Source organism: Parahaliea mediterranea (assembly GCF_003402235.1).
GTDB classification, from domain to species: domain Bacteria; phylum Pseudomonadota; class Gammaproteobacteria; order Pseudomonadales; family Halieaceae; genus Parahaliea; species Parahaliea mediterranea.
In genome coordinates, this window is record NZ_QEWO01000007.1 from 113,257 (window position 1) to 227,329 (window position 114,073).

At 63.2% G+C, this 114,073-nt stretch carries 106 protein-coding genes and 1 riboswitch (2 of these 107 running past the window's edge); of the genes, 62 read left to right on the plus strand and 44 right to left on the minus strand.

Going from position 1 to position 114,073, the window contains the following annotated elements:
* Positions 1-124: the 5' end (the start) of a winged helix-turn-helix transcriptional regulator gene (locus DDZ17_RS19255; RefSeq protein ID WP_116368614.1), read on the minus strand. The gene continues 356 nt to the left of window position 1, outside the view; the window shows 124 of its 480 coding nt (coding positions 1-124); its start codon is at positions 122-124; its stop codon lies beyond the left edge, outside the window.
* A 196-nt stretch (positions 125-320) separates the two neighbouring features.
* On the opposite strand from DDZ17_RS19255, the gene ald reads away from it, so the two are divergent.
* Entirely contained in the window at positions 321-1,460 is a 1,140-nt protein-coding gene (ald, locus tag DDZ17_RS19260; RefSeq protein WP_116368615.1) for an alanine dehydrogenase, read from the plus strand.
* Positions 1,461-1,467: 7 nt separating this feature from the next.
* Here the strand turns inward: ald and DDZ17_RS19265 are convergent, their stop codons facing one another.
* Positions 1,468-1,785 (minus strand): CopG family ribbon-helix-helix protein, encoded by a 318-nt coding sequence (locus tag DDZ17_RS19265; protein WP_116368616.1) that lies wholly within the window; start codon positions 1,783-1,785, stop codon positions 1,468-1,470.
* 83 nt (positions 1,786-1,868) lie between these two features.
* Positions 1,869-4,049 carry a malate synthase G gene (locus DDZ17_RS19270; RefSeq protein ID WP_116368750.1) on the minus strand — a complete coding sequence of 727 codons (2,181 nt, stop codon included), beginning with the start codon at positions 4,047-4,049 and terminating at the stop codon, positions 1,869-1,871.
* Between the two features lie 340 nt (positions 4,050-4,389).
* Here DDZ17_RS19270 and DDZ17_RS19275 point away from each other — a divergent pair, with 340 nt between their 5' ends.
* Together DDZ17_RS19275 and DDZ17_RS19280 are read left to right on the plus strand one after the other, a co-directional pair.
* Positions 4,390-5,409 (plus strand): hypothetical protein, encoded by a 1,020-nt coding sequence (locus DDZ17_RS19275; protein ID WP_116368617.1) that lies wholly within the window; start codon positions 4,390-4,392, stop codon positions 5,407-5,409.
* 190 nt (positions 5,410-5,599) lie between these two features.
* Positions 5,600-7,186 carry an ABC-F family ATP-binding cassette domain-containing protein gene (locus DDZ17_RS19280; protein WP_116368618.1) on the plus strand — a complete coding sequence of 529 codons (1,587 nt, stop codon included), beginning with the start codon at positions 5,600-5,602 and terminating at the stop codon, positions 7,184-7,186.
* A gap of 24 nt (positions 7,187-7,210) precedes the next feature.
* Here the strand turns inward: DDZ17_RS19280 and DDZ17_RS19285 are convergent, their stop codons facing one another.
* Positions 7,211-8,167 (minus strand): LysR family transcriptional regulator, encoded by a 957-nt coding sequence (locus DDZ17_RS19285; protein WP_116368619.1) that lies wholly within the window; start codon positions 8,165-8,167, stop codon positions 7,211-7,213.
* A 151-nt stretch (positions 8,168-8,318) separates the two neighbouring features.
* Here DDZ17_RS19285 and DDZ17_RS19290 point away from each other — a divergent pair, with 151 nt between their 5' ends.
* Both DDZ17_RS19290 and rraA read left to right on the plus strand, forming a co-directional pair.
* The gene (locus tag DDZ17_RS19290; protein WP_116368620.1) at positions 8,319-10,088 is read left to right on the plus strand and encodes an acyl-CoA dehydrogenase; all 1,770 of its coding nucleotides are present in this window, start codon (positions 8,319-8,321) and stop codon (positions 10,086-10,088) included.
* 17 nt (positions 10,089-10,105) lie between these two features.
* Positions 10,106-10,585: a ribonuclease E activity regulator RraA gene (gene rraA / locus DDZ17_RS19295; RefSeq protein ID WP_193940634.1), complete on the plus strand. Its 480-nt coding sequence runs from the start codon at positions 10,106-10,108 to the stop codon at positions 10,583-10,585.
* Positions 10,586-10,603: 18 nt separating this feature from the next.
* On the opposite strand, the gene nadC is transcribed toward rraA, so the two are convergent.
* Positions 10,604-11,437, minus strand: coding sequence for a carboxylating nicotinate-nucleotide diphosphorylase (gene nadC, locus DDZ17_RS19300; protein WP_116368622.1), 834 nt, complete (start codon positions 11,435-11,437; stop codon positions 10,604-10,606).
* A gap of 334 nt (positions 11,438-11,771) precedes the next feature.
* Here nadC and ampD point away from each other — a divergent pair, with 334 nt between their 5' ends.
* The 3 genes from ampD to DDZ17_RS19315 are packed head-to-tail and all read left to right on the plus strand — an operon-like array spanning position 11,772 to position 15,368.
* On the plus strand, positions 11,772-12,326 hold the full coding sequence (gene ampD / locus DDZ17_RS19305; protein WP_116368623.1) for a 1,6-anhydro-N-acetylmuramyl-L-alanine amidase AmpD: 555 nt from the start codon (positions 11,772-11,774) through the stop codon (positions 12,324-12,326).
* Positions 12,327-12,357: 31 nt separating this feature from the next.
* Positions 12,358-13,902: a sigma 54-interacting transcriptional regulator gene (locus DDZ17_RS19310; RefSeq protein WP_116368624.1), complete on the plus strand. Its 1,545-nt coding sequence runs from the start codon at positions 12,358-12,360 to the stop codon at positions 13,900-13,902.
* Entirely contained in the window at positions 13,899-15,368 is a 1,470-nt protein-coding gene (locus tag DDZ17_RS19315; protein WP_157976735.1) for a serine/threonine-protein kinase, read from the plus strand. Before DDZ17_RS19310 ends, DDZ17_RS19315 begins: the two co-directional genes overlap by 4 nt.
* Positions 15,369-15,400: 32 nt before the next feature.
* Here DDZ17_RS19315 and DDZ17_RS19320 read toward each other — a convergent pair whose 3' ends face one another.
* Complete coding sequence (locus DDZ17_RS19320) at positions 15,401-16,054, minus strand: lysoplasmalogenase (RefSeq protein WP_116368626.1); 654 nt, start codon at positions 16,052-16,054, stop codon at positions 15,401-15,403.
* Positions 16,051-16,953 carry a 2-dehydropantoate 2-reductase gene (locus DDZ17_RS19325; protein ID WP_157976736.1) on the minus strand — a complete coding sequence of 301 codons (903 nt, stop codon included), beginning with the start codon at positions 16,951-16,953 and terminating at the stop codon, positions 16,051-16,053. The genes DDZ17_RS19320 and DDZ17_RS19325 overlap by 4 nt, the downstream gene beginning before the upstream one ends.
* Positions 16,954-17,042: 89 nt before the next feature.
* On the opposite strand from DDZ17_RS19325, the gene DDZ17_RS19330 reads away from it, so the two are divergent.
* The gene (locus DDZ17_RS19330) at positions 17,043-17,525 is read left to right on the plus strand and encodes a YajQ family cyclic di-GMP-binding protein (RefSeq protein WP_116368628.1); all 483 of its coding nucleotides are present in this window, start codon (positions 17,043-17,045) and stop codon (positions 17,523-17,525) included.
* A gap of 32 nt (positions 17,526-17,557) precedes the next feature.
* On the opposite strand, the gene DDZ17_RS19335 is transcribed toward DDZ17_RS19330, so the two are convergent.
* From DDZ17_RS19335 to DDZ17_RS19350, 4 genes are read right to left on the minus strand one after another with little or no spacing between them, the layout of a single operon-like run.
* The gene (locus DDZ17_RS19335) at positions 17,558-18,472 is read right to left on the minus strand and encodes a phosphotransferase (RefSeq protein WP_157976737.1); all 915 of its coding nucleotides are present in this window, start codon (positions 18,470-18,472) and stop codon (positions 17,558-17,560) included.
* Positions 18,439-19,065, minus strand: a complete 627-nt coding sequence (gene pnuC, locus DDZ17_RS19340) for a nicotinamide riboside transporter PnuC (protein ID WP_116368629.1) — start codon at positions 19,063-19,065, stop codon at positions 18,439-18,441. The genes DDZ17_RS19335 and pnuC overlap by 34 nt, the downstream gene beginning before the upstream one ends.
* Positions 19,062-19,316, minus strand: coding sequence for a YkoF family thiamine/hydroxymethylpyrimidine-binding protein (locus DDZ17_RS19345; protein WP_116368630.1), 255 nt, complete (start codon positions 19,314-19,316; stop codon positions 19,062-19,064). The genes pnuC and DDZ17_RS19345 overlap by 4 nt, the downstream gene beginning before the upstream one ends.
* A gap of 23 nt (positions 19,317-19,339) precedes the next feature.
* On the minus strand, positions 19,340-21,445 hold the full coding sequence (locus DDZ17_RS19350; protein WP_116368631.1) for a TonB-dependent receptor: 2,106 nt from the start codon (positions 21,443-21,445) through the stop codon (positions 19,340-19,342).
* A gap of 91 nt (positions 21,446-21,536) precedes the next feature.
* Positions 21,537-21,648: riboswitch (TPP riboswitch) on the minus strand.
* 72 nt (positions 21,649-21,720) lie between these two features.
* Here DDZ17_RS19350 and DDZ17_RS19355 point away from each other — a divergent pair.
* The 24 genes from DDZ17_RS19355 (at position 21,721) to DDZ17_RS19465 (ending at position 44,765) form a co-directional block, all read left to right on the plus strand.
* On the plus strand, positions 21,721-22,863 hold the full coding sequence (locus tag DDZ17_RS19355) for a GGDEF domain-containing protein (RefSeq protein ID WP_116368632.1): 1,143 nt from the start codon (positions 21,721-21,723) through the stop codon (positions 22,861-22,863).
* A 34-nt stretch (positions 22,864-22,897) separates the two neighbouring features.
* Positions 22,898-23,527, plus strand: a complete 630-nt coding sequence (gene can, locus DDZ17_RS19360) for a carbonate dehydratase (protein WP_116368633.1) — start codon at positions 22,898-22,900, stop codon at positions 23,525-23,527.
* A 133-nt stretch (positions 23,528-23,660) separates the two neighbouring features.
* The gene (locus tag DDZ17_RS19365) at positions 23,661-24,587 is read left to right on the plus strand and encodes an NAD-dependent epimerase/dehydratase family protein (protein ID WP_116368634.1); all 927 of its coding nucleotides are present in this window, start codon (positions 23,661-23,663) and stop codon (positions 24,585-24,587) included.
* Positions 24,584-25,303, plus strand: coding sequence for a tRNA (guanosine(18)-2'-O)-methyltransferase TrmH (gene trmH, locus DDZ17_RS19370; RefSeq protein ID WP_116368635.1), 720 nt, complete (start codon positions 24,584-24,586; stop codon positions 25,301-25,303). Before DDZ17_RS19365 ends, trmH begins: the two co-directional genes overlap by 4 nt.
* Positions 25,300-25,476 (plus strand): hypothetical protein, encoded by a 177-nt coding sequence (locus DDZ17_RS22520; RefSeq protein WP_157976738.1) that lies wholly within the window; start codon positions 25,300-25,302, stop codon positions 25,474-25,476. Before trmH ends, DDZ17_RS22520 begins: the two co-directional genes overlap by 4 nt.
* Positions 25,477-25,597: 121 nt before the next feature.
* Entirely contained in the window at positions 25,598-26,710 is a 1,113-nt protein-coding gene (locus tag DDZ17_RS19375) for a DUF1214 domain-containing protein (RefSeq protein ID WP_116368636.1), read from the plus strand.
* Between the two features lie 47 nt (positions 26,711-26,757).
* A complete protein-coding gene (locus DDZ17_RS19380) occupies positions 26,758-27,930 on the plus strand; it encodes a sulfotransferase family protein (protein ID WP_116368637.1) in 1,173 nt (390 codons plus the stop codon).
* Between the two features lie 106 nt (positions 27,931-28,036).
* Positions 28,037-28,654, plus strand: coding sequence for an adenylyl-sulfate kinase (cysC, locus tag DDZ17_RS19385; protein ID WP_116368638.1), 618 nt, complete (start codon positions 28,037-28,039; stop codon positions 28,652-28,654).
* 27 nt (positions 28,655-28,681) lie between these two features.
* Entirely contained in the window at positions 28,682-29,863 is a 1,182-nt protein-coding gene (gene sat / locus DDZ17_RS19390) for a sulfate adenylyltransferase (protein ID WP_116368639.1), read from the plus strand.
* 332 nt (positions 29,864-30,195) lie between these two features.
* The gene (gene gspC / locus DDZ17_RS19395; protein ID WP_241505966.1) at positions 30,196-31,119 is read left to right on the plus strand and encodes a type II secretion system protein GspC; all 924 of its coding nucleotides are present in this window, start codon (positions 30,196-30,198) and stop codon (positions 31,117-31,119) included.
* Between the two features lie 34 nt (positions 31,120-31,153).
* Entirely contained in the window at positions 31,154-33,208 is a 2,055-nt protein-coding gene (gene gspD / locus DDZ17_RS19400; protein WP_116368640.1) for a type II secretion system secretin GspD, read from the plus strand.
* Positions 33,209-34,768, plus strand: a complete 1,560-nt coding sequence (gspE, locus tag DDZ17_RS19405) for a type II secretion system ATPase GspE (RefSeq protein WP_116368641.1) — start codon at positions 33,209-33,211, stop codon at positions 34,766-34,768.
* A gap of 6 nt (positions 34,769-34,774) precedes the next feature.
* The gene (gspF, locus tag DDZ17_RS19410; RefSeq protein WP_116368642.1) at positions 34,775-35,995 is read left to right on the plus strand and encodes a type II secretion system inner membrane protein GspF; all 1,221 of its coding nucleotides are present in this window, start codon (positions 34,775-34,777) and stop codon (positions 35,993-35,995) included.
* A gap of 2 nt (positions 35,996-35,997) precedes the next feature.
* Entirely contained in the window at positions 35,998-36,444 is a 447-nt protein-coding gene (gspG, locus tag DDZ17_RS19415; protein WP_116368643.1) for a type II secretion system major pseudopilin GspG, read from the plus strand.
* 3 nt (positions 36,445-36,447) lie between these two features.
* Positions 36,448-37,020 carry a GspH/FimT family pseudopilin gene (locus DDZ17_RS19420; RefSeq protein ID WP_116368644.1) on the plus strand — a complete coding sequence of 191 codons (573 nt, stop codon included), beginning with the start codon at positions 36,448-36,450 and terminating at the stop codon, positions 37,018-37,020.
* On the plus strand, positions 37,004-37,438 hold the full coding sequence (gspI, locus tag DDZ17_RS19425; RefSeq protein ID WP_241505967.1) for a type II secretion system minor pseudopilin GspI: 435 nt from the start codon (positions 37,004-37,006) through the stop codon (positions 37,436-37,438). Before DDZ17_RS19420 ends, gspI begins: the two co-directional genes overlap by 17 nt.
* Positions 37,428-38,087, plus strand: a complete 660-nt coding sequence (gene gspJ / locus DDZ17_RS19430) for a type II secretion system minor pseudopilin GspJ (protein WP_116368646.1) — start codon at positions 37,428-37,430, stop codon at positions 38,085-38,087. The genes gspI and gspJ overlap by 11 nt, the downstream gene beginning before the upstream one ends.
* Positions 38,068-39,168 (plus strand): type II secretion system minor pseudopilin GspK, encoded by a 1,101-nt coding sequence (gspK, locus tag DDZ17_RS19435; RefSeq protein ID WP_116368647.1) that lies wholly within the window; start codon positions 38,068-38,070, stop codon positions 39,166-39,168. Before gspJ ends, gspK begins: the two co-directional genes overlap by 20 nt.
* Before the next feature lie 68 nt (positions 39,169-39,236).
* A complete protein-coding gene (gspL, locus tag DDZ17_RS19440) occupies positions 39,237-40,436 on the plus strand; it encodes a type II secretion system protein GspL (protein ID WP_116368648.1) in 1,200 nt (399 codons plus the stop codon).
* On the plus strand, positions 40,433-40,906 hold the full coding sequence (gene gspM, locus DDZ17_RS19445) for a type II secretion system protein GspM (protein ID WP_116368649.1): 474 nt from the start codon (positions 40,433-40,435) through the stop codon (positions 40,904-40,906). Before gspL ends, gspM begins: the two co-directional genes overlap by 4 nt.
* Positions 40,907-40,909: 3 nt before the next feature.
* Positions 40,910-41,659, plus strand: coding sequence for a type II secretion system protein N (locus DDZ17_RS19450; protein ID WP_116368650.1), 750 nt, complete (start codon positions 40,910-40,912; stop codon positions 41,657-41,659).
* A gap of 38 nt (positions 41,660-41,697) precedes the next feature.
* Complete coding sequence (locus DDZ17_RS19455) at positions 41,698-41,877, plus strand: rubredoxin (RefSeq protein WP_116368651.1); 180 nt, start codon at positions 41,698-41,700, stop codon at positions 41,875-41,877.
* A 116-nt stretch (positions 41,878-41,993) separates the two neighbouring features.
* A complete protein-coding gene (locus DDZ17_RS19460) occupies positions 41,994-43,343 on the plus strand; it encodes a sodium-dependent transporter (RefSeq protein WP_116368652.1) in 1,350 nt (449 codons plus the stop codon).
* A gap of 33 nt (positions 43,344-43,376) precedes the next feature.
* Positions 43,377-44,765, plus strand: coding sequence for an alanine/glycine:cation symporter family protein (locus tag DDZ17_RS19465; protein ID WP_116368653.1), 1,389 nt, complete (start codon positions 43,377-43,379; stop codon positions 44,763-44,765).
* 100 nt (positions 44,766-44,865) lie between these two features.
* On the opposite strand, the gene cls is transcribed toward DDZ17_RS19465, so the two are convergent.
* The 8 genes from cls to DDZ17_RS19505 form a co-directional block, all read right to left on the minus strand.
* Positions 44,866-46,263 (minus strand): cardiolipin synthase, encoded by a 1,398-nt coding sequence (gene cls / locus DDZ17_RS19470; protein WP_241505968.1) that lies wholly within the window; start codon positions 46,261-46,263, stop codon positions 44,866-44,868.
* A gap of 210 nt (positions 46,264-46,473) precedes the next feature.
* Positions 46,474-47,370, minus strand: a complete 897-nt coding sequence (locus DDZ17_RS19475) for a tyrosine-protein phosphatase (protein WP_157976739.1) — start codon at positions 47,368-47,370, stop codon at positions 46,474-46,476.
* Between the two features lie 134 nt (positions 47,371-47,504).
* Positions 47,505-48,206 (minus strand): energy transducer TonB, encoded by a 702-nt coding sequence (locus DDZ17_RS19480; protein ID WP_116368656.1) that lies wholly within the window; start codon positions 48,204-48,206, stop codon positions 47,505-47,507.
* 135 nt (positions 48,207-48,341) lie between these two features.
* Positions 48,342-49,568, minus strand: coding sequence for a M56 family metallopeptidase (locus tag DDZ17_RS19485; RefSeq protein ID WP_116368657.1), 1,227 nt, complete (start codon positions 49,566-49,568; stop codon positions 48,342-48,344).
* Positions 49,569-49,574: 6 nt separating this feature from the next.
* On the minus strand, positions 49,575-49,964 hold the full coding sequence (locus DDZ17_RS19490; RefSeq protein WP_116368658.1) for a BlaI/MecI/CopY family transcriptional regulator: 390 nt from the start codon (positions 49,962-49,964) through the stop codon (positions 49,575-49,577).
* Positions 49,965-50,041: 77 nt separating this feature from the next.
* Positions 50,042-50,401, minus strand: a complete 360-nt coding sequence (locus tag DDZ17_RS19495; protein WP_116368659.1) for a nuclear transport factor 2 family protein — start codon at positions 50,399-50,401, stop codon at positions 50,042-50,044.
* Positions 50,402-50,491: 90 nt separating this feature from the next.
* Positions 50,492-51,631 carry an acyl-CoA dehydrogenase family protein gene (locus DDZ17_RS19500; RefSeq protein WP_116368660.1) on the minus strand — a complete coding sequence of 380 codons (1,140 nt, stop codon included), beginning with the start codon at positions 51,629-51,631 and terminating at the stop codon, positions 50,492-50,494.
* Between the two features lie 19 nt (positions 51,632-51,650).
* Positions 51,651-52,838 carry an acyl-CoA dehydrogenase family protein gene (locus DDZ17_RS19505; protein ID WP_116368661.1) on the minus strand — a complete coding sequence of 396 codons (1,188 nt, stop codon included), beginning with the start codon at positions 52,836-52,838 and terminating at the stop codon, positions 51,651-51,653.
* Positions 52,839-53,211: 373 nt separating this feature from the next.
* Here DDZ17_RS19505 and DDZ17_RS19510 point away from each other — a divergent pair, with 373 nt between their 5' ends.
* Positions 53,212-53,961 carry an SDR family NAD(P)-dependent oxidoreductase gene (locus DDZ17_RS19510; protein ID WP_157976740.1) on the plus strand — a complete coding sequence of 250 codons (750 nt, stop codon included), beginning with the start codon at positions 53,212-53,214 and terminating at the stop codon, positions 53,959-53,961.
* A 10-nt stretch (positions 53,962-53,971) separates the two neighbouring features.
* On the opposite strand, the gene DDZ17_RS19515 is transcribed toward DDZ17_RS19510, so the two are convergent.
* Positions 53,972-55,159, minus strand: coding sequence for a S1C family serine protease (locus DDZ17_RS19515; RefSeq protein WP_116368663.1), 1,188 nt, complete (start codon positions 55,157-55,159; stop codon positions 53,972-53,974).
* A 206-nt stretch (positions 55,160-55,365) separates the two neighbouring features.
* On the opposite strand from DDZ17_RS19515, the gene DDZ17_RS19520 reads away from it, so the two are divergent.
* Complete coding sequence (locus DDZ17_RS19520; protein ID WP_157976741.1) at positions 55,366-56,082, plus strand: EthD domain-containing protein; 717 nt, start codon at positions 55,366-55,368, stop codon at positions 56,080-56,082.
* Between the two features lie 16 nt (positions 56,083-56,098).
* On the opposite strand, the gene htpX is transcribed toward DDZ17_RS19520, so the two are convergent.
* The 6 genes from htpX to DDZ17_RS19550 form a co-directional block, all read right to left on the minus strand.
* Positions 56,099-56,977, minus strand: coding sequence for a protease HtpX (gene htpX / locus DDZ17_RS19525; protein ID WP_116368665.1), 879 nt, complete (start codon positions 56,975-56,977; stop codon positions 56,099-56,101).
* Between the two features lie 119 nt (positions 56,978-57,096).
* Positions 57,097-57,504: a hypothetical protein gene (locus DDZ17_RS22670; protein ID WP_193940630.1), complete on the minus strand. Its 408-nt coding sequence runs from the start codon at positions 57,502-57,504 to the stop codon at positions 57,097-57,099.
* 64 nt (positions 57,505-57,568) lie between these two features.
* On the minus strand, positions 57,569-58,291 hold the full coding sequence (locus DDZ17_RS19535; protein WP_116368666.1) for a DnaJ domain-containing protein: 723 nt from the start codon (positions 58,289-58,291) through the stop codon (positions 57,569-57,571).
* Between the two features lie 7 nt (positions 58,292-58,298).
* Positions 58,299-59,009, minus strand: a complete 711-nt coding sequence (locus DDZ17_RS19540; protein ID WP_116368667.1) for a VWA domain-containing protein — start codon at positions 59,007-59,009, stop codon at positions 58,299-58,301.
* Between the two features lie 16 nt (positions 59,010-59,025).
* The gene (locus tag DDZ17_RS19545; RefSeq protein WP_116368668.1) at positions 59,026-59,217 is read right to left on the minus strand and encodes a hypothetical protein; all 192 of its coding nucleotides are present in this window, start codon (positions 59,215-59,217) and stop codon (positions 59,026-59,028) included.
* Between the two features lie 91 nt (positions 59,218-59,308).
* The gene (locus DDZ17_RS19550; RefSeq protein ID WP_116368669.1) at positions 59,309-61,306 is read right to left on the minus strand and encodes an alkaline phosphatase D family protein; all 1,998 of its coding nucleotides are present in this window, start codon (positions 61,304-61,306) and stop codon (positions 59,309-59,311) included.
* 372 nt (positions 61,307-61,678) lie between these two features.
* Between DDZ17_RS19550 and DDZ17_RS19555 the strand changes: the two genes are divergently transcribed.
* Positions 61,679-64,060 (plus strand): TonB-dependent receptor, encoded by a 2,382-nt coding sequence (locus DDZ17_RS19555; RefSeq protein ID WP_170150243.1) that lies wholly within the window; start codon positions 61,679-61,681, stop codon positions 64,058-64,060.
* A 22-nt stretch (positions 64,061-64,082) separates the two neighbouring features.
* Here DDZ17_RS19555 and DDZ17_RS19560 read toward each other — a convergent pair whose 3' ends face one another.
* Both DDZ17_RS19560 and rimO read right to left on the minus strand, forming a co-directional pair.
* On the minus strand, positions 64,083-64,805 hold the full coding sequence (locus tag DDZ17_RS19560; protein ID WP_116368671.1) for a 16S rRNA (uracil(1498)-N(3))-methyltransferase: 723 nt from the start codon (positions 64,803-64,805) through the stop codon (positions 64,083-64,085).
* 7 nt (positions 64,806-64,812) lie between these two features.
* The gene (gene rimO / locus DDZ17_RS19565) at positions 64,813-66,138 is read right to left on the minus strand and encodes a 30S ribosomal protein S12 methylthiotransferase RimO (RefSeq protein WP_116368672.1); all 1,326 of its coding nucleotides are present in this window, start codon (positions 66,136-66,138) and stop codon (positions 64,813-64,815) included.
* A gap of 243 nt (positions 66,139-66,381) precedes the next feature.
* On the opposite strand from rimO, the gene DDZ17_RS19570 reads away from it, so the two are divergent.
* The 4 genes from DDZ17_RS19570 to DDZ17_RS19585 all read left to right on the plus strand — a co-directional run bounded on the left by DDZ17_RS19570 (position 66,382) and on the right by DDZ17_RS19585 (position 73,794).
* A complete protein-coding gene (locus tag DDZ17_RS19570) occupies positions 66,382-68,433 on the plus strand; it encodes a recombinase family protein (protein ID WP_157976742.1) in 2,052 nt (683 codons plus the stop codon).
* A gap of 46 nt (positions 68,434-68,479) precedes the next feature.
* Positions 68,480-70,228 (plus strand): FG-GAP repeat domain-containing protein, encoded by a 1,749-nt coding sequence (locus DDZ17_RS19575; protein WP_116368674.1) that lies wholly within the window; start codon positions 68,480-68,482, stop codon positions 70,226-70,228.
* Positions 70,229-70,347: 119 nt separating this feature from the next.
* Complete coding sequence (locus DDZ17_RS19580) at positions 70,348-72,618, plus strand: nSTAND3 domain-containing NTPase (RefSeq protein ID WP_116368675.1); 2,271 nt, start codon at positions 70,348-70,350, stop codon at positions 72,616-72,618.
* Positions 72,619-73,224: 606 nt separating this feature from the next.
* Positions 73,225-73,794, plus strand: a complete 570-nt coding sequence (locus DDZ17_RS19585) for a tyrosine-type recombinase/integrase (RefSeq protein WP_116368676.1) — start codon at positions 73,225-73,227, stop codon at positions 73,792-73,794.
* Positions 73,795-73,864: 70 nt separating this feature from the next.
* On the opposite strand, the gene DDZ17_RS19590 is transcribed toward DDZ17_RS19585, so the two are convergent.
* The 3 genes from DDZ17_RS19590 to DDZ17_RS19595 all read right to left on the minus strand — a co-directional run bounded on the left by DDZ17_RS19590 (position 73,865) and on the right by DDZ17_RS19595 (position 76,160).
* A complete protein-coding gene (locus tag DDZ17_RS19590; RefSeq protein WP_116368677.1) occupies positions 73,865-74,626 on the minus strand; it encodes an HNH endonuclease in 762 nt (253 codons plus the stop codon).
* 107 nt (positions 74,627-74,733) lie between these two features.
* Complete coding sequence (locus DDZ17_RS22525) at positions 74,734-75,147, minus strand: hypothetical protein (protein WP_157976743.1); 414 nt, start codon at positions 75,145-75,147, stop codon at positions 74,734-74,736.
* A gap of 152 nt (positions 75,148-75,299) precedes the next feature.
* Complete coding sequence (locus DDZ17_RS19595; protein WP_157976744.1) at positions 75,300-76,160, minus strand: hypothetical protein; 861 nt, start codon at positions 76,158-76,160, stop codon at positions 75,300-75,302.
* Between the two features lie 1,056 nt (positions 76,161-77,216).
* Between DDZ17_RS19595 and DDZ17_RS19600 the strand changes: the two genes are divergently transcribed.
* From DDZ17_RS19600 to DDZ17_RS19620, 5 genes are all read left to right on the plus strand, one after another.
* Positions 77,217-77,651 carry a DUF6641 family protein gene (locus DDZ17_RS19600; protein ID WP_116368679.1) on the plus strand — a complete coding sequence of 145 codons (435 nt, stop codon included), beginning with the start codon at positions 77,217-77,219 and terminating at the stop codon, positions 77,649-77,651.
* A gap of 778 nt (positions 77,652-78,429) precedes the next feature.
* Positions 78,430-78,987: a TMEM165/GDT1 family protein gene (locus tag DDZ17_RS19605; RefSeq protein ID WP_116368680.1), complete on the plus strand. Its 558-nt coding sequence runs from the start codon at positions 78,430-78,432 to the stop codon at positions 78,985-78,987.
* A gap of 117 nt (positions 78,988-79,104) precedes the next feature.
* A complete protein-coding gene (locus DDZ17_RS19610; RefSeq protein ID WP_116368681.1) occupies positions 79,105-80,181 on the plus strand; it encodes an AraC family transcriptional regulator in 1,077 nt (358 codons plus the stop codon).
* 228 nt (positions 80,182-80,409) lie between these two features.
* Positions 80,410-82,800, plus strand: coding sequence for an FAD-binding protein (locus DDZ17_RS19615; protein WP_116368682.1), 2,391 nt, complete (start codon positions 80,410-80,412; stop codon positions 82,798-82,800).
* A 202-nt stretch (positions 82,801-83,002) separates the two neighbouring features.
* The gene (locus DDZ17_RS19620; protein ID WP_157976745.1) at positions 83,003-83,272 is read left to right on the plus strand and encodes a hypothetical protein; all 270 of its coding nucleotides are present in this window, start codon (positions 83,003-83,005) and stop codon (positions 83,270-83,272) included.
* A gap of 169 nt (positions 83,273-83,441) precedes the next feature.
* On the opposite strand, the gene DDZ17_RS19625 is transcribed toward DDZ17_RS19620, so the two are convergent.
* Complete coding sequence (locus DDZ17_RS19625; RefSeq protein WP_116368684.1) at positions 83,442-83,945, minus strand: DUF2244 domain-containing protein; 504 nt, start codon at positions 83,943-83,945, stop codon at positions 83,442-83,444.
* 56 nt (positions 83,946-84,001) lie between these two features.
* On the opposite strand from DDZ17_RS19625, the gene DDZ17_RS19630 reads away from it, so the two are divergent.
* Positions 84,002-84,820, plus strand: a complete 819-nt coding sequence (locus DDZ17_RS19630) for a sulfurtransferase (RefSeq protein ID WP_116368685.1) — start codon at positions 84,002-84,004, stop codon at positions 84,818-84,820.
* 12 nt (positions 84,821-84,832) lie between these two features.
* Here the strand turns inward: DDZ17_RS19630 and DDZ17_RS19635 are convergent, their stop codons facing one another.
* The gene (locus tag DDZ17_RS19635; RefSeq protein ID WP_116368686.1) at positions 84,833-85,498 is read right to left on the minus strand and encodes a pseudouridine synthase; all 666 of its coding nucleotides are present in this window, start codon (positions 85,496-85,498) and stop codon (positions 84,833-84,835) included.
* A gap of 160 nt (positions 85,499-85,658) precedes the next feature.
* Here DDZ17_RS19635 and DDZ17_RS19640 point away from each other — a divergent pair, with 160 nt between their 5' ends.
* Positions 85,659-86,345 (plus strand): class I SAM-dependent methyltransferase, encoded by a 687-nt coding sequence (locus DDZ17_RS19640; RefSeq protein ID WP_116368687.1) that lies wholly within the window; start codon positions 85,659-85,661, stop codon positions 86,343-86,345.
* 65 nt (positions 86,346-86,410) lie between these two features.
* Here the strand turns inward: DDZ17_RS19640 and DDZ17_RS19645 are convergent, their stop codons facing one another.
* The 6 genes from DDZ17_RS19645 to DDZ17_RS19670 form a co-directional block, all read right to left on the minus strand.
* Entirely contained in the window at positions 86,411-86,977 is a 567-nt protein-coding gene (locus DDZ17_RS19645; protein WP_116368688.1) for a nuclear transport factor 2 family protein, read from the minus strand.
* A gap of 39 nt (positions 86,978-87,016) precedes the next feature.
* Positions 87,017-87,784, minus strand: a complete 768-nt coding sequence (locus tag DDZ17_RS19650; RefSeq protein ID WP_116368689.1) for a pyridoxine 5'-phosphate synthase — start codon at positions 87,782-87,784, stop codon at positions 87,017-87,019.
* Positions 87,781-88,353, minus strand: coding sequence for a peptidylprolyl isomerase (locus DDZ17_RS19655; RefSeq protein ID WP_116368690.1), 573 nt, complete (start codon positions 88,351-88,353; stop codon positions 87,781-87,783). Before DDZ17_RS19655 ends, DDZ17_RS19650 begins: the two co-directional genes overlap by 4 nt.
* A 32-nt stretch (positions 88,354-88,385) precedes the next feature.
* Positions 88,386-89,060, minus strand: coding sequence for a TIGR04211 family SH3 domain-containing protein (locus DDZ17_RS19660; RefSeq protein WP_241505969.1), 675 nt, complete (start codon positions 89,058-89,060; stop codon positions 88,386-88,388).
* A 73-nt stretch (positions 89,061-89,133) separates the two neighbouring features.
* Positions 89,134-89,433: a YciI family protein gene (locus tag DDZ17_RS19665; RefSeq protein WP_116368691.1), complete on the minus strand. Its 300-nt coding sequence runs from the start codon at positions 89,431-89,433 to the stop codon at positions 89,134-89,136.
* A 10-nt stretch (positions 89,434-89,443) separates the two neighbouring features.
* Entirely contained in the window at positions 89,444-90,034 is a 591-nt protein-coding gene (locus DDZ17_RS19670) for an inner membrane-spanning protein YciB (protein WP_116368692.1), read from the minus strand.
* Between the two features lie 126 nt (positions 90,035-90,160).
* On the opposite strand from DDZ17_RS19670, the gene DDZ17_RS19675 reads away from it, so the two are divergent.
* The 7 genes from DDZ17_RS19675 to DDZ17_RS19705 are packed head-to-tail and all read left to right on the plus strand — an operon-like array spanning position 90,161 to position 98,767.
* Positions 90,161-91,003, plus strand: a complete 843-nt coding sequence (locus tag DDZ17_RS19675; protein WP_116368693.1) for a PHP domain-containing protein — start codon at positions 90,161-90,163, stop codon at positions 91,001-91,003.
* Positions 91,000-91,623 (plus strand): L-threonylcarbamoyladenylate synthase, encoded by a 624-nt coding sequence (locus tag DDZ17_RS19680; protein WP_116368694.1) that lies wholly within the window; start codon positions 91,000-91,002, stop codon positions 91,621-91,623. Before DDZ17_RS19675 ends, DDZ17_RS19680 begins: the two co-directional genes overlap by 4 nt.
* A 57-nt stretch (positions 91,624-91,680) precedes the next feature.
* Positions 91,681-92,556 (plus strand): segregation and condensation protein A, encoded by an 876-nt coding sequence (locus DDZ17_RS19685; protein ID WP_116368695.1) that lies wholly within the window; start codon positions 91,681-91,683, stop codon positions 92,554-92,556.
* Between the two features lie 14 nt (positions 92,557-92,570).
* Positions 92,571-93,464, plus strand: a complete 894-nt coding sequence (gene scpB / locus DDZ17_RS19690) for an SMC-Scp complex subunit ScpB (RefSeq protein ID WP_116368696.1) — start codon at positions 92,571-92,573, stop codon at positions 93,462-93,464.
* Positions 93,457-94,371, plus strand: a complete 915-nt coding sequence (gene rluB / locus DDZ17_RS19695) for a 23S rRNA pseudouridine(2605) synthase RluB (protein WP_241505970.1) — start codon at positions 93,457-93,459, stop codon at positions 94,369-94,371. The genes scpB and rluB overlap by 8 nt, the downstream gene beginning before the upstream one ends.
* 47 nt (positions 94,372-94,418) lie before the next feature.
* Complete coding sequence (locus DDZ17_RS19700; protein ID WP_116368698.1) at positions 94,419-97,433, plus strand: PEP/pyruvate-binding domain-containing protein; 3,015 nt, start codon at positions 94,419-94,421, stop codon at positions 97,431-97,433.
* Complete coding sequence (locus tag DDZ17_RS19705) at positions 97,430-98,767, plus strand: serine hydrolase (protein WP_157976746.1); 1,338 nt, start codon at positions 97,430-97,432, stop codon at positions 98,765-98,767. Before DDZ17_RS19700 ends, DDZ17_RS19705 begins: the two co-directional genes overlap by 4 nt.
* On the opposite strand, the gene DDZ17_RS19710 is transcribed toward DDZ17_RS19705, so the two are convergent.
* The 5 genes from DDZ17_RS19710 to DDZ17_RS19730 all read right to left on the minus strand — a co-directional run bounded on the left by DDZ17_RS19710 (position 98,739) and on the right by DDZ17_RS19730 (position 103,457).
* The gene (locus tag DDZ17_RS19710) at positions 98,739-99,620 is read right to left on the minus strand and encodes a serine hydrolase (protein WP_116368700.1); all 882 of its coding nucleotides are present in this window, start codon (positions 99,618-99,620) and stop codon (positions 98,739-98,741) included. The genes DDZ17_RS19705 and DDZ17_RS19710 overlap by 29 nt on opposite strands.
* Positions 99,607-100,371 (minus strand): YciK family oxidoreductase, encoded by a 765-nt coding sequence (locus DDZ17_RS19715; protein ID WP_241505971.1) that lies wholly within the window; start codon positions 100,369-100,371, stop codon positions 99,607-99,609. The genes DDZ17_RS19710 and DDZ17_RS19715 overlap by 14 nt, the downstream gene beginning before the upstream one ends.
* A gap of 248 nt (positions 100,372-100,619) precedes the next feature.
* Positions 100,620-101,318: an HAD family hydrolase gene (locus DDZ17_RS19720; protein WP_116368702.1), complete on the minus strand. Its 699-nt coding sequence runs from the start codon at positions 101,316-101,318 to the stop codon at positions 100,620-100,622.
* 7 nt (positions 101,319-101,325) lie between these two features.
* Positions 101,326-102,096, minus strand: a complete 771-nt coding sequence (ubiG, locus tag DDZ17_RS19725) for a bifunctional 2-polyprenyl-6-hydroxyphenol methylase/3-demethylubiquinol 3-O-methyltransferase UbiG (protein ID WP_116368703.1) — start codon at positions 102,094-102,096, stop codon at positions 101,326-101,328.
* Positions 102,093-103,457, minus strand: coding sequence for a TRZ/ATZ family hydrolase (locus tag DDZ17_RS19730; RefSeq protein WP_116368704.1), 1,365 nt, complete (start codon positions 103,455-103,457; stop codon positions 102,093-102,095). Before DDZ17_RS19730 ends, ubiG begins: the two co-directional genes overlap by 4 nt.
* Before the next feature lie 348 nt (positions 103,458-103,805).
* On the opposite strand from DDZ17_RS19730, the gene gyrA reads away from it, so the two are divergent.
* The 8 genes from gyrA to ihfB form a co-directional block, all read left to right on the plus strand.
* Positions 103,806-106,457 (plus strand): DNA gyrase subunit A, encoded by a 2,652-nt coding sequence (gene gyrA / locus DDZ17_RS19735; RefSeq protein ID WP_116368705.1) that lies wholly within the window; start codon positions 103,806-103,808, stop codon positions 106,455-106,457.
* A 272-nt stretch (positions 106,458-106,729) separates the two neighbouring features.
* Complete coding sequence (gene serC, locus DDZ17_RS19740) at positions 106,730-107,809, plus strand: 3-phosphoserine/phosphohydroxythreonine transaminase (protein ID WP_116368706.1); 1,080 nt, start codon at positions 106,730-106,732, stop codon at positions 107,807-107,809.
* 82 nt (positions 107,810-107,891) lie between these two features.
* Positions 107,892-109,010: a prephenate dehydratase gene (pheA, locus tag DDZ17_RS19745; RefSeq protein ID WP_116368707.1), complete on the plus strand. Its 1,119-nt coding sequence runs from the start codon at positions 107,892-107,894 to the stop codon at positions 109,008-109,010.
* A 32-nt stretch (positions 109,011-109,042) separates the two neighbouring features.
* Positions 109,043-109,945, plus strand: coding sequence for a prephenate dehydrogenase/arogenate dehydrogenase family protein (locus DDZ17_RS19750; protein WP_116368708.1), 903 nt, complete (start codon positions 109,043-109,045; stop codon positions 109,943-109,945).
* 35 nt (positions 109,946-109,980) lie between these two features.
* A complete protein-coding gene (gene aroA / locus DDZ17_RS19755; RefSeq protein ID WP_116368709.1) occupies positions 109,981-111,282 on the plus strand; it encodes a 3-phosphoshikimate 1-carboxyvinyltransferase in 1,302 nt (433 codons plus the stop codon).
* Positions 111,282-111,962 carry a (d)CMP kinase gene (cmk, locus tag DDZ17_RS19760; protein ID WP_206613600.1) on the plus strand — a complete coding sequence of 227 codons (681 nt, stop codon included), beginning with the start codon at positions 111,282-111,284 and terminating at the stop codon, positions 111,960-111,962. Before aroA ends, cmk begins: the two co-directional genes overlap by 1 nt.
* Positions 111,963-112,129: 167 nt before the next feature.
* A complete protein-coding gene (gene rpsA / locus DDZ17_RS19765; RefSeq protein WP_116368711.1) occupies positions 112,130-113,806 on the plus strand; it encodes a 30S ribosomal protein S1 in 1,677 nt (558 codons plus the stop codon).
* A gap of 143 nt (positions 113,807-113,949) precedes the next feature.
* A protein-coding gene (gene ihfB, locus DDZ17_RS19770) for an integration host factor subunit beta (RefSeq protein ID WP_116368712.1) crosses the window boundary here: on the plus strand, positions 113,950-114,073 show its 5' end (the start). The gene runs 173 nt beyond the window's last position; 124 of the gene's 297 nt are visible here — the first part of the coding sequence; the start codon lies at positions 113,950-113,952; its stop codon lies beyond the right edge, outside the window.

The following is a 114,073-nucleotide window of genomic DNA, read 5'->3' on the forward strand; positions in this document are numbered from 1 at the left end:
TGCAGGGGGTGGGCGACAGGCCCACTTCTTTTGCCAGGTCCACATAGCTCATGCGGGCGTCGTTCTGTAGCAGCCGGAGGATTTTGCGGTCAATGCGGCTGAGGGTGTGGGCGCGGCGTTCCATGGTGTTCCTGATGATTTGGTTATAAAAAGCGGCGCTTCTAATGCCAATTGATGCCTAAATAGCTGAAAGCGCTGTCTTCTTGTCTTTGGCTTAGGAATTTACTGATTTGGCCAAAAAACTCCAGTGAAAATCTCTATAAACGACTTCTAGACTGGTGGATTAGAGAATTTTTATGGCCTAGACCAAGGAGGCTCACATGTTGATTGGCGTACCCAAGGAAATTAAGAACCACGAATACCGGATTGGCCTGACCCCCGGCGGCGTCAAGGAGCTGGTGGGCCACGGCCATCAGGTATTGGTGGAGCAGGACGGTGGCCTGGCCATTGGTTTTGATAACGACCAGTACCGCAGCGCCGGCGCGGAGATCGTGGCCAGCGCGGATGAGATCTTCAAGCGGGCGGAGATGATCATCAAGGTGAAGGAGCCCCAGCCCGACGAGTGCCGCAAGCTGCGCCCGGGGCAGTTGCTGTTTACCTACCTGCACCTGGCGCCGGACGCGGAGCAAACCCGCCTGCTGCTGGAGTCTGGCGCCACGGCCATCGCTTATGAGACCGTGACGTCCGACGGCGCCGGCCTGCCCTTGCTGGCCCCGATGAGCGAAGTAGCCGGGCGCATGGCCATTCAGGCCGGTGCCCACAATCTGGAAAAGGCCCAGGGCGGCAACGGCATGCTGCTGGGTGGGGTGCCGGGTGTTGAGCCGGCCAAGGTGCTGGTGATTGGCGGCGGTGTGGTTGGCATCAACGCGGCGCGCATGGCGATGGGCCTGGGGGCGGATGTCACCATTCTCGACAAGTCGCTGGAACGCCTGAAAGAACTGGACATGCATTTTGGCGGGCGCCTGAAAACCATCTATTCCACGGCGGATGCCATCGAGCGCCACGCGCTGGAAGCCGATCTGGTTGTGGGCGCTGTGCTGATCCCCGGCGCGGCGGCGCCGAAGCTGATCAACCGCGAGCTGGTCAGCCGGATGAAGCCGGGTGCGGTGATGGTGGATGTGGCTATTGACCAGGGTGGCTGCTTTGAAACCAGCCGCGCCACCACCCACCAGGACCCAACCTACGTGGTGGACGGTGTGGTGCATTACTGTGTTGCGAACATGCCGGGCGGCGTGGCGCGCACCTCGACCATGGCGCTCACCAACGCGACCCTGCCCTACGCCCTCAAGCTGGCGAACCTGGGCGTGGGCGACGCGCTGGACCGCGACCCCCACCTGCGCAATGGCCTGAACGTACACGCCGGCATGATCACCTGCGAAGCGGTGGCCGAAGCGCTGGATTACGACTACGTGGAGCCGATGACCGCCCTGGGTCGCACGGCGCTGCAGCAGTCGGCTTGATGTTGTTTTAACGAAGGGCCCCAGCCTGCGCTGGGGCGACGGAGTGGTCTCGTTGGATCGATAGAGGAACTCGTGCCGGGCGACGCGGCTGCTCCCCCAGCCCGCGCTCTACCTCGGCTCCGGTGACGTGCAGTCCGTTTGCCTGACAATCCTCCCAGGCTTTGAGGGCTTCCTGCTTGAAGCACTCGCGCCGCTCCTCGCGTTCCACGTACTGTTCAATGGCTTCCCGCATCAGCCAGTGGGCCGAGCGCCGGCGGTGATCAGCCAGGTGCTGAATCCGGCTTCTCAGTTCGTCATCAAGCTTGATGGAGGTTGGTGTGGCCATACGGCCTCCGGTAGTTAAAGGTAATACCTTTAACTACGCTATTTGACGAGGATGGTATTGTCGAAGCAAAAAATGGGGCAGAGTTACGCCCCGTGCTTGGCCTTCGCCTCGCGCCGCCGGCGGTGCAATACCGGCTCGGTGTAGCCGTTGGGCTGGGCGCAACCTTCAAACACCAGTTCGCAGGCCGCCTGGAAGGCAACGGAGTCAGCAAAGTTCGGCGCCATGTTGCGGTAGCTCGGGTCGCCGGCGTTTTGCGCGTCTACCACTGCGGCCATGCGCTCCAGGGTTTCGCGCACTTGCTGTTCGCTGCACACGCCGTGGCGCAGCCAGTTGGCGATGTGCTGGCTGGAGATGCGCAGGGTGGCGCGGTCTTCCATCAGGCCGACGTTGTTGATGTCCGGCACTTTGGAGCAGCCCACGCCGGCGTCGATCCAGCGCACCACGTAACCGAGAATGCCCTGGGCGTTGTTGTCCAGCTCGCGCTGGATGTCCTCGGCGCCAAGGCCCTCTGCGCCCTTGAGCGGAATGCTGAGGATGTCATCCAGCGAGGCGCGCTCGCGGCTGGCCAGCGCTTCCTGGCGGGCGGCCACGTTCACGGTGTGGTAGTGGGTGGCGTGCAGGGTGGCGGCAGTGGGCGAGGGCACCCAGGCGGTGTTGGCGCCGGCCTGGGGGTGGCTGATTTTGGCCTTCAGCATGTCGGCCATCAGGTCCGGCATGGCCCACATGCCTTTGCCGATTTGGGCGCGGCCGCGCAGGCCGCAGGCCAGGCCGGTATCTACGTTCCAGTCTTCGTAGGCGTTGATCCACGGCTCCTGCTTCATGGCGCCCTTGGGCGTCATGGCGCCGGCTTCCATGCTGGTGTGAATCTCATCGCCAGTGCGATCGAGGAAGCCGGTGTTGATGAACACCAGCCGCTCGCGGGCGCGGCGGATGCACTCCTTCAGGTTGATGGTGGTGCGGCGCTCCTCGTCCATGATGCCGAGCTTGACGGTGTTGCGCGCCAGGCCCAGGGCGTCCTCGATGCGGTCGAACAGCTCACAGGTAAAGCTCACTTCCTCCGGGCCGTGCATTTTCGGCTTGACGATGTACACGCTGCCGCGGCGCGAGTTGCGCGCTTCATCGGCGCTTTTGCGCAGGTCGTGCAGGGCGATCAGGACGGTGAACATACCGTCCATGATGCCCTCGGGAATTTCCCGGCCCTCGCGGTCGAGGATGGCGTCGTTGGTCATCAGGTGGCCCACGTTGCGCACAAACATCAGGCTGCGCCCGGGCAGCACCAGTTCGCTACCGTCGGCGCCGGTGAAGCGGCGATCCGGGTTCAGGCGGCGGGTGTGGGTGCCGCCGTCCTTGCTGAAGGATTCGCTCAGGTCGCCGCGCATCAGGCCCAGCCAGTTGCGGTACACCACGGCCTTGTCGTCGGCGTCCACGGCGGCCACGGAGTCTTCGCAGTCCTGGATGGTGGTCAGCGCGGCTTCCAGGGCAATGTCTTTCACGCCGGCGCGGTCGGTGGCGCCGATGGGGTGGGTGGCGTCAATCTGGATGTCGATGTGCAGGCCGTTGTGGCGCAGCAGCACGTTGGTGGGGGCATTGGGCTCGCCGGCGTAGCCGCGGAACTGGGCCGGGTCGGCCAGGGAGGCGATCTGCCCTTCCTGCAGCACCACCTGCAGGGCGCCGCCTACCACGGTGTAGGCCTTGGCCTGGCTGTGGTCGCCGGTGGACAGGGGGCAGTGGGCGTTCAGGAAGTCGCGGCCCATGGCAATCACTTTGTCGCCGCGCACCGGGTTGTAGCCCGGGCCTTTTTGGGCGCCGCCGTCTTCGCGAATCACGTCGGTGCCGTACAGGGCGTCGTACAGGCTGCCCCAGCGGGCATTGGCGGCGTTCAGGGCGTAGCGCGCGTTCATGACCGGCACCACCAGCTGGGGGCCGGCGAGGGTGGCGATCTCATCGTCCACATTTTCGGTGGCAATGGTGGCGTCGCCCGGCTCCGGCAGCAGGTAGCCGATCTCCTGCAGGAAGGCTTTGTAGGCCCCGCGGTCGTAGTTGGCGCCCGGGTTGTCCCGGTGCCAGGCGTCAATTTTGGCCTGCAGGGCGTCACGCTCGGCCAGCAGTTCGCGGTTGCGGGGGCCCAGGTCGTTCACAATGGCCTCAAGCGCGGCCCAGAAGGCCTGCGGTGCTATGCCGGTGCCCGGTGCGATGTCCCGCTCCAACAGGTCGTGCAGAACGGCGGCAATCTGCAGGCCGCCTTGCTGGATACGCTCACTCATGCTGTACATCCTTTGCTGGCCGCCCGTGGCGGCGGGTCGTTCGAAGTGAAATGACGTGAAATCAAGTCGAGTCAAGTAAAGCCGAATTCTAGGAGGGCACCTATAATTTAGCTAATTTATCGTTTTTATCGCGGTCATTCGCTTGGCGAATGCCTATAGGGCTGGTTGCTAACCCCATCGAGAATGAACGGCATGGGGGGCGGTGAGCCTGGCAAGGGGGATGTAGCATGGAGCATGGAGAACTCGCTCGTGACCCAAGCGCTGCCAGCCTGGCTATACTGGAGCCTGTCCAGGAAAAAAGGTGGGGATGCCAATGGGAAGTGAGGGCGTGGGTCGGCGGATGACCAGGCTGTTTCTGGTGCTTGTCCTGGTGGGATCAAGTGCGGGCTGCAAAGTGAGGATCAGCGTACCGGAGGGCGGTCAGGTGGTCAGCGCCAGCGGTGCCTTCGACTGCCCTCAGGGGCAGGTGTGCACAGTGGATGTCGTGGATGTCTTCTTCGACGAGCGCTTCAGCGGCGCGCCGGCGGCGGGTTTTGTGTTTACCGGCTGGCGCCGCGGACAGGATCGGCTCTGCGGTGGTGGCCCCAGGGATTGCCGGCTGGTCACCGAGGGATTCGCCGGTAACGAGGGGCTGATGGCGGTGCTGGAATCCGATCGCGTTTTTCACCTGGAGCCCGTCTTTGCGCGCCAGGGTGATTTAGGCCCCCTGGAAAACCGCTCTTTCCGGGCCTGTGTGAACACCGCAATGTACCAGAGCGGCTATCGCTCTGATATTACCCGCCAACACTACGACGATGGTGTCGAAGAAGGCACCCGGCGCACGCGGCGCGAAGTCTCCGGGCCGCAGCCGTACCGCGGCCAGCCTGCCATGGTGTTGAAGGAAGCCGTTTCTGACAGCGGCCCCCTGAACGCCACTTTTGAACTGACCACCTACCACCGGGTGGACATGGGCGCCTTCCGGGTGGATACCGTGGGCAGCGAGCAGGTGTCGATCACTCCGGTCAGGCAGGAAGTTGTCGGTGTTTTCACTCCGCCGTTTGTACAGCGTTTCGACCTCCAGGTCGGCGATGAGTACACCACTGAGTATACGATTGAGCTGACTTTTCCAGATAACAGCGCACCGCAGACCTTGCAACACATCCGTTCCCGCTTCATTTACGAGGGTATCCAGTCCATTACCGTACCGGCGGGAACCTTTGATGCCTGTCGGGTGCGTCGCTACGACACCGTCAACGGTGAAACCAGCGAATCCTACAACTGGATTGGTGAGGGCACGGGCATCCTCTTGCTGGAAAGCGACGCGCAGTTCGTGCCGGAGGCGGCGGTCGTCAGCGGCAGCGTCAACGGCGTGGCCCTGTAGCCGGCGCCAGAGCGAGCATGGCAATCGCCGAAGGCAGGGAGTAACATGGCCGGCCGCTATGCCAGGCTCGACATTCAATGTTGCTTGGCCTCTTCTCTGACCACAGGAGTAAAAACGATGGATTACGCAATTCCCGCCAGTTTCTGGCTTGTCGCGCATCGTTTCATGCTTGCGGTTCGGGGAATTGTCCATGCCTGCTTCTGTCATCACCCTGCGTGGGGTTACCGCGCTAACACCTGAGGGGCACTCGCTCTTCAGTCAACTCAATCTCAGCTTATCCGTCGAGCGCACCGGCCTGGTGGGCCGCAACGGTGTGGGCAAGTCCACCCTGTTGCGCCTGATGGCCGGCGACCTGCGCCCGGACAGCGGCAGCATTGACTGCCCCCTGCGCCTGGGCTGGCTGCGCCAGGGCCATGGCGCGGCTACCCGGGGCACGGTGGCCGCGCTGTTCGGCATTGGCGAGGACCTTGCGCGCCTGGCCCGCATTGAGGCCGGGCACGGGTCGCTGGGAGATTTTAGTGCGGCGGACTGGACCCTGCCGGCACGCTTTGAAAGCGCCATTGCCGGCGCTGGCCTTGCGGTAGCCGCCGATACGTCCATTGATACACTCTCCGGCGGGCAGCGTACTCGCCTGGCGCTGGCGGCGCTGCTGTTTAAAGAGCCCCAGTACCTGCTGCTGGACGAGCCCACCAACGACCTAGACCGCGACGGCCGCAGGGCGGTATTGCAGTTGCTGGCGGATTGGAATGGCGGTGCGCTGGTGGTCAGCCATGACCGGGAACTGCTGGGTGAGATGGACAGCATAGTCGAACTCACCAGCCTTGGGGCCACCCGCTACGGGGGCAACTGGCAGCACTACCGTGCCCAGAAGCAGGCGGAGCTTACGGCCATCGGGCGCGAGGTTGCTGATGCCCGCAAGCAACTGGCCGCAGTGCAGCGCAGCACGCAGCAGCGCCTGGAGCGCAAGGCGCGCACCGACGGGGCGGGGCGGCGCAAGCGGGCCAGGGGCGATGCGCCCAAAATTCTGCTGGATGCCCAAAAGCAGCGCAGCGAGGCCAGCGGTGGCAGTAGTGTGCGCCTTGGGGAGGCGCGCCAGGCCGAGGCCGAACAGGCGCTGCAGGCGGCGCGGCAGAAGGTGGAGGTGCAAAAGCCAGTGGTTGTGGAGCTTGCCTCCAGCGCCCTGGCCGCCGGCAAAACCGTGCTCACGCTGGAGGCGGTAAACGCCGGCTATGATCTGCGGCAGCCGGTATTGCAGCAGCTGTCACTCGCCCTTCGAGGCCCCGAGCGGGTGGCGCTTGTTGGCCCGAATGGGGCGGGCAAGTCCACCCTGTTGGCGCTGGTGGCGGGGGAGCTTGAGCCCTTCAGTGGCAGCGTGGCATGCCAGGTGGACTGCGCACGGCTGGACCAGCGCGCAGCGCTGTTGCAGGCGCATGGCACGGTACTGGAGAGTTTTTGCCGCTATCATCCGGGCCTTGCCGAAGGGGCCTGCCGCGAGGCGCTGGCGCGCCTGGGCTTTCGGGCCGCTGCCGCCCTGCAGCCGGTGGCCAGCCTGAGCGGTGGCGAACGCCTGCGCGCGGCCCTGGCCTGTGTGCTGGGTGGGCCGCGCCCGCCGCAGTTGCTGTTGCTGGATGAGCCCACCAACCACCTGGATCTGGAGGCCATTGCCGCGCTGGAGGCGGGGCTAGGGTCCTACGATGGCGCCCTGCTGGTGGCGAGCCACGATCAGGCCTTTCTGCAGGCCATCGGCATCGAGCGCTACATCACCCTCGGCGGCTGAGGCGGCAACGCCGCACCGCAGCGGTCAGGGCAGCGGGGCCTGTCCGTCCATCTCCCGGGCGGTGTCGGCGATCAGCTTGCGCAGCCATTTGTTGGCGGGGTTGTGCTGCAGCAGGGGGCTCCAGGCCATTTTCAGCTCCAGCGGCGGGATGTCCAGCGGCGGCTGGCGCAGCACCACCCGCGGGTTGTTGCGCTTGAGCATGGCGGCGCGGGTGGGCAGGGTAACCACCAAATCGTTCTGCTCCGCCAGGGTCATGGCGGCCTGGTAGTGGCGGGTAAACACGCGAATCTGGCGCTTTTTGCCGAGCTTGGCCAGGGCGCTGTCCACCCAGCCCAGGCGCTGCACGTCGTCTGGGTCCACGCCCACGCCCACGCCCATGCCGGTCTTGCTCACCCAGATGTGGTTGGCCTTCAGGTAGCTGTCCAGGGTGAAGTCATCCAGCAGGGGGTTTTCCGGGCTCAGCAGGCAGGAGAAGGAATCGTTCCACAGGTGAATCTGGTGGAAGGACTGGGGCATGGAGTCGAAGCGGTTGATCACCATGTCCACCTTGCCGCGCTCCACGTCCAGAAAGCTCACGTCCGAGGGGGTCATGATGTCCAGGGTCAGCCCGGGGGCCTGGGTGCGCAGCTTGCCAAGCACCGTGGGCAGCAGGGTGGATTCGGCATAGTCGCTGGCCATGATGCGAAACACGCGGCTGGCCTGGTCCGGCTCAAAGGCCGAGCGCGGCTGCACGGCGCGGTCGATCTCGGTCAGCACCTCGCGCACGATGGGCTCCAGCTCCAGCGCCCGCTCGGTGGGGGTCATGCCGTCGGAGGTGCGCACCAGCAGGGGGTCATCGAACAGCTCCCGCAGGCGCCGCAGGCCGTTGCTCATGGCCGGCTGGGACAGGTTCAGCTGATTGGCGGCCTGGGTCACATTGCGTTCGCGCAGCAGGGCGTCCAGGTAGACCAGCAGGTTGAGGTCGATACGGTTCAGGTTCACGTCGGCTCCCCGGCAAATTATTCACCCAGTGAATGCCTGGGATGCGGTGGATTAATTTACGAAATTATACGCGGCCCGATACAATTGCCAATCCTGCCGCCTGTGGGGCGGCAACTCCTCTTGTTTGCTGATTCAACACACGGGTATCTCCATGGCCAATTACCGCGCGCCCCTTGACGATATGACCTTCCTCATCGATGAACTGCTGGACGCTGGCAGCCGCCTGGGAGACCTGCCAGCCTACGCCGAGCTGGGCGTGGGGCCGGAGCTGACCACCGCCCTGCTGGAAGAGGCCGCCAAGCTGGCGGGCGATGTCATTTCGCCCCTGCGCCGGGTGGGCGACGAGCACCCGGCCACCTGTGCCGATGGCAAGGTGGCCATATCGCCCGGTTATGCCGAGGCGCTCAAGCAACTGGGCGAGGGCGGCTGGTTCGGCATTGCCGCCGACCCCAACTACGGCGGCCAGGGCCTGCCGGAGCTGTACTCCACTGCCGCCTTTGAGATGTGGAACAGCGCCGACATGGCCTTTGCCCTACAGCCCATGCTGAGCGCCGGTGCCGCGCTGGCCATTGCCGCCCACGGCAGCGACGAGCAAAAGCATCGCTGGCTGCCGAAGATGTACAGCGGCGAGTGGTCCGGCACCATGAACCTGACCGAATCCGGCGCCGGCTCCGACCTGGGGGTGATGAAGGCCCGCGCCGTGCCGGAGGGTGACCACTACCGCATCCACGGCCAGAAAATTTTCATTACCTGGGGCGATCACGAGGCCTGCGACAACATTGTTCACCTGGTGCTGGCCAAGCTGCCCGACGCGCCAGAGGGCAGCCGGGGCATTTCCCTGTTCATCGTGCCCAAATACCTTGTGAACGAGGACGACAGCCTGGGCGAGCGCAACGACGTTTATCCGGTGTCGGTGGAGCACAAGCTCGGCATTCACGGCAGCCCCACCTGCGTGATGGCCTTTGGCGACAACGACGGCGCCATCGGTTACCTGCTGGGCGAAGAAAACCGCGGCCTGGCATGCATGTTCACCATGATGAACGAGGCCCGCCTGAAGGTGGGCATGCAGGGCCTGGGTATGTCGGTGGGCGCCTACCAGCAGGCGGTGGAGTACGCCCGCGAGCGGGTGCAGGCCGGCGTGCCGATCATCCAGCACCCGGATGTGCGGCGCATGCTGCTGACCATGAATGCCCTGAACGAAGCCATGCGCGCGCTGGTGTACACCGAGGCGCTGAGCATGGACCTGGCCCATGCCGGGCCAGAGGCGGAGCGCGCCGGCGCCCAGACCCGGGTAGACCTGATGATCCCGGTGATCAAGGGCTGGATGACCGAGGTGGGCCAGGAGCTGACCTCCCTCGGTGTGCAGGTGCACGGCGGTATGGGCTATGTGGAAGAAACCGGCGCCGCCCAGTTCCTGCGCGATGTGCGCATTGCTGCCATTTACGAAGGCACTAACGGCATTCAGGCGGCGGATTTGGTGGGCCGCAAGCTGGGCCGCGACGGCGGCGGCGCCATGCTGGATGTGCTGGATCAGGTGGCGGATACCGCGGCGGCCCTGCAAGCCACCGGCGAGGCGGCCCTGGATGGCATTGCCGCCGCCCTGGTCATTGCAGCGACCGACCTGCGCGACACCACCGAACACATTGTGGCCGCGCTCAAGGACGATGCCGCCGTGGCCCTTGGCGGCTCCTTCGATTACATGATGCAGGCGGGTTACCTGCTGGGCGGCTGGCACCTGGCGCGCTCGGCACTGCTGTGCCACCAGCGTATCGCCGCGGGTGAGACGCGGGATTTCTACCCGCGCAAAATCGCCACGGCGGCCTTTTATGCCGAGGTGCTGCTGCCGCGCTGCGCCGGCCACGCGGGTGCGCTGCGCGGCGCCGGCGGCCAACTGCAAGCCTTTCCTGAAAACTGGTTGTAAGGAGACGCCCCGTGACAATGCTGCCTACCCCCGATCTGTCGGACGCCGCCCCCGAGGCGCGGGCCATCGAGCTGCCCTGGTGCAATTACGGCGCGCGCCGCCAGTTCAGCGGCCGCGCGGTCACCGTCAAGTGCTTTGAAGACAACTCCCTGGTCAAGGCCCTGGTGGGGGAGCCCGGCGAGGGCCGGGTGATGGTGGTGGACGGCGGCGGCTCCCGCCGCCGCGCCCTGCTGGGCGACATGCTGGCCGAGCAGGCCGCGGCCAACGGCTGGGCCGGGCTGGTGATTTACGGGGTGATTCGCGACGTGGACGAGATCGGCCGCACCGACCTCGGCGTGCAGGCCCTGGGCACCGTGCCGGTCAAAACCGACAAGCGCGGCGAAGGGCAGCAGGGTATTGCCCTGCACTTTGGCGGGGTGGAGATTGCGCCGGGCGACTATATCTACGCCGACAACAATGGCGTGCTGGTGAGCCGGGAGGCCATTGCCGGCGGCTAATGCACTGCGGCGGGCGCCTCAGTCCAGCCGCATCGACAGGTCCATCGCCTTGCAGTCTTTGGTGAGGGCGCCGATGGAGATAAAGTCCACGCCGGTTTCTGCCACCGGGCGCAGGGTGGCGTCGGTGATATTGCCGGAGGCTTCCAGTTCGGCCTTGCCCTTGGCCAGGGTGACGGCCTCGCGCATTTTTTCCAGGCTGAAGTTATCCAGCATGATGCGATCAGCGCCGGCCGCAAGGGCCTGGGCCAGCTCATCCATGGATTCCACTTCCACTTCCACCGGCTTGCCCGGTGCAATCTGCCGCGCCGACTGCACCGCTTTATCAATGCCGCCGCAGGCGTTGATGTGGTTTTCCTTGATCAGGAAAGCATCGAACAGGCCAATGCGGTGGTTGTGGCAGCCGCCGCAGCTCACCGCGTACTTCTGCGCCATGCGCAGGCCGGGGATGGTCTTGCGGGTGTCCAGCAGGCGCACGCCGGTGCCGCGCACCTGGTCGGCATAGCGGCGACAGGCGCTGGCGGTGCCGCTCAGCAGCTGCAGGAAGTTCAACGCACTGCGTTCGGCAGTGAGCAGGCCGCGGGCCGGCCCGCTGAAGGTGAACAGGGTGTCGTTGGCGGCCACGGTGGCGCCGTCCTCGTGCTGCCAGGCGAGTTGTATGTCCGGGTCCACCGCCTTGAATACCGCGTCGGCCCAGGGGCGGCCACACAGCACCCCGGCTTCGCGGGTGATAACCCGGCCAGTGGCCCGGGTATCCGCACCGATCAGTTCGGCGGTAATGTCGCCGCTGCCAATGTCCTCGGCGAGGGCGGCCTGAACGTTCTGGTGAATGATGTCGGCGGGCAGCTTCAGCATGGGGGTGTCTCATCGTGCAGGGGCTGCGATTCTACCAGTTGCACCGCGGGGCGTCAGGGGAGCCCATGGCTGGTCGCAGGTAGTGCAGCGGCAGTCGTAAGTCGCCCGGCGGCATTGAGCGCTGCGGCGGGCGCCGCTACTATCTTGCAGTGCGATTTAGCTGCTGCATCTGCTTTCACCGCGTTTTTAGGGGCTTCTGCGGCGTTTTGCGGTTTTTTCGACTCTTTTTTCGGCTCCTTTTTTCGGCTCCTTTTTCGATAAGGCGGAGGTGTAAATGCCACGAGATAGCCAACGCCCCCACAAAAGCCCCCACGGCACGGCAACAGAAGGCACCATGCCTTTTTATCTGGAGCAGGGCTGGCTGCGGCCGGCGCGCATTGTTCCCTCGCCCAATTTCGGGCCGCGCCCGGCGGGGGTGAAGCCCGACCTGCTGGTGATCCACAACATCTCCCTGCCCCCCGGGGAGTTCGGTGGCGAAGGTATCGAGCGCCTGTTTACCAACACCCTGGACTGGGGCATGCACCCGTTTTTTGAAGAGATTCGCGGGCTGCAGGTTTCCTCCCACCTGCTGATACGGCGCAGCGGCGAAGTGCTGCAGTTCGTCAACCTGCTGGAGCGGGCCTGGCACGCCGGCCAGTCCTGCTACCAGGGCCGTGACAACTGCAACGACTTCAGCATCGGCATCGAGTTGGAGGGCACCGACGATACGCCCTATAGCGAAGCCCAGTATCTGGCGCTGGCGGCCGTTACCCGGTGCTTGCTGCAGTCCCTGCCGGGGCTCAGCCCGGATCGTATCGCCGGGCACAGCGATATTGCCCCGGGGCGCAAGACCGACCCGGGGCACGTTTTTGACTGGCCTAAATACCGTGCGATGCTAAACTCGCCGTGAGTCCAATAATGCCAGCTATAAAACCTCGCCCATGTCTGACCCGCCCATCACGGAAGCGACCCACCCTGCCCTGATCACCAGCCTCGCCGCGGATTACCCCGCCTGCGTCCTCAGCCTGACCATTCTTTTTCATCCGGACCCACAACGTATCGGCCACTGGTGCGAGCTGCCCCTGGGCCCGCGCGGCAAATCCCTTGCGCTGGGCCGCCTGCAGCCGGCCTTTTGCAGTGGCACGGGGCAGGAGGCCGCGCTGGAAGAGCGCCATGTGTCCCGCCAGGCCCTGCTGCTGCAGTACGACCAGCACGGGCTGCGCCTGGCGCGCCAGCCGGGGGCCTGCCGCTGTCGCCTGAACGGCCAGTTGCTGGGCGATGAAGCCGTTGCCCTGGATCGCGCGACGCTGGATGCCGGCTGTATATTGCAGCTGGGCCACGCGGTGGTGCTGTGGGTGCACAGCGGGCCGCCGCGCGGCGAGCAGCACAAGGAGGTAGCGCCGGCCCTGCTCGGTTCCAGTGCCGCCCTGTGCGCATTGCGCCAGCAGATCGCCCGGACGGGCGCCGCCGACCTGGACGTGCTGTTGCTGGGCGAAACCGGCACCGGCAAGGAGGAGGTCGCCAATGCACTGCACCGTGTCAGCGGCCGGGCGCAGCAGCCGCTGGTGGCCATCAACATGGCGGCCATTCCCGTAGGTTTGGCGGCCGCGTTGCTATTTGGCAGCGTGCGCGGTGCCTACACTGGGGCCACGGCCAGCCCGGGTTACTTTCGCCAGGCCGAGGGTGGCACCTTGTTTCTCGACGAGATCGGCGATGCGCCGGTGGAGATCCAGCCGCAGTTGCTCAGGGCCTTGCAGCAGCGGCAGGTGCAGGTGGTGGGCGGCGCATTGGAGGCAGTGGATGTGCGGGTGATTGCCGCTACCGACAGTGAATTGGATACCGAAGCCAGCAGCTTCAGCGGTGCGCTGCGCCATCGCCTTGGCAGCTTTGAGCTGCTGCTGCCGCCGTTGCGCGAGCGGCGCGAGGACATTGGTGAATTGTTGTTGGCCTTTGTGCGCCGGGAGGCGGCGGCGCTGGATGCCGAGGCCCTGCTGCCATCGCTGGATGCCGACCCCATGCTGATAGCGCGCTGGGCCGAGGTGGTGCAGCGGTTGGCGCGTTACGACTGGCCCGGCAATGTGCGGGAGCTGGCCAACGCCGCCCGGCAGCTGCTGCTGGGTAGTGGCGGCCAGCTGAGCATACCGCCGGCCCTGGAGGCCCGCCTGCAGGGCGTCAGCGAGGCACCGCAGGAAGCGGCGCAGGCCCGCGCCCGGGTGTTGGCTGAGGTCACCCTTGACGATGTGCGCGCAGCGCACGTGGCCAGCGGCTACGAAGTGGCGGCCACCGCGCGCCGGCTGGGGCTGTCGCGCCAGGCAGTGTACCGGCGCCTGAAGGAGGCCGGCTTTCGCCTTGCCAGCGAGCTTGCCCAGGGCGAGCTGGATGCCGCCCTGGCCGCGGCCGCTGGCGACGAGCGCCGCGCGGCACTTGCGCTGCGGGTATCGGCCCAGGGGCTGCGCGCCCGCCTGCGACAGCGCGGCGATACGTGAGACGTTCCGGCATCGGCGCGGCCCGCATTGGCGCGGCCCGCATCGGCCCCTACCGGGTGCTGCGCCTGATCCGGCGTGGCGGCGAGGGCAGTGTCTACCTTGGCTACGATGCCCGCCTGCAGCGGCAGGTGGCGATCAAGCTCTACCACCTGCCGGCCGGGCGCAGGGCGCGCCGCAAGGTGGTGGAGGAGGCGCGCATCATCGCCGGCATCGACAGCGAACGGGTGGTGAAGATTCACGACGTGATACTGGCCGGGCACTATCTGGCAATGATCATGGCCTACGTGCCAGGAACGGATCTGGAGACGTTGCTTGAGAGTCGTGGCGCCCTCGAACTGAGTGTATTGCTCGGTATCGCCACCGATGTGGTGGCGGCCTTGGCGGCGATTCGCCGGCAGGGCATCGTGCATGGTGACTTAAAAGCCAGCAATGTGTTGGTGTCGGACAAGGGCCGCGCGGTGCTGACGGATTTTGGCATTGCCCGCGCGCCGGGTCGCTGGGCCGGTGAGCAGGGTGCGGCCAGCGCCAGCGCCCTCAGCCCCGAGCACCTAACGGGCGACCCGCTGGATGTGCGCTCTGACCTGTTTGCCCTGGGTTGCCTGCTGTACCGCATGGCCAGTGGCGAACACCCCTTTATTGCAAGCGGCCAGCTTGATGTGGCGCGGCTGCGCTCGGCCGAGGCGCCGCCGCTGCCGGACACGCTGGTGGATGGCACAGCCCTGCCTGCGCCGTTGCGGGAACTGATCCACCACCTGCTGCAGGCCGCCCCGGGTGACCGGCCCGACAACATCCAGCGTGTCCGCCAGATGCTGCGCCACCTGGCCCATGAGCGGCCCCAGTCCCTGCAGCGGCCCGTGCTGACCGAGCTGGCCGGTAGCCTGCAGGACGAGCCGGATACGTTCCTGCCGCCGCCCCTGCCGCCAGATTTCCCCCATCGTGGAGTCTCGCAACTGGCCGACTGGCGCGGCCTGGAACTATTGACACTGCAGGATATGCGCCGCCTGCTTAGCCGGCGCTGGAGCCTGCTGGCTATCGGGGCGGCCTTGCTGGCCTCCGGGCTGCTGCTGGCGCGCCTGCTGCCCCAGCCCCACCGGGTGGCAATGGCCCTGCCACGTATTGACTTGAGCCCCGCGGCGCGCCTGCCGCAGGGCTTCACCCTCAGCTGGTTGCAGGAGCAGGTTTGCACCGCGGCACTGGCCCAGAACGGGCGCCTTCAGTTTTACAACGCGCCGCAAGGCTGCCCCTCGGCGCAGGGAATGGTGGCTGGCAACCGCGCGCCGCCGCCGGCGGATGAAACCCTGGCGATCAGCCTGCATTGCGGCGTTGAGATGTGCCTGCTGGGGCTGGCCCGCAGCGGCGCCGGGGTGGATCGCTACCACCAGGCGGTGCTATTGCCCGGCATGCCCCTGGTGCGTTGGCATGCCGTGATCGCCGATGTAGCAAAGGACAGTTTTGCTCCCACCTAGACTGCGGCCTCAATTTAAACCGCGGCGTCTATCTAAACCGCGGCTGCGGAGGCTGCCAGCAGCAGCTGGGCAGCAAAATAGAGGGGGGTGCCCCACAGGCCGTTACTGCGCCCGGGCCGCACAAACTGCTGCCGCGCCACCGCCAGGTCGGACAGGGCAAAGCCCACCGCCCCGGGCACAATCCACAGCGCTGCCGCGTGCTGCCAGGTGAGCGACGCAGCCAGCAACATGGCGCCAATCACCAGCATATACAGCCCCACCGCCGGGCGCATATCGCCTGGCACATGGGGCATCAGCCAGCGCCAGCTGGCGGCCACCAGCAGCGCCACCGGCAGGGCGCTGAACCACAGCGCGCCGGGCGCGAGGGGCAGCTGGCAGAAGGCGACGATGTACAGCAGGTGGCCGATGAGGAAGGCGCCGAGCCCGGCCAGGAAGCTGGTTTGCCGCTCGATCATCAGCAGCAGGTCCCCCAGCAGGCAACAGAACAGGCCCGCCAGCAGCCACTGGCCATAGGCGCTGTGGGTAGCTCCCAGCACCCAGGCCAGCCACACAAAGGCCAGGGCCGCCAGTGGTTTGCACAGGTAGCGCCCGGGGCGCCACTGGCGGTAGTCCGCCAGCACCAGCGCTGGCACAGCCAGGGCGGCCAGCAGCACGGGAGCGAGCGGTATTGTCGTTGGCAGCGTCATGTTATGGCGGCCTCTTTGGCGGTGATCGCCTGCAACAGGGCCTGGTTGAGGGGGGCGGCAATGCCGTGCTGCCGGGCCTGCTGCACTAAAAAGCCGTTGATGTAGCTTACCTCGGTGCGCCGCCCGCTGCTGAGGTCCTGCAACATGGACGAGCGGTTGCCGGCGGTGGCGTGGATCACGGCGAACACCTGCTCCTGCAGCCCGGCCAGGGCCGCCTGCTGGCCAGCCGCTGCGCCCACCGTGCTGATTTCCGCGCACAGCGCCCGCACCTGCTGCGCCAGTGCCGGCCGCGCTGCCAGTTCGCCATTGAGGCAATGGTGCAGGGCGGTGAGGGGGTTGATGGCGCAGTTAATGGCCAGCTTGCGCCACAGGGCGCTATTGATGTCGCTTTCCCAGCGGCAGTCGGGCAGCGCCTGTTCCAGGGGGGCAAACCAGTCCGGCGCCTTCGGTACACCTGGCATGCCAAGGCGGGTTGCGCCGTGCCCGGCATGTTGCACCTGGGCGCCGCTGCCGCGGTGGGCGCCCTGGGTACTGGTGCCAAATGCCGGCCGCAGGGTTGGCAGGCGGGGGTGTAATTGCTGCGCATAGCCCATGCCGTTGGCCATCAGAATCACCCGGCTGTTGGCGCCAAGCCGATGGCCGATGCCCGCCAGCGCGGGGGCCACATCGTAGGCCTTGGTAAACACCAGCAACTGGTGGATGGGGCCGGTGGCGCCTGGCGGCTCCCAGGGCAGGGTGTGGCGGCTGTGGCTGAGCCCGGTGATCTCGATATCCAGCAGCTTGGCGGTGGGCGCCTGTCGCGGCAGCAGCACCACGTGGATGCCGGCCCGGCTGAGCTGGGCGGCGTAGAGGCGGCCCATGGCGCCACAGCCCAGTATGTGCCAGGGGGACGGGGGCACGGCTCAACCGGCCCGCCGGGGGATTGTAAACTGCGGGGGCCGCATTACCATGTGCACCTCAATGCATGCAGTGGCGAGGACAAGGCACTATGCCATCATTCGACGTGGTATCGGAAGTGGATCTGCACCAGCTCACCAACGCGGTGGACCAGGCCGGGCGTATCGTGAGCAACCGCTTTGATTTCAAGGGTGTGGAGGCGTCGTTCCAGCGCGATGAGCGCACCGTGGTAATCACCGCAGAAGCCGCCTTCCAGATCACCCAGATGGAAGACATGCTGCGCACCGCGCTCATCAAGTGCGATATTTCCGCGGCCGCCATGGACTGCGGCAAGCCGGTGCCCTCGGGCAAGCTGGTGAAGGAAACCGTGACCCTGCGCCACGGCCTGGACAGCGCCCAGTGCAAGCAGCTGGTGAAGATGATCAAGGATGCCAAGCTCAAGGTGCAGGCCCAGGTTCAGGGCGAGCAGGTGCGGGTGACCGGCAAGAAGCGGGACGATCTGCAGCAGGTGATTGCCCTGTTAAAAGCCGCGGACTTCGAGCAGCCCCTGCAGTTCACCAACTTCCGCGACTGAACCGCTGGGGCGATTTTAGCGCCTTGCCCGCGTTACTCCCCGGGCAGCCCCAGGCGCTCCACCCGGGCGGCGGCAGCCTTCAGGCGTTCTAGCTTGGCCCCCATGTCGATGCCATTCTCTGCGCTGCCGTGCGCCCCGGTGCCGGCAAACCACAGCACTTCAATATGCCGGTACAGCAGGGTGTAGGCCGCCAGGTGCTGCCAGTCGGCCGGCTGCGGCGGCTGTTGCAGGTAGGCGGTGAGCAGCGCTTCGCTGTCTGCGCGGGCCAGTTCGTCGCCGGCACAGACGACCGCCAGGTCGAACCAGGCGGAGCCCATGGCGCAGTACTCCCAGTCCAGCGCCTGCAGGCGGCCGCCGCTCACGATGCGATTGGCTACCAGCAGGTCGTTGTGGCACAGGCACAGGCTGGTCTGCTGGCGCTGCCAGGCGAGCACCGCATCCACTGTGCCATTGACTGCAGCCAGCGCCTGCGCGATGTCGGCACTTGCTGCGCGGCTGTGGCGGCGGTAGCGGGCCGTGCGCTCGGCGAGGTCCAGCCGGTGGTGCAGGGGGGGCAGGGCGTGAATGCAGCGCAGCAGGTGGGCAATGTCCTGCGGGCGCTGGGGCTGTTCGGCATCCCGTGGCAGGTAGTCGCACACCAGCGCGCCCAGGTCCGGGTTGAAGTAGCGTGGCCGGGGGGCAATGCCAGCGGCGTGGCCGCTGTGCAGGGCGCGCCACTCCGCCTGGCGGCTGATGCCGTGATGGCTTGGGTCAACCCCGTCCAGGCGCACAACAAAACACCGCCCGTCGGCGCTGGCCACTTGAATGCTGTCATTGCTGAAGCCCGGCTCCAGCGCTGCGGCCACCCGGGGCTCAGCGGGCAGCGGCGGGGTGCAATCCCAGTGGCGCCACTGGGACAGCACCTGGGCCAGCCTCAGCTGGCGGTCGCGCGGTAGTGGTGCAGCCACTGCCAGAAGCCGGCCACCACGATGACCAGATACACCGCGAACAGGGCCGAAAAGAGGTAGAGCTCGCGGTCGATGTAGAGATAGATGGAAGCGGCGTCGATCACCAGCCAGTAGATCCAGTTTTCCAGCACTTTGCGCGCCACCATCCAGGTGGTGAGAACGGCGCCCCAGGTGGTGAAGGAATCCAGGTAGGGCATGGCGGCATCGGTATAGGTGGCCAGCAGGCTGCCGCTGACGGCGGAGATGGCCAGCACCGCGGCAATGGCCACTGCGTGCTGGCGCAGGTTCCAGCGGCTGATGGGCCGCTGCCCCGCCTCGTCCCGGGCACCCCCCCGGCTCTGTTGCCACTGCCACCAGCCGTACACCGCCATCACCAGGTAGTACACCTGCAGGGCCGATTCCATCACCAGCCCCACCTGCCAGAACAGGTAGAGCGAGATGGCGGTGCCGGCAAAGGCGGCGTACCAGCACCACAGGTTCTCACGCACCGCGAGCAGCAGGTAGGCCACTCCCAGCACCACGGCCACCAGTTCCCAGCCGGACATGGCGGCCAGGGCGGTGCCAAGGTGCTGCGACAGGCCGGCTTCATTCATCGGCGCAATTCCAGTTCACCGGGAATGAACTTGCACACCAGCACCTGTTTGCCGAACTGCTCGAAGTTGGCCTTCAGCTCCTGGCGCACAATGGCGAACACGCGGTCAAAATCGCCGCAAATCTGGGTGCTCATGGCGTTGGTGACAATCACCAGGTCGCCGTGCTCGCGCAGGCGGTCGATAAAGCCCTGGATGACGGGAATGTACTCGTCCTGCAGGGGGTAAAGGCTGAGTTCTGCGGTCAGTTTCATGGGGTCTCCCGGTGTGTGCGCATTTAAAAGGTGTAGCGACCATAGACGCCAAAGGTACGCGGTTCGCCGTACTGCAGATAGGGCTCGGTGACGTAGGCTTTGCGCGGGTCATTGCCGAAGCTGCCGAAGCCGCGCACAAAGTAGTCTTCGTCGGTGAGGTTGCGCCCCCACAGGGCTACGCTCCAGTTGTCGGCACTATAGCCGATGCGCATGTGCAGCAGGTCAAAGGCCGGGGCCTTCAGGGTGTGGCGGTCAGAGAAGTAAAAGTCGTCCTTGCCTTCCAGGTCGAGCCGGGCGTAAAAGCCGCCACCGAAGGTGTAGCGGGCGCCGGTGGCGTACTGGTAGCCGGGCGCGTGGGCCTGGTCGCGGCCGGACAGGTCATCCCCGGCGGCGTTCACATAGTCCTTGAACTCGGTTTCCAGCAGGCCGACGTGGGCATAGACGGACAGCCGCTCGCTCACCACCCAGTCCGCCTCGGCCTCAAGGCCGTAGTTTTCGCCCTCGGCGGCGTTGCTGACGTGATCGAGGAAGGTGGTGCTGTTGTCGTCGCGCACGATCACCAGCGAGCCCTTCACCTGCTGGTCGATGCGGTCCATGTAGAAGGCGGCCACGCGCAGGCCCAGGCGGTTGTCCAGCAGGCGGCCCTTATAGCCTGCCTCGTAGTTCAGCAGCGATTCGTCATCGAAGGTCTGTACCCGTTCCAGCTGGCTGATAACCGCCGGGTCGTCGTAGGCGTTCATACTCGCCAGAATGCCGGCGTTGACTCCGTTGGCGCGATAGCCCCGGGACAGGCCCGCATACAGCATGTGCTCGTCACTGACCGTGTATTCCAGCGTCACGCGGCCACCCCAGAGGGTCTTGCCCGGGTCCGAGGCCACGTTGTTGCTGTCGCTGTAGTCGGTGTTGCGGCGCTCTACCCGGGCGCCGGTGATCAGGTTCAGGCGCTCGCTGAGTCGCGTATCCAGCTGGCCGAAGGCGGCGTAGGTGTCGGTGTCGTAGCGGCTGCTGAAGTCGCTGTCCAGGTAGGTGTAGCGGCGCAGCAGGTCTTCCCTGTCGCCCAGGTAGTAGAGCCCCGCCACCCAGTCACTGCGCCCGCCAAACAGACGTGACTGCTCGTTGGACAGCAGGCGCAGTTGGGCGCTGGTGCTGTCGCGGTCGCGCAGGTACTGGTCGTAGGACGAGTACTCCAGGTCGGGGGCAATACCGACGAAGCTCCAGTCCTCGTCGAAGGCGTATTCGGTGTCCGAGGTGGCCAGGCTCAGGCTGGCTTCCAGGTCGAAGGCGGCCAGGCTTTGCCGCCAGTCCAGCGCCAGCGCGGTGGATTCCTGGCGGTCGTGGCCGGGCTGGTCGGACAGGGTGTGCCGGGTGTTATCCAGCGAAAAGGCGTCAAAGCCGTTGTCGGCATCCACGTAGAAGGCGGTGATGTCCAGTGTGGCGGTGTCGCTGGCCAGCCAGCGCAGCTTGCCGCGCACGCTGGTCTCATTGCGGCCGTTGGTGTCGTCCCGGCCCAGGTAGTCGTTTTCGAAGTAGCCGTCGCTGCGATACTCCTGAATGGCAACGCGGTACAGCAGGCTGTCCTTGATCAGCGGGCCGGTGCCAACCATGCCGGTGCTCCAGGTGTCGTAGTTGCCCAGGGTGCCCTCCACCGACAGGGAGGGTTCATTTTCGGGGGCGGCGGTGCGCACGTTGATCAGGCCCGCCAGGGCGTTGGCCCCGTGCAGGGTACCCTGGGGGCCGCGCAGCACCTCCACCTGCTCCACGTCGAACAGGGTGCCAGCGGTGCCCAGGCCACTGAAGTCCACGCCGTCGATAATAAAGCCGATGGAGGGGTTCAGCGGCTCCTGGTACTGGCTGCGCTCGCCGATGCCGCGAATCTGGAAGAAGCGCGCGCGGGAGGTGCCGCCGGCAAAGTTGACGTTGGGTGCCAGGTTCAGCACGTCTTCCAGGTGCTGGGCGGCGCGCTGGCGGATGTCGTCCTGAGTAACCACGCTGGTGCTGTTGGGTTGCTGCAGCAGGTCCACCGGCCGGAACTCGGCGGTGACCAGAATTTCCTCCAGCTGCGCGGCCGCAAGGGGGGCGCTGCCGGCCAGGGCGATAAGGGCGGGAAGCAGTCGTTGGCGAAAGTGCATGTGTGGTTCTCCTCAATGACAACACAAAGAGAACCGGTAGGCCTAGCGGAACGGAAGGAGTGGTGCGGGCAGCCGGGGCTTGCGGTGTGCCGCGCATCCGAAGCACCTGTCCCTACGCCGGTTCTAACCGGATCAGGTTCAAAGGGTTTACCGTTGCCGGTATCTCAGGCCTGTCGCGGGAAAGGCCACCCCCAGGTTTGCAACGGCATTATAGGGCGCATACACTGGGCTGCCAATAACAAGAGCCGGGTCAGGCTCGTACATGGAATCGTTCAATGGCCGAGCTGCCTTTTGATGAACACCACCTCACGGAAGAAATAGAGGGTGCCCCACCCGCCGAGACCCCAGAGGCCATTCGCCAACGCAATCTCAGCGAAACGTTTTCACTGAATAGTTATCTCTATCGCCAGTCCCGGCAGATGGAGTACATGCTGCTGGGCGCCGCCGATCTGCAGTCGGTGCTGGAGGTGCTGCTGGTCAACCTGCCGCGGCACTTTGGCCTTAGTGCCGCGGAGCTGTGGCTGTACGACCCGGAGCAGGTGCTCGGCGGCCTGCTGGCGGACCCCCACCGCTACGGCGCCGCCCTGCAACTGCACCGCGATGTGTTCGCCATGCAGGAGCTTTACGAGCTGGAGCCTCGGGTAGAGCTGATTGATGCCGCCGATACGCGGATGTTCGAGGTGCTGAAGTGGAGCCACGGCATTGAGCAGGGCCTGCTGATTCCGCTGCAGGATGGCGGACGGGTGATCGGCAGCTTCCACTGCGGCATTGGCGAGCCGTCCTTCCTCGTCGGTAGCGCCGAGCTGACCCACATCGCCCACCTTGGCAGTATTATCTCCCTGTGCTTTCGCAACGCGGTGAGCCGCCAGCAGATCTCCCGCCTGACCATGATCGACCCGCTGACCCAGATCAGCAACCTGCGCGGCTTCGAGAAAGACATCGCGCGGGAGCTGTCCCGGGCGCGGCGGGCCAACCAGCCAGTGTCGGTGCTGATGGTGGACATCGACGGCTACAGCGACCTCTACCAGCACTATGGCGAGGTGACTGGCCAGTTCCTGGTGAAGAAGGTGTCCGAGCGGGTTTCCTCTGGCCTTCGCAACACCGACTACCTGGCGCGGCTGGACAGCGCCCAGCTGGCGGTGCTGGTGCCGGGCAGCGGCGAGGTGATGGCGGGGGATATCGCTGAGCGTATCCGCCGTGACATCGAGCACTTTGCGGTGGATGACGGCCACGGCGCCAGCCTGGAAGTGACAGTGAGCGTGGGCTATGCCTGCTGGGAGCCGCAGCGCTTTCCGGCCATTGATATGCGCCAGCTGGCGAGGCAGATCGAAAACACCGCCAACAAGGCCCTGGAGCAGGCCCGCCGGGAAGGGGGCAACCGCTGCCGGGTGAATCGCCTGACCACGCTGATGGTGTAAACTTCCCGGCACATTCGGCCGGGAGGATCACAGCGTGAAAGCCATCAAGCAGCTTTTTGACAACAACCGCAGCTGGGCGCAGAGCATCAAGACCAGCGACCCGGACTTCTTCGAAAAACTCGCCAACCAGCAAAGCCCCGAATACCTGTGGATCGGTTGCTCCGACAGCCGCGTTCCCGCCAACCAGATCATTGGCCTGTTGCCGGGCGAAGTGTTTGTGCACCGCAACGTGGCCAACATGGTGGTGCATACCGACTTCAACTGCCTGAGCGTGCTGCAGTACGCGGTGGATGTGCTGAAGGTGAAGTACGTGCTGGTGGTGGGCCACTATGGCTGCGGCGGGGTGCGGGCGGCTTTTGAGAACGGCGACAACGGTCTGATCGACAACTGGCTGCGCAACGTCAAGGACGTCCAGTTCCGCTACCAGTCTGAACTGGCGGCGCTTGACGACGACGACGCCCGGGTCGACCGCCTGTGCGAGCTCAATGTTGTCAGCCAGGTGGCCAACGTGTGCCATACCACCATCGTGCAGAACGCCTGGGCCCGGGGCCAGAAACTGTCGGTACACGGCTGGTGCTATAGCCTGCGCGACGGCCTGCTGCGCGACCTGGAATGTGCCGTTTTCGGGCCGGACCAGATTTCAGACGCCTATCGCATCGGCTGAGGGTCTGGCCCGTTTGGGTGATGGTGAGCGCCCGCGCAGTCGTTAAGCTGCCGAGGCCGCGGCGCGGACATTACTGGCCCGCCCCGGCCAACCACTGTCATAACCAACGACTGCGATAACAAGAGGAAGCACCATGCCCTTTGATCCTGTAGAGCTCGCCGGCAAGAAAATCCTGATTACCGGCGCCACCGGCCAGGTGGCGCAACCGGTGCTGGCCGCTTGGGCCGGCCAGGCCGACGTGTATGCCCTGGCCCGCTTTTCCAAAGAAGAAGACCGCGCGCAGGTGCAGGCCCTGGGCGCCACCTGCCTGGCGGCGGACCTCGCCGACGCCAAATCCCTGGCGGGCCTGCCGGATGACTTTGACTACGTGCTGAATTTTGCCGTGGTCAAAACCGACGATTTTGACTACGACCTGGCCGCCAACGGCGAGGGAGTGGGGCGGCTGATGCTGCACTGCCGGCGGGCCAAGGCCTTTTTGCACCTGTCGTCCACCGCGGTGTACGAGTACGCCGGTCATGAGCCCCGCGCCGAGAACGCGCCGCTGGGTGACAACCACCGGGTCATGTTTCCCACCTACAGCATCAGCAAGATCGCGGCGGAAACCGTGTGCCGCTTCGTCGCTCACCAGTACGGCATTCCCACCACCATCGCCCGCCTGAGCGTGCCCTATGGCGACAACGGCGGCTGGCCCTGGTACCACCTGATGATGATGGAGCAGGGTATTGCCATCGACGTACATCCGGACGCCCCCAATTATTACAACCTGCTGCACGTGGACGACTACCTGGACAAGCTGCCCCGCCTGCTGGCGGCGGCCACCCCGGAGGTGACCACGGTGAACTTCGGCGGCTCGCAGAAAACGAGCATTGAACAGTGGTGTGCCTACCTCACCGAACTCACCGGGCTGCAGCCGGTGTTCAAGGACAACCCCAAGGCCTTTGGCAGCCTGTGCATTGATACCGCGCGCATGCACGACCTGATTGGCCCCACCGGCGTTGACTGGCGCGATGGCGTGCGGCGCATGGTGCAGAACCTGTCGCCGCAACTGCTCAAGGGATGACCCCCGAGCGCAGTGCACGCTTGCGGGCGGTGCTGGCGCAACGCCAGCCCGACCTCACCCTGGTGACGGACTTTGTCAACAAGCAGCGCAACCTGTCCGCCATTGTGCGCAACTGCGACGCCGCCGGCATCATGCAGTTGCACGCGGTGCTGGGCGAGGAGGACTACCGCGCCTTTCGCGGCACGGCCATGGGCTCCCACCGCTGGGTACAGGTGCGCCGCCACGCCAGCGCCGAAGACGCCATCGGCGGCCTGCAGGCCGAGGGCTTCCAGGTACTGGCGGCCCACCTGGGGGAGGGCGCCCGGGACTATCGCGCGGTGGATTACTGCCGGCCCACCGCCATCCTGCTGGGAGCCGAACGGCGCGGCGTGAGCGTGGCCGCCCAGACCCGGGTTGATGGTTTTATCACCGTGCCCATGATGGGCATGGTGGAATCCTTCAACGTCTCGGTGGCCTCCGGCATCATCCTGGCCGAGGCCCAGCGCCAGCGCAGCGCGGCGGGGCTGTACGATCAGCGGCGCATCGACGACGCCACCTACCACCGCCTGCTGTTTGAGTGGGCCTATCCCGATCTGCGAGACTACTGCGAACAGCGCGGCCTGGCCTATCCGCCCATTGATGAGGCGGGCGAGCTGATCGAGCCGTCGCTCTGGTATGCCGCGGTGCGAGAGGGCACGGCGCCCCTGGCAAGCTTTGGTGTACAGGAGGTGCAATGAGCAATCTGTTGGTGATTCTGCTGCTGGTGTTTGCCGGCGTGGCCCTGATGGTGGTGCTGGGCGAGCGCTTTGCTGCCCCGGCCGACCCGGAGAAAATGGCGAAACTGCGGCGCTGGCTGATCCCCCTGGTGGGTTTGATGCTGGTGCTGTCGCTGGTGGATTACTACTTCTGAAGGGTGCGGCCCTGAGGGGCGTGGCTTTGAGGGGCGCTGCTGGCGATACCACCCGTTAGGGTGATGCTCTTTGCCTCGCCCTTTGCCAGACTTGTCCTCCCAGAATAACGAGGGCAGACCGATGGCCGAGCCAACCCCGGAAGCAAAACTCAACAGCGGTGAACTCTGGAACGAATTCTGTGACGCCCTGAAGGCCGCCGGCCAGCAGGTATTGGCCGAGGGCGTGCCCGGCGACGCCCTGACCCGGGCCGAGGGCTACCGCTACCTGACCCGGCTGCTGCGCCTGTCGCTGGAAAAGCAGATTGAATTCAGCGACGCCCAGCACCCCCAGTTTTACTCCCTGTCCCACGAAACCGCCAAAATCGGCAACGACAACCCCGACAACTTCTACCAGAACTGCGCGGTGGACGGCCGCTTCGATTACCGCATTCGCGGCAACCGGGGCAGCGTGGACTACCTCAGCATCGAGACCAAGGCCGGCTCCTTCGCCGGGCAGGGTGACATGGCCCCCACCGGGCATATCGAGCTGGAAGAGCTGGCGGTGGACGCCGATGGCAACTTCGAGCTTATCGTTTCCGCCCGGGAGCACAGCGGCAACTGGCTGCCGATGACCGAGGCCAGCGACAACCTGCTGGTGCGCCAGACCTTCAAGGACCGCGCCAGCGAGCGCCGGGCGCAGCTGTCTATCGAGTGCTTGAACCCGGCTCGGGACGCGGTGCTGCAGCCGGCCGAGTTTGCCCGACAGTTACAGGCCGTGGTGCCCTTCGTCTCCGGCACCGCCGGGCTGTTCCACCAGTGGATGCAGGTGTTCTCCGAACACATCAACCAGCTGCCGCCCAATGACCAGGGCATGTGCCTGCGCGCCGGCGGCGACCCGTCCATCTACTACCACAACAGCTATTGGCAACTGGCCCCGGACGAGGTGCTGGTGGTGGAATTCACCCCGCCCGCCCAGTGCCGCACCTGGAACCTGCAGCTGTCCAACTACTGGATGGAGTCGCTGGACTACCGCTACCACCGGGTGTGTGTGAATAAGCACAACGCGGTGGCCGAGGCCGATGGCAGCGTACGCATCGTGATTGCCGGGAACAACCCCGGCCAGCACTACCCCAACTGGCTCGACACTGCCGGCCACTGCACTGGCGCCATGCTGCTGCGCTATGTGGAGGCCGAGGACAAACCGCCCATCCACACCCGGGTTGTGAAGCTGAAAGAACTGGCCGGTGGCCTCTAGCGCCCTGGGCCGTAACGTTTGCATAACAACGAGGTAAACCCCGCCCCATGACAGATGCGATTGTATTCGACCCCGAACAGGCCATTGCCGATGCCAAGGCCATCGACGGTCTTGACGACTTTGGTGACAACCTGCACGAAGAGCCCCTGCGCCGCCTGTTCTGGTCGCTGGAGCACGAGGCCGACCTCAACGCCTTCGGCCGCGCCGCCATGTACCAGCGCGCGGTGGATATTCTCGCCACCCGGCTGCGGGTGCAGGCCTGGCTCAAGCGCTACCCGGAAATTCGCGATGAAGTGATCGAGGCGCCGCTGGTCATTGTCGGCCTGCCGCGCACCGGCACCACTATGCTGCACCGCACCATCGCCGCCGACCGGCGCATGTACGCGCCGCTGTGGTTTGAAACCCGCTTCCCCTGCCCGGACCTGGACTGGGACTTTACCGCCGAAGGGGACCGGCGCATCACCGACGCCAAGGCCGAGATCAAGGCCATGGTGGACGCCAACCCGGAGCTGATGTCCATTCACCCCATGGATGCCATGGGGCCGGACGAGGACATCATGCTGCTGGAGCAGTCCTTCTACAGTTTTAACATCCAGTCCTTTGCCTACCTGCCCAGCTACGACGAGTGGATAGAGGCACAGGACCATACCCCCGGCTACGAATACCTGAAGCTGCTGCTGCAGTTCCTGCAGTGGCAGAAAAAGCGCAGCGGCCAGCAGGGCCAGCGCTGGGCCCTGAAGGCGCCCCACCATTTGCATTACATGGACCTGGTATTCAAGGTATTTCCCGACGCAAAGGTAGTACAATCCCACCGCGACCCGGTGGACACGGTGCCGTCGCTGGCCAGCCTGATCTACGGCGTGTGGGTGATCTACTCCGACAGCGCCGACCCGACCAAAGTGGGCGAGCAGTGGGCGCGCAAGTTCGCCAACGGCATGCGCCACACCATGGCGGTGCGCGAAACCCTGCCGCAAGAGGCCTTCCTGGACCTGTGGTTCAAGGACACCGTCAGCCAGCCGCTGGTGGAGATCGAGAAGGTCTATGCCTTCCTCGGCATGGACCTCACCCCGGAGGCGCGGGAGGAAATGGCCAAATGGCAGGACTTCAACCGCCGCGAGCTGCGCCCGCCCCACGAGTACACACTGGATCAGTTTGGTCTCAGCGAGGATGGGCTGAAGGCCCAGTACGCGGCCTACCGGGCGGCCTTTATCGACAGCTGAACAACCCCGTCAGGGCCCGGCAGAGGCCCAGCCGGCGTGTGCCTGGGCCCGCGCCGGCGCCAATAACACGAACCCGACTTGTAAAACACGACAGAGAACTGGAGCTATGGCAGAACAGAAAGCAACCAACGTGCACTGGCACGAAGGCGACATCACCCGCGAACACCGCGCCAAACTGCTGGGCCACAAGGGCGCAACCCTGTGGTTCACCGGGCTGTCCGGCAGCGGCAAATCCACCGTGGCGGTGGAGCTGGAAGGCCGCCTGAGCGAGATGGGCATCCTGGCTTACCGCCTGGACGGCGACAATGTGCGCATGGGCATCAACAAGAACCTGGGCTTTACCGCCGAGGATCGCACCGAGAACATTCGCCGCATTGGCGAGGTGGCCAAGCTGTTTGTGGATGCCGGCGTGATCGCCCTGTCCAGCTTCATCAGCCCCTACGCCGCCGACCGCGACCAGGTGCGCGAACTGCACGAGGCCGCCGGCATGGACTTTATCGAAGTGTTTGTCGACTGCTCGCTGGAGGCCGCCGAGGCCCGCGACCCCAAGGGCCTGTACAAAAAGGCCCGCGCCGGCGAAATCAAGAACTTCACCGGTATCGATGACCCCTACGAGGCACCGGCCAAGCCCGAACTGCACCTGCACTCCGACCAGCAGAGCCTGGACGAAGAAGTGGACGCCATTCTGGCCCTGCTGCGCGAGCGCGGCATCATCGCCGCCTGAGACTGACCTGATTTTGTGGAGACCATCATGATCAAACCCCACGGTTCCGAACAACTGAACCCGCTCTATGTGCAGGACGCCGCCGCGCGCGAGGCGCTGGCGAAAGAGGCCGAGGGCCTGCCGTCACTGCTGCTGAATTCTGCCGCCGCCGCCAACGCGGTGATGCTGGGCGCTGGTTACTTCAACCCGCTGGCCGGCTACATGAACCTGGCCGATGCCCTCAGCGTGGCGGAAAAACTGCACACCGTCGACGGCCTGTTCTGGCCGGTGCCCATCGTTAACCTTACCAGTGAGTCCGGTATCGAAGCGGGCAGCCGCATCGCCCTGCGCGACCCCAACGTCGAGGGCAACCCGGTGCTGGCGGTGATGGATGTGGAGGCCGTTGAAGTGGTATCCGACGAGCAGATCGACTTCATGGCGGAAAAAGTCTTCCGCACCCTGGACCCGGAGCACCCCGGCGTGGCCACCTTCAAGGGCCTGGGGCGCACCCTGCTGTCTGGCCCCATCCAGGTGCTAGGCTTTTCGTACTTCGAGAGCGAATTCCCCGAAACCTTCCGCACCGCCTACCAGATTCGCGCGGAAATCGCCGAGCGCGGCTGGAACAAAGTGGTGGCCTTCCAGACCCGCAACCCCATGCACCGGGCCCACGAAGAACTGTGCCGCATGGCCATGGACGACCTGGGCGCCGACGGCATCCTGATCCACATGCTGCTGGGCAAACTGAAGCCGGGCGACATTCCCGCCGAAGTGCGCGACGCCGCCATCCGCAAGATGGTTGAGGTGTACTTCCCCGAGAATACGGTGATGATCACCGGCTACGGCTTCGACATGCTCTACGCCGGCCCCCGCGAGGCCGTTCTGCACGCCGTGTTCCGCCAGAACACCGGCTGTACCCACCTGATTGTTGGCCGCGACCACGCCGGCGTGGGCGACTACTACGGTGGCTTCGACGCCCAGACCATCTTCGACGAAGAAGTGCCCGCGGGCGCCCTGGAACTGGAAATCTACCGCGCCGACCACACCGCCTACAGCAAAAAACTGGACAAGGTGGTGATGATGCGCGACGCCCCGGACCACAGCAAAGACGATTTTGTACTGCTGTCCGGCACCAAAGTGCGCGAAATGCTCGGCAACGGCATTGCGCCGCCGCCTGAGTTCTCCCGCCCCGAGGTGGCCAAGATCCTCATGGATTACTACCAGAACCTCTGAGCGTCATCGCTGCCGGCCCCGCTGCGGCGGGGCCGGTAAGCGTGTTAGCCAACAGTGGGCAAGCCCCTGCGCGGCTGCGCTTTGTGGGCAGAATGCCCGCTGTTACCCCGCCAATTCCCTGCGTTTTCTTTGCATTTCATAAAACTGTCACAGTTTTATCTTTTAATCCGGCACCCTATAATCGACGGCATCATCGCCCGGCCAAACCATTGCCGGGCACCTGATGGGAGTGCGCTTTGCCAGCTCAATGGCTCGACAATAAAAGTGATGTAGCTGAGCGCGCCGCCGCGAATTTACAGCAGTTAGCACAGACCCTGGCCCGGCCGCAGCACGTGAAACGCCTGCGCCGGCTTCTGTTGCTCATTCTGCTGGTGTGGGCGGCCGCCGCGCTGGCCCAGTTGATCTGGGCCCTGTGGCCGTCGGCGCCCGCCGGCGCATTGCCGGAGCGGGTCATCAACCCGGTCAGCGCCGCGCCCTCGGCGGCGGTGTCGGTGAGCGTCAACCGCGAGGCCCTGGTGGCGCGGCAGCTGTTTGGCTCGCCCGATGCCAGTGTGCCGGTGCTGGCCGAAGCGCAGGCCGCCAACGCGGCGGCCAGTGAGCGGGAGGGCATCGAGAAGGGCGCCCGCGAAACCCGCCTGGAACTGACCCTGCGCGGCGCCGTGGCCTCCACCGACGACGGCCTGGGCCACGCCATCATCGAATACCGCAACCAGCAGGCGGTGTACGCCGTGGACGACGAGCTGCCAGTGGCCGGCAATGTGAAGCTGGCCAAGGTCATGCCCTCCCAGGTGGTGCTGGACAACAACGGCACCTACGAGCTGCTGACCCTGTTCGAGGAAAGTGAATTCGATCGCCAGCTGGCGGACCTGCCGGCGGCGCAGCCCGTGGCCGCCGAGCCGCGGCGGGTGGAGGCCGGCGCCGAGGCCGGTGAGCTGGCCACCGGCTATCGCGCCCAGCTCTACCAGAACCCCGAATCCCTCGCCAGCCTGGTGCGCATCAGCGCCGTGCGCGAGGGCGGGCAACTGCAGGGTTATCGCATCATGCCCGGCCAGGATGCGGCCCAGTTTTCCCAGCTCGGCTTTCGGCCGGGCGACCTGGTGACAGCGGTTAACGGCATTGCGCTGGATAACCCCGCCAACACCATGCAGCTCTACCAGGCCATGCGCACCGCCCAGGAGGCGGTATTCGAGTTACAGCGCGACGGCCAGGCCCTGACCGTCTCGGTGGCGCTGGGTGCCGCTGGGGGGGAACAGTGATAGAGTCAGCCACACTTTAACGAGGATGTAGGTCTTGCTACAGCGATTGCTAAAGCCCCTGGGCGCCGCCCTGTTGATCTTCCTGGCGGGGCTGGCGGTACAACCCGCCGCCGCCCAGGAGTTCACGGTCAACCTGAAAGAGACCGATATCCAGGAACTGATCAAGTTCGTGGCGGAGGCCACCGGCACCACCATCGTGGTGGACCCCTCGGTGAAGGGCAAGGTGAAGGTGGTATCGGCCAAGCCGGTGACCCGGGACGAGCTCTACGACCTGTTCCTCTCCATCCTCGAGGTTCACGGCTACACTGCGGTGCGCTCCGGCGGCGTGGTGCGCGTTATCCAGAGCAAGGATGCTCGCTCGGCGCCGGTCAGCGTGCGCGATATCAAGGCCGGGCAGGGCAACGACGAATACGTGACCCAGGTGATGAAGCTGGAGAACATCTCCGCCGCCAAACTGATCCCGGTGCTGCGCCCGCTGGTGCCCCAACAGGCCCACATGGCGGCCTACGCCCCCAGCAACGCCATTATCATTTCCGATATTGCCTCCAACATCGACCGCATCAGCGACATCATCAAGCGCATGGACCGCTCCGCCGTGCAGGAGACCGACCTGATCAAGCTGAAATACGCGGTGGCCGAAGACGTGGTGCGAATGCTCAATCAGCTCAACGAATCGGAAGCCCAGCAGGGCGGCGGCGAGACTGAGGTGCTGCTGGTGGCGGACAAGCGCACCAACAGCGTCCTCATCAGCGCCGACGAGCTGGAGCGGGCGCGTATCCGCAAGCTGATCACCCACCTGGACACGCCCCTGGAGCAGAGCGGCAACGTGAAGGTGGTGTACCTGGAATACGCCAAGGCCGACGAGATTGCCGAAGTGCTGACCCGGGTGATGCAGAACATCACCCAGCTCGACCCGGACGACAAGCAGCCCCGCCGCAGCAGCGGCAACACCTCCACCATCGAGGCGGACGTGGGCACCAACTCCCTCATCATCACCGCCGACGCCGACGAGATGGCCGCCATCGAATCGGTGATTCACCGCCTTGATATCCGCCGCGCCCAGGTGCTGGTGGAGGCAATCATTGTGGAGATGAGCCTGGATGACAGCCAGGAGCTTGGCCTGCAGTGGCTGTTTGCCAACGACAGCGGCATGTTTGGCAGCAATGTGGATGCCGGAGATGCTCGCGCCCGGCGCATTGCCGCGGCGGTGCTGCCCGACGGCTCCGGCGACGACGATGATTCCGGCACCGACGGCACCACCACCGGCGACTTCAACGTGGGCGCTCTCGCCGGCGCACTGGCGCAGTCGCCGGGCCTGTCACTGGGCTGGGGCACGGTGGGTGAGGACCTGTCGATGACGGTGATCCTCAACGCGCTGAGCGCCAAGGACAACGCCAACATCCTGTCCACACCGAGTCTGCTGACGCTGGATAACCAGGAGGCCTTTATCACCGTAGGCCAGAATGTGCCCTTTGTCACCGGCAACTACACCAACACCGGCTCGGGCGATGGCGTGTCCAACCCCTTCCAGACCATCGAGCGCGAGAATGTCGGCATTACCCTGACCGTGACGCCGCATATCAATGAGGGGGATTCGGTGGTGCTGGACATCGCCCAGGAAGTGTCCAGCCTGACCGGCGCCAGTTCAGTGGTCAATGCCACCGACATCATCACCAACGAGCGCAAGCTGCAGACCAAGGTGCTGGCGGCCGACGGCAACATCGTGGTGCTTGGGGGGCTGATCAAGGACGATGTTCAGGATGGCTCCCAGAAGGTGCCGCTGCTGGGAGATATCCCGCTGCTGGGGCGCCTGTTCCGCAATGATTCCGAGCGGGTTGTAAAAACCAATCTGCTGATTTTCATTCGCCCTACCATCATTCGCGACGACAAGGCGCTGGCGGGGGCGACTGCGGAGAAATACCGTTACATCCGCGCCCAGCAGGCCCTGCGCCGCGAACGCGGCATGCTCTATCTTGATGATGAGAGCATTCCGGTGCTCCCCGAATGGGAAGAGCAAATCAAACAGCTCGAGCAGATCCGCGACGAGCAACAGCAAGCCCCGGCCGCCAGCGGGAGCGAGGGCAACTAGATGGCCGCCGAAGGCCTGAGCCAGGTGCCACTGCCCGCCGACAGCGCGGCGGTGGATACCGCGCTGGAGGATGCCCCGCCGCCGGAAACGCCCGCCGGCAAGGGCCTGCCCTTTGGCTTTGCCAAAGGCCACGGCGTGCTGCTGGACCGGGAAGAAACCCCGCCGGTGCTCTACTGCCAGGGCGAGCCGCCGCTGCAGGTGCTGGTGGAGTTGCGCCGCTTTCTTGGCGAGGCCTATCGTCTGCAGGCGGTCAGCGAGGCGGAATTCCAGCGCCGCCTGACCCTGGCCTACCAGCGCGGCAACAACGAGGCGGTGCAAATGGCGGAGGACCTTTCCGCCGATGTGGATTTATCCCGCCTGGCTGACGAAATCCCCGAGGCCGGGGACTTGATGGACGCCGAGGACGATGCGCCCATCATTCGCCTGATCAACGCCATTCTGTCGCAGGCGGTGCGCGAGCAGGCCTCGGATATTCACATCGAAACCTTTGAAGATCGCCTCAGCGTGCGCTATCGCATCGACGGGGTGCTGGCAGAGGTATTGTCGCCCAAGCGCATGCTGGCGCCCCTGCTGGTGTCGCGCCTGAAGGTGATGGCGCGGCTGGACATTGCCGAAAAGCGCGTGCCCCAGGACGGGCGTATCTCGGTGCGCATTGCCGGGCATGCGGTGGACATCCGCATGTCCACCATCCCGTCGGCCCACGGCGAGCGGGTGGTGCTGCGCCTGCTGGACAAGCAGGCCGGGCAGCTGCAGCTGGAGCAGCTGAACATGAACGCCCAGGTGTTCGACGCCTACCAGCGCGCCCTGCACAGCCCCCACGGCATCATCCTGGTGACCGGGCCCACCGGCTCGGGTAAAACCACCACGCTGTACGCCGGGCTGTCCCACATCAACCAGAGTTCGCGCAACATCCTCACCATTGAGGACCCCATCGAATACATGCTGCCGGGCATTGGCCAGACCCAGGTCAACGCCAAGGTGGACATGACCTTTGCCCGCGGGCTGCGCGCCATCCTGCGCCAGGACCCGGACGTGGTGATGGTGGGGGAAATCCGCGATCTGGAAACCGCCGAAATTGCGGTGCAGGCCTCCCTCACCGGCCACCTGGTGCTGTCCACCCTGCACACCAACACTGCCATCGGCGCTGTCACCCGCCTGCAGGACATGGGCATCGAGCCGTTTCTGCTGTCTTCGAGCCTGATTGGCGTGATGGCCCAGCGCCTGGTGCGCCTGCTCTGCCCGGACTGCAAAGTGCCCCACGACGCCCTGGATTCCGAAAAAGACATGCTGGGCCTGCACCCCGGTGAAGACCTGCAGCTGTTCCAGGCCAAGGGCTGCGAACGCTGTAATTACAGTGGTTATCGCGGCCGGACCGGGATTTACGAACTGATCGAGGTGGACGACACCCTGCGCAGCATGATCCACGAAGGCGTGGGCGAACAGGCCATGCTGGCCGAGGCGCGCAAGCACTACCCGGGCATCCAGCAGGATGGCCGGCGCCGCATCCTGTCCGGTGAAACCAGCCTGGAGGAAGTGCTGCGGGTTACCGCGGTTACCTGATATCCCATGACGGCTTACCGCTACAAGGCGCTGAACCCCGGCGGCAAGCTGGTGAAGGGGGTGGTGGAGGGCGACTCCGAGCGCCAGGTGCGCAGCCAGCTGCGCGGCCAGAAGCTGCGCCCGGTGGAAGTGGCGGTGGCCAACCGCCAGGCCGCCAACGCGCCCAGGTTTCGCTTCAACCTGTTCCAGCCGCGCATCAGCGCCTCTGAACTGGCGCTGCTGACCCGCCAGCTGGCCACCCTGGTGCAATCCAACCTGCCGCTGGACGAATGCCTGCAGGCCGCCGCCGAGCAGAGCCGCAAGGCCCGCACCAAAGCGCTGCTGCTGCAGGTGCGCTCGCGGGTGGCGGAGGGTCACACCCTGGCCTATGCCATGGGCGAGTTTCCGGCGGTGTTCAACGACATGTACCGGGCCATGGTCAACGCCGGCGAGCACGCCGGCTACCTGGGGCCGGTGCTGGAGCAGCTGGCCGATTACAACGAACAGCGCCAGTACACCGCCCAGAAGCTGAAAATGGCGATGATCTATCCCTTTATCCTGATCGGGGTGGCGGTCGCCGTGGTGGTGGCGCTGATGGTGTTTGTGGTGCCGGAGCTGGTGGGCATCTTCGCCCACTCCAAGCGCGAGCTACCGCTGCTCACCCGTATGCTTATCGCCACCTCGGACTTTTTCCGCGACTACGCGCTCTACCTGTTGCTGGGCCTGGTGGCGCTGGTGATCGGCCTGCGGCGCCTGCTGCGCGACCCCGCCCGGCGCAAGCGCTGGCATCGGTTGCAGTTGCGCATTCCGGGTATTTCGCGGCTGGTGATTGCCATGGACACCGCCCGTTTCGCCTCCACCCTGAGCATTCTCATGGCCAGCGGCGTGCCCCTGCTGGATTCGCTGCGCATTGCCGGGCAGGTGTTGACCAACCTGGTACTGCGCGAAGACAGCGCGGTGGTGGCGGAGCGGGTGCAGGAGGGCTCCAGCCTCAATCGCGCTCTGCGCGAGAACGGCCGCTTTCCGCCGATGATGGTGCACATGGTGGCCTCTGGCGAAACCAGTGGCGAGCTGGAAACCATGCTGGAGCGCTCGGCCACCAACCAGGAGCGGGAGCTGGAAATGACCCTGGGCACCATGATGAGCCTGCTGGAACCCCTGCTGGTGGTGTTTATGGGGGTGATGGTGCTGACCATCGTCCTTGCCATCCTGCTGCCAATTTTTGATCTGAATACAATGGTGAGATAGCTATGAACAAGCTCAATCGTGCCCGCCGCGCCGGCGGCTTCTCCCTGGTGGAGATTCTGGTGGTGCTGGTCATCATGGGCCTGCTGATCAGCGTGGTGGCCCCCACCGTGCTCAACCGCGCCGACGAGGCGCGGGTGCAGAAAGTCTACGCCGACTTCAAGGCCATCGAGACCGCCCTGAAAATCTACCGGCTGGACAACTACGTTTACCCCACCACCGAGCAGGGCCTGGCGGCGCTGGTCAAGCCCAGCACCCTGTCGCCGGAACCGCGCAATTTCAAAGAGGGCGGTTACCTGGCTGAAGTGCCCCAGGACCCCTGGGGTCGACCCTACCTGTACCTGAGCCCCGGCGAGAATGGCGAGGTGGACCTCTACACCCTGGGCGCCGACGGCCTGTCGGGCGGCGAGGGCCAGAACGCAGACTTCGGCAACTGGAAGGAAGAGGAATAAGGCATGCACCGCCCCCGCCAGCGGGGTTTCAGCCTGCTGGAACTGCTGGTTGCCCTGTTCGTGATTGTGCTGGTGACCTCCCTCGCCACCCTCAATGTGGGCTCCGGGGGTTGGGATCGGGGGCTGGAGGCCCGCCTGCAAACCCTGCTGGATACCAACGCCTTTGCCCTGGAAGAAGCGCAGATGAGCGGCCGCGACCACGGCCTGCTGCTGCAGCGGCTGGATGTGGACGGCGACATTGTGTACCGCTATGGCTGGCGCGAACTGCGCCCCGAGGGCTGGCGGGTGCCGCAAAGTGGCACCGACCTGTTTGAAGACCGCGACTTCAGCCCGGAGGTGCAGCTGCTGCTGCGCATGGAAGGCCAGGTGGACGGCGAACTGCAACCACAGGCGGATGCCGCCGGCGCCGCGCCTCAAGTGGTGTTTTACGCCAGCGGTGAAGTCAGCCCCGGTGAAATCGACGTGCGCCGGCGCAGCGACGACAGCCTGTTGTGGCGCCTGCAATGGGATTTGCTTGGCCGCGGTGAACTGCTGAGCCGGGGGCAAGAGCCGGAACCGGATGACGATGACAACTGAGCCGCGCAGCGCCGGCTTTACCCTGGTGGAGGTGATGGTGGCCCTGGCCGTGGTGGCCCTGGCCCTGCCGGCACTGATCATGGCGCTGTACCAGCAGGTGGATGGCACCGAGCACCTGCGGGACAAATCCATCGCGCAGATAGTGGCGGCCAACAAACTGGTGGAATTGCGCTTGCTGAGCCAGTCGCGGGGCGGCCTGCTGCAGGGCGAGGAGAGCGGCGCCAGCGAACTGGCCGGCCGCGACTGGAGCTGGCAAATCCGCAGTACCGCCACCGAGATGCAGTCGTTCCGCCACATCGAGATTGAGGTTCGCCCCGGCGAGAACAACACCGCGGGCCCGGCCCTGTACACCCTTGATGCCTATCTGTCGGCGGAAATTGAAAGCGCGGAACAGGCACCGGTGGCTGATGAACCCTAGGGCGCAAAGAGCCGGCGGATTCACCCTGGTGGAGGTGCTGATCGCCTTGGCCATGTCCGCCTTTATTGCCGCGGCGGCCTACATGGGCCTCGGCACGGTGATGACCGGCGTTGAGCGCAGCCGCGAACAGGCCAATCGCACCTGGGAGATCAACCGCGCCCTCACCCTGCTGTCGCGGGATATTCGCCAGTTTGCCAACCGGCCGGTGCGCGATGAGTTTGGCGACCTGGAGCCGGCCCTGCAGGGCGGCCCGGCGGCGCGCTTTATGCTCAGCCTGACCCGCGCTGGCTGGCACAACTCCCGGGGCCGGCCGCGCAGTGCGCTGGAGCGGGTGAACTACGTGCTGGAAGACGACGCCCTGTGGCGCGAATCCTACCCGGTGCTGGACCGCGCCCCGGACACCGAGCCCCAGCGGGTGCGCCTGCTGGATGGCGTGACCAACCTGCGCCTGCTGTTTCTCGGGGATATCGATGCCCTCAATCCGGCCAGCCGGGGCACTGAGGTGGACACTCGGGCCTGGCCCGAGAACTGGGTGGCCAATCTGGGCCAGCCCGACGCGCTGCCCCCGCCACCGATTGCGCTGGAGGTGCGGCTGGAGTTGGAAGACTGGGGCGAAGTGAGGCGATTGTATGTCCTGCCGCCGTATTGATGGCGCCCCGGGGCCTACCCGGCAGGGCGGCGCGGCGCTGGTGATCGCCCTGCTGGTGTTTGCCATCTGCGCGGCCTTGATGGTGGCCATGAAGGCGGACTTCGAGCTGTTCTACCAGCGCGGTGCCAACAGCTTCCTGGCGGAGCAGGGCTACACCTACCTGCGCGGCGCCGAGGACCTGGCCGCCCTGGGGCTGGTGCTGGACTACGACAAGGACAGCGCCACCGACCTGCCCCGGGATGACCTCCGCGAGGAGTGGGCGCTGTCCCGTCCACCCTTATTGCTGGAGGGGGGCGGTGGCCAGATGCGCGGCGTGCGCCCGGATGTGGAGCACGCCGGCCAGTTCTTTTTTATCGAGGATTTACAGGGGCGCTTTAACCTGAACAACCTGATGAACAACGGCGGTGTGCCCCAGGGCCAGCAGGCGGACGAGGTCGAGGCGGGCACAGCCCGGCGCTACACGCCGGAGCAGGCGCAGTTTATTCGCCTGCTGCAGACCTTCGAGGAGCCGGCCCTGTCCCAGCAGGAGGCCGCGGCGATCACCGACGCCGTGCTGGACTGGATGGACAGCGACAGCGTGCCCCGCCCCTTTGGCGCCGAGGACGACTATTACTTCGCGCAGGAGCCGGCCTACCGCGCCGCCAACCGCCGCCTGGCCAGCGTGTCGGAGCTGCGCGCGGTGGCCCACATCACGCCGGCGCTTTACCAGGCCCTGGCGCCCTGGGTCACGGTGTGGCCGCTGGAGGGCGACAGTAAGCTCAACATCCACACCGCCCCGGCGCGGGTGCTGCAGAGCCTGAACGCCGATGACGACCTGAGCCCGCTGGGGCCGGCCGAGGCCCAGGCGATAGTGGATCTGCGCCGCAACGAAGGCTTTGCTGATGTGGATGCCTTTCTCGGCCAGGGCCTGTTTGCCGAGCGCCAGACCGTCGAGCTGAAAACCCTGCTGGGGGAGAAGAGCGCCTGGTTCCTGCTGGGCGCGGTGGCCGAAGTTGCCGACCGCAACCGCCACTTGTACAGTGTGCTGCACCGCAACCAGCGGCGGGTAGAGTCCCGTGCGCGCTCGGCGGGCGAGCTGTAAACAGTGATGGATCAGCCCCCATTACATGCCGAATGGCCTGTGACTTTGCCTGACTGGAGAATGTGTCCTTGCAGAATATTGCCGTAATCCGGCTCGTTGACGAGCAATTGCTGTGCTACCCGCCGGGCGCGGGAGAGCAGGCGCTGCCGCTGGATAGCGAACAGGCCCAGCGGGAGATGGGCGAGCGGGTGGCCCGCAATCGCTGGGGCTTGTGCTTCGCCGCCCCGGCCGCTGATGTGCGCCTGCTGGATGTGACCATCAGCGCGGAGGAAAAAAAGCACCTGGCCCAGTCCCTGCCGTTCATGCTGGAAGAGCAGGTGGCCGAGGACATCGAGGGGCTGCACTTTGCCACCCTGGCGCTGGCGCCCCTGCACTACGGTGTTGCCCTGTGTCGCCACCAGCACATGGCCGACTGGCGCGAGCGCCTGTCTGGCGTGGCCGGCACGGTGAACCATTGGCTGCCGGAACCCCTGTTGCTGCCCTGGCAGCCCGGGGAGTGGTGCCTGCTGCTGGAAGGGGAGCAGGCCATCCTGCGCAGCGGCCGCTGTGCCGGCTTTGGCTGCGAACGCGCCTTGCTGCCCCTGTTGCTGGCGGCGGCTCTGGCCGAGGGTGAGCCGGATACGGTGATTGTGTACGGCGGCGACCAGGCGGCCGATTGCGCCCTGCTACCGGAGGCGCTGCAGGCGCGCGTCAGCTGGCGCCGGGGCAACCTGTGCAGTGCCCTTATGCTGGTGGATGCCCCGCCGGCCCTCAACCTGTGCCAGGGCAGTTACGCCGCGCGCCTGCCCCTGAAGCGCTGGTGGCAGCAGTGGCGCCTGGTGGCGTCGGTGTTTGCCGCCGTGTTCTGCCTGCAAATGCTGGCCACCTGGCTGGATTACCGCGCCCTGGCGGCGGAAAACCTCAACTTGCGCAGCGCCCGGGAGGCCAGCTACCGCCAGGCCAACCCCCAGGGCGCGGTGGTGGACCCGGAAAAACAGCTGCAGCGGCAGCTGGATGCCCTGCGTGGCACCGGCGGGGGCGGCGCCTTTGTGCCCCTGCTGGACCGGGTGGGGCGGGTACTGGATGGCGAACCCGGCGCGAGCCTGGCCAGCCTCAACTACAGCGACCGCGGCGGTGAAATGCGCATGAACATTGTGGCCAGCGACTACGAAAGCGTGGAGCGCATTCGCGCCGGCATCAACGCCAGCGGCCTCAGTGCCACCATGGAAAGCAGCAACGCCCAGGGCGACGGCGTGCGTGCGCGCATTCGGGTGGAGGGTCGGGGATGAACCAGTGGTTCGCACGATTCAACGCCCGCGAGCAGCTGAGCCTGCTGGCACTGGCGGTGGTACTGCTGGTCTACCTGGCCTACATGCTGCTGTACAGGCCCCTCGACGAGCGCCGCGACGACATGCAGGCCCGCAATGCGGCTACCGCGGTGTCGCTGCAGCGGGTGGATGCGATGGTGTCGGAAATACTGGCCCTGCGCGAGGGCGGCGAAGGCAACCGCCAGCGCCGCAACCTGACCACCCTGGTGAACCAGACCACGGCGGCGGTGGGGCTGGCGGTCAGCCGCCTGCAGCCCAACAGCCGCGGCGATATCCAGGTGCGCTTTGAGGGGGTGGAATACGCTGCCCTGGCGGGCTGGCTGTACGAGGTGGAGTTTGGCCAGGCGCTGCTGGTGCGCGAGCTGTCCATGACCCAGTCCGGCGGCGCCGGGCGGGTGGATGCCACCGTCCGTCTGGGACAGGGCGAGTAGGCCATGCAACGTATCGCGCCGCTGGCGGCACTGCTGCTGTTATTGCTGGTTTTCCTGCTGCTGGGCGCCCCCGCGCGCCTGTTGCCGGCGCTGCTGCCGGGTGGGCAGGTACAGCTGGGGGGGCTCAGCGGCACCCTCTGGCAGGGCAGCGCCAGCCGCTGCCTGCTGCAAACGGCCGCCGGCCCCCTGCAACTGGGGCGGGTGCAGTGGCAGCTGCGCCCCCTGTCACTGCTGACCCTCTCGCCGGCCCTGGATGTGGATAGCCAGTGGGGCGGGCAGCACCTCTCCGGGCGGGTTAAATTTCACGGTGTGAACGACATCGGCCTGAGCGACTTATCGGCCCGGGCCGACGCCAGCCTGCTGCGGCAGTTGGCGCCGCTGGCGGTGGAGGGGGGCTTTTCGCTGCAGGCGCAGCACCTGCGCCTGCGCGATGGCCTGCCCGCGGGCGCCCAGGGCCGGCTGGTGTGGGAGCACGGCGCCTGGATGGCGCCCCAGGGCCGCATTGCCCTTGGCAGCTACGCCCTGGACATCCAGCAGCGCGACGCCGAGGCCCCACTGACGGCCGACGTTATCACCCTGGCCGGGCCGGTGCAGGCCGCGGGCCAGGCCAGCCTTACCGGGCAAAATTACAGCGTTGATATCCGCATTCGCGCCGAGCAGGGCGCACTGGACCCGGCCCTGCAGCAGGGGCTGTCGCTGATGGCGCGCCCCGACGGCAACGGCTACCACCTCACCCTGACCGGCGCCCTGTAGCCGGTTGGCTCCCACAATAAAACTCAAGGAGAAACCCCATGTCTGCTGCTCCCTATCGCAAATACGAATGTGTTATCTGCGGCTTTATCTATGACGAAGCCGAGGGCCTGCCGGACGACGGCATTCCCGCCGGCACCCGCTGGGAAGACATCCCCGATGACTGGGAGTGCCCCGACTGCGGCATCGCCAAATCCGAATTCGACCTGATGGAAGAATAGCCGCCCGGCGTGCCGCTGTTTTTGCCAGGCGCCCGACTGAAGCCGCCCCGGGTTTGTTGTAGACTTGCGCCTGTCTGCCCCGCACGGGGGTAAATAACAACAACTCGGAGAGTTTTATGGCAATAGCCAGCGGGGAGCACTGGTCCTCCCGATTTGCGTTTCTGATGGCCTCTGTCGGCTTTGCGGTGGGCCTCGGCAACATCTGGCGCTTTCCCTATGTCACTGGTGAAAACGGTGGCGCGGCCTTCGTCATTGTCTACCTGGCCTGTGCCTTTGGCATTGGCGTCCCCATCCTGATGGCGGAGCTGCTGATTGGCCGCCGCGGCCAGGGCAGCCCACCCGAAGCCATGGCCAACGTTGCCGCCGAGAGCGGCCGCAGCCGCCAGTGGCAGTGGGTTGGCGGCATGGGGTTGCTGGCGGCCTTCACCATTGAGATTGTCTACGCCGGTATCGTCGGCTGGGTGCTCTGGTACCTGTACAAGGCGATCACCACCGGCTTTGTCGACATTGATGCCACCGCGGCGGGCAACGAGTTTGCCGCCGTGCTCGACAGCAACTTCGGCATGCTGTTCTGGACCCTGGTGGGCCTTGGCATCACCGGCTTTATTATTTTCTCGGGCGTGAAAGACGGCATTGAGCGGGCGGTGAGCGTGATGATGCCGCTGATGTTTGTGCTGCTGCTGGGGCTGGCCGGCTACAACTATTTTGCCGGCGGTTTCGACGCCGCCCTGGACTACCTGTTTACCCCCGACTTCAGCAAGATCGGCCCCACCGCCGTGCTGGCGGCCATCGGCCAGGCCTTCTTCTCCATCGGTGTGGCCATGGGCGGCATGATGACCTATGGCTCCTACCTGCCGCGCAGCATCTCCATCACCCAGTCGGTGTTTATCGTGGTGTTTGCCGACACCATGGTGGCCATCCTGGCGGGCCTGGTGATCTTCCCGGCGGTGTTCAACAACGGCCTGGACCCGGCGGCGGGCCCGGGCCTGATCTTCCAGACCTTGCCGGTGGCCTTCGCCCAGATGCCCGGTGGCCACCTGTTCAGCGTGCTGTTCTTTACCATGCTGGCGGTGGCGGGCATCACCTCCATGGTGGGCCTGATCGAGTCAGTCAACGCCTGGATTGAGGGCCGCTTTGGCCTCAGCCGTCACAAGAGCGCGGTGCTGGTGGTGGGCTCGGTGGCGGTGCTGAGCGTACTCAGCATCCTGTCCTACAACGTGCTGGAAGAACTGCGCTTTGGCGGCAAGAACTTCAACGACACCATGGACTACTTCTCCAACCAGGTGTTGCTGCCGCTGGGCGGCCTGTTCATCGCCATCTTTGCCGGCTGGGCCGTGCACCGCGCCCACAGCCGCGACGAGCTGGGGTCACTGAACGAGCCCGGCTTCGCCCTCTGGCGCTTTGCCATCCGCTTTGTGGTGCCACCGGCGCTGGCCATTATTTTCATTCTGGGTGTAACCGGCTGAGCGCCCTGCACTGACGACTTCCCGGGAGGGACCATGCTTGCAGCGGTGAACGATTTTCTCTGGGGCCAGATTCTGGTGGTGGTGCTGGTGGCGGTTGGCCTGCTCTACACCGTGGCCTCGCGCGCGGTGCAGTTTCGCTACTTTGGCCGCATGTTCGGCGTGCTCAAGGACGGCCTGCACCGGGAGGCGGGGCAGGTCAGTTCCTTCCAGGCCCTGGTGGTGAGCGTGGCCGGCCGGGTCGGCAGCGGCAACATTGCCGGGGTGGCGGTGGCCATCACCCTCGGCGGCCCCGGGGCGGTGTTCTGGATGTGGGTGATCGGCCTGATGGGCATGGCCACCAGCTTCTTTGAATGCTCCCTGGCCCAGCTGTTCAAGCGCCGCGAGCCCGACGGTGGCTTTCGCGGCGGCCCCGCCTACTACCTGACCCACGGCATTCGCCAGCGCTGGCTGGCGGTGATCTATTCAGTGCTGCTGCTGGTCACCTTCGGCCTGTGCTTTAACGGCGTGCAGTCCTACGTGGTGGCCAGTTCCCTGCAGTCGTCCTTTGGCGTGCCCACCTGGGCCAGCGGCCTGCTGATGGTGGCGCTGCTGGGGGTGATCTTCTTCGGCGGCATTCGTCGCATTGCGGCGGTGGCGGAGATTGTGGTGCCGGTCATGGCCCTGGGTTACCTGCTGGCGGCACTGGTGGTGCTGGGCCTGAACATCGAGCGCGTTCCGGCCATGCTGGGCTACATCGTGCAGAGCGCCTTCGGGCTGGACTCCGCCGTTGGTGGCGGCCTTGGCGTGGCGCTGATGCAGGGCGTGAAGCGCGGCCTGTTCAGCAACGAGGCGGGCCTTGGCAGTGCGCCCAACGTGGCGGCGGTGGCGGCGGTGCCCCACCCGGCCAACCAGGGTGTGGTGCAGGCCTTCTCGGTGTTTATCGACACGGTGATCATGTGTACCTGCACCGCGTTGATCATCCTGCTGTCGGACGTTTACCAGCCTGGCGCCGAAGGGGTGGCCGGGGTGGCCCTGACCCAGAATGCCCTGGCCAGCCACGTGGGCAGCTGGGGGGCCAGCTTTGTCAGTGTGGCCCTGGTGCTCTTCGCCTTCAGCTCCATCATGTACAACTACTACCTGGGCGAGAACAGCCTCAACTTCTTCAGCGAAGAAAACCAGGCCCTGTTCACTGGCTTTCGGGTACTGGTGCTGGGGCTCATCCTGTGGGGCTCCATGCAGGATTTGGGCACGGTGTTCGGCTTTGCCGACCTCACCATGGGCCTGCTTGGCTTGGTGAACCTGGTGGGGCTGGTGTGGATGTTCCGCATTGGCATGCGCCTGCTGGCGGATTACGACCGCCAGTTGGCCGCCGGTACAGAGCCCCGGCTGAACGTGGATGACTACGCCGACCTCGACATCGACCGCACTGCCTGGCGCGATTGAGCGGGGCTCTCGATAGCTCCCAATAGCTCTCGACGGCTTTCGATAGCTCTCGATCTGCTCCAGTCACGTTGGCGGCCTTGCAGTGCAGGCCCCGGCGGCTTCAGAGCACCGGTGAGAACAGCCGCGCCACCCCGGTGGCGAAGGTGAACCACAGGGGTTTGTCGGCGATCTCCTGGGGCGTTACCCGGCGGCTGTGCACGATGTCGTCCTCCAGCATTTCCTCTACCTCGCGGCAGAATGCCTTGCCGTGCACCAGCAGGGTAATTTCGAAATTCAGGCGGAAGGAGCGGTTGTCGAAGTTGGCGGTGCCAATGCCGGCCACCTTGTCGTCCATCAGCAGCACCTTCTGGTGCATAAAGCCGCCCTGGTAGCGATAGAGCTTGACGCCCGCCGGCAGCAGCTCGCGGGTAAAGGCCCAGTTGGCCAGGCCCACCAGCGGGCCGTCCGGTTCGTCGGGGATGATCAGGCGCACGTCCACCCCGCGCAGGGCCGCCAGCTGCAGGGCGGAGATAATGCCCCTGTCTGGCACGAAGTAGGGGCTGGCGATCCAGATGCGATAGCGCGCCTCGACAATCACCTGGTGGAACATCAGCCCGGCCTCTTCCAGCGTGCTGGCCGGGTCCGAGGCGAACACCAGCACATCGTTGTCGCCGCAGCGCGGGGGCTCCAGCTGGTGTTCGATGCCCAGCGGCTGGCGCGTGGCCCAGCGCCAGTCGGTGGCAAAGGCCAGTTCGACCCCCAGCACCGCGGGGCCTTCCAGGCGGGCGTGGGTGTCTCGCCAGAAGCCGCGACGCTTGTCCAGCCCCAGGTATTCGTCGCCGATGTTGTGCCCGCCCACCCAGGCCTGCTTGCCGTCCACCACCACAATTTTGCGGTGGTTGCGGAAGTTGAGCTGAAAGCGGTTGCGGCGGCCCTGGGTGGTGTTGAAGGCGGCCACCTCAACCCCGGTTTTGCGCAGCTGCTTGCACATGCGGGTGCGGTGGAAGTTGCGGCTGCCAATCTCGTCGTACAGCAGGTGCACGCGCACGCCCTGCTGGGCCTTCTGCGACAGGATGCGGGTAAAGCGGGCGCCCAGGTCGTCGTCGCGAATGATGTAGAACTCGATAAGAATGTAGTCCTCGGCCGTTTCCAGAGCGTCGAGGATGCTCTTGAAGGTGGCCTGGCCGTTGACCAGCAGCTCCACGTGGTTGCCGGTGGTGGCGGGGGTGCGGCTTAAGTTGTACAGGCTGTTGTAAAGGGGCAGCTCGTCGGAGTAGTCGATCAGGAAGTCATCCAGCGCGTGGTGGGTGCGCTGCAACAGCTCCCGGGTTTCGTTGGCGATTTCCTGGCGCTGCTCCAGGTAGCCGGCGAATTTGTTGCGCCCGAAGATCAGGTAACAGGGCAGGGCGAGGTAGGGAATGGTGAGCAGCGACAGTGCCCAGGCAATGGCGCCCTGGGCGGTGCGCACCCGGATGATCGCATCGAAGGCACAGAGGATCGCCGACAGGTAGAACACCACGGCGATGGCGGCAATGGCTTGGCTGTAAAGGCTCAGGATCCTGCTCCAATGGCTGACGCTGGCACCAGTCTAGCCGCAATTGGCGCGCCGACAAACCGCTGTGATGGCCGCCGGTGGCGCCACTTTCAGTGCCAGCTGGCCTGTGACGCGCTGCCCTCAGCGCCTGCGGTGCCCTCATTGATCGGGGCGCCGGGTGTGGTCGCTCTCGGCTTATTGCAGCAGGCCGGCCTGCAGGGCGTTCACGTCGGCGTCGCTGAGCTTGAGGCCCTCGCGCACGTAGGTGTCAAAATCGCCCCAGTGCTCGTCGATGCTGGCGAAGGCCGCCTCGATCCAGGGCTGCTGGACACCCATCATGATGGCGATCTGCCCGGCGGCCTGCTCGCCCTTGAACAGGCGCGCGAGCATCAGGTCCCGGCTGTGGGCCTCCAGCGAAATCGCGTTGCTTAGCAGGTAGTCCTGGATGATGGTGTCTCGCGGCACCCCCAGAATCTGTAGCAGGATGGCCGCGGCAAAGCCGGTTCTGTCCTTGCCGGCGGTGCAGTGCCACAGCACCGGTTCGCCCCCGGCATCGCGCACGGTGTGAATAAACTGGCGGAACTGGGGGGTAAACTCGTTGGCAAACTGCCGGTTGGCCTCGGTCATCAGGGCACTGGGGTCAAAGCCTTCAAAGTCACCACTTTCAAAACGCGCCTTCACCTCTTCCACCATCGCGGAGTTGCCATCGTCCAGGGTGGGGATGGCTAACACCGCAAAGGCCGGGTTGTCCGGCAGGCGGTCGGGCGCAGCATCTTTTTCAATCTGCGAGCGAAAGTCCACCAGGGTCTGCAGTTGCAGGCGCTGCAGCTGTTTGAGGTCAAAGCGGCTGGCCTGGGACAGGTCGCCGGCCCGGTACAGCACCCCCCAGCGCACCTGGCGGCCATCGGCAGTGCGGTAGCCGCCGAGGTCGCGGAAGTTGTCGATGCCCTCGAAGGCCAGCAGGCGGTGCGCCGGGCGCTCGGGCGCGGGGAGTTCGGCAGGGATGGCTACGGGCGCCGGGGGAATAAACTGGACAATGGCGATGCCGGCAATGACGACGGCAAGCGCCCACTTCCAAAGGCCTGATTTCACACGCTGCTCCGGGTGGCTACTGATGGGCGGGCAAGCTTAGCACCAACCGCGCCGGGGTGGGCAGCGGGCCCGGGGCGTGAGCGCAGGTGGCAAGGGCGGGTATGCCAGTTTGGCCTGGCCCGCCCGCCGAGGTGTTACTGCTCCAGCCGGAAGGTAATGCGCGTGGTCATGTCGCGCTGGCCGTAGGGCACGCCGTCCTGCACCGGGGCCTTGTACTTCCACTTGGCCAGGGTCTGCATGGCGGCCCGCTCAAACACCCCTTCCGGCTCGGCGGCCAGCACCCGGATATTCTCGGTGCGGCCGCTGGCGGCCACGTCAAAAATCAGGTCCACGTGGCCTTCGATGCCACGGCGCAGGGCCGATTGCGGATAGTCCGGCGCAATGCGAAAAACCGGCACGATGGTGGATGTGCCGGCGCCGGCACCAATGTCGCCCTGCACCGGTTCGGGGCTGAAGGGCTCCCCGGTGTAGGGGGTGCTGGTGGCAACCTCGGTGCGGGTGGTGGGGGTTTCCCAGCGCGGCGGTATCTCCGGCTCCTGGGGCTTTTCCACCGGCTCCTGGCGGCGGTTCTCCGGCGGTTTGGGGCGCTCCATATAGGGGTTGAAGTAGTTGCGCTCCACCGCTGGTAGCTCGGGCACCTCGGTGGTAATCAGGGCCTGCATCATCAGGAACAGGGCCGCGGTCACCACCGCCGCCAGGGCAGAGGCGCCGGCCCGTGAAACCAGGCGTGCCAGCCTGATCGCGGAGCCGTTATTGGCGGTGGTGTGGGAGAGCAGCGCCGCACTCAGGTTGCGGGGCAGGTGGGCATGGTTGTGAGAGTGGGCCTCGGTGTACATGGTTGAATCCTCCGGGAGGGCGGCTGCCGGCGGCACGGCACTACCCTCCTGTCGTCAGCGGGATAAAAAGGTGAGTCGTTTTTGTTGCGGCGCGGTTGCGCCGGACTACGGCAGCTTGCGTGTGGGCGCTGAACCTCAGGGCGGCCGGTCGGTAACCGGAGAGTGCCGTCCGCCAAGCTCCTGGCCCGGCAGCGGGGGTGTTTGGGGAGAGGGCACAGAGAAGGTGCCGAAAGAGCTCGGCTGGCGGTTCTGGCCGCGCGCTGGCTCTGCCGCCAAACGGTAGTCGGAGCGGTTGATCTCCAGCGCCAGTCCCGGCATGCGAGTGGCCGGTGGAATACGCTGTGGCAGCAGGGCCACCGGCACTGGCGCTGGCGGTTCCCGGGCCGGTAGCAGGTGAATGCTGAGTGGTTGCACGCTGGCGCCGGGGCTGGCATCGCGCTGGGTGCCCGGGCTCAGCCCCGCCAGCGGCAGCGCCAGCGCCAGGCTGAGGGGGATCAGCCAGGGCCAGCCAGTGGCGCTGTCGGAGTGGTCTAGCCCCGGCGAGCAGATGTTTCGAATGCGCAGGGCAAGGTCCGGCTGGCGGCTCAGGGACATGGCTGCCAGCGGGCGTGGATGGCGGGCCTGGGCCAGCAGCAGCGCGGCGTAGTCCGGCGGTGGGTGGCGGGCTGCCAGCACATGGTTGTCGCAGGCCTGCTCCGAGGCCAGGGCCAGTTGGCCCAGGGCCTGGCGCAGGCCGGGAATGGGCCAGTAGAGCACAGCGGCGATCTGCCCCAGCAGGTGGGTCACCCAGTCGCCCCGGCGAATATGGCCCAGTTCATGATCCAGCACCATGGCCCGCTCGGCGCCGGTGAGTGTTGAGCGCGTCGGCACCAGAATCACCGGGTTCAGCCAGCCCCAGGTCATGGGGCTGTTGATGCGCTCGCTGCACAGGATGCGCAGGCGCGCCGGCAAGGGGCCGGGCCGCCCCGGCAACAGCTGGAGCCAGTCATTCCCCGCCGGGCGGGCGGCAACGGTGATGCGCAGCAGCCTGGCAAGTTCCCATGCCAGCTGGCTTGCCTTGGCGGCGGCCACCGCCAGGTAGATGAGCAGGGCCGCGCCCGCGAGGGCAGAGGCGGCCCCGGCGTTGCCTGCCGGCAGCAGGGGCAGGGACCAGGCCGGCGCAACCGGGGCCAGCACCGGCAGGGCAACCAGGCACAGCAGGGTGGCGAAGGGAGCGCGGTGGCGCACCGCCGCTGAACTCATGCCGAGGTCGCTGGTGAGCAGTGCGCCCAGCGACAGCACCAGCAGGGCCTTGGCAAACAGCAGCGCCAGGCCACCCGGGGATGGGGTCGAGAGACTGAGTAGCTCGATCCATCCGCTCATGCCGGTCTACTCCCGCCGCCGGGCGCGTTCGCGCTCGATGAGGGCGGCGAGTTCGTCCAACTCGTCGTCCGCGAGGTCGTTGGCCCCCAGCCCCAGCAGGGCATTGGCCGCACTGTGGGTGGAGCCGCCAAAGAACGTTTTGACCAGGCGTCGCAAGGCCCCCTGGCGGGCATGGGTGAGCGGTTGGGCCGGGGCGTAGATGTAGCGCGCGCCCGTCTGTTCGAAGGTGACCTGGCCCTTGTCCACCAGAATGGCTAGCAGGGCCCGCACCGCCGAATAACTGGGCGCGTTGGGCAGGGCGGCGTGAATGTCGCGGGCCGAGGCGCGGCCGTGCTCATACAGCAGATCCATGATCTGCCGCTCCCTGCGACTGAGTTGCTGACCGCTGGTGGCCATCGGTCCTCCTGCTAATTTATTAGCATGTTGCTAATAAATTAGCACCCACGGTCAGGATGTCAAGGCCGCTGTGGCCCTCAGCCCTGGATGGCGTTCTCCGGGCCCCAGTAGGCGCGCATGGAAACCACCTTGCCGGCGTCGTTGAATTCGAACACGTCGATCACGTCCATCTTCATGCCGGGCAATATCACCTGGAAGGGGAAGGCCACGGCATTGCCGGCGCAGCGCGGCGTGCCGGTGAGAGCCAGCTTGGCGCCGGCGCCCATGGCCCCTTCGTAGAAGGTGCAAATGGCCTCGATGCCGTGGTGGGGGTCGGTGCCTACCGGGTCTTCCACGGTGGCATCGTCGGCGTAAAGATCGCGGATGATGCCGAGGTCGGAGCTTTCAAAGGCGGCAATGTAGCGATCGACAGCGGCCAGTTTGTCTGCGGTTTCCATGGTGCTTTCCTTTTATTGTTGCGTTGGGCTGGTTGGGTGAATTGTGAATACGTTGAGCAGGTTGAAAAGTTTGCTGCGTACCCGTGCGGCTCAATAGCCGCACAGGCTGGCGTAGCGGTCTTTGTGGAAGCCCGTATCGCCCAGGATTTGCATGGCCACCCGGGCGCGCTTCAGGAAGAAACCGATTTCCAGTTCGTCGGTGACGCCAATGCCGCCGTGCATCTGCACCGCTTCGTTGGTGACCCGCTTGGCCAGTTCGTTCAGCTTGGCCTTGGCCAGGCTGGCCATCAGCGGCAGTTGCTCGGGCTGTTCGTCCACGACAGACAGGGCCTGCAGCACAACAGACTGGCACAGTTCCAGCTCCACCTGGATCTGGGCCGCGCGGTGTTGCAGGGCCTGGAAGCTGCCGATCAGGGCGCCGAACTGCTTGCGCTCCTTGAGGTAGGCCACGGTGCGCTCGAAGCTCTCTTTCGCCAGGCCCAGCATTTCCGCCGCCATGGCGACGCGGCCGCGATCAAGCACCGCTTCCAGCACCGGCCAGGCGGCGCCGGCTTCGCCAATCACCGCCTCGGCGGGCACGTTCACCTGTTCAAAGCGAATGTTGGCGGCATTGCGGCTGTCGGCCATGATGGTGCGCTGCACGCTGACCCCGGCGCTATCGCGCGGCAGCAGCACCAGGCTCAGGCCGTCGCGGCTGTCACGCTCGCCACTGCTGCGGGCCACCACCAGCAGCTGGTCGGCGCTGTGGCCGTCCAGCACAAAGCACTTGCTGCCGTTCAGGGTGTAGCCGTCCCCCGCCGGGGTGAGGGTGGTGTCAATCTGCTGCGGGCGGTGATGGTGGCTCTCCTCCAGCGCCAGGGCGGTGGTGACCTCGCCGGCGGCGATGGCCGGCAGCCACTGCTCTTTTTGCTGCTCGCTGCCGCCGAGCAGAATGGCGCTGGCGCCAAGCACGGCGCTGGCAAACAGGGGAGACGCGGTGAGGGTGCGGCCGCTCTGCTCAATCACCAGGCCCAGTCCGGCAAAGCCGAATTCCAGGCCGCCGTAGGCTTCCGGCAGGGTGATGCTGGCCCAGCCCAGTTCGCACATCTCCCGCCACAGGGCGGGGTCGTAGCCGGTGTCGTCGCGGGCGTCGCGCAGCTTGCGCAGGGCCTCCACCGGTGCCCGCTCGGCCAGAAAGTCCCGCGCGGTGTCCTGCAGCAGGCGCTGCTCTTCGTTCAATACCAATGCCATGATGTTTCCTTGCGCGCTCTCAGGACTGGGGGAGTTGAAGTGCGTTTTTGGCGATCACGTTCAGCTGCACCTCCGAGGTGCCGCCGGCGATGGTCATGGCCTTGGACATGGCCCACAACCGCAGCGTATCCAGCTCGGACGCGCTGAAGCCTTCGCCTTCCCAGCCCAGTCCGCGGCTGCCCATGATGGCCAGCAGCAGTTCACTTTTCACTTTCTCGGCCTCGGTGCCGGCGTACTTCATCACCAGCGGCGCGGCGCTGTGCACTTTGGCGGCGCGCTCCTCAAAGGTGCGAAAGTGGGTGAGGGCAATGGCCTGCATTTGCATTTCGTAGTCGACCAGGTCCGAGCGCAGCTGGGCGTCGGCAATCTTGCCGTCCTCAAAGGGCAGGTATTCGCGCGCGGCCACGGTGGGCGGCACCTGTTCGCGGGGGGAGTCGCTGCCCATTTCCGACATCAGCTTGCGCTCGTGCACAAGCAGGGCCTTGGCGATGGACCAGCCCTTGTTCAGCTCGCCCACAAGGTTTTCCTTCGGCACTTTGACGTTGTCGAAGAAGGTCTGGCAGAACTCGGACTCGCCGCTGATCAGCTCGATTGGAGTGACGCTCACGCCGGGGGAGGCCATGTCGATGAGCAGGAAGCTGATGCCCTCCTGCTTCTTGGCGGCGGGGTCGGTGCGCACCAGGCAGAAAATCCAGTCGGACTTGTCGGCACTGGTGGTCCAGATTTTGGAGCCGTTGACCAGGTAGTGGTCGCCCATGTCCTCGGCACGGGTCTGCAGGCTGGCCAGGTCAGAACCCGAGCCCGGCTCGGAATAGCCCTGGCACCAGCGAATCTCGCCGTTGACGATGGCGCGGATGTGCTGCTGCTTCTGCGCTTCGTTGCCGTATTCCAGCAGGGCTGGGCCCAGCATCCAGATACCGAGGCTGTACAGTGGCGTGCGCGCATTGATGCGCTTCATTTCTTCTTTCAGAATGCGCGCTTGCTGCGGGTTCAGGCCACCGCCGCCGTAGGCGGTGGGCCACTCCGGCGCGGTCCAGCCGCGCTCGCGCATGCGCTCAAACCAGAGGCGGGCGTCTTCGCTGGCAAAACTGCCCTGGCGTCCGCCCCAGTACTGCTCTTCAGGGGCGGCCAGGCTGCGCTGGCTTTGGGGGCAGTTGTCCTCAAGCCACTGCCGCACCTCACTGCGGAAGGTTTCCAGTTGCTCCACGGTGTTGGGTTCTCCTGTGGTGGGCAAAAAAGTAATGGGCCAGCATAGCGGCCAGCGCCGCTGAGGCAATGACCTTAGCAGTCACCCGCGCTGACAATACAGCACCCGGCCGCCGGGTTTAGTCACTCCCGGGCGCGCGGTACAGTGCCGCGAACCGGGCCGCGTTGACCTGCCCGGGCGGCGCGGCCATGCTGGCGTGCGGCCACGCGGCTGCCAGGGTGGCGGGCTTTCACTGGCAATTCACCCTGGTGATACAAGCACTGGCAACACATGCGCTGGCTACTTATGCGCTGGTTACTCAAGTGCGGGCTACTCAAGTAACAGTACAGCGGCAACAACGATATCAATGCGGATAACAACAAGGAGCGCCAAGATGCGTCGATTTGAAGAAAAGGTAGTGCTGGTCACCGGCGCGGGCAGCGGCATCGGCCAGGGCAGCGCCCTGCGCATTGCCGCTGAGGGCGGCAGCGTATTCTGCGTGGACCTGGATCAGGCCAGCGCCGAAGCCACCGCGCGGCAGGTGCGCGACGCCGGGGGCGAGGCCACCGCCCACGCCTGCGATGTCAGCGACGAGCAGCAGGTGATCGATTGTGTGGCGGCCTGCGTGGCCCGCTACGGCAGCCTGTATGCCCTGATCAACATGGCGGGCATCCTGCGCTTTGACGATACCCGCGAGATCAAGCTCAGCCAGTGGCAGAAGGTGCTGGATGTGAATGTCACCGGCACCATGCTGTTCTGCCGCGAGGCCCTGCCGCACCTGATCGACAGCGGCGGCAGCATTGTCAACGCTGCTTCCACCGCGGCCCTGGCCGGTCTGCCCTGCGGCACGGCCTATTCCGCCAGTAAGGGGGCGGTGCTGGCCATGACCCGCAGTATCGCCATCGACTTCGCCAAGCAGGGCGTGCGCGCCAACTGCGTGTGCCCGGGGGATATCAACTCCGGCATGACGGTGGGCATCGAATGGCCCGCGACCATGGACTTCGACCTGATGCCGCGCATTGTGTCCATCAGCGGCGCCAAAGGGCCGGAGGCCATCAGCGGGGTGATTGCCATGCTGGCCTCGGAAGATGCCATTCACATCACCGGCGAGGATATTCGCGTGGACGGCGGCACGCTGTCCTAAGCGGCGGGGCTCAGTCCTGGGCGCTCAGCGCCACCACCACCTTGCGCGTGTCATCGCCGTTGCGCAGCTCCACCTCAACCTCGTCCCCCGGGCGGTGTTTTTCCAGCACGCTGAGGAAGTCGTCGTTGCTGCGAATCTCGCGGCCGTCGATGGCGGTGATCACATCGCCCAGGCTGATCTCGCCCCGGCTGTTGCGGTAGGCGCCGCGAATGCCGGCGTTGGCCGCGGGCATGCCGGGGTAAACCCGCACTACCGGCAGCCCCTCCATGCGGTAGCGACGAATCCAGCGATCGCTGGCCAGTTCAATACCCATGGCCGGGCGCTGTATGCGGCCGTAGGCAATCAGCTGCGGCACCACCTCGCGCACTGTGTTCACCGGAATGGCAAAGCCAATGCCGGCACTGGCGCCACTGGGGCTGTAAATAGCGGTGTTTACGCCCACCAACTGGCCGAGGGAGTTGAGCAGGGGGCCGCCGGAATTGCCCGGGTTGATGGCCGCGTCGGTCTGGATAACGCCGCGAATGGTGCGGTTGCTGGGGGCCTTGATTTCCCGCCCCAGCGCGCTGACCACGCCGGTGGTGAGTGTGGTGTCCAGGCCAAAGGGGTTGCCGATGGCCAGCACCTTGCGCCCCACCGTCAGCTCGGAGGAATCCCCCAGTGGCAGGGTCACCAGGTCCGCCGGGGGCTCCTCGATGCGCAGCACGGCAAGGTCCTTCTCCGGCGCAATGCCCACCACTTCGGCGTCGTGCTCGCTCTGGTCCTGCAGGGTGACGGTGAGGCGGTGGGCGCCGGCAATCACATGGAAGTTGGTCACAATCAGCCCGCTGTCATCCCACACAAAGCCGGTGCCCGAACCGCGGGGAATCTCGTGGACGTTCAGCGAGAAGAAGTCCCGCCGCAGGGCCTTGTTGGTGACGTACACCACCGCCGGACTGGCGCGGGAAAATATCTCCGTGCTGTTGGCTTCGTCCTCGGTGGCAAAGCTGAGGTAATCCGGCGCGGCCTGGGCAGTGCCCGGCGCCCAGGGTGCCACCAGGGTGGCCAGCGTCAGGGCGATAACGCCGAGCCAGCGTAGCGGCCGGCGGGCGGTCAAGGTAGACAGGGCTGACAGGGCGGGCACTGCAGCAACGCCCCGAAAGCCCGAAAAGGCGGGGAATGCGGAGAATACAGAGAATACTGAAAGGAATCGTGCTGGCATCGGGCCTCCTTGCTGTAGGGCGAGCATACCTCGCTCCATCAGACAGCGCGAGCGGCCCCGCGGTTCAACAGAGCAGCCGCACCTGCCCTTTGCCCGGCGCTGCCCGGGCCTTTCGTTGAGCACACCGCGGGCATTTGCTTAACTCCCTGTCCCAATGCTACCGCGCCGCTGCTGGCCGGCCGGCGTGTACTAACGGGAGAGGTGCTGTGGAAAAGCTGATTTATCCCCTGTGGGCGAAAACCGACGGCGACGCCCTGCGTGAGACCTTGCTCAACGAAACGATTCCCGCCCTGCGGGCCTGCGAGGGCACCCGCGCGGTGCGCCTGACCGTGGCGGACAGCGCCGTGGCGAGCGCCGCCCCCAAGCGCATTGAGCGCCTGCCGCCAGCACCAGTTGCGGTGGTTTCCCTGTGGCTGGACAACGGCGGCGACCGGGCGGCGCAGGAAGCGCTGCTTGCTGGCGCCTGCGAGCGCTTCGACTGCCTGCTGGTGACCGAAGCCGAGCCCATCGTTAACCGCGACCAGCCGCCGGCCGCCGATGGCCGCGTGCCGGGCTGGTGCCAGGTGGTGTTTCTGGAAACGCCGCCGCGCCTCAGCCGCCAGCAGTGGCTGGACATCTGGCAGGGCAGCCACACCCGGGTGGCCATTGATGTGCAGGCCAACTTTGCCTACCGGCAGAACGTGGTGGTGCGCGCTTTCTGCGAGGGCGAGCGCCTGCCGGATGCCATGATCGAAGAGGACTTCCCCGCCGCGGCGATGACCTCGGATCACGCTTTTTACGGCGCGCAGGACGACGACGAACTGCAGCGCCGGGTGGGCGCCATGATGGACAGCTGCGCCCGCTTTATCGACTTCGACCGCATGGATGTACTGCCCATGAGCGAGTACATCTTCGGGGATCTGCTGACCGCCCAGTTCCGCTAGCGCTCTCCCCGCCTCATCAACCCCCGAGGGCGCGGATGCGGTCCTCCAGCGGCGGGTGGGAGCGGAACAGGCTGGTAATGCCTTCCTTCATCTGCTCGCTGATGCCAAAGGCGGTGAGCTCCCCGGGCATGTCCTGGGGCAGCCCCTGTTCCGCGCGCAGGCGCTGCAGGGCGGCAATCATGGCGCCGTTGCCGGCAAGGCGCGCGCCGGCAGCATCGGCCCGGTATTCGCGCCAGCGGGAGAACCAGAACACTATCATGCTGGCCAAAAAGCCCAGCACCAACTCGGCGACGATGGTTACCGCATAGTAACCAAGGCCGTAGCCGCGCTCGGTCTTGAACACCACCCGGTCCACCGTGTGGCCGATGATGCGGGCCAGGAACATCACGAAGGTATTGACCACGCCCTGGATGAGGGTGAGGGTCACCATGTCGCCATTGGCCACGTGGCCAATTTCGTGGGCCAGCACGGCGCGCACTTCATCCCGCGAAAAACGCTGCAGCAGGCCGGCGCTGACGGCCACCAGGGCGTCGTTGCGGTTCCAGCCGGTGGCAAAGGCGTTGGCGGCCTGGGAGGGGAAGATGCCCACCTCCGGCATGCCCACGCCCGCCTCTTTGGCCAGCTCGGCCACGGTGTCCACCAGCCAGCGTTCATCCTGGCTGAGCGGCTGCTCGATGATCTGCGTGCCGGTGCCGCGTTTGGCCATCCACTTGGACAGAAAGAGGGAGATCATGGAGCCGCCGAAACCGAACACGGCGCACATGACCAGCAGGGCGCCGAGGTTCAGGTCGACCCCGTTGGCGGCCAGGATGCCCTCCAGGCCAAGCAGGTTGAAGACGATGCTCAGCAGCACCATCACGGCGATGTTGGTCGCCAGAAACAGCAGGATTCTCATGGTCGGGCCTCGGTTGTAACGCTAGGGTATCCGCGATGCGCTCGCGTTGTCTGTACAGTCAGGTTGCGGCCCACAGGGCGCGGCAGCTGGATTCAACTATGGTGCCTGGGCGGCTTTTTTCAAGCGTTTGGGCGCGGCTCCCCGGGGCCGGGCTGGGCTTCGGCTTCCGCGCCGGCTTCGCCATCAGCCTCGGCATCTGCATCCGCAACAGAGGGCACCGGCGCTTGCTCGCCGCCAGCGGGCGGGGCGGATTCAGGCGCTGCGTCTGATGCGGCTTCTGCTTCGGGGGCCACCGGCAGGGGAATGTCGCTCACCTGCAGTACCGGTTCGCCCTTGGGGCCAAGCTCCGCCGGCACCACTTCGCCACGCAGCTCCACATCCTTGGCGCTCAGTTCAAACAGGGTGTTGATGCCCTCGTCCTGGTGTTTCACCCGCAGCACGGCGCGCGGGTCGCGGCCGTCGACCCAGGCCTTGGACTTGCCCCAAAAGTGGCCGAGTTGGTTGCGGATTACAAATACCTCAGTCATGGCGATTGTGCGGTCTCCAGTTGCCGTCAGGGTAGGGTGGGTGGGGGCGCAGTGTAAGGCCTGGCTACCCGAGCAGGAAGTCCTTGGCCTCGTTGATGCGGGCCGCCAGGTAGTCGCTGCCACCCCGGTCCGGGTGCAGTTTCTGCATCAGGCTGCGGTGGGCGGTGCTGATCTCGTCGTCGCTGGCGTCTTCCCCCAGGCCGAGAATGGCCAGGGCCTCTTTGCGGGTCATGCCGCTGTGCCCGGCACCTTGTCCGCCATCTTGCCCGCTACCGGCCTGCTGCTGGCCGTGGTCGGCGCCGGGAAAGCGCTGTTCCAGATAACCCGAGAGCAGCTGGGCGGAATCGGTATCTTCGCGCCGGCAGTACTGCATCAGCTCATCCAGCTGGGTGCGGTCCATCTCATCCAGGAACCAGTCGGTAAAGGGGCCCTTGAGGACTTCGCCGCTGAGTTTTCCGCTGTGGTGGTCCAGGTGCACCCGCAGGCAGTCGGTCTCCACCGTTGACTGCTGGGGGCCGCTGGCGCCGGACTTCAGCGAGCCCAGCATGGGGAACAGGCGCAGCAGGGTCGGGCCCATCTGCCGTATCACCACCAGCAGGCCGGTGAGGGCGGCGCCTATCCAGTGCATGCGCCCGGTGAGGGTTAGCCCGATGACCACCACCACGGCCACGATCAGGCCCAGCTTGATGTATTCGGCGCGGCGCTTGTGGGGCGGTTGGCGGCGGGCGCGTTGGTAGAGGATGTAAACCAGGGCGGCAATCGCCAGCAGCAGTATGAGACGGGGCACTGTTCCCTCAGGGCTTGAGTTGCTGAAGCAGCAGTTTAGCACCCTTGGAGGCCTGGTTTTCCAGTGCCGCGCGGCCCCCGCTGGCATAGCGGGCCACCGCCCCCAGCAGCTCCGCCAGCAGTGCGGCGCTGGCGCTGTCAAAGCGCGCCCAGGCGCCGCCGGAGAGCCGGGCCATGTCGGCAAAGCAGGTTTGCACCTCGCGGGCGTGGCCCTCCTGGAACAGGAACAGCGGGAGTTTGCGCAGGCCGCATTCACCGGCCAGCTGGCACAGGGTGGCGGCGTTTTCTTCCATGGCATCGCCGATAAACACTAGCGCGCGCAGGGGCGCCGCCTGGTGTTCCTTCAGGGCGTGGCGCAGCAGGCGGGCTATCTGGGTGTGGCCGCCCTCGCAGTGCACCCGCCGCATCAGGGTGGCCAGGGTGTCGCCATCGCCCAGCCAGTCGCTGGCAAAAAATTCCTGGAAGCCACGGTAATAACACAGTTGCAGGCTGAGGTTGGCGGCGCCGGTGCCGGCACTGAACATTTGCTGCTGCAGGTGGCTGGCGGTGTCCCAGGTGGGTTGCCGGCTGGCGGTGGCGTCAATGGCGAAAATCAGGCGCGCCCTGCGCTCGGCCACGCGACTGATGGCGCGGCTGGTGCCCAGAAAGCGAGCGATGTCGGTGGCGTTGGCTTTTGCTGCGGGAGGGCGCGAAGGATTGCGCGAGGGAGGGCGGGCCATGCAGTGCTGCGCTTGCTTAGTGCTGCTCCAGCCGATCCAGGGCCTTGATGCCCTGCAATTCCTGGAGGTAGTGGCGCCGCTGGGACAGCTCGCGCACCGCCTGCCTGAGCTCGGCCTCGCTGATCTCGCGATTGGCATTGACCAGCTGCCACAGCTTGCGGCTGCACAGTTCGCTGGCGTTAAAGGTGTTGCTTGAATTGGTTGTCATTGTGTCTGTGTTCCTTGTCGTTACCGCTCCAGCGTGCCACCCCATTGTGACAGCAGCGTGACGTCATAAGTTTCCGATGGTTGCAGCCAGCTTACCCCGTCCACAGGGAAAAGGGAAAGGGCGGCTCGCCCTCAAACACCGGGGTTTGCAGCACCGGTTGCTCGCCCGCCCGCCACAGGGGCACCTCGAAGCGAGCGCGGTAGCGCACTGCTGGCGCTGCGGTGAAGGGGCGCCGGGCGCCTTCGATGGCCACCAGCTCCACCGCCAGTGCCGTGGCGCTGAAGCGGGCAATGCCGTAGCCGTTGGCGTCGCTGTCGGCAAAGCGCAAACCCGGGTTGGCCGGATTGCTGCCGAGCCACTGGGCCAGCCGTTCGCTACCCAGCCGGTGGTAGGCAAAGGCGGCCAGTACGCCCTGTAGCAGGGTCATATTCCAGTTGGGTTGCAAAGCGCCATCCTGCTCTGCGGTGATCAGGGCGGCAAAGTCCGGGTGATCCTCCCCGGCGATGGCGCGCACGCTGTCGTACAGGGGGGTGGAGCTGATGCCGGCGCAGCTGAAGTCCACCGCCACCGCCGGGCTGTTTTTGTCGCCGGGGTCGGTGAGGATGGCCCCGGCCCCGTGCATGTGGTGATCGCCCGACAGCGAGACTACCCCGGCGGTGCCGGTGCTGTTCAGGTGTTCCATCACCGTGCGGTATTCGTGGGGATAGCCCTGCCAGGCGTCGATATTGAACACGCAGTCCTCGTAGCCGGCAAAGGGAATGCTGGACAAATCCAGTCGCAGTGGCAGCAGGGGCAGGGGGTTGGCCCAGAGTTTCCAGGGCGCCTTGGAGGCGCCAAGGCCGTCCAGTAGCCACTGGCGCTGTTCGCTGCCAAGGCAGGTGCCGGGGGCCCGGTCGCGGGCCGGGTTTGGCACACTGCCATCGCCCCAGGGCAGGGTCGCCGGCGGCTGGCCGTTGTTGTATTCGCGGCCGGCGTCGGCCAGGGCCACCAGTTCAACCGAGTTCATGGGCAGGCCCACGGATTCCGCGGTGCCCTCCTTGAGGCAGGGCGGGCTGCGGTAGCTGCGCTCGTCGGTGATGAACATATCCACCAGGCTGCCCCACTGCAGGCGGCGGTAAATGCGCAGGCTGTCGCGGGCGAGCCGGTTGTCGCTGTCGGCGCCGGCACCCAGTTGCGCACGGCGCAGCCCGTGGCTGGGCTGGTCGCTGAACTCATCCAGCGCGCAGGGGATGAACTCGAACCAGGCGCGGTTGGCGTCCAGCTTGCGCTGGGCCTCCAGCACCGGCTCTGGCCCGTAGTGGCTGTAGCTCTGGAAGTTGTCGTCGCTGAATTCGTGATCGTCCCAGGTGTAGATGAAGGGCCAGCGCGCCCGCGCTTCCTGCAGGTGGGGGTCGGCGAGGTAGGTTTTGTAAAGGTGGCGGTAATCGGCCAGGCTCACCGCATAGCGGTTGCCCTCGCCGCGCTCGCCGTTGGGGAAGGGCGGCAACACGCGCGACGGTGGGCTGCCGTCCTGGCGGGTGTGCCAGCTGCGCTCGTAGATGAAGTCCCCAAGGTGCAGCACTGCGTCAATGCGCGCATCGGCCGCGGCGGCCAAATCGTCTTCAATCAGCCGCGCCCAGGCGCCAAAGTAGGCCTGCTCAAAGTTCTGGCAGCTCACAAAGGCCAGGTTGAGCGGCCGGGCCAGGCCGGGCGCGGGGGCCGTGCAGGTGCGGCCGGTGCGCGAGCGTGTGTCGGTGGCGCCAACAAAACGGTAGTAGTACCAGCGCCCGGGGGCCAGGCCGTCGATAAACACGCGCAGGGTGTAGTCGTTGTCGGCGCTGGCCGACAGGGGCCGGGCCAGCAGTGGCTCGGCAAAGTCCGCCTGTTCGCTCACCTCCAGCATCACCTGGCAGACGGCGCCGCCGTCGCGCGGTACGGCGCGGGTCCAGAGCATCACGCTGTTGCTGCGCGGGTCGCCGGAGGCCACCCCCTGGGGGAAGTCCAGCGCGGCGCTGGGGGCCGCCTGGCTGGCAGCGGCAACCTCGCCAACGCTCAGCAAAAACGTGCCGGTGGATAGCAGGGTAAGAAGTTCTCGGCGTGAAAGGCTCATGGCAGGTTCCTGGCAGCGAGCCGTTAGTCTAGAGGCTATTGCGCGCGTGACATACCCCAGTGTGTTAGCGGCGGTGTGCAGCGGCCAGTTCTGATAGTTGAACCAGCCTTTGCGATTCTGGCGGGATGATTCGCAGACGCGCTCTCTGGCAATTTCCCGCCTTGTTGCGTTGGCGGAAACTGGTTCTAATGGATGCGCGGGCAAGTAGTACCTGAATCGGTGGTACAGGCCTGGCCTGCTGCCACCGCGTGCAAAATAATGATAAACCTGAGGTGTGTAATGCCAGTATTTTTCGCTTCCCGGAAGGGGTTTACTCCTGTTCTGATGGCCGCGGCCGTGGCCTCTGCGCTGCAAACCGTCCCGGTTATAGCTGTGGCCCAGAACAACGTGCTGGAGGAGGTGGTGGTCACCGCCCGGCGCCGGGCTGAAAGCCTGCAGGAAACGCCAGTTGCCGTCACCGCCATGGACGCATCCGCCCTGCGCGACGCCGGTGTACGCAACCTGGCCGACCTGAACCAGATCGCCCCCAGTATCGACGTGGCCAGCGCCAACGGCAACGCGCCCCTGGCCAATGTCTATATTCGCGGCGTTGGCCAGCGCAATTCCGGCGCCAATATCGACTCCGGCGTGGGCATTTATATCGACGATGTGTATTCCGGCCGCCCGGATGGCGCCCTGCTGGACTTGAACGACATCCAGTCCGTGCAGGTGCTGCGCGGGCCCCAGGGCACCCTGTTTGGCAAGAACACCACCGGCGGCGCCCTGGTGTTCACCACCAATCGGCCGACCGACGAGTTCGAAGGCTCCGTGGGCGTGCGGGTGGGCAACTACAATCGCCTGGACGGCGACTTTGTCCTCAACCTGCCGGTCACCGACAACCTCTGGACCCGCCTGTCCGGGGTGGCCCGCACCCGTGATGGCTACATCGACAACCTGTTCGACGGTGAAGACTACATGGACGAGGACCGCCAGAGCCTGATCTGGCAGACCCGCTGGGTGCCGACCGAAAGCCTCACCATCGACCTCAACCTGAACTGGGCCGAAACTGACCAGACCATGCGCCCGCAAAAGTGCATGCCGGTGCCGGGTACGATCGGCTGGCAGGCGCAGATTTTTGACACCATTGCCATTGTGCCCGCCACCGGTAAAACCGTGGACGAGCACTGCGCCGAAGCCCGCGAGGCCGGCGACAACAACACTGTCATTTCTGACCTTGGCGGCGACTACTACGCCGAGAACAAGGGCAGCGCCCTGACCGTGGAATGGGCCCTGACCGACGACCTCAGCCTGAAGAGCATCAGCGCCTGGCGTGGCACCGAGGCCTACCAGAACGATGACCTGGATAGCATAGGGGTGCCCTTTTTGCACCGCACGAACACCGTTCACCCCACCTTCCAGAACCCGGCGGAAACCGACCAGTACAGCCAGGAGTTGCAACTGGTGGGCAGCGGCTTTGATGATCGGCTGCAGTACGTGACCGGCCTGTACTGGTTCCAGGAAGAGACTTCCGGGCGCACCAACACCAACTACCTGGGCCCCTTTGACCCGGCGGTGGCCAACCTGTTCTTCCTAAGCAGCACCGCCTCCACGCTGGCGGCGGATAACCGGGCAGTGGCCGCCTTTGCCCAGGCCGAGTGGGAATTCAACGACAACTGGCGCGCCACCGTGGGCCTGCGCTACACCGACGAAACCCGCGAACTGGAGCGGGTGAACTACCTGCCTGACCCGGCGACGCTGGACGCCAACGGCGGCCCGGCCATACCGGTAGGCGGTGGCCTGTATGCGGTGCAGCGCCCGGACTTTGTGTTCAACCCCAACTTCGCCTTTATCGAGAACGACATCGCCAGCGACAAAGTCGACAACAGCGACGTTACGCCCATGGCGAGCCTGCAGTACATGATTGACGAGATCGGCTGGATCGACCAGGGCAGCCTCTATGTCACCTACAGCGAGGGCTTCCTCTCCGGCGGTTTGTCCGAGGCGCCCACCGGGGATCTGGAAGAGTTTGAGCCCGAAGAGGTAGAAAACTGGGAGCTGGGTTTCAAGCTGGATCTGGCCGATCGCCGGCTGCGGATCAACGGCGCCCTGTTCTTTACCGACTACATCAACCGCCAACTCACCACCCTGGTGATCAACCCGGAGACCAACTCGCCCTCGGGCGCCACCATCAATGCTGCCAAGTCGAGCATCGACGGGCTGGAACTGGAAACCACCTGGCTGGCCACCGACAACCTGGTGCTGACCTTCAACATGACCCTGGCCGATGGCGATATCCAGGAGTTTGACGACACGCAAATCCTGCTGGCCGATACCAGCGTGGCGCCGGGGCCGGGTTGCACCCGCTCCAACCTGAGCCTGGTGGTGGTGGATGCCTGCCCCAACGACCGCTCCGACGAGAACCTGCCGCGCCTGGCAGAGGAGACCTACCTGCTGGCCGCCCAGTACACCCTGGAAACCAGTGTAGGCACCTTCCTGCCCCGGGTGCAGGCCAGCTGGAAGCTGGACATGGACTTCTGCTTTGACTCCAGCAGCTGCCGCAGCGGGCTGTGGTATGAGGACGAGCAGTTTGAGCTCAGCGCGCGGTTGACCTGGATTTCCCCGGGCGAAAATTGGGTTGGCTCAATCTACGGCACCAACCTCACCGACGAGGATTACAAAGTGGGCGGCACCGCCCTGGTGGAATCCGAAGGGGTGGGCGGCATCGCTTACGCGCCGCCGCGCATGTATGGCGCGGAGCTGGAGTACCGGTTCTGATGCGTCGTGCTTAAACCAGCGCTTAGTGGGCCGGCGCCAACAGCCGGCCCAGCAGCGCGGTTACCGCGTTTTCCACTCGCAGGATGCGCGGGCCGAGGGACACCGTCTCCAGGCCCGCGCTCTGCAGCATGTCCACTTCGTAGGGAATAAAGCCACCTTCCGGGCCGATGGCCAGCAGCAATGGCGTATCCGCAGTGCTTGGAGCAGCCCCGGCGCCGGGTGTCGGATGGGCCAGCAGGCCGCGCCGGCCCTGTAGCAGGCCCGGCAGGCGATCCTCCACAAAGGGCTTGAAGCGCCTCTCCAGTGTCACTGCAGGCAACACGGTGTCGCGCGACTGCTCCAGCCCCTGCAGCAGGTAGCTGCGCAGCGTTGCGTCATTCAGCACGGGCGTCTGCCAGAAGCTTTTTTCCACCCGATAGCTGTTGAACAGCACCAGATGCTCCACCCCGAATTCGGCGGCCCCGCGCAGTATGCGGCGCAGCATCTTTGGCCGCGGCAGGGCCACCAGCAGGGTTACCGGCAGTTTTGGTGGAGGGTTGCAGTCCAGCTGGAAGGTAATGGTAGCCTGCCGGTCGGTGAGGGCGGTAATGCGCCCCTCGCCCATCAGGCCGCCGATTTCGCCCACGCGGACACTGTCGCCCACCGCTGCCCGGTGCACGCTGTGCAGGTGTTGCAGGCGCTGGTCGGCAACGCGGATTTCACCGGGGGCGCAGAGGTCGGCGGCGCTAAAAAGCAGCAGGTTCAAGGGTGGACTAGCCCGCCCACAGGTCGTATTCGTCGGCGCCGGTCACTTGGGCTTCCACAAAATCGCCGGGGTTGAGGTCGGTAATGCCGTCTAGGTAGACCTTGCCGTCAATCTCCGGCGCGTCGCCGGTGGAGCGGCCGATGGCGCCTTCTTCATCCACCGCGTCAATCAGGATCTCGATGGTTTTGCCCACCTTGGCCTGCAGCTTGGCGGCGCTGATTTCCTGTTGCACGGCCATGAAGCGCTCCCAGCGTTCCTGCTTGATGGCTTCCGGCACCGGGTCTGGCAGGTCGTTGGCGGCGGCGCCCTTCACCGGGGAGTACTGGAAGCAGCCCACCCGGTCCAGTTGGGCCTCGCGCAAAAAGTCCAGCAGGATGTCAAAGTCGCGCTCGGTCTCCCCCGGGAAGCCGACAATAAACGTGCTGCGCAGGGTGAGGCCGGGGCAGATGCCGCGCCAGTGGTGGATGCGATCCAGCACTTTTTCCGCCGCGGCCGGACGCTTCATGCGCTTGAGCACATCGGGGCTGCCGTGCTGGAAGGGGATGTCCAGGTAGGGCAGGATTTTGCCCTCTGCCATCAGCGGGATGATGTTGTCCACGTGGGGGTAGGGGTAAACGTAGTGCAGGCGCACCCACACGCCGAACTCGCCCAGCGCCTCGCACAGCTCCTGCATGCGAGTCTTCAGCGGCCGGCCGTTCCAGAAGCCGGTGCGGTACTTCATGTCCACGCCGTAGGCGCTGGTGTCCTGGGAGATAACCAGCAGCTCGCGCACGCCGGCCTTCACCAGCCGCTCCGCCTCTTCCATCACATCGCCGATGGGGCGGCTCACCAGATCGCCGCGCATGGCGGGGATGATGCAGAACTTGCAGCGGTGGTTGCAGCCTTCGGAAATTTTCAGGTAGGCGTAGTGGCGCGGTGTGAGCTTGACGCCCTGGGGCGGCACCAGGTCCACGTAGGGGTCGTGCACCGGGGTGTGGGGCACGTACTGGTGCACGGCGCCCACCACTTCCTCGTAGGCGGCGGGCCCGGTGACCGACAGCACCTTGGGGTGCAGCTCACGGATGGCGGCGGCATCGTCACCCTTGCCCATGCAGCCGGTGACGATCACCTTGCCGTTCTCACTGATGGCCTCGCCAATGGCGTCCAGGGATTCCTGCTTGGCGCTGTCGATAAAGCCGCAGGTGTTGACCACCACCAGCTCGGCGTCTTCGTAGCGCGGCACAATGTCGTAGCCGTCCAGCTTGAGCTGGGTGAGGATGCGCTCTGAGTCCACCAGGGCTTTAGGGCACCCTAGACTCACGAAGCCTATACTTTTTCTGCCTTCATTGCTCATAAATTAACCAATTGTCGCCCTGCGGGTGCTTTCAATGACTTGCTGGGCAACTCAATTGCAGCAATGCGCATGGGTATTTCAAAGGGGTAGTGAAAGTGGCGCGATGATACCTGATAGCCCGGATTTATAAAGGTAAAAACGGGCAAAAAATGACCAGCACACAAGAACCGGACTTAGGTAGCAGTAAAAGGCATAAAGGTTTGTTGTTGTTAGATTTTTACGCAAAAATCGGGGAAGAATCAGGTGATTGAGCGACGATTCATGCCCGACGGCAAAGTTAAATGCTATTCCTACATCCGCTGGTCAAGTGAACAACAGGCACACGGTACAACGCTGGAGCGTCAATTGCGTACCGCACGTGATATTGCGGCTGAGAACGGACTTGAACTAGTTGAGCTGATTGACAAAGGCGTCAGCGCATATAAGGGAAAGAATCGCAAAACCGGTGCACTAGGCGATTTCATCAAAGCAGTTGAAGACAAGGTTATACCGTCAAATAGCTGGCTCGTTGTTGAGAATCTGGATCGCCTATCGCGTGAAAATATCATGCAGGCACAGGGACTGTTCATTCAACTACTCGGCCTAGGCGTCACGGTCGTTACTGGTATGGACAGGCGTGTTTACAGCAGTGCGACAATCACCGACAACCCAATGGATTTGATGTACTCGATTATGCTCTTTGCGAGAGCACACGAGGAATCAAAAACAAAGTCCAAGCGTACCTACGGCAATGCACTGGCAATCGTAAGAAAACACATCGAAGGTGTGCGTTCACCTGACGGGTTTGCATATGCCATTGAGTCGGTTGGCAACAATATGTGGTGGGTAGATACCAGCGAGCACACCGTAAAACCACATTCGCAATATTTCGACATCGCAAAAGAGATTGTACAACTCATTCTACGTGGTTGGGGTAGCTATCGAATCGTAGGCTACCTGAACGAAAAATATCCGGAACCACCAAAAAAAGCTCGTGACTCAAAATGGTCCTACAACCTTGTTGCGAACTTTCACAAGAGACGGGCATTGTTCGGTGAGAAACGAATAACAATCGAAGGCGTAGAGTACATACTGCCTGACTATTATCCTGCGTTGATTGACGAAGACACGTTCTATCGATTAGCGCAGATAAAGCAGGAGAAAATTTCGAAATCAACGGCTACAACCTTTGTTTCACTGATTACCGGTTTAGACATACTCAAATGCGCTGATTGTGGAGGAAACATGTACTCCGCTACATACAGGCAGAAAAGTCTTCGCTACATATGTGGTACCGGCCAAGCTAACAGAGGCTGTAGAGCGTGGTCGTTTAATGCCAGTTGGTTAGAAGACACCGTAATACGCCTAGCGGCTAACAACGTATTTCGCCCGCTTGATCTTAGAATGAACTTCGACGTACAGGAACGAACTCTGAGACAAAAGCTTGCGGACAAACAAGAGCAGCTAGAAAGACTGGTGGACGTTGTGGCCGATGGCAACAGATCGGAAGTGATCTTGAGGCGTATTGCGGCTGTGGAGCAGGACGTTAAGCAAATAAAACTTGATATTGAAAACACCGCAGTACAGAAGCAGGTTCAGACCAACGAAACAGTGGAGTGGGGTGCTGTCGATGAGCGAGTACTTGATTTTGCTCAAGCAGAGCTCCGAGAGGAAACGAAGTTCCGTATAAGCAATACGGTCACTAGCATTCGTTGTAAGCAGATCAAGCAGCGACATGTGATGTTCATAATAACCTTCATCAACGGCAGGTCAATCACAGCGCACAGAACAAAAAATGTGCTCGCGTTTGACGGTGGAGCGTGGATCAAACTCGGCGACCACTACGGCGCCAAAGTGGCAGTGAATATGAGTGATGAAGAAATACTCGGCCATATTGCAGCCGAACCAAAGGTGTCGCTCTACGAAGAAGTTACTCAAAGTGTGCAAGCAGGTGCGGATGAGTATGATCCTGATGCATTGCTAGCGAAGCATGCGATACCGCCGGAAGAAGTCAGTGGCTACGATGGCTACATGTACAAGGGGCTATATGACGTATCACTGGAGATGCTTGAAGCCTTTGAGCGTGGAGAGGAAGTCAAAGAGCTACAAGCAGACATTATGCGAATAGAACACCTGGCTAAATGGGCTGACGGTGTGAAAGGTGCACCTGCAATTATTGAAGACCAGTTCCAGGTGCTGAAGCACCCAAGTTCAGTGCGAGTTACGAGAAAAAATATAGCAGGTGTTCAGTTTATTGATGGGGTGCAATTTAAGAGTGAAGTAGTCCCAGCATGGCAAAGAAGAGTTCTCAAGTAGCAAAGCTGGCAAGCAGTACCGACGATCAATCATAAGGATCAATGGAATGATGAATATAAGAATAGCTGTTTCTATAGCGTGTGCAGTGCTATTGGGAGGGTGCAAAATCGAACTTGAGAGCTCGATAGGAGGTCAGATACGAACAGTCTCTGGCAACCATATTTGCACACAGGGAGCAGTGTGCGAGATAGACGTATCCGACACAAATTTTGAAGAGACATTTATTGCCGTTCCGTTCCGGAACGACGGATATAGATTCGTTGGTTGGAAAAACAAGCCGAAAGCATTTTTTGGCGGCAAACAAGATCTGCGAGTTACCCTAAGTACAAAAAATGGATTTAAGGGCAATGATTCATTGATGGCCCTGTTGAACAATGACGAAAAGTTTTACTTAGAGGCGGTGTTCAAAAAAGATGAAGGCTACGAGTTGATAGAAGGGGGCAAAGATACACAGACAGTCTTCGATGAATCAACAGGTGAAGCTTATGCAGGTGATCCCCCCATTGTTTTTCGAGATGCCAATGGCCGCTTAAATATTTTCCAGCAGTACAAGTCATTCGAGTGCAATTCTGGAGGCGTTGTCAGGTGCAACGAGCTACCGATTGCAAAGATATTTGCGTATTCCGTGTCAGAAGAAGCGATTAAAGATGTTACTTCTGAGTTACTAGTCGACATTAGAGACTTTGACCGCCTGCCTGCTCACAGCGATTCGGCTGTTGCTGATTTTAATGGTGATGGAGCCGAGGACATTGCATTCTCGAACATGACCGAAGGCTACACTGATGCAGAGGAAGGATGGCGAGCTGTTAACCATATACTAATTAGTATCGGTGACAAGTATGAACTAAAAGAGCTTGATCCCTACGAAGCTTATTCGGGGGCAATGACAGCAGGGGATATAGACTTAGACGGCGATATAGATATTTTTGTTTCGGAAGCTGGAAGGCCTGATGATCCTGATCCCCGCTCTCTGGGATTACGCTTTGTAGGCGGATACGTGCTTGAGAATGATGGAAACGGAAACTTTAAGCGACAAGAAAAGCGGTTCGCAGGTGGCCACGGGCATCTACTTGTTGATTTAGATAATGACGGAGTACTCGAACTTGTAGCGGGAATAACTGACTGGAAAGACGGTGTCGAATTTGGTAATGACCTGTACTTTGATGTGGACTATGAGTTCGGGTTGCGGGTGTACAAACTGAATGCTTCAGGGGTGTATGAGATACACTCCATGAATATTAACCCATTAACATCTGATCCCTATTTAGTTAAACACAAAGATAAGAATTGGGATCTGAACTTCGACTATGACGGATCTGCGTTTAATCTCAATTACTTTAACGACATTGCCGCTATTGATGTGAATGCAGATGGTCGGAAGGACCTTGTAGTTCAGACAGCTACTGATAGTGGTGAATTCACATCGATTCTAATGAATCAAGGCAACCTGCGGTTTCGATTAAATACCAACAGGATAAAGTTCTACCACCCTGATGAAGGGGCAAGGTTTTTACGCGCTTTAGATGCCGATGAAGATGGATACGAAGATATTGTATGGGTAAATGTGGACGGCTTGCACAATATAGCTGATGTCATCTATTACAATACTGGAACGGGAAATTTTAGTAATGATGGCAGAGAGCGTTTTCCAAGTATGACGGGCGTTCTAGCGCCGGGTGATTTTGATCGCGATGGAGACTTGGATTTTTTTGTAACGCATTCTTATGACCACAAATTCGGTGATAGAAAACGTATATCAACAGTCGAGTTACTGTTAAATAAGAGAATTGATTAATAGGTTATATAATCTATAAAGGTCTAGAAAGTTTTGCCCATTGCCGTTGAAGATTATTTGAATTTTAACATTGGTTCAAATTGTGCCGAATAATATACGGAACCTCGTTGTATATCTCTATGAACGAATATGATTTTACAAGTTTGAATGACAAAGAATTTGAAGTTCTTGTCGCCGACCTGGTATCTGAGGTCGAAAACTGTCGAGTGGAGCGATTCAAATCAGGCAGAGATGGTGGTGTCGATGGCAGGTTTTACTCGATTGGAAACTCCGAAGTAATAATACAGTGTAAACACTGGGCTAAATCTGGACTAAAAAATTTAATTAACCACCTAAAAAATAGTGAAGTTTATAAAGTACGTAAACTAAATCCAGAACGATATATATTTGCAACCTCAGTAGAGCTTTCAAGGAATGATAAGGCCCATATCTGCAACCTGTTCAAGCCTTATATTAGAACCAACTCAGACGTGCTTGGGAAAGAGGATCTAAACGATCTACTTTCCAAAAATAAGCAGGTTGAACTTCGCCACTACAAGCTTTGGATAACTAGTACAAATGTATTAAGTGCAATATTGAGCTCGGGTGTAATTGGGAGAAGCCGAGAGAAAATAAGAGAGATAAAAGATAGGCTTCCGCTATATGTAGCAACAGAAGGCCATGAGAAAGCAAAAGATCTTTTGCAGTCGATGGGAGCGATAATTATAACGGGCGAGCCAGGTATCGGAAAAACAACACTTGCAGATTATTTGTGTTTGGATTATCTGGCAATGGGGTATGAGCTTTGCTATATAGAAAATTCGATTGATGAGGCTGAGCAGCTCTTTGATCGTAATGCAAGGCAAATATTTTACTTTGATGATTTTTTAGGTAGAAACTATCTGCAAGCACTTCAACGCCATGAAGACTCCCATGTCATAAGATTTATTAATAGGGTTTGTAGATCGAGGCACAAGAGGTTCATTCTTACTTCGAGAAGTACAGTATTGAATCAAGGCAAGCGCTTAACGGAGCTCTTTAGGATTGAGAATGTAGGAAGGAGCGAATATGAATTGAGGATTGATGCTCTTTGTTCAATGGATAAGGCAAGGATACTCTACAATCATATTTGGTTCGGTACGTTAGGTAATGAATATATTGATGAGATCTATAAGGAAAAGCGTTACCAAAAAATAATTTCACATAGAAACTATAATCCGCGACTCATTTCATTTGTCACTGATGCTTACAAGCTCGGTTCTGTGAGCCCAAAAGGATATTGGGATTATGTAACCGATATGCTTGAGAATCCCTCAGATATATGGGAACACGTATATGATTATCAGCTAGATGATCACGCTAGGCTTCTCACACTTTTAGTTTCGTTTAATGGAGAGCCCATAGAAGAGGATGACCTGAAGGCGGCTTTTATAACGGCGAATAGAATGCGGAACAAAGAATGTGAGTTTTCGGATTACTACTCAACAATAAAGTTGGCTGTGGGATCTGTTATCAACAGAAAGCTAGCCGCCGATAGAGGTATAGTAAAATATGACTTGTTCAATCCAGCTCTAGCAGACTATTTGCTGCGTAGATTTTGCGAAGATAGTAGTGTCCTGCTAAGGCTGTTTAGGTCGCTTGATACCGACGAATCTCTAATGAATTTAAGGAGCTTGTATAACGAAGAAATAATAAATGTATCTATACTAGATAAGATTGTCGCTAACTTGTACGAATTCTATCTTACTTCGCACTCAATTCAGCAAAGGAAGTCTTCGGCAATCAAGGCAATCGATCTAGCTATCGATAAAATTCAGCTCAATTTGGAAGAGCTTCAGCTACTTGGAAATTGGCTTTCTCAAATTGATTATGAATTCATAGACTCAAATAACCATTACTATCTCTGCGGTATTGTTTATTTCGCTCTCACGAATGATGTTGTAGACATTGATAGCCTCAGAATTGACAGCCTGCTAGAAACAGTAATTTCTAGCGATACAGAGCATGACACCTTGGTAGGTGTCGGACGGTTGCTGGACTATCTTGGCGACGATTGGGTTGCAAAACACTATAATCGATTAGAGAATGCGGTAATCGATTACTGGTCCCTTAATATTGAATCAGATATTTCGAGCGAAGGTACGCTATCAGCATTTTTTTACGACGATCAAACCTCTGATGCAGAAGAGGCTTTGCGTTCTCATGTAGGTAAAGTGCTAAGAGAGTATAGTGTAGAGTTTGATGACAGTGTCATCGATGAAATTTGCGATGTATGTGATGTGGAAAGTATTATCGAGTCTAATAGGCAAGATGCGGCTGCAGAAGATCATTTCGCAAATCAGGCTAAAGAAAGTAGGAGAGATTCAATTCATGCGCTCGCTGAGATAGATAATCTTTTCGATAGAAAGTAGTCGCTTCTATATTTGGAGTAGGCTTTCGAAAATTGAGATTACTTCTTGGAAATTCTTACAAAATCTCAACTCTTGTTTTTGCCTGTTGATGTGTAGAAAGAATTGTTAAGGTCTATTTGTCTCTCGCGGTTTTCGGTGTTTTGGCTTGTAATTTCTAGTTGGTGACTCAAGTTCCAAGTCATTACTTTTTTTACCTAGAGTTAAGCGCGATTTTAATGAGTACATTTTTGGAAGAAATTTCAAATAATCTTCGTGCTCTTTGCGTTCCGTGTCTGCTTTTATTCGGAGCTTTTGCAAATCCCTGAGTGTTAGCCTTGCTCGATCATCATCTGCTGCCCTGGCTTCAATTAGTCGGTGTATTTGCTTCGCTGTGCTTGTAGTACAAAATTCGCTGTATCGCATAGTGTTCCAGTAAGTAGTGTAGTTATTGCTGTCCCGAGTAGGCTGTAACCAGCTCAAAAATATAATGAACTACACAATCTATTATATTTTTGCGTAACCCACTGATTCTTTAGCTCATTTGTATTTATCCAAATCCGGTTGTCCTCAAAGAATATAAGAAAATACACTGCTTGCAACATTTCATTACATTGACTGGTGATATGCGTGAAGCAAGCAAAAACTCTTACTGCTAGCGAGTTCAAACGTGTGTTAGCTGTAATTCGTGCCGGTAGACATGCACAGCGTAACGAAGTTGCATTCATGCTCAGTTATTACGCCGGTCTCAGGGTCAAGGAAATTGCTTCACTTGCGTATTGCGACATTCTAGACGCAAGCGGCGCAGTAAAACGCACTGTAACGCTCGCTGCTGAACAAACGAAGGGAAGCCGTGCTCGTACTATTGTGCTATCTGATCGACTTGCTAAAACGCTGTGTGAATACGTAGCCCTATCTAAGAATAAGAATTATCAAGGTTTACCACTGATTCGATCACAAAAGGGTGCGGCTTTTAGTGCAAATTCACTTTGCCAGCTATTTCTTCGTATCTACGCGGCCGCTGGCATTGATGGTGCATCAAGCCACTCTGGCAGGCGAACGTTTATTACAAATCTGGCTCACAAGGGTGTAAGTGCAAAAGTACTGATGACCTTAGCTGGCCATCAGCACATGAGCACTACTCAGCGCTACATTGACGTTAATGACAACATGCTGCGTGAAGCTGTAGAACTGATGTGAACTTATCTGGTAATTCGACAAGTTCATTATCCATAAAAGCCCAATCGGCAATATTTCGTTGTCAACAATTCTATCTAAATACATTAAGTCGATGATACTCAAGATACCGTTGATGCTTTTCATTAAGCATTTTTGGTCTAATTTTTAATTTCTGAGTTATTCTTAAACTATATGCATCTGAGGCATTAAGTGATCGAGAAATTATGATCTTTCCATTTCCATCGAATGAAATAAGACCTACATCAAATGCTGCATCAAGATTAGGAGAAAGGAGCAGCCCATTAAAGTGATCTAGCCTCTCCAAATTATCAGATACAGCCCAAGGTTTTATGTGGGAAGCCTTAAGCAAAGGAATGAAGCTGCAATCTGTCACAGCGCAGCCATTCCAGTACTCAACTAGGTTGCTTCGAAAGCTTCCTTGACCCAGCCTACTCTGAACTAAAGATGCTCGCTCTGTCTCAGGTAGTCCATCTAGCGATGCTTTAGCTGCATCTAATTCGTTCATTATCGTTGCTTTGGAGTCGAGCCTTTCGCACGCGCTTTGTTGGATGAGCTCGTCACTGGCAAAAAATATGCAATCAAAGCCGTCTTTTGTAGTTTCTATATCGTATAACTCATCAACTAGGCCGATCTTTCCTAGTGATGATGTAATAGACATGAAGGAACCTAGTCCTGTCGAGGCAATGACTCTGTATATTTTTCCACTCTCATTGCGAATTCCAATTCGCATTGTTTTCCCCCCGCCCGGGCCATCGCAATCTTCGATTAGTTCACTTATTTTATTATCATATATCGGAGCTTCTTCTCCGTTTATGTACTTTGATTCCAACATTTAAAACCTGACCCATAAATTCATCTAAGTGTAAGTGCTCGATTCCAAAGAAGAGAACGAGCGGTGGCTATAAAGTTGCTATACGCCATCCGCTCTATTCTATTTTGCTAGATTTTTCGTCGAGATGAGAGATTTTTGCTCTGTATGAAGGATATTTTCTCGTCTAGGTCTTTGCTCTCGACAAGACTCTTTACAGCTTCAAGAGCATTAACCAACTGCTGCTCTGAAACCCCTTCAATGAACTTTCCTTCATTTCCGTCAATGCCATCTAACCACCTATTACCGTACTTAGCTCCAACGATGTAAAGTCCTGTTCGGATATTTCTTTTGTATAGAAGGTCAGGCTTTTCAACCTCACCCAAATTTGGGCTGTTTATGTAGTCAATATTCCGATCAATCTTGTCTATTACTTTACGTCTTGCATCATCGAGTGTGTCTATCTTGCTCGTTGATATGTTCATTGACTTTACAACTTTTGCGCCCGGTGTCGTTGCTAGGAAGTTCCTAATTGCTTCATTCATTGTGTAATTCCTCGGAGTTAGTTTGATGCAATAGCATGTTGCTTGCTAGTGCGAGAGGAATCATCACATGGCGGAGCTCTGGTTACTGCGACAGTATTTTGTATGTCGAACTCAAATTTCTGTCGCAACTTTTCCGTATATGTTATGCGCTTCTATCTTGATGCCTGGAACTTTCCTTGTTCAATATTCGTTAGCAGCGCCATACCACTAGCATATGTCTTGTCCAAAGCATCGAACGGAAGCTTCAGTTCGGTTTTTACGTTTTTGACAGCGAGCTTCGCTTTCTCTCGCAGTACAAGGCATCCATTCTCGTCACGGGTTGATGATTCAACTAGTAGGCTATACTGTTCTCCATAGCGCCTGATGAATGATTGCCAGCACTCTTTTCCGGATTCGCAAATATCCAAAAATGTGCGGACTCGATCATGCCCGTTGCCATCAACATATACGTTCATGTTGTAAAGCAGTACGGTATCCAACCACTGCTCATAGCCGTGAAGTTTGTTTCTGTTTCTTGTTCTCTCTATCTCACTGAACAGTGTCTTTTTGTCAAGCTCCTTGTTTATAGCTATCAAGGCTTTGTCGAGGTGAGGTTTATAGATTTGTTGAAGTAGCTCTGAACTCTGAGCTTTAGTCGCAGAGAGATATATCGTGTTGGGGTTGAAGTCTGTCGTAGATGAGGTGTCTGCAATCTGTATGCTATTGTAAGTCGGCAGTACCAAGTGTTTGCCAATATTGGCGCACCACTCTTCAAAGATTTCTGTCAAGTCATCGTAGTCGATGTCTCGTATGTACTCCGTAATAGAGCCCCAGTACATGTTTAGGAATCGAAGCTGTTCAGTGCTTTGCTTGTCATCGCTATGTGTGTCGCTCTCGCTCCAGTCCAGATGTTCACTCAACAGGACTGCTCTGAAGTACAGGAAAGGCCACTCGTACTTGTTAGACGTAACGAAGTCGCCCATTACTGTCTGATCTAGTGGGTTTAGTTCTTTATCGGGTTTATTGTTTTGCATAGCTCAGTATCTGTAGGCGGGATAGTTCGTTGATTAATGATTATATCTTTGAACTATTGAATGTCGATGCTGAGAATTTTTGATGTGTAGAATTAATAGAATGGCATTGTTTTAGACAATAGTATACTAACAAGCACCGCTCTAACGGTGCCTGTTGTATCAGCTAGCTGTATTCTCGTCGGCTGAACTGCTCTATACGAGATTGTTTTTTTACCAGCAGCAGTGCTGACTTATCGCGTCAGTGTTATTATTATTTATCTCTTTGCAGATGTATTCTAACCACCCGCTGTCGTTATAGTCCTGGATGTGTAAGATTGATATCTTACACCTGTTAGCTTTGGCCCAGCATTTTTTTACCACACGCTTTATGTATGCGTCATCTTTGTTTGATGGCTGCTCTAAAGCTACGTGGTAATGTAGTTTTTTCCCAGACCTAGCACCTTCAAGACTAGCGAATAACTTTAAGCTGGGCTTTCCAGTTGTTCTGTATTGCTTTCCTACAAGTCGCTCGTTCAGGTAGTGCACAAATGTTCCAAATATTTTTTCGGCTTCATGTGTACTTTTTATGTTTCTAGGGAATGTAAGTGTTATTGCTTTTCCCCAGTTTACGTTGAGCCCTTTTAGGTGGCCGAGTATTTGTGCTTGTACATTTATTGTCACAATTTTTGTTCCTTTTATTGTTATTTTTTTCGCCAGCAGGCACTACGGCTTTGTAAAGGTGCCCGTTTTCTAGCGGCAAAGTATTTAGGTAAAAAGTTTTTCTAGAGGGTAAATTTCTGTTACGGGGATATGGAAATTTTGTGTACTTATGTATTCCCAAGCGCTCGGCCTGTTCTCCGCAGAATTTGGCCGTCCCCAAAACTTGCAAGCATTTCTTACTGATTCGGTGCGTAATCAGCTAGCGGGCAAAGCAATACATCTACAAGTATCGATGAGTAGCTAGAACAAGCAGGTCAACGTGACGATTTTATTTTTTGGGTGGAAAAACCGGTTTTCCTGTCCAAAAAGTGAACACATACTTTGCTCAACTGTTAACCAATACAGAGGTGCAAAGAAATGCGAAAAACCAGCGTACTGTCGAAACTTAATTTCGCTCCCGCCATTCCCATGGGGTCAATCGACCCTGTACAAGCACGTCGATACAAGCTCATTGACCGGCTTAGTGAACAACGGCAAATCGCCTGTGCACACATTGCGGGTGAGACCTGTGAGTTCTATCGGGATCGTTGGGTTAACGATGACGAAACCGGTGGCAAGAAGAAGGTACGAGTGCCTAAGCGGGTTAAATCCTGGTACCTGCAACTCGATGGCAAGTACTACTTGCAAGTTCGGTACGGCAATCGAGCTCTTGAACTGACCAAGGGTAAGCCGATGGTCGAAATTGCCGAACTGAACATGATTCCGGAAGTAATCGACACGATCTCAGAAGCGGTTTCAGCAGGTGAATTGGACGACCTGTTGATGGCAGTAAAAGGTCCAAGCAAACAATAGAAAGGAGTTACAGCATGCCAGCAGTAGGTACATGCCCGTCATGTCGGCAATGGTCTTCGCTGCGCAAATGCACACGATGCGGGACTGTCTCGTGTGTAAGCAGTGCTTGTAATGGGGCGGCAATTTGCCCTGTGTGCAGGGGTCGAAAAGTCCCGGTTGGCTAACTGTTCAAGGGTGCCCGGGGGAGTGTAAAAAGTATGTACTTTTATACGTTAGGGCACCCTAGACTCACGAAGCCGATGCTTTTTCTGTCCGTATTGCTCATAGATCAACCCAATATGCCCGCAGCGCCTGCGATGCGCCATCATACCCGCGCCCTTGGGCGGCATGTGTACAGCGCTCAGCAGCGGCAATGGCGGGGACTGCCCACAGGGGCGTTGAAAGTGGCGCGATGATACCTGATGGGCCGGATTTATACAGGGGCAAAACGGGCAAAAAATAACCAGCAAACCCGCTTGTGGGGGATGGGCTGGAGCGTGGCCCGTGGCATGGCCCGGGATAAGGCGAAGCGGCGTAATTTTTGCCGCTTTTGGTGTCAGGGCTGGCCATTGGACATGCAGGGCGCCTATACTGTGCCCGCCCTTACCCTTAGGGGAGTAGTCGACTCTACCGGACAACTTGGTAGAGAGCACCTGTCAACATACTTGAGCCCTCAATGGCTCATGGCAGGTACCTGCCGCGCTCAGTGGTAGTGACAAGACCTAAGGCAATGCGCAATTCCCGAGGCGGGAGGTTGTGCGTTGCCTTTGTCGATCACTATCCCGCCGGAGCGTTATTCATGGAAGCATTCGCCACCTCCACCCTCACCGTCGCCCTGGCGGAAATCGGTGATAAAACCCAATTGCTGTCCCTCTTTTTGGCAGCCCGCTTTCGCAACAAGTGGGCCATTATCATGGGTATTCTGGTCGCCACCCTGCTCAACCACGGCGCTTCCGCCTGGCTTGGCGGGTGGGTTGGCCAGCACCTGCAAAGCCAGACCGGCCAGTGGATTATCGGCATCAGTTTTGTATTGCTTGGCCTGTGGCTGCTGATCCCCGACCAGGATGACAGCAGCGACTCGGCCATTCATCGCCATGGTGCCTTTGTGGCCTCTGCGATCCTGTTCTTCCTGGCGGAAATCGGCGACAAGACGCAGGTGGCCACCGTGCTGCTGGGGGCCCAGTACGAGAGCGTCCTGTGGGTGACGGTGGGCACGACCCTCGGCATGTTGCTGGCGAATGTGCCGGTGGTGTTTGCCGGCGAATACATCATGCAGCGTATTCCGCTGACCCTTACACGCATTCTTGCCGCGCTGGCCTTTATTGCCGTGGGCTGCCTGAAAATCCTGGGTTACTGAATGGCCTGCGCGACCTGACCCAGCCTCGGTAAAACCCGGGAAAACACGGGAGAAAAGCGGCGCAAGCCGCTACCGGGGTGCTATAGTCCTGCAAAACAATAATAGTGGGATGGTTTTGTGGGTAGCGTGGTACAGCTGGTGGCGGCGCCACCGGCCAGCGGTTTCAGCATTTTCGGCGCCCGTATCGGCGCCACCTTGCGGCATCTGGCCAGCCTCGACGGGCAGCTGTCGGCCGCCCGCCTGTTGCGCGGCAGTGCCCTGGATGAGCGGGCGGTGGATGCCAGCAGCGAGAACCTGCAGGTGGTGGACGCCGCCGGCCTGCTGCATGTCTACGAGCAGGCGCTGGCCCTTACCGGGCGTTCGGACCTTGGCCTGTGCTATGGCGAGGCTGCCGGAGTGACCGAGTACGGCCCCATCGGCTACGCCATGCTCAGTGCTGCCACCGACCTGGAAGCGGTGAACATTGCGCTGACCTTCCAGCGCCTTTACTACGGCACCATGGCCAGCATGAGCCTGCACCACGAAGCTGGCCAGGGCTTGATTCGCCTGCGCGAAAACCTGCCCAGCGGAGCTGGCCGGCGCTTTTTTATTGAGATGCTGCTGGCGGGCTTTCTGCGGTTTAACCACGCCCTGGTTGGCGAGCAAACCCAGTTGCAGGCGCTGCGCCTGGCCTATCCGGTGCCGGACTATGCCGAGCGCTACCGCCAGCTGTTCCAGTGCGAGGTGCACTTCGGCCAGCCCCACCACGAGCTGCTGTTTGATACCGGTGTGCTGGCGCGGCCGCTGCCCAACGCCGACCCCATCACTGCCCGCGCCTGCGAGCAGGTGTGTGGAGAGCTGTTGGAGCGTTTTGACCGCGGGGAGCGCTTTGCGGCCCGGGTGCGCCGGGTGCTGCTGGCCGATGGCTGCGACCGTGGCCTGCGCCAGGTGGCCGCCAGCCTTGGTTGCCATGAGCGCACCCTGCACCGCCGCTTGCAGGAAGAGGGCACGGGCTTTCAGCAGATCAAGGACGATATCCAGCGGGACCAGGTGCTGGTGGCCTTGCAGGATACCTCCCTCAGCATCAATGAAGTGGCGCGCCGGCAGGGTTTTGACTCGCCTTCCAACTTCCGCCGGGCGGTGCGCCGCTGGACCGGGCTGGCGCCGCTGGAGTGGCGCCGCCGCCTTCTGGGGGCCTCCGGTATCGGATGGTGACAGCCGCCCTGCCGGGCCTGTCATGATTTGACACGGCGCCGGCTCCCTCCATAAAAACCCAGCAAAAACAAAAGCTTGCTGCATTACGGTGCGATTGACGGCACCGGCCCACCAGCTAAGGTAGGAGGGCGGGTGCGGCTGTGCGTGCCCGCGGCAATAACAATAAGCCATGCGGCGCGGCACGGGCCCGCCGGCAGACGGCCTGTTCAGGCCACCGAGGAGAGAATCATGAAGCGAGCGCCATCGACAAGCCTGGCCCTGGCGGCCGGGTTGTTCAGTGTCCTGCTGGTGAATGTGGAGGTGCAGGCCCAGTCCTGCCCGGCCCTGTCCACCCTGGCCAGTTCCTGTCGCAACAATGACTGCGAGGCGGAACTGGGAGAAAACGCACAGAACTGCCCCGAGGACTGCGCGGACCCGGGCAGCCAGTTGATGGCCTACTACACCCAGAGCATGACCTGCGCTCCGGCGCCCATCTACGAGCCCCTGTCGGTGGCGGAACTGCAGGACGATATTCGCGCGGTGGTCAGCTCCGGCCTCAAGGTCAAGCCCGCCGGCACCAGCCACTCGGCCACCAGCATCATTTGCGGTGACGACGGCGCGGCGGTGGTGCGCTCTACTCATCTCACCGGCATTGGCCCGGTGGAGTCCTTCGAAACCCATGGCCACACGGTGAACGTGGAGGCGGGGGTGGAGATCAACGACCTGCAGGAGCACCTGGCGGCCCAGGGCTACAGCCACGGTTTTGGTGCCACCGGCTTCGGCGGCATCAGTGTGGGCGGCGCCATTGCCACCGGCGCCCACGGCTCGTCGCTGCAATCGTCATCCACTATTTCCTCGGCGGTGGTGGCCCTGGACGTGGTGGGCCCGGACGGGCAGCTCACCACCTACAGCGAGGGCACTACCGGGGTGTCGGACCCCAACCTTTGGGCGGCTCTGAAAACCAACCTTGGCCTGCTGGGCTACGTGGTCCGGGCGCGGCTGAAACTGGAGCCCCAGTTCAACGTGGCCATGGAAGTGCGCTACGTGGATGAAACCACCTTCGTGGCCGATGGCGGTGTGGCCTCGGCGGTGGCTGGCTGCGACTACGTCTTCCTGACCTGGTTCCCGGGCCAGGACGAAGTGCAATTGCTGTGCGGTGCGCGCACCGGCAACCCGGTGGACAGCCCCTACGCCCAGAACCAGCTGTTTACACCCAACCTGTCCGGGCTGGAGACTACCTTCGCCGTGCCCGGTCTGCAGGCCGGCATGTGCAACAAGGGCCTGCAGTGCAACATCGAGGGCACCCGCCTGTCGCTGTACCGCGACCAGCCGCCGCTGGTGGTGACCCAGGGGCCGGAACCCTTGTCGCCGGTGGTATCGCGCCACACCGTGCTGACCGGGCCGTCGCACCGCATGATCACCCTGCAACCGGAGAAGTTCCTGGACAACCAGCCCAGCTTCTCCCAGCTGGAATATGAAGGCGCCTTGCCCTTCAGCCAGATTCAGGCGGCGGTGCAGTATCTCAACAGCATCTACAACCGCGACGATATCTGCCAGCCGCTGATCGGCACCATCATGCGCTTTGATACCGCCGATGCCGGCTTGCTGATTTCCAGCAACCACGCCCGCAATGGCATTGCCCATGGCGAGCAGATGGTGCACCTGGAGTTTGTCGAGTACTGGGGATACGGCCTGGACGACGCTGGCCTGGAAGCCCATGTGAACACGCCCTACCGGGAGATCATCATTCACCTGGTGGATAACTTTGACTACTGGCCCCATTGGGGCAAGAACGATGAATGGGTGTTTGAGCTGGCCTCACTGCAGGCGCGCAACGCGCCGGAAGTGGCCAGCTTCAACCAGGCCATCGCCCAGCTGGACCCCTACGGTGTGTTCAGCAACCAGTTTACCCGCAATGCCGGCTTTGCCGCGCCCCAGGAGGGCGGCGACTTTGCCCAGGCCTACTACGGCCCCTGCGCCGCGCTGGACAGCGATGGCGATGGCATCAGCGACTGTGCCGACAAGGCGCCCAACCGCTTCTCCGGCATGTACGCGCGCATTGACGACCTCGGCTTTGGCGACGGCTTTTTTGCCGATGGCAGCTGCGGCGTGGCCGATAACTGGAACGAGATGAAGGGCAACTTCGGGGCCGAGCAGGCGCAGAACATGCGCGCCGGCTGGGATTACGCCTCCGAGAACCACGACTACACCACCCATACCTTCAACTGGAGCCCCGCCTGGAGCGGCAACGCCGGTAACTGGAACCGCTCCTGGGAGGTTATGTTCTCGGCGGAATTTGTGGCCCCGGCCACCGGGCGCTACTGCTTTGGCACCGACAACGGCAGCCCTGGCACCAGCATCATTACCGGGCGCAACAGCTGTTCGTCGGTGTGGATCAACAAAGCCCAGGTGGCCGAGGTGGGCTACAACGCCAGCCCCCGCCGCCCCAGTGGCTGCGTGGACATGGTGGCCGGCCAGAGCTATCGCTACGACCTCTACAACCGCCACCACAACGCCAACGTGTCCAACAGCTTTGTATCTCACCCGAGCTGGTGCTACGGCGGCAGTGAAGACTGCGTACCGCAGCAGGCACTGGACCAGAACGACTTTATTGCCAAGCCCGATACCGGCAACTTCTAGGGGGTAGGGCACCGGGGTAGCCCGGTGCCCGCACTGGTCAGTTGGCAGGTCAGTGCGCGGGGTGCCGGGCTTGCCCCAACAAGCCCGCAACAGGTGTGACGGCCTGTGCCGGCGGTGCTATGCTGACGGTGATGACATCCCGTCTACAGCCACCCGCCCACGGCGCGGTGGTGTTTGTTCATAACAATTGAGGTTAACCATGATGTATCGAGTTCTAGTCGTACTGGCTGCATTGTTTGCGTTGTCGGCCTGCTCCAGCACCACCGACTACCAGAGCGGCGCCGAAGTGGCATCCACGGCGTCCGGCGAAGACGGTGTGATTTGCGAACGCGTGCCGGTCACCGGTACCCGCAAGATGGAAAAGGTCTGCACCACCGCCGCCCAGCGCGAGGCCCGTGCCCGCAACGCCCAGGGTGCCCACTCCCAGGTGGGCCGTAAAGCCCAGCAGGTAGGCGGCCCCGCCGGCGGCTGATGCGTTGTTCGGGAGCCGCCCGGGGGCGGCTCCCGCTGTTCAACCTGCCGTGTTCCCGTTGTTGATCCCTTTCCAACCCCTTTTTGTAAGCCCGCTCAACCTCTCATATCCCCTTTTAAGCACGACGCTTATGTCGCCGCACCCATCAACCGGCTGCGTTGCAGCGCGGTCAGAACGCCGCCTGCACCGCTGCGCTGTCGCTGCGCACCTGTAGCTCCGCGCGCAGCAGGGCCAGCAGTGCCAGGCCGTCGTCACGATTAAGGAACTCCCCCACGCACACGGCCTCGCCGCGATTTTGCAGGCTGATACCGGGGCTCTCCCAGGGGTGTTGCTGGCGCTGTACCAGCAGGCCGGTGTGCTTGCGGCAAAACTGCCAGCTCTGGCGCGGCAGGTAAAAGCCCTTGTCGATACGCACCTCGTCATCGGTGAGGGTGATAACGTGGCGGTACTGCAGCTTCCAGTTCACGTAATACAGTGCGCTGCCCAGCGCCCCCAACTCCAACCCCGCCAGGGGCAGGATGGGCCAGGCGCCGAGCAGGGCAAAGCCCGTGGCAATGCCCAGGGACGGAATCGACAGCGCCAGCAATACCAGCTTGTTCGCCCGCCAGCTGGCAGAGCGGTTGGGGCGGGCGACAATGGTGAACTGTCGATTGTGGCGGCGGCTGGTGACCACGATAGGCTTCCCGGGGGATTTCCTGTTAAGTTTAGTCCGACACAGGAGAGCTTTCGATGTCTGATGAGCAACGCCCCGTCCAGGCCCGCCTGGTATCCCCCGACAACCGCGAGCGGCTGGCCCGCGCGATCATTGTCGACTGCCGCTTTGCCCTGGGCGACCCCGACGCCGGACGCGCCGCCTACGAGGCCGGCCACCTGCCGGGCGCTTTCTATCTCGATTTGGAGCGAGACCTATCCGCGCCGCAGGGGCGCCACGGTGGCCGCCACCCGCTGCCAGCCCCCGCCGATTTTGCCGCAACCCTGGCGGCCCTGGGCATTCACCGGGGCAGCGAAGTGATCGCCTATGACGACAGCCACCAGGCTTTTGCTGCCCGCCTGTGGTGGATGATGCGCAGCCTGGGCTATCGCCCGCCGCGCCTGCTGGATGGTGGCTACAGCGCCTGGCTGGCCGCCGGCGGTGAGCCGGAGGCGTCGCTACCCGTACCCGACCCCTGCGAGGCGCCGGATGTCGGCCACTGGACGGGGGTCTGTGATATCGAGGCCCTGCGCGAAGCCCAGGCCGCTGGTGCCCTGCTGGTGGATTCCCGGGACGCCGCGCGCTATGAGGGGCGGGAAGAACCCATCGATCCGGTGGCCGGGCACATTCCCGGGGCAATCAATCGCCCTTGGCTGAACACCATGGCTGATGGCGGGCAGAAGGGTGAGGCAGGGCTGCGCGAACACTGGGGCGATGCGTTGGATGCCGAGGACCTGGTGGTCTACTGCGGCTCCGGCGTCACCGCCTGCGTCAACCTGTTCACCCTGTCCCGCCTGGGGCGCAACGACGCCACCCTCTACGCTGGCAGCTGGTCGGACTGGTGCAGTTATCTCTGAACGGCGCCCGCGCTAGAACGGCGACGGCGACTCACCGGCCAGCCACTGGCCGGTAGCCGGGTGCTCGAACGCCAGGGTGGTGGCGTGCAGCAGCAGGCGGTCGGCCATGGCCTCGGCCGCCGGGTGGGCGTACATATCGCAGCCCAGAATGGGATGGCCCAGTTCGCGCAGGTGAATGCGCAACTGGTGGGAGCGGCCGGTCACCGGTGTTAGCTCCAGCCGCGAACGGTCCCCCTGGCGCTGCAGCACCCGGTAGCGGGTGAGGGCCTGCTTGCCCCGCTCAAAACAGATTTTCTGCCGCGGGCGGTTCACCCAGTCACAGACAATGGGCAGCTCGATCTCGCCGCTGTCCTGCTGCGGCTCGCCCCAAACAATGGCGGTGTAGGTTTTTTCCACACGGCGCTGCTGGAACTGGCGGCTGATATGGCTGTGGGCTTCCCGCGTCAGGGGCACCACCATAATGCCCGAGGTGTCCAGGTCCAGCCGGTGCACCACGCTGGCGCCTGGGTAGCGCTGCTGCAGGCGGGTGATCATGCAATCCTTGTTCAGCGGGTGGCGCCCGGGAATGGTCAGCAGGTAGTGGGGCTTACGCACCAGCAGCAAATGCGCATCCTCGTAGAGGATGTCGATGGGCTCCTGGCTGTGGGGAACCAGGTAGGGGGGCAGGTCCTGCGTCATGGCGGCGTATGCTACCGCCGAAGGCCCTTGTTCTCCAAGCCGGTGCCAGGCCGGTATTATGCCAACAGCCAGCGCCATGCCCGCACCGCTGGCCAGGATGCCACGGTCCCACCATAATGGCCGGCGCGCCGCTGTCTCTTGCCAACCACAACCTCCTGTTATGAATGCACCGTCATCACCCGCACTCACTGCCACACTCAGCACCCTGCAGGCACGCCTGCAGCGGGTTGTGCCCGGCGCCACCCTGGAAGCGGTCACCCTGCCGGTGCGTGAGCCACTGCAACTGCATCTGCTGAATGCCGACTACCCGCAGGGCGAGTTGGATGCCGAGGCGGTGCGTTTCATCATGGAGAACCCCCTGTACTGGGTGTTCTGCTGGGCCTCTGGCCTGGTGCTGGCGGACTGGCTGTTTGAGCAGCCGCAATGGGTCTACGGCAAGCGTGTGGTGGACTTTGGCTGCGGCTCCGGCGTTGCCGCCATCGCCGCGGCAATGGCCGGGGCGCGTGAGGTGATTGCCTGCGATATCGACCCCGACGCCCTCAGTGCCACTGCGGCCAATGCCGCATTGAACGGTTTTGAGTTAAGCCTGTCGGCAGATTTCCACCAGATCGACGGCGCCATCGACCTGCTGATCGTCGCTGATGTGCTTTACGATCGCGCCAACTTCCCCTGGCTGCAAACCTTCATCCAGCGCGCCGACCGTGTCCTGCTGGCGGACTCTCGGGTCAAGGACTTTGACTTTCCCGGCTACCGGCAGATTGCCCGGCGCGAAGCCCACACCCTGCCGGACCTGGATGAGTCGAGTGAGTTTCGGGATGTGCGCGTGTATGAGGGGCGCGCTGGTTGATGATCACGGTTCTTCGCTCGCCGTGATGGCGGGGCCTGGTAGTTCTGTCTTTGGCGGCAAGGCCGTCAGTAGTCCTGCGGCCCCTTCCCCCATTGGAAAATCTCAAAGAAGTCGTAGGAAGGGTCTTTCCGCTTCGGCTTGCCGATACGCGAGCCTTCGATCATGGGGTGGGTCAGGTTGACGGTGCTGGGCTCGTCCACTTTTACCCAGTCGGCCACCACGGCCCGGTGGCTGTACTTCCACACGCCGTTGCGTTTTTCGTACTTGTCGAAGTAGCGTCCGCCAATCAGTACGTCCAGCGGGCCGTTTTCGCCCTGCACCTGGTGAAAGGCGAGGATGTACACCTCGCCCTCGGCCCGGTCGCCGTCCAGTACGATGTTCAGGGTGGTGACGTTGTGGTGGAGAATCAGCATGTTCTCCTGGATGGCCGGCAGGGTGTCGATGAAAGCCATGGCGTTGCCTGCAAAGAACTGGCCGTGTTCGTCGATCGCGTCCTCGTGGTAAAGGCTGCGCATTTTTTCGTTGTCGTGACGGTCGGCGGCGTTGCAGTAGGCGTACACCAGTTCGGTGATGGCCTGTTTGTCGAGCAGGGCCTGAAGACGGGGGTCGATGGGGGCGGGTGTATCAGTCATGGGGCTTCCCTTGTTGGGCGGCCCCGTAACGCGGCCGCGTCAGTGTTTTCCCAGTGCGCGCTGGTAGCCGGCGACGGTTTCGGCCAGCCCCATGCGGATGGCATCCACGGTGAGGGCGTGGCCGATGGACACCTCCAGCAGGCCCGGCACGGCGCGGGCAAAGCCTGGCAGGTTGTGCAGGTCCAGGTCGTGCCCGGCGTTCAGGCCCAGGCCTTCCTCGGCCGCTACCTCGGCCGCGCGCACGAAGTGAGCGAGTATGGTATCCACATCGCGGCCACTGGCGAAGGCGCGGGCGTAGGACTCGGTATAGAGTTCTATACGGTCGGCCCCGGTCTGTGCGGCGAGGCGAATCTGCTCTGGCTCCGGGTCCATGAACAGGCTCGTGCGGACGCCCAGCGCCTTCAGCTCTTCAATCAACGGCGCCACGGTGTTGCCGTCGCGCTTGAGGTCAAAGCCGTGGTCGGAGGTGAGCTGGGCGTCGCCGTCGGGCACCAGGGTGCACTGGGCGGGCCGGATCTCGCGCACCAGTTCCATGAAGCCCGGGTAGTCACCCACGCCGGCACGCTCGCTCTTGCGCGGGCCGGCCATGGGGTTGCCCTCGATGTTGAACTCCACCTGCAACATGGCCGCCAGGTCGAAGCAGTCACTGGCGCGAATGTGGCGCTGGTCCGGGCGCGGGTGGACGGTGATGCCATCAGCGCCGGCATCGATGCACATCTGCGCGTGCGCGGGGATGTCGGGGTTGTGCGTGTCGCGCGAGTTGCGGATCAGCGCAATCTTGTTGAGGTTGACCGAGAGGGCGATCACAGCAGGCTCTTGCGCACAATCTCTTTGATGATAACCGGCTCCACCGGCACGTCGGCGTGGGGGCCGACGGTCTGCACCGGCGCGGTGGAGATGTAGTCCACCACATTCATGCCGTCGGTCACCTCGCCAAACACGGTGTAGCCGGGTTGCCCCGGGGCCCAGTCCAGGCGCAGGTTGGTGCGCTGATTGATGAAGAACTGGGCGGTGGCGGAATCCGGGTCGGCGGTGCGGGCCATAGCCAGGGTGCCGCGCATGTTGTGCAGCTTGTTCTTGGACTCATTGACGATGGGGTCGCGGGTTTCCTTTTCGCTCATGTCAGGCAGCATGCCGCCGCCCTGGATCATGAAGTTGGGAATAACCCGGTGAAAAATGGTGCCGCTGTAAAACCCCTCGTCCACATACTGCAGGAAGTTCTCCACCGTAACCGGTGCCTTGTCGCGGAACAGGCGCACGGTGATGTCGCCCTGGCTGGTCTTGATAACCACCTGGGGGTTGGGCAGGCCGCTGTCGGCCGCAAAGGCCAGCGGCGCCAGCAGCAGGGGCAGGGCGAGGAAAAGGCGTCTGAGCATGAAGGGTCTCCGTGAGGGTTGGGTTGCCGGGCTCAGGCCCAGCTGGAACTGCGCCGGCGCTTGGGCCACAGGCGCGGCACGACCAGGGTGATAATCACGCCCAGCAGCACGGCCAGGGCACCATCGATAAACTGGCCGCTTTGCAGCTTGTCCTGCAGACGCTGGTTTTCGGCTTCCAGGGTGCCGACCTCGGCGCGCAGGGATTCCGCCTCTTCGGTGAGGCGGCGGTTATCGGTATCCAGTTGCACGGCCTTGCCGGAAATCTGCTTGAGCTGGGCCAGCTCCTCGGTGACCTGGGCCAGTTCGGCGCCGGTGTCGCTCATCTCGGTGGACAGCTCGCTGCGCTCGGTCTGCACATTGGCAAGTTCGGCTTCCAGTTCGCTGTTGCGCTGGCGCAGCTGTTCGCCACTGGCGCGCACCTGCTCCAGTTGGGTGGCGGCGGGCGCTTCGGCCATCAGGTACTGGGCGCGCAGCCAGCCTTCGGTGCCATTACCGGTGGAGATGCGGGCCCAGTCGCCATCGGCGCTGGTTTCCAGCACCGTCAGGCGGGTGCCCGAGGGCAGGCCCCGGTGCACGATGCGGTAGTCGTTGCCGGCGCCGCTGCGCACGGGAATGTACTGGGTGTCGCTGATGTAGCGGGTGTCCTGGGCCAGGGCGCTGGCACTGCCCAGGGCAAGCAGGGCAATAAGGGAAATCAGGCGGAACAATGGGGCTTCCTTTACGTTTGGTGGTTGGGTTTGGGGTGCGAAGGGGGGCAAGAATACCACGCCCGGGCGCGGCTCAGGGCAACACCTTCTTGTAGGGCTTGACCACAACCCGGCGATACACGCCGGCATCCACGTAGGGGTCGGCGTCGGCCCAGGCGGTGGCGTCTTCCAGGCTGTCGAACTCGGCGATCACCAGGCTGCCGGTAAAGCCGGCTTCGCCGGGCTCTTCGGTATCCAGCGCCGGGTGCGGACCGGCCACCAGCAGGCGGCCGGCATCGGCCAGGGTCTGCAGGCGCGCGAGGTGGGCCGGGCGCGCCCGCTGGCGCAGGGCCAGGCTGTTTTCCACGTCCTCGGTCAGAATGGCGTAGTACATCGGTGTCGTCCTATGGGTTGTCTGGGGCTTGTTGGTCTTTCAGGTGGGGGCTCACGATCAGCGCGGTAAGCACCGTCAAAACCAGGGTAAAGCCAATGGCGGAATAGAGTTTGTAGCTGACCCAGGTCTGCTCGCTGAAGCCGTAGGCCACCACCAGGTTGAGGGCGCCCACAATCGCGAAATTGGCCACCCACAGCAGGTTGAGCCGCGTCCAGATACGGCGCGGCAGCACCAGCTGGCTGCCCAGCGTGCGCTCCATCAGGTTTTTGTCGCCCACAAACTGAGAGGCGCCAAACACCACCGCCAGCACCCAGTTGAAAATGGTGGGCTTCCACTGGATAAAGGCCTCGTTGCGAAACACCAGGGTGGCCCCGCCAAACACGCACACCGCCAGCAGCAGCCACAGTGCGCGGCGCTCCAGTTGGCGGGTCAGCACCCAGGTCAGCACAACCTGCAGGGCAGTCGCAATCATCAGCACCGCGGTGGCGCTGAAAATACCGTCAACGGTATGGCTCCAGTTGCCGAGGGCGAGGGTGTCGCCGTCCATCTGGTAGACGATGAAAAACAGGGCAATAGGAACAAATTCGAGGAGTTGTCTCATAAGGGAATACTGGCTGGCGGGCGTGCTACCATGCGCGGTAACCGGGAGTGCGGCGCCCCCGGTGGCCCATGGCTTGTGCCCGGGTTGATTGAGCGCCCGGATTGATGAAGCGAGAGTTTAAGGTTTGTGCTGATCGACTTCCACACCCATTCCACGGCCTCTGACGGCGAATTGCCGCCAGCGGCACTGCTGGAGCGTGCCCGCGAGCGCGGCATCCGCTGTTTTGCCATTACCGACCACGATACGGTGGGCGGCTACCTGGCTGTGCGCGACAGCGCCGCAGCCCAGGCTATGACACTGGTATCGGGGGTGGAGTTCTCCTGCCGCTGGTCGGGCGTCACCGTGCACATTGTGGGCCTTGGCATGGATGTGGATCATACCGCCATGCGCGCGGGGCTCAGCCGGCTCGCCCAGGCGCGCCAGGAGCGGGCCGCCAAAATTGCCCAGCGCCTGGAAAAACTCGGCTTTGCCGGCGCCTTGGCCGGGGCCGAGGCCGAGGCCGGCGACAGCCAGCTGGGGCGCCCGCACTTTGCCGCCTGGATGGTTGCCGAAGGCCATGCAGAGGGCTTTAACGATGCCTTCGACCGCTACCTGGGCCAGGGCAAAACCGGCGATGTCAAAGCCTTCTGGCCGGAGCTGGCCGAGGTCGTGCAGTGGATTGTTGCCGCTGGCGGCACGGCGGTGATTGCCCACCCCCTCAAATACAAACTGACCCGCACCAAGCTGCAGCGCCTGGTGCTGGACTTCAAACGCGCCGGGGGCACTGCGCTGGAACTGGTCAACGGCCGCCAGAACCCGGATCAGACCGCCACCCTGCGGCGCCTGGCCCTGGAGTGCGACCTGGCCGTGTCGGCGGGCTCGGATTTTCACCGCGACAGCGCCTTCGGCCCGGACCTCGGGGTGGAGTTTCGCGCCCCGGAAGGGCTCGACTGCCTGGGGCAGCACTTCCTGGCGGAGGCCAACACGTGAGCCAGTTTTTCCAGATTCATCCCGAATCCCCCCAGGCGCGGCTGGTGCGCCAGGCGGTGGACATTATTCGCGGCGGCGGCGTGGTGGTGTACCCCACCGACTCGGCCTACGCCCTGGGCTGCCACATCGGCGACAAGCAGGCGCTGGATCGCATCCGCCGCATCCGCAAGCTGGACGACGGCCACAACTTCACCCTGGTGTGCCGGGACCTGTCGGAAATTGCCACCTACGCCCGGGTCGACAACACCGTCTACCGCCTGCTCAAGCACGCCACCCCGGGACCGTATACCTTTATTCTGCGGGCGACCTCGGAAGTGCCCCGGCGCCTGATGCACGCCAAGCGCAAGACGGTGGGGCTGCGTGTGCCCGACAACGCCATTGCCCAGGCCATTCTTGCCGACCTTGACCAGCCGCTGATGAGCGTGACCCTGATCATGCCCGGTGACGATTACCCGCTGATCGACCCCTACGACATCCGCGAAACCCTCGAGCACCATGTGGACCTGGTGATCGACGGCGGTTACTGCGGCATGGAGCCCACCACGGTGGTGGATCTGGCCGACGAGACCCCCCGGGTGCTGCGCAGCGGCAAGGGCGATCCGGCGCCGTTTGAAATCTGAGCGTGAGCCGCCGCCAATGGGGGCCAAGCCGCGCCGCCTCAGGTATACTCGCAGCGAATGATGGCAGGTGATGACGTGAACGAGATTGAGCCCCAGCCGGCCCCCGGCGATGCCCCGGACGCGGCGCCTGGCAGCGGCCCGCTGCGCCCGCAGCAGGGGGAAATGCCCTTTGCCGTGGTGATGGGCAAGGCCGTCACCGAACTGCCCAAGGACCTGTACATTCCGCCCCAGGCGCTGGAGGTCTTCCTGGAGGCCTTCGAGGGGCCGCTGGACTTGCTGCTGTACCTGATCCGGCGCCAGAATCTCGACATCCTTGAGATCGACGTCTCAGAAATTACCGCCCAGTACATGCAGTACGTGGAGCTGATGGACGCCATGAAGTTCGAACTGGCGGCGGAGTACCTGCTGATGGCGGCCATGCTGGCGGAGATCAAGTCGCGCATGCTGCTGCCGCGCTCCACCGACATCGACGAGGACGAGGAAGACCCGCGCGCCCAGCTGATCCGCCGCCTGCAGGAGTACGAGCGCTTCAAGAAGGCCGCCGAGGACATCGAGGAAATGCCCCGGCTGGAGCGCGACACCTGGGTGGGCAGCGCCAACCCGCCGGACCTCAACCGCAGCCGGCCCGACCCGGAGGTCGACATGCGCGAGTTGCTGCTGGCCCTGGGCGAGGTGCTGCGGCGTGCAGATATGTTCGAGAGCCACCACATCCAGCGCGAGGCCCTGTCCACCCGCGAGCGCATGTCGGAAGTACTGGAGCGCCTGGCCGGAGCCCAGTTTGTGCCCTTTGTCGCGCTGTTTTCCCACCGCGAAGGGCGACTGGGGGTGGTGGTGACCTTTCTCGCGGTGATGGAACTGATCAAGGAGTCCCTGGTGGAGATCGTGCAGAGCGAACCCTTCGGGCCCATTCATGTGAAAGCGCGGTCCGAGTAGGGCCCAAACAGGATATGTCGGAAATCAACCTGGTACAGATTATCGAGGGTGCCCTGCTGGCGGCGGGCCGCGCCCTGTCGGTGGCCCAGATCGGCGAGCTGTTCGAAGAGCACGAGCGGCCCGACAACGCCGCCATCCGCGAGGCCCTGGCGAGTGTTGCCGAGCGCTGCGAAGAGCGCGGTTTTGAATTGCAGGAAGTGGCCAGCGGCTTCCGCTTCCAGGTGCGCCAGGAACTCAGCCCCTGGGTGGCCCGGCTGTGGCAGGAGCGGCCCCAGAAGTATTCCCGGGCCCTGCTGGAGACCCTGGCCCTGATCGCCTATCGCCAGCCCATCACCCGTGGCGAAATCGAGGAGATTCGCGGTGTGGCGGTCAGCTCCAACATCATCAAGACCCTTCACGAGCGCGAGTGGATTCGCGTGGTGGGCCACAGAGACGTGCCCGGTCGCCCGGCCATGTACGCCACCACTCGCCAGTTCCTGGACTACTTCAACCTGAAGAACCTGGACCAGCTGCCGGCGCTGGCGGAAATACGCGACCTGGAAACCCTGAATGCCGAGCTCGGTTTTGCCGAGCCGGTGGCGGCCGATGCCGCCAACGAAGGGGGCGCCGATGCCGCAGCGGTTCACGATGAAGGTGCGCCTGTGCAGCCTGGCCTGGCGATTGTCGGCGGCACCGCCTTTGAGGGTGCGCAAGAGCCAGAGTCAGAGTCAGCGCCCGCCTCAGCCGAGGTAGACGGCGAGACGGTCAGCGAGGCAGACGAAGAGACAAACGCTGAGACAAGCGCGTCGCCAGGCGCCGACGCCAGCGCCGACCCGGCACCGGACGAGCCCTTGCATCGCCCAACCACCCCGGCCACCGATGCCGGTTCTGAATTGCCCTCGGAGACTGATGGGGACATACGTGACTGAGAATTCCCCACCCACAGACGCCGGGCAGGATCCTGCCCGCGCCGGTGAAAAACTGCAAAAAGTGCTGGCCCGCACCGGCCTCGGGTCGCGGCGCGAAATGGAGCGCTGGATCGAGGAAGGGCGCATCACCGTCAACGGCAAACCGGCGCAACTGGGCGACCGGGTGGACGACAGCGCGCGCCTGGCCATCGACGGCCGCCCGCTGGATCGCACCCCCGCCGAGGAAACCCGCTGCATCCTCTATCACAAGCCCACCGGCGAGGTGTGTTCCCGGCGCGACCCCCAGCGCCGGCGCACGGTGTTCGATCGCCTGCCCAAGCTCAAGGCGGGGCGCTGGATTTCCATCGGTCGGCTGGACTACAACACCTCTGGCCTGCTGCTGTTCACCACCGACGGCGAACTGGCCAATGCCCTGATGCACCCCTCGTCCAACATCGAGCGCGAATACATGGTGCGGGTGATGGGCGATGTGCGCGAAGAGCACCTGGAGGCCCTGCTCAAGGGCGTTATGCTGGAAGACGGCCTGGCCCGTTTCACCGACATCCAGGACGGCGGCGGCGATGGCATCAACCACTGGTACTACGTGGTGATCATGGAAGGACGCAACCGCGAGGTGCGGCGTTTGTGGGAGTCCCAGGGGCTCACCGTGTCCCGCCTGAAGCGCGTGCGCTACGGTGAGGTCTTCATTCCGTCGCGGGTCAAGCAGGGCCAGTGGACGGAGCTGGAAACCAAAGAAGTGAAAAGCCTGTACCGGATGGCCAGCCTGCCGCTGAAAAAAGTGCGCAAAGGCAGCGTCCGTGAGCGGGAAAAAATGGAACGCCAGTTCGGCAAGCGCGACGGCCGGGGCAGCGCCCGCAAGGGGAGCCGTCCCGCCGCCGGTAGCGGGGCGCCGCGCAAGCGACAATAGCGGCGCCACCTCCCGCGCAGCCGGCCGGCACGCAGTACGGGGTGGTCATGAAAGTTGCAGTTGCACTGCGCGGGACGTGGGCAGCGCTGCGCCGGGGCCTGGCCCCGGTGCTGGCACTGGCGTTGTGGGCGCCCGCTGCGCCGGGCGCTGGCACTGCCTCCCCGGCGCCAGAGGATCTCGCCTCGCCCTATCCGGCCTGGATAGCGGCCATGAAAAACGCCCCCCGGGGGCCCTTCACCCGTATTCGCTGGTTCTGCCGCGACGGCGAAGTCCTGCCGCCCGGCCCCTTCGCCTGTCGCGAGCATGGCGGCGGCTACCAGCACGGCGAGTGGACCGGGCAGGTCCGGCAGCTGCGCGAGCGCGGCTACTACATTGCCAATATCCTGGCCGGGACGGACCCGGCCGCCTTCCTTGACGCCGAACCGGTGGTGGATGCCTACGCCCAGCTGCTGATCGAGAAATACCTGATTAACGTTGATGACGGCTGGATTCTCCGGCGTGCCCGCAACTATCGCGGCGCCATACAGGCCGAGGATGAAAATGCCGCCGGCCGGGCCCTGCTGACCGAGATGGTGCAGCGCAGCGAATGGATCGGGCCGCGTTTTGCCGCCCTGCGCGCCGGAGTGCGCCTGCTGCCCCATGGCACCCCCACCTCCGCCGTGCAGCGCATGCGCGAGCAGGCCGTGGTGCTGGCCGATCGCGACCCGGGCTTTGCCGAGCTGCGCGCGAAAATTCACGGCGCCCCCGACGGCGCCGATGCCGGGCGGGTGAGGGACTACGCCAGCCGGCTGCCCCAAGCCCAGCGCGCGCCCTACCTGGCGTTGGCGACGCTGATCGACGAGGTTTACCGCGCCGAGCCCATGGCCGGGGAACTGCAGCGCCTGGCTGACAATTACACCGCGGCGCCCTGGCTGCAGGCGCTGCTGCGCGATGCCGCCGACGCCCTGGGGCCGGATAGCGACGCCCCTTCGCGGTTGGCGGCCAGTGCCACTTTGCTGGCCCAACTGCGCACCCACCTCCTGCGCGTGCGCTCGAGCGCCGTGCGGGTGGAGTTGCTGGACCTCGGCGTGGCGCTGGAGCGTGAGTTTTTCCGCGCCGCCGGCGACATCGGGCCTCAGCTGGCAATTGCCACCCGCCGCCAGCGCCTTGACTGGCTGGCACTGGCGGGCGATGCCGCCTACGGCACCGGCTTGCTCAATACCCGCCTGCACCAGGCCCTGCACCAAACAGTGCACCAGACCCTGCACCAAACCGTGCACCAGACCGTCGACGGTCAAGAGGGCGACACCCTGTCGCTCACAGCGTACCGCGATCTGCTGCGCTACTTAGGGCGCGTGCCGGGCTGGGGCAACCAGGCGCTTCGCATGCAGTTCCAGTCGTCAGTGGCGACCCTGGCGGACATCGAACCGCGCGCAGTGCACTTCATCCCCGACCAGCTGCGCGGCAGCCCGCTGCTGTTTTTCTCCCGGGTGCTGGACGGCTTGTCCCGCGATGCCAATCGCCTCGCGGGCGTGCACCACCGCCTGTTTGGCCGCGATATCGGCGTGGGTTTCAATGCTCTCAATCCCGGCCTGGCCCAGGGCATTTTGCACACCAGCGTGAACCTGGACGACCTCACCAGCCTGCGGGCCGATGGCATCTACCTGCTCCCGGAAACCGTGTCAGACCTGCCGCCGGTGGCGGGCATACTCACCGGGGGCGAGGGCAACCCCCTGTCCCACGTGCAGCTGCTGGCGCGCAATCTCGGCATACCCAACGTGACCGTGGACGAGGCCCTGCACAGCGAACTCGCCCGCTTTGATGGCCAGCGCGTGGTGCTGGCGGTGAGCGATTCCGGGCTGGTGGAGCTGTCACTGTGGGATGCCAGCTGGGCGGCCATATTTGCCGACAGCCGCAGTACCGGGGAGGTGCTGATCGAACCGGACCTGAACAAGCTGGATTTGAGCGAGCGCCGCTTTCTACCCCTGGCACAACTGCGCGCGACGGATTCCGGGCGGGTAGTGGGCCCCAAGGCAGCCAAGCTGGGCGAGCTGCGTGCCCTGTTCCCGAAGCAGGTATCCCGGGGCCTGGCGATTCCCTTCGGGCTGTTCTTCCAGGAGGTGCTGGCGCGGCCCCACCCGGGCGGTGGCGGCTCGCTGTTTGACTGGATGCAGGCGAGCTACGCGCGGCTGGGGCAGCTGCCGGCGGGCAGCGCGGCCCGCAACGAGGCCACCGAGCGCTTTCGCGCCGAACTGTACGACCTGGTGGTTGCCACCGAGCCGAGCGCGGCCTTTCGCGAGGCCCTGCGCCAGGCCTGCCGGGACACCTTTGGCGAGAACGGCCCGGGCGTTTTTGTGCGCTCCGACACCAACGTGGAAGACCTGCCCGGCTTTACCGGAGCCGGCCTCAACCTCACCCTGCCCAACGTAGTGGGCTTTGATAACTTGCTGCGCAGCATCGCGCGGGTCTGGGCGTCGCCCTTTACCGCCCGCGCCTTCGCCTGGCGCCAGGCGCACATGAGCCAGCCGGAGCACGTTTATACCTCCATTTTGCTGCTGGAGTCGGTGGCATCCGACAAATCCGGCGTGATGGTGACCCAGGACATCGACAGCGGCCGGCGGGATGTGCTCTCGGTGGCCGTCAACGAAGGCCTGGGCGGTGCGGTGGACGGGCAGGCGGCGGAATCCCTGCGGGTGCCGCTGGATGGCGGGGATGTGCGCGTGCTGGCCACGGCAACGGCGCCCTGGCGCCGGGTGCCGGACCCGGCCGGCGGCATCCGGCAACTGCCTGCCAGTGGTGCCGACCGGGTGCTGCAGCCCGCGGAAATCGCCGCCCTGGTGGACTTTGCCCGGGTGTTGCCAGCGCGTTTTCCGGCGATTACCGACGAGCGCGGAGCGCCGGCGCCGGCGGATGTGGAATTCGGCTTTGTGGAAGGAGAGCTGCGGCTGTTCCAGTTGCGCCCCTTCCTGGAAAGCCGTCGCGCCCAGGGGGTGGCCTATTTGCAGGGCATGGAGTCCCGTCTTGCGGATGCCGGCGCCATCCAGGTGGATTTGAACCAGGTGCCCAGGGGGGCTGAACCGTGACGTTGCGATGGCTTGGTGTGGTGTTGCTGGGGCTTGCCGCACAGGGGGCATCGGGCTATCCGCTGGATGGCTACGCCGACACCGGCATCCGCCGGGTAGAGGGTTCGCGCCTGGCCAACGAGGGGCTGGTGCAGGATGTCAAACAACCCCCCGGCGCCCTGCTGACAACCGCTGAAGTGGACCTGCGCCTGCGCGATTATCCGTCTATGGGGCTGCCGGCACCGGATGCGGAACTGGCCGGCCAGTTGTTGCAGCTACTGGAGGCGGAGCCTGTCGACAGTTACGCCATCGCCCTGCTGGACATCAGTGACCCGGCGCACCCGGTGTACGCCGAGCACCGGGGCGAGCACCGCCAGAATGTGGGCAGTGTCGGCAAACTGCTTGCGGCCCTGGGGCTGTTCCAGGCGCTGGCCGAGGCCTGGCCAGACCCGGCCGAGCGCACCTGCGTGCTGCGCAGCGCCCAGCTGGTGGCGGATGACTTCGCCCACAGTGATCACCACACCATTCGTATTTTCGACGTGCCCACCCGGACCCTGGTGCGCCGGCCCATGCAGGATGGCGACCGAGGCTCACTGTGGGAATACCTGGATTGGACCCTGTCGGTCAGTTCCAACAGCGCAGCGGCCATGGTGATGCGCGACGCCATGATGCTGAAGGCCCTGGGGCAGGACTATCCCCCGCCGCTGGATCAGGTGCCGGCCTTTTTCAGCAGCCGTAGCGGCGCCGAACTTACCGACCTGTTCCAGCAGACTTTCTGGGTGCCGGTGACCGACAACGGGCTGTCGCTGGACGAATTTCGCCAGGGCAGCTTTTTTACCGCCGGGGGCAAACGCCGGGTGGATGGCGGCGGCAACAGCTATGCCAGCCCCCGGGGCCTGATGAACTTTGCGCTGAAGATGGAGCAGGGCGCGCTGGTGGATGACTGGAGCAGCCTGCAGATCAAACGCCTGCTGTACATGACCGAGCGCCGCATTCGCTATGCATCGGCGCCCCCCTTGCGGGAGGCGGCGGTCTACTTCAAGTCGGGCTCCCTGTACCGCTGCCAGCCGGAAGCGGGTTTTACCTGTCACCCCTACCACGGCAACGTGTACAACTACATGAACTCACTGGCCATTGTGGAGGACACCGTCGACGGCCGGCCCCTGCGTTACATCGCGGTGGTGCTGTCCAACGTGCTCAAGCGCAACGGCGCAGAGGATCACCAGGCCCTGGGCGGCGCCATTCACCGCCTGATGCGCCAGCGCCATACCCAAGCCCATAGCCAGGCGCCGGCAGAAGTGGAAGTGAAAGTGGAAGCGGATGCAGCTACGGCCCCTTCAGGGCCAGGGCATTGATCGGCCCCGCCAGTTGTTCCAGCCAGTCGGAGCCGTCCCGGTCACGGCTCAGGGCCACCAGCACATAGGCCTCGTTGCCGCGCCGCACCAGGGCACTGTCAGCGTGGAAGGCCTGCCAGGTGCCGGATTTGCGGAACAGCTCCAGCCCCTGCTGCTTGGCCAGCCCTTTCACAAACTTGTGGTTGATGCCCGGGTGGCCGAGGGCCTTGAGCATCATCTTGTCCTGCCGCGGGCTGACCAGGTCGCCCTGGTGCAGACGGCAGTAGAAGCGCGCCACCTGATACGTGGTGGCGCCGTGGGAGAGCCCCTTGAGCGGGTCCCGGTGATAGGCCGGTGCCTTGCTGTAGGGTTTGCCCATCCACAGGCCGCCGCCCTCGGTGGGGTCGTAAAACGCGTACTTGGGCGATTGCAGTACCTGCAGCAGGCGCTCGCCGCCCACCGCGTCCAGCACCCGGTTGGCGCAGTCGTTGCAGGAGTAGCGAATCATGTCCTGGATGTCCTGGCGCAGGTGCCGGTCCGGCTTCAGCCAGCCTTCGTCCATGCCCACCGCGGCCCCCAGCAAAATGGCAATCTTGGGCAGGCTGGCGGCGTAGAGCATCTCGTCGCCGTTGATCTGGGCCAGGCGCGGGTGCTCGGGGTCGGACAACACCAGCAGGGACAGGGCCAAATCGCCGCGCTCGGTGGCCTCGCGCAGGCCCATGTCGGTGACCAGCCCTTCCAGCGCCTGCTGCAGCTGCGGGTCTTCCGCCGTATTCAGGGCGCAGCTGTGCTCGTCATCCAGTGCCAGCAGGGGGGGCGACAGTAGCAGCAGGGCCAGCAACAGCCAGCGGCGAAAGGCGTCAGTGTTGCGCATCGAAGGCCTGCCCGTGCACTGCGGCACTGTGATCGCTCATGAGGTAGAGGTAGGCAGGCATGATGTCCGCCGGGTCCGGGTTGGTGGTGGGCGCCTCGGCCGGGTAGGCGGCCCGTCGCATGCCAGTGTTGGTGGCACCGGGGTTGAGGCTGTTGACCCGCACCTGGCTGGTGTTCTCCAGTTCCGCCGCCAGCACCTGCATCATGCCTTCGGTGGCGAACTTTGACACCGCGTAGGCGCCCCAGTAGGCCTTGCCACGGCGACCCACACCGGATGATGTAAATACCACCGAGGCGCTGGGCGCCTGCTGCAACAGGGGCAGCAAATGGCGGGTGAGCAGGAAGGTGGCGTTGACATTCACCTGCATGACGTTCTGCCAGGCCTGCCAGGTGGCGCTTTCCAGCGGGCGGCGCTCGCCCAGCACACTGGCGTTGTGCAGCAGGCCGTCCAGATGATCAAAATGCTCGGCAACCGCCAAGGCCAGCTCGCGGTAGGCGTTTTCGTCGGTGCCGGACAAGTCCAGCGGAAAGATGGCCGGTTGGGGGTGGCCGGCGGCCTCGATGGCATCGTAGACCGCTTCCAGCTTGGCCACCGTGCGGCCCACCAGAATCACGGTGGCGCCGTGGGCGGCGTAGGCCTGTGCCGCCGCGCGGCCGATGCCATCGCCGGCGCCGGTGACCAGAATCGTCTTGCCCGAGAGCACCCCAGGTGCGGGCTGGAAGTTGGCAGGGACAGTGGAACTTGCAATCAAAACAAACCTCGCTGGCCGGCGTCTGGCTGGCCATTCATGCAAACAGCGTAAGTGCCTGCCCCAGGCAGGCGGGGTTCGGGGCATTGGCACCCCGGGGCGGCGGAATCTTCCGCCTGGAGAGACCATCAACGGGGCAGCGGGTTCCCGTGACAGCCCTCGGATTGGTCACATTTTAAGCTGCGGCGCGTGGCGGAGGAAATACCCCCGTTGCCGCAAAGCCTAAGAGGGCCATCATAAGGGGCGCCGCGCTAGGGTTGAAACAGCAGCCCCTGCAACTCGGTGCTGCACTGGACGGCAATGTCCGCCCCCCACCCGGCCGGGTCGTCTTCGGCCTCGATATAGCCGTACAGGGCGGCAACGGTGCGCATGCCGGCGCGGCGGCCGGCTTCGATGTCGCGGCGGTGATCGCCGATGTAAATGGTGCCCGCCGGGCTGCAGCTCAACTGGCGGCAGGCCAGGTAGAGGGATTCCGGATGCGGCTTGCGCTCCTTGACATCGTCCGGGCACACCACGCTGCCGGCGGCGGGCTCAAGCGCCAGGGCGGCCAGCAGGGGCTCGGTATAGGCCCGCGGCTTGTTGGTGGAGATGCCCCAGCCGATGCCGCGCTCACCCAGTTCCGCCAGTAACTCGGCGATGCCGGGGTAGGGGGTGGCGGTGGTGCCCAGCACCTCGCTGTACAAAGCCAGCAGGCGCTGGCGCTTGCTCTCAAAGACCGGCGCCGCCTCGTCAATATCCAGGGCCAGCTGCACCAGGGCGCGGGCGCCGTTGGACACCGAGGCGCGAATGCGCAGCTCGTCCATGGGCGGCAGGTCGTGCTCGGCGCGCAGGGCCTGCACCACCACCACAAATTCGCTGGCGGTGTCGATCAGGGTGCCGTCCAGGTCGAACAGCACCGCTTCCAGCGGCTGCTTGCCCGCGCTTAGGCCGGGTTTTGTGACGGGTTGCATGCTGGGGTCACTCCGGTTTCTGGGCCCGCAGCATGTAGTTCACCGACACGTCGGTGGGATGCAGGCGGTAGTGTTTGGTCAGCGGGTTATAGGTGAGGCCGGTGCTCTCCCGCAGTAGCAGTCCGGCGTCACGAATCCAGCCCGCCAGTTCCGAGGGTTTAATGAATTTGCTGTACTCGTGGGTGCCCGCCGGCAGCAGCTTGAGCAGGTATTCGGCGCCTACAATGGCAAAGGCGAAGGCCTTGGGGTTGCGATTGATGGTCGAAAAATACAGGTTGCCCCCGGGGCGAGCCAACTCGGCGCAGGCCGCCACCACTGAGGCGGGGTCGGGCACGTGCTCCAGCATTTCCAGGCAGCACACCACGTCGAAAGCCCCCGGCTCCTCGGCCGCCAGTGATTCCGCCGTGCTCTGGCGGTAATCCACCTCAACGCCGGATTCCAGCTGGTGGATGCGCGCCACCGCCAGTGGGGCCTCGCCCATGTCGATGCCGGTAACGGTGGCGCCGCGCTGGGCCATGGCCTCGGCCAGGATACCGCCACCGCAGCCCACGTCCACCAGCCGTTGGCCGGCCACCGGCGAGTGCTCGTCGATGAAGTTGGCGCGCAGGGGGTTGATGTCGTGCAGGGGGCGAAACTCGCTGTCCCTGTCCCACCAGCGCGAGGCCAGGGCCTCGAACTTGGCGATCTCCTCCGGGTCGACATTGGGGGAGTGGGCTTGGGAGCGAGTGCCGGCGCTGCTGCCGGCCCCGTTGTCCTTGGTGGCGTGCTGTTGGCTCATGCCGCGCTGTTCCTGTGGTTGGCAATGCGCCCCTGCCAGTTGTGAACCCGGCTGGCGAGGGCATCGAGGTTGAGGGTGGTGAGCTGGCCGTTGCGCAACAGGCGGCGCCCGGCCACCCAGTTGTGGCTGACTTCGCTGCCGTTGCAGGCGTACACTACCTGCGACAGCGGGTTGTGCACCGGTTGCGTGGCGGGGCCGGACAGGTCGACGGCGATGATGTCCGCCAGCTTGCCGGCTTCCAGGCTGCCTACCTGCTCGTCGATGCCCAGCGCCCGGGCGCCGCCCAGGGTGGCCATCTCCAGCGCCGCGGCGGCGGGCACGGCGCTGGCGTTGCGCCCGGCCACCTTGGCCAGCAGGGCGGCCGCCTGCATTTCGGCAAACAGGTTCAGGCTGTTATTGCTGGCGGCACCGTCAGAGCCCAGGGCCAGATTGACGCCCGCCTGGTGCAGCGCCTGTGTGGGGCAGATGCCGGAGCCCAGCTTCATGTTGGAGCGCGGGCAGTGCACCACGTGGGCGCCGGTGGCGGCCAGCAGCGCGATGTCCTGCGGCTGGAGTTCCGTCATGTGCACGCACTGGGTTCGCGGGCCCAGCAGGCCGAGGCGGTTGAGGGCCTCGATGGGGCGCTCGCCGCTGGCCACCAGGGCCTGTTGCACCTCATTGGCTGTTTCGTGCAGGTGGATCTGGATGGGCAGGTCCAACTCCGCGCTGTAGGTGGCCACCTGCGCCAGGTCGTCCTCTGGCACGGTGTAGGTGGCGTGGGGGCCAAACACCACGGTGATGCGATCATCGTGTTTCAGGCTGTCGCGCAGGCTGAGCCCCTTGGTGATGCAGTCGTGGGCATTGCGTGCCCAGGCGGTCTGAAAGCCAATAATGGGGATGGACAGCTGGCAGCGCATGCCCGCCGCCTGCACCGCAGCGGCGGTGGCTTCCGGAAAGAAGTACATATCGCTGAAGGTGGTGGTGCCGCTGCGGATCATCTCGGCCATGGCCAACTCGGTGCCGTCGGTGACGAACTCGGCGCTGACGTGGGCGGCCTCGGCGGGCCAGATGTGCTCCTCCAGCCAGGGCATCAGGGCCTTGTCGTCGGCGTAGCCGCGCAGCAGGCTCATGGCGGCGTGGCCGTGGGCATTGATCAGGCCGGGCAGCAGGACCTGCCCGGGCAGCTCCACTACCTCTTGCGCCTGCCAGCCGGCAAAGGTGGCCCGGGGCCCCAGGGCGGCAATACGGCCGTCGCGAATGGCCAGGCTGTAGCCGCCAAACACCGCTCCCGCCGGGCGCACGGGAATGATCCACTCGGGGTGGATGAGGGTGTCCGCAATGGGCTCGTCAGGGCGGTTCTGGGGCTTTGGGGGGCTGCTCATGTGTTTGTCTTCGGCCGCATCGGCGCAGCCAAGCCTGGTCGAAAATGGGTTTAAAAGCAGGCGCTTCGTCGTGCCTGGGGCTTGCTTGGGGCTCGCCAGGGCGCGCCACAGCGCGCCGGGAGAGGGGCCCGCCAGGCGCCGGCGCGCCAGTATAACCGCAAATGTCGCCCCACCGCCCGGCCCGGGGCGCCAAACGGCAAAAACATGGCGGCTGGGGGGGTTCTTCCGTATAATCGGCGGTTTGCGTCGGGGGCCTTGCTGCGCCAACCGGGGGCTGCGATCGTGCGCCCGGGCCTGCCTCCGCGCCGAGAATAAAACCTCGCTTTTCGCTGAAGGAATTCGCTGTAAATGGGTGAATTAGCCAAAGAGATACTGCCCGTCAATATCGAGGACGAGCTGAAACAGTCGTACCTCGACTACGCCATGAGTGTGATTGTCGGGCGCGCCCTGCCGGATGTGCGGGACGGCCTCAAGCCGGTGCACCGGCGCGTGTTGTTTGCCATGAACGAGCTGAGCAACGACTGGAACAAGGCCTACAAAAAGTCTGCCCGCGTGGTGGGTGACGTTATCGGTAAGTACCACCCCCACGGTGATTCCGCGGTGTACGATACCATCGTGCGCATGGCCCAGCCCTTTTCCATGCGCTACATGCTGGTGGACGGGCAGGGCAACTTCGGCTCCATCGACGGCGACAACGCCGCCGCCATGCGTTATACCGAAATCCGCATGCGCAAGATCTCCCACGCCATGCTGGCGGATCTCGACAAGGAGACGGTGGACTTCGTCGACAACTACGACGGCACCGAGCGCATTCCCGCGGTTCTGCCCACCCGGGTGCCTAACCTGCTGGTAAACGGGTCCTCCGGCATTGCCGTGGGCATGGCCACCAACATTCCGCCCCACAACCTGCGCGAAGTGGTGAGCGGCTGCCTGGCCCTGCTGGGCAACCCGGACATCACGGTGGATGAGCTGATGGAGCACATCCCCGGCCCCGATTTCCCCACTGGCGCCATCATCAATGGCCGCGCCGGCATCATCCAGGCCTACCGCACTGGTCGCGGCCGCATTTACGTGCGTGCCAAGGCTGAGGTGATCACCGACGAGAAGAAGGGCAAGGACACCATCATCGTCCACGAGATTCCCTACCAGCTGAACAAGGCGCGCCTGATCGAGCGCATTGCCGAGCTGGTGAAAGAGAAGAAGATCGAGGGCATTACCGAGCTGCGCGACGAGTCCGACAAGGACGGCCTGCGCGTGGTGATCGAACTGCGCCGGGGCGAGATGGGGGACGTGGTCCTCAACAATCTCTACGCCCAGACCCAGCTGCAGAGCGTGTTTGGCATCAACATGGTGGCGCTGGTGGATGGCCAGCCCAAGGTGCTGAATCTCAAGGAAATCATCGAGGCCTTCATCCGCCACCGCCGCGAGGTGGTGACCCGTCGCACCATTTACCTGCTGCGCAAGGCCCGCGAGCGGGGCCACATTCTTGAGGGCCTGGCCATTGCGCTGGCCAACATCGACCCGGTGATCGAGCTGATCAAGGCCAGCCCCAGTTCCGCTGAGGCAAAGGAAAAACTCATTGCCCAAGCCTGGGAGCCGGGTGATGTCACCGCCATGCTCGAGCGCGCCGGCGACGACGCCTGCCGCCCCGAAGACCTGGAGCCCCAGTACGGCCTGCGCGAGGGCAAATACCACCTGTCGCCGGCCCAGGCCCAGGCCATTCTCGATTTGCGCCTGCACCGCCTGACGGGGCTGGAGCACGAAAAACTGCTGAACGAGTACGGGGAAAAACTGGCCGAGATTGCCGATTACCTGGAAATCCTCGCCGACCCGGACCGCCTGAAGCTGGTGATCCGCGAAGAGCTGGAAGAAATTGTGACCGAGTACGGCGACGAGCGCCTGACCGAGATCACCGCGTCCCAGCACGATTTGACCGTGGAAGACCTCATCACCGAGGAAGACCGGGTGGTGACCATCTCCCATGGTGGCTATGCCAAAACCCAGCCCCTGTCCGACTACCAGGCCCAGCGCCGTGGCGGCATGGGCAAGTCGGCCCTGGCGGTGAAAGACGAGGACTTTGTCGAACACCTGCTGATTGCCAGCACCCACGCCAACATCCTCTGCTTTACCAACATGGGCAAGGTGTACTGGCTCAAGGTCTACCAGATTCCGCTGGCCGGGCGAAACTCCCGTGGCCGCCCCATGGTCAACCTGCTGCCGCTGGAAGACGACGAACGGGTGACCTCCATCCTGCCGGTGAATGAATACACCGAGGGCTATTACATCTTCATGGCCACCGCCAACGGCACCGTGAAGAAAACTGCCCTGCCGGACTTCTCCCGCCCCCGCAGCGTGGGCCTGCGCGCGCTGGAACTGGAAGAGGGCGACGTGCTGGTAGGGACCGCCATCACCAACGGCGAGAACGACATTATGCTGTTCTCCTCCGAGGGCAAGGCCGTGCGCTTCAGTGAGACCCACGTGCGCGCCATGGGCCGCACCGCCAAGGGCGTGCGCGGCATCACCCTGGGTGAGGGGCACAAAATGCTCTCCCTCATCATTCCCAAAGAGGGCGGCCGCGTGCTGACCGCCTCCGAGAACGGCTACGGCAAGCGCACGGCGGTCACCGAATTTCCCACCAAGGGGCGCGGCACCAAAGGGCTTATCGCCATGGCCACCACCGAGCGCAACGGCAGCCTGGTTGGCGCCGTGCAGGTGTTCGAGGGCGACCAGCTCATGCTCATCTCCAACCAGGGCACCCTGGTGCGCACCCGCGCCGACGAAGTCTCTGAACTCGGCCGCAACACCCAGGGCGTGCGCATCATCCGCACCAAGGACGGCGAATTCCTGGTGGGTGTGGAGCGTATCGAGGAGCCGGATGAGGATGAGGTGGTGGAAGCGCTGGAAGGCGAGCTTGAAGCTGGCGAATCCGCTGCAGATTCTCCGCCTGAGGGTGACAGTGCTGCCATTGATCCCGCGGAATCTGACGACAACGATGACTAGTTAGGTTCACGTGGACCCTGGCCCGGTGCCAGGTGTGCTCCCGGCGGGGAGAGTGAAGGGGCTGTGTGAGGCACGGAGAGTCTGCCCCTGTTTATGGGCATGCCGAACACAAGCCCCCATGGATGGGTTCACGGCGTGTCCCGGAACCCTCCCTGCCGGGGGCGCGCCGGACTACCGAGTCGCAATCCGCACAGGCAATACAGATCAGCAATACAGTAATCGGCATTAACCGTTTTCCACCCAACCATGGTGATGTAGGGAACCCAAAGTCAATGACCCGCAAATACAACTTCTGCGCCGGCCCCGCCGCCCTTCCGGAAGCCGTCCTGCAAACCGCCCGTGATGAAATGCTCGACTGGCAGGGCAGCGGCCTGTCCATCATGGAAATGAGCCACCGCAGCCCCGAAATTGTCGGCATTGCCGAGCGCGCCGAGGCCACCCTGCGCGAACTGCTGGACATCTCCGGCGACTACGCCGTGCTGTTTCTGCAGGGCGGCGCCAGCACCCAGTTTTCCGCCGTTCCCCTCAACCTGCTGGGCGACAAAACAAGCGCCGACTACGTCAACACCGGGCAGTGGTCGAAGAAAGCCATCGCCGAGGCCAAGCGCTACGGCGCGGTGAATGTGGTTGCCTCCTCGGAAGACACCAACTTCAGCACCATTCCAGCCTTTGACAGCTGGCAGCTGGACAACAACGCCGCCTACCTCCACTACACGCCCAACGAAACCATCGGCGGTGTGGAGTACTTCTGGACCCCGCAGGTGGCTGTGCCGCTGGTGGCGGATATGTCCTCCACCATCCTGTCCCGGCCCATCGATGTGTCCGATTTCGGTGTCATTTACGCCGGCGCCCAGAAAAACATCGGCCCCGCCGGCCTCACCCTGGCCATCGTGCGCCGGGACCTGCTGGGCCGGGCGGCGGCAATCTGCCCCGCCATGCTCAACTGGCAGGTGGCCGCGGATAACGACTCCATGTACAACACGCCGCCCACCTATGCCCTCTACCTGGCCGGGCTGGTGTTCGACTGGCTCAAGCAGCAGGGCGGCCTGACCGCCATCGAGGCAATGAACCGGCGCAAGGCGGAAAAGCTCTACGCTGCCATCGACGGCAGCGCCTTCTACGCCAACCCGGTGGAAGTGGCCAGCCGCTCGCTGATGAACATTCCCTTCACCCTGGCCGACGACAGCCTGGACAAGTCCTTCCTGGCCGAAGCCGATGCGGCGGGCCTGCTCAACCTGAAGGGGCACCGCTCGGTGGGTGGCATGCGGGCCAGCATCTACAATGCCGTGGGCGAGGATGCAGTGGATGCGCTGATCGCCTTCATGCAGGACTTTGAGCAGCGCCACGGCTAGCTGGCAGGCCATCGCCGAACGCGGGGCCGGCGTCAGGGCGCCGGCATGAACACAACAACAGTAGCGGTTTAATTGAAAGCACATGGCTGACAAACGCACCCTTGAGGAAGTTCGCGCCGATATCGACGCCATCGATCGTGAGATCCAGGCCCTGATCAGTCGCCGGGCCGGCTGCGCCCAGCGCGTGGCCGACATCAAGCTTGAGCAGATGCAGGCGGCCAGCGACCGCGGTGAGGCCCCCGGGGAGGTGGTTTACTACCGCCCCGAGCGCGAGGCCCAGGTGCTCAAGCGCATCATGGATCGCAACGAGGGCCCCCTGGCGGGGGAGACCGTGGCCCATATTTTCCGCGAGATCATGTCTGCCTGTCTGGCGCTGGAAAAGCCCTTGCAAGTGGCCTACCTCGGCCCCGAGGGCACCTTTACCCACGCCGCCACCATCAAGCACTTTGGCCACGCGGCCATCCCGGTCTCCCAGAACACCATTGACGCGGTGTTCGCCCGGGTGGAATCCGGCGAGTGCAATTACGGCGTGGTGCCGGTGGAGAACTCCACCGAGGGCATGGTCAGCCACACCCTCGACAACTTCATGGATTCGCGCCTGAAAATCTCCGGCGAGGTGGAAATGCCCATCGTGCATCACCTGCTGGTGGCGCCGGGCACCGAGCAGATGGCCATCACCAAAATCTGCGCCCACCAGCAGGCCCTGGCCCAGTGCCGCAACTGGTTGGACCTGCACTGGCCCAACACCGAGCGCGAAGCCGTCAGCAGTAACGGCGAGGCAGCGCGCCTGGCGGCGGCTACGCCCGGTATCGCGGCGGTGGCCGGCGACATGGCGGCAGAGCTCTACGGCCTGGAAAAACTGGCCGAGCACATTGAGGACTACGCGGATAACACCACCCGTTTTCTGGTGGTGGGGCGCGACGAAGTGCCCCCCAGTGGCCGCGACAAAACCTCCATCATCGTCTCCAGCCGCAACAAGCCGGGGGCGCTGTACGCCCTGCTGGATCCCTTCCGCCAGGCCGGTGTCAGCCTGACCCGCATCGACACCCGCCCGTCGCGCACGGAAAAGTGGGCCTATGTGTTCTTCATCGAGTTTGAGGGGCATTTGCAGGACGACAACATTCGTGCCATTGTCACCGAGCTCGAAGAGCAGTCCATTCTGCTGAAACCCCTTGGCTCCTACCCGCGGGCCGTGCTTTAGGCCCGGGCCAGTGACTGTTTTCAGATAATCCTATGTCAGCGTGTATCGACACCACCCTGATCCTGGGGCTCGGCCTGATCGGCGGTTCCCTGGCCCGCGCCTTGAAGGCGCGTGGCTTCTGCCGGCGTATCACCGGCTACGGGCACCGCGAGGCATCCCTGGCGCGAGGCGTGGAGCTGGGCATCATCGACAGCTATACCCTCGACCTTGATGCGGCCCTGGCCGATGCCGACCTGATTGTGGTGGCCACCCCGACCCTGGTGGCCGCGCGGATGCTGGAGCAGATTCTGCCGCGTCTGGCGGCGCAGGGGCGGGCGCCGGTGATTACCGACGTGGCCAGCGTCAAGGGCAGCCTGCAGCGCGCGGCCATCGACAGCTGTGGCGCCATGCCGCCCAATCTGGTGCTGGGCCACCCCATCGCCGGCTCTGAAAAAAGCGGCGTGGAGTCCTCCCGCGAGGACTTGTTCGTCAACCACCGGGTGATTCTCACCCCGGCGCCGGAAAACGACCCGCAGGCGATCCAGCTGGTGCGCGACATGTGGCTGGCCACCGGCGCCGAGGTGGTGGATATGGCCGTGGACGATCACGATGCCGTGCTTGCCGCCACCAGCCACCTGCCGCACATGCTGGCCTATGCCCTGGTGGATGCCCTGGCCCAGAGCCCGATGAGCACCGATATTTTCCGTTTCGCGGCGGGGGGCTTTCGCGACTTTACCCGCATCGCCTCGTCGGACCCGGTGATGTGGCGCGATATCGCCATTGCCAACCGCGACGCCGTGCTGGCCAGTATCGACCAGTTCAGTGTGCAGCTGGCCAGCCTGCGCAGCGCCGTGGCCAATGAAGACGCCGACGCCATGCTGCAGACCTTTAGCCGCGCCAAGACCGCGCGGGACGAATTCGCCGCAATGCTGGAGGCGCGCAGCCGCAAGGCCTGACGCCCGCCCCGCACAAGCCTGGAGAACAACAAGCTATGGAATTCAAACTGATGCCCGGCGGCACCCTGAGCGGCGAGGTCCGCGTGCCAGGCGACAAGTCCATCTCGCACCGCTCCATCATGCTGGGGGCGCTGGCCGAGGGCACCACCCGGGTCAGCGGCTTCCTGGAGGGCGAAGATGCACTGGCCACCGTGGCCGCCTTTCGTGCCATGGGGGTGCGTATCGAGGGGCCGGAGGACGGCGAGGTGGAAATCCACGGCGTTGGCCTGCACGGCCTGAAGGCGCCATCGCACGCCCTGGACGTAGGCAACTCCGGCACCACCATTCGCCTGCTGTCCGGTTTGCTGGCGGGGCAGGGCTTTGATGTGGAGCTGACCGGTGATGTCTCGTTGCAGAAACGCCCCATGGGCCGGGTGATGGACCCGCTCGCCCGCATGGGCGCCCGGATCAGCGGCACCGACGGCAAGCCGCCCCTGAAAATCGCCGGCGGCCAGGCCCTGAAGGGGATCCACTACGACCTGCCCATGGCCTCTGCTCAGGTAAAATCCTGTGTGCTGCTGGCCGGGCTGTATGCTGAGGGGCGCACCTCGGTGACCGAGCCGGCGCCGACCCGCGACCACACCGAGCGCATGCTGCGCGGCTTTGGTTACGACGTGAAGAACGACAACGGCGTGATCAGCCTGGCCGGCGGCGGTTGCCTGCAGGGGGCGGAAATCGACGTGCCGGCGGACATCTCCTCCGCCGCCTTCTTCCTGGTGGCGGCCAGCATCGCCCCGGGCTCCGACCTGCTGCTGACCCACGTCGGCATCAACCCCACCCGCATCGGCGTGATCAACATCCTGACCCTGATGGGCGCCGACATCCAGCTCAAGCACGAGCGCGAGGTCGGTGGCGAGCCGGTGGCGGATATCCGTGTGCGCTATGCGCCCCTCAAGGGTATCGACATCCCCGAGGACCAGGTGCCCCTGGCCATTGATGAATTCCCGGCCCTGTTCATTGCCGCCGCCTGCGCCGAGGGGCGCACTGTGCTGCGTGGCGCCGAGGAACTGCGGGTCAAGGAAAGCGACCGCATAGCCGCCATGGCAGAAGGGCTCACCACGCTTGGCGTCAAGAACGAGGTGCTGGACGACGGCATCATCATCGAAGGCGGAACGCTGGGCGGCGGGGTTATCCATACCTACCACGACCACCGCATTGCCATGGCCTTTGCCATCGCCGCCCTGCGCGCCGAGCAGGAAATCCGCGTGCTGGACTGCGACCATGTGGCCACCTCCTTCCCCGGCTTTGATGCCCTGGCGCGCGGCCTCGGGCTGCAAGTTTCGGCCCTGGCGGACTGATGGCCAGCGCCCCGGTCATCACGGTTGACGGCCCCAGCGGTGCGGGCAAGGGCACTATCAGCCATTTGCTGGCAGAAGAACTGGGCTGGCACTTTCTCGACAGCGGCGCCCTGTACCGGGTGACCGGACAGGCCTGTGTCATCGAAGGGGTGAGCTGGGAGGATCACGATGCCGTGACCCGCGTGGCCCGGCACCTAGACGTGCGCTTCAGCGCCGCCGACTCCGGTGAAATCCTGGTGGCCTATAAAGGGCAGGATGTCAGCCGGGCCATCCGCACCGAGGAGGGCGGCCGCGGCGCCTCTACCGTGGCGGCCATTCCCGCGGTGCGCCAGGCCCTGCTGGCGCGCCAGCGCGAATTCCTGCGCCCGCCCGGGCTGGTGGCCGACGGGCGGGACATGGGCACGGTGGTATTCCCCGATGCCCCGCTGAAAATCTTCCTCACCGCCTCCGCCGAAGAGCGGGCCCGGCGCCGATTCGATCAGTTGCTAGCCAAGGGAGAAAGTGTTAGTCTCCCGCGCCTTCTCGAGGACATCGAGGAGCGGGACGCGCGCGACAGTCAGCGCACGGTCGCTCCCCTGCTCCCCGCGAAGGACGCCGTCGTGATCGACAGCACCGCCACTCCGGTGGCTGAGGTGTTTGCGGCGGTGATGAGGGAAGTGGCGGCAAAAGGCCTGAAGTAGGCGGCATTTTGCGCTAACGGCTGCAAAAATCCCTTTTGAGCGGTAACAAACTGAGCGCCGGGCCGGTCCAGAAGAGGCCCGCGCACAGGTTTTTTTATTGACCCGGGCCGGCTGGCGGCGCGGTGCAGGCGCTACAGCGCCGTATCACTTTCTACAGGTAATGTGTAATGAGCGAATCTTTCGCTGAACTTTTCGAAGAGAGTCTGAAAACTGTCGAGATGGAGCCGGGCAGCATTGTCACCGGTGTTGTGATCGACATTGATAACGAGTGGGTCACCGTCCACGCGGGCCTGAAGTCCGAAGGCGTGATTCCTCGTGCCCAGTTCACCGATGCTGCTGGCGAATGCAGCCTGAGCATTGGCGATGAAGTACAGGTGGCACTGGAAACCGTGGAAGACGGTTTCGGTGAGACCAAACTGTCCCGTGAAAAAGCCAAGCGCGCCGAGGCCTGGAAAGACCTGGAAGCCGCGCACGAAGCCGACGAAGTGGTTACCGGCGTCATCAATGGCAAGGTCAAGGGCGGCTTTACGGTCGACATCAACTCCATCCGCGCCTTCCTGCCCGGTTCGCTGGTGGATGTGCGCCCTGTACGCGAAACCACCCACCTGGAAGGCAAAGACCTGGAATTCAAGGTCATCAAGCTGGATCAGAAGCGCAACAACGTTGTGGTTTCCCGTCGCGCGGTGATGGAAGCGGCCAACTCCGAAGAGCGCGAAGCCCTGCTGGAAGCCCTGCAAGAGGGCATGACCATCAAGGGTATCGTGAAGAACCTGACCGACTACGGCGCGTTCGTCGACCTGGGTGGCGTAGACGGCCTCCTGCACATTACCGACATGGCCTGGAAGCGCATCAAGCATCCTTCCGAAATCGTGGAAGTGGGCCAGGAAATCGAAGTCAAGGTGCTCAAGTTCGACCGCGAGCGCAACCGTGTTTCCCTGGGTCTCAAGCAACTGGGTGAAGATCCGTGGGTTGAAATCACCGGTCGCTACCCCGAAGGCAGCCGCGTCAAGGCGCGCGTTACCAACCTCACCGACTACGGCTGCTTCGCCGAGTTGGAAGAGGGCGTGGAAGGCCTGGTACACGTGTCCGAAATGGACTGGACCAACAAGAACGTTCACCCCTCCAAGATCGTCCAGCTGGGCGACGAGGTAGAGGTGATGGTTCTGGATATCGACGAAGAGCGTCGCCGTATCTCCCTGGGTATCAAGCAGTGCCAGCAGAACCCCTGGGATGCCTTTGCCGCCACTTACAGCAAGGGCGACAAGATCTCCGGCAGCATCAAGTCGATCACCGACTTCGGTATCTTCATCGGTCTGGAAGGCAACATCGATGGCCTGGTGCACCTGTCCGACATCAGCTGGAACGAAGCTGGCGAAGAGGCTGTGCGCAACTACAAGAAGGGCGACGAGATCGAAACCGTCATCCTGTCCATCGACCCGGAGCGCGAGCGCATCTCCCTGGGTATCAAGCAGCTGGAGGGCGACTCCTTCACTGACTACGTATCCGAGTTCGACCGCGGCACCGTGGTGACCGGCGAAGTGGTGGAAGTTGAGCCCAAGGCCGTGATCATCAAGCTGGCCGATGAAGTGGAGGGCGTTCTGAAAGCCTCCGACATCAGCCGTGATCGCGTTGAAGATGCTCGCAACTCCTTCAAGGTGGGCGACAGCGTGGAAGCCAAAATCATCTCTGTTGATCGCAAAAACCGCGTTGTGGGCCTGTCCGTGAAGGCCAAGGACTACGACGACGAGCAGGAAGCAGTGAAGTCCCTGAAAGACCAGGACGGAGCGGCTTCGCCCGGCACCATCGGCGACCTGATCAAGGCGCAGATGAACGAACAGTCCTGAGCATAGCGCTCACGCTGTATGAAAAGGGCCCTTCGGGGCCCTTTTTTCGTTAAAAAATAACAACTTGCGCAATTGGTCGCGGACGCTAAAATAACCGGGAGCGCGCGCTGGCGTAATAAGAGACCCTCTGTGCCGGAGGCAGAATGACCAAGAGCGAATTGATAGAAACCATATCCGCCCGGCAGTCCCAGCTGTCCTCCAAGGACGTGGAACTGGCGGTAAAGACCATCCTTGAGCACATGTCTCAGGCCCTGGCGGTGGGCGAGC

Bases quoted from the DNA above. Each gene is read 5' to 3' on its own strand.
- DDZ17_RS19270 (WP_116368750.1), bottom strand. From the start codon at position 4,049: ATGAGTGAGCGTATCCAGCAAGGCGGCCTGCAGATTGCCGCCGTTCTG.
- DDZ17_RS19685 (WP_116368695.1), top strand. From the start codon at position 91,681: ATGATGGCAGGTGATGACGTGAACGAGATTGAGCCCCAGCCGGCCCCC.
- DDZ17_RS19630 (WP_116368685.1), top strand. From the start codon at position 84,002: ATGTCTGATGAGCAACGCCCCGTCCAGGCCCGCCTGGTATCCCCCGAC.
- DDZ17_RS19665 (WP_116368691.1), bottom strand. From the start codon at position 89,433: ATGTACTACGCCATTCTGACCGAGGACGTGGAAAACAGCCTGGCCCTG.
- DDZ17_RS19670 (WP_116368692.1), bottom strand. From the start codon at position 90,034: ATGAGACAACTCCTCGAATTTGTTCCTATTGCCCTGTTTTTCATCGTC.
- DDZ17_RS19550 (WP_116368669.1), bottom strand. From the start codon at position 61,306: ATGAGCCTTTCACGCCGAGAACTTCTTACCCTGCTATCCACCGGCACG.
- DDZ17_RS19620 (WP_157976745.1), top strand. From the start codon at position 83,003: ATGTATCGAGTTCTAGTCGTACTGGCTGCATTGTTTGCGTTGTCGGCC.
- DDZ17_RS19510 (WP_157976740.1), top strand. From the start codon at position 53,212: ATGCGTCGATTTGAAGAAAAGGTAGTGCTGGTCACCGGCGCGGGCAGC.
- ubiG (WP_116368703.1), bottom strand. From the start codon at position 102,096: ATGAGCCAACAGCACGCCACCAAGGACAACGGGGCCGGCAGCAGCGCC.
- DDZ17_RS19365 (WP_116368634.1), top strand. From the start codon at position 23,661: ATGCCCTTTGATCCTGTAGAGCTCGCCGGCAAGAAAATCCTGATTACC.
- gspI (WP_241505967.1), top strand. From the start codon at position 37,004: ATGACGATGACAACTGAGCCGCGCAGCGCCGGCTTTACCCTGGTGGAG.
- serC (WP_116368706.1), top strand. From the start codon at position 106,730: ATGACCCGCAAATACAACTTCTGCGCCGGCCCCGCCGCCCTTCCGGAA.
- rraA (WP_193940634.1), top strand. From the start codon at position 10,106: ATGCTGCCTACCCCCGATCTGTCGGACGCCGCCCCCGAGGCGCGGGCC.
- DDZ17_RS19485 (WP_116368657.1), bottom strand. From the start codon at position 49,568: ATGAGCGGATGGATCGAGCTACTCAGTCTCTCGACCCCATCCCCGGGT.
- pnuC (WP_116368629.1), bottom strand. From the start codon at position 19,065: ATGAATGAAGCCGGCCTGTCGCAGCACCTTGGCACCGCCCTGGCCGCC.
- DDZ17_RS19515 (WP_116368663.1), bottom strand. From the start codon at position 55,159: ATGCCAGCACGATTCCTTTCAGTATTCTCTGTATTCTCCGCATTCCCC.
- DDZ17_RS19605 (WP_116368680.1), top strand. From the start codon at position 78,430: ATGGAAGCATTCGCCACCTCCACCCTCACCGTCGCCCTGGCGGAAATC.
- DDZ17_RS19750 (WP_116368708.1), top strand. From the start codon at position 109,043: ATGTCAGCGTGTATCGACACCACCCTGATCCTGGGGCTCGGCCTGATC.
- DDZ17_RS19640 (WP_116368687.1), top strand. From the start codon at position 85,659: ATGAATGCACCGTCATCACCCGCACTCACTGCCACACTCAGCACCCTG.
- DDZ17_RS19590 (WP_116368677.1), bottom strand. From the start codon at position 74,626: ATGTTGGAATCAAAGTACATAAACGGAGAAGAAGCTCCGATATATGAT.
- DDZ17_RS19420 (WP_116368644.1), top strand. From the start codon at position 36,448: ATGCACCGCCCCCGCCAGCGGGGTTTCAGCCTGCTGGAACTGCTGGTT.
- DDZ17_RS19350 (WP_116368631.1), bottom strand. From the start codon at position 21,445: ATGCACTTTCGCCAACGACTGCTTCCCGCCCTTATCGCCCTGGCCGGC.
- gspG (WP_116368643.1), top strand. From the start codon at position 35,998: ATGAACAAGCTCAATCGTGCCCGCCGCGCCGGCGGCTTCTCCCTGGTG.
- DDZ17_RS19310 (WP_116368624.1), top strand. From the start codon at position 12,358: ATGTCTGACCCGCCCATCACGGAAGCGACCCACCCTGCCCTGATCACC.
- DDZ17_RS19595 (WP_157976744.1), bottom strand. From the start codon at position 76,160: ATGCAAAACAATAAACCCGATAAAGAACTAAACCCACTAGATCAGACA.
- rpsA (WP_116368711.1), top strand. From the start codon at position 112,130: ATGAGCGAATCTTTCGCTGAACTTTTCGAAGAGAGTCTGAAAACTGTC.
- DDZ17_RS19575 (WP_116368674.1), top strand. From the start codon at position 68,480: ATGATGAATATAAGAATAGCTGTTTCTATAGCGTGTGCAGTGCTATTG.
- gspJ (WP_116368646.1), top strand. From the start codon at position 37,428: ATGAACCCTAGGGCGCAAAGAGCCGGCGGATTCACCCTGGTGGAGGTG.
- DDZ17_RS19355 (WP_116368632.1), top strand. From the start codon at position 21,721: ATGGCCGAGCTGCCTTTTGATGAACACCACCTCACGGAAGAAATAGAG.
- gspF (WP_116368642.1), top strand. From the start codon at position 34,775: ATGACGGCTTACCGCTACAAGGCGCTGAACCCCGGCGGCAAGCTGGTG.
- DDZ17_RS19455 (WP_116368651.1), top strand. From the start codon at position 41,698: ATGTCTGCTGCTCCCTATCGCAAATACGAATGTGTTATCTGCGGCTTT.
- DDZ17_RS19645 (WP_116368688.1), bottom strand. From the start codon at position 86,977: ATGACTGATACACCCGCCCCCATCGACCCCCGTCTTCAGGCCCTGCTC.
- ald (WP_116368615.1), top strand. From the start codon at position 321: ATGTTGATTGGCGTACCCAAGGAAATTAAGAACCACGAATACCGGATT.
- pheA (WP_116368707.1), top strand. From the start codon at position 107,892: ATGGCTGACAAACGCACCCTTGAGGAAGTTCGCGCCGATATCGACGCC.
- DDZ17_RS19710 (WP_116368700.1), bottom strand. From the start codon at position 99,620: ATGCGCAACACTGACGCCTTTCGCCGCTGGCTGTTGCTGGCCCTGCTG.
- DDZ17_RS22520 (WP_157976738.1), top strand. From the start codon at position 25,300: ATGAGCAATCTGTTGGTGATTCTGCTGCTGGTGTTTGCCGGCGTGGCC.
- DDZ17_RS19460 (WP_116368652.1), top strand. From the start codon at position 41,994: ATGGCAATAGCCAGCGGGGAGCACTGGTCCTCCCGATTTGCGTTTCTG.
- DDZ17_RS19580 (WP_116368675.1), top strand. From the start codon at position 70,348: ATGAACGAATATGATTTTACAAGTTTGAATGACAAAGAATTTGAAGTT.
- aroA (WP_116368709.1), top strand. From the start codon at position 109,981: ATGGAATTCAAACTGATGCCCGGCGGCACCCTGAGCGGCGAGGTCCGC.
- DDZ17_RS19280 (WP_116368618.1), top strand. From the start codon at position 5,600: ATGCCTGCTTCTGTCATCACCCTGCGTGGGGTTACCGCGCTAACACCT.
- scpB (WP_116368696.1), top strand. From the start codon at position 92,571: ATGTCGGAAATCAACCTGGTACAGATTATCGAGGGTGCCCTGCTGGCG.
- DDZ17_RS19275 (WP_116368617.1), top strand. From the start codon at position 4,390: ATGACCAGGCTGTTTCTGGTGCTTGTCCTGGTGGGATCAAGTGCGGGC.
- DDZ17_RS19375 (WP_116368636.1), top strand. From the start codon at position 25,598: ATGGCCGAGCCAACCCCGGAAGCAAAACTCAACAGCGGTGAACTCTGG.
- rimO (WP_116368672.1), bottom strand. From the start codon at position 66,138: ATGAGCAATGAAGGCAGAAAAAGTATAGGCTTCGTGAGTCTAGGGTGC.
- DDZ17_RS19500 (WP_116368660.1), bottom strand. From the start codon at position 51,631: ATGGCATTGGTATTGAACGAAGAGCAGCGCCTGCTGCAGGACACCGCG.
- cmk (WP_206613600.1), top strand. From the start codon at position 111,282: ATGGCCAGCGCCCCGGTCATCACGGTTGACGGCCCCAGCGGTGCGGGC.
- gspK (WP_116368647.1), top strand. From the start codon at position 38,068: ATGTCCTGCCGCCGTATTGATGGCGCCCCGGGGCCTACCCGGCAGGGC.
- DDZ17_RS19320 (WP_116368626.1), bottom strand. From the start codon at position 16,054: ATGACGCTGCCAACGACAATACCGCTCGCTCCCGTGCTGCTGGCCGCC.
- DDZ17_RS22525 (WP_157976743.1), bottom strand. From the start codon at position 75,147: ATGAATGAAGCAATTAGGAACTTCCTAGCAACGACACCGGGCGCAAAA.
- DDZ17_RS19635 (WP_116368686.1), bottom strand. From the start codon at position 85,498: ATGACGCAGGACCTGCCCCCCTACCTGGTTCCCCACAGCCAGGAGCCC.
- DDZ17_RS19700 (WP_116368698.1), top strand. From the start codon at position 94,419: ATGAAAGTTGCAGTTGCACTGCGCGGGACGTGGGCAGCGCTGCGCCGG.
- DDZ17_RS19380 (WP_116368637.1), top strand. From the start codon at position 26,758: ATGACAGATGCGATTGTATTCGACCCCGAACAGGCCATTGCCGATGCC.
- trmH (WP_116368635.1), top strand. From the start codon at position 24,584: ATGACCCCCGAGCGCAGTGCACGCTTGCGGGCGGTGCTGGCGCAACGC.
- DDZ17_RS19720 (WP_116368702.1), bottom strand. From the start codon at position 101,318: ATGCAACCCGTCACAAAACCCGGCCTAAGCGCGGGCAAGCAGCCGCTG.
- gspM (WP_116368649.1), top strand. From the start codon at position 40,433: ATGAACCAGTGGTTCGCACGATTCAACGCCCGCGAGCAGCTGAGCCTG.
- DDZ17_RS19480 (WP_116368656.1), bottom strand. From the start codon at position 48,206: ATGTACACCGAGGCCCACTCTCACAACCATGCCCACCTGCCCCGCAAC.
- cysC (WP_116368638.1), top strand. From the start codon at position 28,037: ATGGCAGAACAGAAAGCAACCAACGTGCACTGGCACGAAGGCGACATC.
- DDZ17_RS19615 (WP_116368682.1), top strand. From the start codon at position 80,410: ATGAAGCGAGCGCCATCGACAAGCCTGGCCCTGGCGGCCGGGTTGTTC.
- DDZ17_RS19345 (WP_116368630.1), bottom strand. From the start codon at position 19,316: ATGAAACTGACCGCAGAACTCAGCCTTTACCCCCTGCAGGACGAGTAC.
- DDZ17_RS19540 (WP_116368667.1), bottom strand. From the start codon at position 59,009: ATGGCCCGCCCTCCCTCGCGCAATCCTTCGCGCCCTCCCGCAGCAAAA.
- DDZ17_RS19495 (WP_116368659.1), bottom strand. From the start codon at position 50,401: ATGGAAACCGCAGACAAACTGGCCGCTGTCGATCGCTACATTGCCGCC.
- DDZ17_RS22670 (WP_193940630.1), bottom strand. From the start codon at position 57,504: ATGACTGAGGTATTTGTAATCCGCAACCAACTCGGCCACTTTTGGGGC.
- DDZ17_RS19655 (WP_116368690.1), bottom strand. From the start codon at position 88,353: ATGCTCAGACGCCTTTTCCTCGCCCTGCCCCTGCTGCTGGCGCCGCTG.
- DDZ17_RS19450 (WP_116368650.1), top strand. From the start codon at position 40,910: ATGCAACGTATCGCGCCGCTGGCGGCACTGCTGCTGTTATTGCTGGTT.
- gspE (WP_116368641.1), top strand. From the start codon at position 33,209: ATGGCCGCCGAAGGCCTGAGCCAGGTGCCACTGCCCGCCGACAGCGCG.
- DDZ17_RS19600 (WP_116368679.1), top strand. From the start codon at position 77,217: ATGCGAAAAACCAGCGTACTGTCGAAACTTAATTTCGCTCCCGCCATT.
- DDZ17_RS19490 (WP_116368658.1), bottom strand. From the start codon at position 49,964: ATGGCCACCAGCGGTCAGCAACTCAGTCGCAGGGAGCGGCAGATCATG.
- DDZ17_RS19730 (WP_116368704.1), bottom strand. From the start codon at position 103,457: ATGAGCAGCCCCCCAAAGCCCCAGAACCGCCCTGACGAGCCCATTGCG.
- DDZ17_RS19465 (WP_116368653.1), top strand. From the start codon at position 43,377: ATGCTTGCAGCGGTGAACGATTTTCTCTGGGGCCAGATTCTGGTGGTG.
- DDZ17_RS19330 (WP_116368628.1), top strand. From the start codon at position 17,043: ATGCCATCATTCGACGTGGTATCGGAAGTGGATCTGCACCAGCTCACC.
- DDZ17_RS19545 (WP_116368668.1), bottom strand. From the start codon at position 59,217: ATGACAACCAATTCAAGCAACACCTTTAACGCCAGCGAACTGTGCAGC.
- DDZ17_RS19290 (WP_116368620.1), top strand. From the start codon at position 8,319: ATGGCCAATTACCGCGCGCCCCTTGACGATATGACCTTCCTCATCGAT.
- DDZ17_RS19265 (WP_116368616.1), bottom strand. From the start codon at position 1,785: ATGGCCACACCAACCTCCATCAAGCTTGATGACGAACTGAGAAGCCGG.
- sat (WP_116368639.1), top strand. From the start codon at position 28,682: ATGATCAAACCCCACGGTTCCGAACAACTGAACCCGCTCTATGTGCAG.
- htpX (WP_116368665.1), bottom strand. From the start codon at position 56,977: ATGAGAATCCTGCTGTTTCTGGCGACCAACATCGCCGTGATGGTGCTG.
- nadC (WP_116368622.1), bottom strand. From the start codon at position 11,437: ATGCTGAAGCTGCCCGCCGACATCATTCACCAGAACGTTCAGGCCGCC.
- ampD (WP_116368623.1), top strand. From the start codon at position 11,772: ATGCCTTTTTATCTGGAGCAGGGCTGGCTGCGGCCGGCGCGCATTGTT.
- gyrA (WP_116368705.1), top strand. From the start codon at position 103,806: ATGGGTGAATTAGCCAAAGAGATACTGCCCGTCAATATCGAGGACGAG.